Source organism: Novosphingobium sp. BL-A-28-Hi1-0D, from assembly GCF_055521755.1.
Genome location: NZ_CM145502.1, coordinates 1,752,501 through 1,867,843, shown reverse-complemented (window position 1 = coordinate 1,867,843; position 115,343 = coordinate 1,752,501). Strand labels below are relative to the sequence as shown.

Below are 115,343 nucleotides of genomic sequence, written 5' to 3'. Positions count from 1 at the left end.
AGGAGGGCGAGGCCAAGGCCAAGCAGCGAACGCCGAAATGCAGGCAGTGTCATCAGTTCATCCGTCTCTGTGGCTGGCTGCTCCGATCTTGGCCGGACACAGCAGAAAATGGGGCCGCCACCCGAGGGCAGCGGCCCCTTTTACATCAGAAGTTGATGCCGGCACGCACGCCGATGGTGCGGACGGATTCAAAGCTGAAGCGCTGGTTCAACGTCAGCACAGGCGGTGCCACGCCAACAGGGTTGGCATCGCCACCGTCCGAACCGATCGAGATCGGGCGGATCTCGTTTGTGCAGTTCTTGCAGAACAGGCTGATGTTCCAGTTCTCGGCCTTGATTCCGGCGCGCAGGTCGATCGTGTCCCAGGTGGGGATGGTGAACGGCGCGCCGATGCCGGCCGACTGCGGCGAGCGGTGGTAGTACCCAACGCCGAATTGCGCCTCTAGCCCGTCCGTGATCGGCGCGGCATACTCAGCGCCAAGTGTCGCCGTGAACTTGGACGACAGCGGCAGCTGGTAGCCCTTGGCGTTGAATGTGCCGACAAAGCCCGGCAATGACGAATTGATATCCGCCTTGCAGCCACCGGTCGTCTGCGTCGGGTAGCACTGGGCGCCCGGGTAGTCGTCGAACGTGGCATCGGCATAGGACGCCGAACCCGACAAGGTCAGGCCTTCGAAAGGCCGGGCCTGGAACGAGAAGTCGATGCCCTTGGTTGTCGCCGTGGCGGCATTGCCGAGCACGAAAGTGCGCAGCGCCTGCACGAAGGCCTGGACCTGCAGGTCATAGAACTTCGTGTAGAAGCCCGAGACGCTGAACGTCAGCGCGCCGTCGAGCGCCTTGCCCTTGATGCCCAGCTCGCCACCGCGCGAGATTTCCGGACGAACCGACAGATCGGCACCGGGAGCGGGAGCCGTGTTCGAGAAGCCTGGGCCCTTGAAGCCTTCGCCGTAGAAGCCATAGACCATCAGGTCAGGCGTTGCCTGCCAATCGAAGCCCAGCTTGTAGCTGAGGTCGGTCGCATCGGTCGTCTGGTCGGTGACGTTCTTCTTCACGCCGAGCGTCACGAAGTAGTTGCCAAAGTTCTCGCGCAGGTTGATCTGGGCCTTCTCGTACGTCAGGCGCGCACCGGCGGTCAGTTTGAGAGTATCAGTCAGTTGATAGCCGAGCTGGCCGAACGCGGCGTAGCTGTCGTTCTTGAGACGATACTGGAAGTCCTGGCCCAGGAACGAGGTATTGCTGACGCCGCAGGCAGGCGGCGGACCGGCGCTGACGGTGGCGCCGATGCAGAACGGGAAGCCACGCAGGACGAAATCCGGAATTCCGGTGTTGCCGCCACGGAAGCCCACGTTGCTTCCGATCGAGCGGTAATAGTACAGGCCGAACTGACCGGTCAGCGCATTGCCGCTTGGCAGGGCAAGGCGCAGTTCCTGCGAGTACTGGTCATACTTCTGGGTGGCACCGTTGAAGCTGAAGAAGTTGAATGGCGTCTGGTCTGAGTCGAACTGAAAATCGGTCTTGGCCTGCTTCCATGCAGTGATGCTGGTCAGCTCCATGCCGTTGCCGAGCTTGAGGCTCACGTTCGCCTGTACGCCGCCCGTATCGCTGTCGCGATAGTTGGGCGCTTCGGCGGCAAAGTTCAGGTTCTCTGACCCGGCGACCAGGCCACGCGCCGGATAGGCGCTGCCGGGGCCGAATTCGCGGAAGGTGATGTCGTAGCGCCCGGTGATGCCGCGCTGGCGATTGTAGTCGCCGATCAGATAGACCGAGAGGCTGTCGCTGGGCTCATAGAGGAACTTGGCGCGAAGCCCGAGATTCGTCAGCCCGAGGTCGTTGCGGACAGCCGGGTTGACATTGGATACCGTAATCGGGTCCTGATCGCTGTAGATCGCGTTCAGGCGAAGCGCGGCCTTGTCGCCCACTGGCACGTTGATCGTGGAGCGGACCTGATAGCCGTCGCCATCCTTGCCGGGACGGGCGCGCTGGACCAGTTCGCCATCGGCGCTGAACGACATCTCGCCAAGCTTGGGCTTGTTGGTGGTGATGTTGACAAGGCCTGCCGAGGCGTTCTTGCCGAACAGCAGTCCTTGAGGCCCGTTGAGCACTTCGACGCGGGCAATGTCGTAGAAGGCGTTAGCTGCATATTCGCGGTTGCCGAGAACCACATCATCCACGACCTGCGAGACGCTGGCTTCGACGGTGTTGGCAAAGGTTGCCGTGCCGACGCCGCGCACCGAGAAGGTGTTGTCCTGCGCCACCTGAAGGCTCGGCGCGAGCTTGGTCACGGCGGTCAGGTCGTTGGCGCCACGCTGGATCAGCTCATCTGCGCTGACCACGGTGACGCTGACCGGAACCTTGAGCACGTTCTCGCTGCGGCGCTGTGCGGTGACGATGATTTCGCCGGGAGCCGCCTGTTCGTCCGCGGATTGGGCGAATGCGGGTACTGAAGATAGCAGCGCAATGGCTGCAACTGATGCCGACTGGACGAGCCGGGTCTTCCTGCTGATGTTCATGGATTATCCTCCCTCAGAACCTTCGTGCGGATGTGAGTTGTGCCCCGCCGGTCCGCACAACCGGCGCCCTGCCCTTGCTCAGGGCAGGATGATCGTTGCGTGACGTTCGTTGCGGACGATGGCGGGCTGAAATTCGGGTGGAAAATAGGGATGGCGATAACGGATCGCGCTGCCGACAAGGTGGACGCCGCGTGCCAGCCCGCCCTCCTTGGGGACCACAACCGTAAAGTGGTCGCCAACGTAGAGGCGGGTCTGCGTCGCCTCGTTCATCTCGTCACGGGTGTATTCCTTGTCGCCAAGCCGGAACAGGTTGTGCTCGGCCGGGTAAAGGACGCCGTCGACGGTGATATCCACGCCCTCGATCAGGCTCAGCCGCGAGGAGCGGTAGTTGGCCTGTCGGATGCGAAGCTCGAAGCCGGTGCGTGCGCCCTCTGGGCCGATATTGCGAAAGCCGGTGCTCTGGATGTGGCTGCGCTCAAGCATTGTCCGAGCCCCCGTTCGCTGCGTCATATTCTTCATCGAGCTTGCGGATCAGCGCGTGCTGGCGGCGCACCTGTTCGATCGCCACCCACGGATCGCGCTTGCCTTCGTATTCGCTCGAGAGGTAGCCGGCGTAGCCGAGCTTTTTGAGCATCGGCACGATCCGCTCCCACGGGATCTGATGATCGTGCAGGGTCTCGTCGATGTTGTGGAACTTGGCCTGGATGAACGGGACGTACTGGATCACGTCGGCCAGATGCTCGACCGGCGTGTGGATGCCATTAAGGAAGCTCAACGCCCCCTTCTTGATCTCGTCGGTAATGCCACCGCCCCAGTGATCGATCGGGCGATCCTGGAATATGCCGGTGTCGATCATCAGGCCGAAGTTCTTCGTGCCGGTACGCTCGATGAACTGCACATAGGCATCGGTCACCGGATGGCGGATCGGCGTCGGCGAATGAATCTCGGGCAGAATTACCAGGTCGAGTTTGTTCGCCAGATCGAGATTGCGTTCGACCGCGCCTTCCCAGATCGGATCGGGCGTCAGGTCATGGTCGATCACGCCGAACTTCGGGCGGATGAACTTGAACCCAAGCTTGTGCCCCAACCGCAAGTCCTGCGCGATCTGGGCTGCACCTTCCTCAACGCTCATGTTGCGGTTCAACTGGATGCGGGTGTCGACCCAGCAGGCAAAGTTGGTTGGCTCAAGCTTGTAGCGGTCGAGCTTCGCGAACCAGTCGTCGATCCACGCGACAGGCGGTTCGGGGTAGAGCGGCACGCTCGTTTCGCCGAGGATCTCGATGCCGGTCGAACCCGTATCTGCCACGTGATCGAACGCATCGTCCAGCGTCATCACCGTGCCGAAGTCGTCCGTGTAGCTGTACAGCGAAACGCCGTACCTGAAACTGCTCACTCTTGCCTCTCCCATCACGATGCGCCGGAATGGTCTATTAATCACCGATCATTTGAGCCTCTATTAATCGACGATCAATAAGAATGCAACAGGCGAACGCGCGCGCTTGCGCATCGCGTGCAAAGCAAGCAAAGCTGCAGGAATGACGGGGACGACAGCGACAAGAGAGCGGCGGGGCAAACCCTCGCACCGGGATGACTTGCGCAGCGAGTTGCTCGCGGCCGCCTATGAACTTGTGGTGCGCGAAGGCCACGAAGGCCTCTCGATTCGCAAGCTGGCAGAGGAAATCGGCGTTTCGCCCGGCGCGCCGTACCATCATTTCCCTGACAGGCGCTCGCTGCTCATTGCGGTCGCACTTGAAGGATATCGTCAGCTGCTTGCCGAAACAGAGAAGGCCATCGCAGCATCACCAGAGGGATTGCTGTTCGCCAATCTGCTGCACTTCATCCGCTTTGCCGCAGCCAACCCGAACATGTTCACCCTGATGTATGAAAGCGAACTGGTCCGCCCTCAGGTTGCGCCTGAACTGGCAGAGGCACAGGACATCGGGTTTCAGATGCTGCGCCGGGAAGTTAGGCGCGCCACGCAGCATCTGTCCGAGCACGAGCGCAGCCTGCGCATTGCCACGATCTGGAGCGCGATCTTCGGCTTTGCCCTTCAGACCAACCGGGCCATGTTACGCGCACATCCGCTGGAACCCATGCCGGACGAACTCGCACCGGAGATTGTCCGGCAAGCCCTCAGGCTCATGGCCTGAGTTGGCGCTGTCATGTCTGGACGGGGCCCTGCGATCCAGGATAATGTTTGGTGATCCGACGGTCTGCGCTCGTATCGCGCCGCGATGACCGAGCTCGGTTGCGAGGACAAGCAGGAGATCGGGCGATGGGCGAACAACCGGGTGGAGAACAGCCACCTGCCCTTCCGGCGACGAGAGCGTGCCACGCTCCGCTTCAGGCAGATGAAGGCACTAAGGAAGCTCGCCTCGGTTCACGCCTCACTCCACAACCCCTTCTCCCAGGAACGCCACCTCGTCGACCGACAGACTTTCAAATAGCGACGCTCGGCCACTCTTGCCGAGTGGCAGCCGCTCGCATCCTGACGTCAGCGCGCCTCTGGGACCACTTTGTCCGCAGGGAACGTTTCGCTTTAAACTGACAGCTCCCTGCGCTCGCCTGATCCCGTCCGGCGCCGCACCATGCAGCGCCGGAGCCGTCGCGCTTAGTCGCGCTTTTCGAATTCCAGTTCGGGGAAGCCCTCTTCCGCCGACTTGTCGAGCGCGTCGTAGTAGAAGTTCGCACCGCCGAAGTAGATCAGTACGCGCGGGTCTTTATCCTCGCGGTTGGCCCCCATCATCCATGAATTGACCTTGTACCCTTCGGCCATGAGCGTCTGGCCGTGGATATCGGCGGTCTGCGCGGTCCATGCCTCCTCGGCCTCGCGGCGGGGATGGAATACGTCGATGCCTTCGCGCTCCATCTTGGCAATGCACTTGCTGATCCAGATCACGTTCTGCTCGATCGAGGTCGGCAGGTTGGCGAAGGGAGCCTGCGGGCCGGTCACCATGAACATGTTGGGGAAGCCTGCTGCGCAGACACCCATGATGCACTCCGAAAGGGACTTCCACTTCTCGGCCAGCGTTTGCCCGCCCTCGCCCCGGATCGGGAAGGCTTCAAGAGCGCCGGTATAGGCCTTGAAGCCGGTCGCGAGTACGATGATGTCGAACTCGTATTCCTGCTTGGTCGTGCGAACGCCCGTCTCGGTGATCTCGACAATCGGCTGGTCGTTCTTGATGTCGACGAGGTGGACGTGATCCTCGTTGAACGCCTCGAGATAGCCGTGGTCGAGCGGCGGGCGCTTGGCGAAGAGCGGGTAGTCATCGAACGTCGGCGTCAGCAGGTCGGCAAGGCGCTTGTCCTTGACCCGCGCCTTCATCTTCGCGCCGATGAAATCCGCCGCCATGCGGTTGGCCTCGGGGCTGGCGAGAAGGTCGTCGAAAGTCTCGAACACCCAGCGGAAGCTGCCGGTCCAGTTCTCCTCGAAGATGCGCTGGCGCTCCTCGGGCGGCGTGTCGAGCGCATTGCGCCCCACCGGGCTGTCGAAAGCCATGCCGAACACGTGGGCGCGGCACTTGGCAATCACAGTCTCGTAGTTGTCCTTGATCTCCTTTTCCCACTCGGGCGTCATCTCGCGCTGCATGGCGGGGAGGATGTAGTTGGGCGTGCGCTGGAACACGGTGACGCTGGCCGCCGTCTTGGCGAGTTCGGGCACCATCTGCACCGTCGTCGCGCCCGCACCGATGATGCCCACGCGCTTGCCGGCATAATCAACCCCTTCACGCGGCCAGCGCGAGGAATGGAACAGCGGTCCCTTGAACCTGTCCATGCCCGGAATGCGCGGGATCACCGGTTCGGAGATCATGCCCATGCCGCTGATGAAGTATTTGCAGGTAAAGGTCTCGCCGCTGCCCGTCGTAACCTGCCAAATGCACCGGTCCTCGAGATACTTCGCCTCGACGATTTCGGTGTTGAGCTGAATGTGCGGCCACATGTGGCAGCGGTCGGCCACGAACTGCAGGTATGCCTGCGTCTCCTGCCGCCCCGGATAGCGCTTGGTCCACGACCACTCTTGCAGGATCTCCTTCGAGAAGGCGAGGCAATAGTAATAGCTCTCGCTGTCGGTCGCCGCGCCCGGATAGCGGTTCCACGCCCAGGTCCCGCCGACATCGGCAGCGCGATCAAAGATGCGGATCGAAAGCCCCGCCTCGCGCAGGTAATGGATCAGCGCGAGACCGGCAAAGCCCGCCCCGATGCCGATGGCATCGAAATCGACCTTTTCGGATGTGACGGGCCGTTCGGCCACGCTGGTCTGGGTGGTGTTCATTGCTCGTCCTCTCCTCGCAACCTTCGTGCTTCGCGCGGTTGCTTGCTTGATGTGCGGTGCCCGGACTGCGCTCAGTAGAGCGTGTCCATGCACTCCTTCGAATAGGGCTTGAGCTGGTCGACCGCGCCGGTGCGGACTTTCTCAAGCCAGCTGGGATCGGCCAGCAGAACACGGCCCAGCGCCACCAGATCGAAGTCGCCCCGGTCAAACCTGCGGGCCAGTTCATCGAGCGACTTGAGCGTCGGCACCGACTGGCCCTCGACGAAGTCCTGCATCAGGTCACGGTCGAGCCCGACCGAACCGACGGTGATCGTCGGCTTGCCGGTGATTTCCTTGGTCCAGCCCGCGAGGTTCCGATCGTCCTCGTTCGGGAAGGCCGCTTCCCAGAACCGCCGTTCCGAACAGTGGAAGATATCGACGCCTGCCTCCGCCAGCGGCCCGACCCACTGCTCCAGTTCGGCAGGCGTGGTCGCGATCTTCGCTTCGTAGAGGTAAGTCTTCCACTGCGAGATGCGGAAGATGATGGCGAAGTCCGGCCCTGCCGCCTCGCGGATCGCGGCCACCACATCGGCTGCAAACCGCACGCGCGAGGCGATGTCGGGCCCGCCGTAGCGGTCGTCGCGCTGGTTGGTCACGTCCCAGAAGAACTGGTCGAACAGATATCCATGCGCGCCATGAAGCTCGACCGCCGGGAAGCCCAGCCGCTGCGCATCGAGCGCGCCGCGCACGAACGAAGCGATCACCCCGTCGATGTCCTGCGCACTCATCACCCGTCCGCCCTCGATGCCCGGGCCGACAAGGCCAGACGGGCTTTCCAGCGGATCGTGCGGTGAATCGGGGAAGTTGAAATCGGTGCAACCACCCACGTGCCACAACTGCGGGATCATCACCCCGCCTGCCTCCTCGACCCCGGCGCGGGCGCGGTCAAAGGCTGCCAGCGCTTCCTCGCCATAGAAGTGCGGCACGGTGTCGGCGGCAACAGAGCCCGGACGATCTATCGCCACGGCCTCTGTGATCACTGCGCCGACGCCGCCTTCGATGCGGCGGCGGTAGTAGTCCGCCGATTCCTGCGTCAGCACGCCTCCGGGCGCGAAATAGCGGGACATCGGGGCCATCATGAAGCGGTTGGCAAGCTTGAGCGACTTGCATTCAAACGGCGTGAAGAAAGGATCGAGAGCGGTCATCGGTGTGCCCTATGTCCAGCCGTCATCACAGACGGCCCAGAAAACTGCGCAGCGCGGCAAGATAGGCCGGTGCATCCTCGATGAAGGGCGCGTGGCCGCAGCCCTCCATTTCCGCCACTTCGCCCTTGGGCGCGAGCGACGCTGCGATCCGGCCGATCTCGGGATCGAGGATCACGTCGGCAGTGCCAACGATCGACAGCAGCGGCACCGCAAGCTGCGCAAGGACTACACGCTGGTCGGTCTGTGCGAGGCTGCGCAGGGAATCGAGCGCATCCGGCCCGCTGTCGATAAAGGCGTTCCACATCCAGTCGATGGTCGGCGGGCTGACTTCCCTGGCGCAGACGCCTTCAGCAAGACCACGGAAGAACCCGGCACGGTCAGCGGCCATCGCCTCGGCTGTCGCATCGAGCGAGCCCGGCTCGCCGCCATAGGGGAAGTCGTCAGAACGTACGAAGCGCGGCGATGCGCCACAGGTCAGGACCACGCCTGCCGCCTTGTCGCCCAGCAACCGCGCCGCTTCCACCGCAACCGCGCCGCCGAGCGACCAGCCGTTCAGCACCACCGGCGCCGAGACTTCCTGCCGCACGATGCCTGCCACATCGCCTGCGATGGCACCAACCGACATATCCTCGAAATCGCGGTCGGACTGGCCGCAGCCGCGATGGTCGATCACCAGCACGGCGTGCCCATCGGCTTTCAGCGCCTCCACGGTGCCAGCCCAGATGCGGCCCGACATGGCCCAGCCGTGGATGAGCACGACTGGCGTGCGCGGCCCACGATAATGCTCGAAGTAAACCGTCCGCCCCTTGTCGGCGTCGTAACGGGCCATCTTCACTCTCCCTTTTCGCAGCCCGCTATTGCGGTGCTGCAAGCGTGATCCCGACAAGCGGGCTGAAATGCTGCATGGTCACGCGGCGGCGGGCGATCTTCCACACCCCGTCGCGCCGGGTGAAGCTGTCAAAGTAGCTGGCGGCCACCGTCTGGGCCTGCCCGTCGCTGGTGTTGCCGATGCAATAGACGTCGCACACGCCGCTCGCCGCATCAGGGCCTTCGGGCGCAATGCGCAAGTTGGTGGTATAATGCGTCGACATCGCCCACGCGGGCCACAGGATGTCGAGCACAGCATGGCGGATACCGGCATGGCCGTCGAAATTGCCGAAGGGCGCGCCGATTTCCCAGACCGCGTCCTCCCACCAGATGGCCATGAACCGGTCGAGATCGCGCTTGTCGAAGCCGTGGCAGTAGTCGCTGGTCAGATCGACCAGCGCCATTCGCGTCTCAAGCGCATCGAGGCGCTGTTCCATCGTGCTGCTCATTGCGAAGTCTCCGTGTCGAGATGGGCGGCGAACTTCTCCATCGCGGCGGCGCGTCGGTCGGGCACGAAGTAGCTCGGCCACTTGCCGGTGGCAGGAGCAACGTTGCGCAGGATGTCCCTGGCGACCGAGACCTTGTGCACTTCAGTCGGGCCGTCGACGATGCCCATTTCCGGAACGTACTGCCACATGTCCATCAACGGCATTTCATTCGACATGCCGAGCGAGCCATGAATGTGCAGCGCGCGATAGACCACGTCCTTGAGCACGCCCGGCATCGCCGCCTTGATCGCCGAAATCTCGCGGCGCACGCGGTGGGTATAGACCTTGTCCTGATCGAGCAGCCACGCGGCGTAGAGCACGTGCAGGCGGAACTGCATGATCTGCGTGTAGCTGTCGGCGATGCGCTCCTGCACCATCTGCTTGTCGGCCAGCCGCTCGCCCTTGGTGACGCGGCTGACGGCGCGCTCGCACATCATGTCCATCGCCTTGTTGAGCATGCCGACGGTACGCATCGCATGGTGGATGCGCCCGCCGCCAAGCCGCGACTGCGCCACCTTGAAGCCCTCGCCTTCCTCGCCCAGCGCGTTGGCGCGGGGCACGCGGCACTGGTTGAAGCGCAGGTAGCCATGGACGCCGCTTCCGATCTCGTCCTTGGGGCCGACGGCGGTGTTGCGGATGATCTCCAGCCCCGGCGCATCGCGCGGCACGATGATCGTGGTGGACCCGGCATGGACCGCGACGTCCGGATTGGTGATGCACATGACGATCAGGAACTCGGCCATGTCGGCGTGGCTGGCGAACCACTTCTCGCCCTCGATCACCCATTCGTCGCCGTCGAGCCGGGCCTGGCAGGTGAACTCGCCGGGATCGGCCCCTGCCTGAGGTTCGGTCATCGAGAAGCACGAGACGATTTCGCCATCGAGCAGCGGCTCGAGATAGCGCGCCTTCTGTTCAGGCGTGCCGAAGCGGGCGAGGATTTCGGCGTTGCCGGTATCGGGAGCCTGCGTGCCGAAGACGGTCGGCGCAAAGCGGCTGCGGCCGAGAATCTCGTTCATCAGCCCGAGGTGGAGCTGGCCATAGCCCTGCCCGCCAAGATCGGGACCGAGATGGCAGGCCCACAGGCCCTTGGCCTTCACCACTTCCTTGAGCGGCGCCATCGCCTTGCGCGCGGGCGAGCGCGGGTCGAACGGGTCACCTGGTTTGCGGAACACCAGATCCATCGGCTCGATCTCGCGGGCGACGAAGTCCCGCATCCATTCCAGCTTTTCTTCGAACTCGGGCTCGGTGGAAAAATTCCAGCTCATCAGTCAATTGCTCCGAAGCGTTCAGCAGCCGGCATACCAGCCGCCATCAATCCATAGTTCCGCCCCGGTGATGTAGCGGGCCTCGTCGGAGGCGAGGAACAGCGACCCATGGGCAATGTCCATCGGATCGCCGACCTCGCCCATCGGGATCGAAGCCTTGATCGCGGCGTCCTGCTCGGGCGTGATGTCACCCAGAATCGGGGTGCGTATCTGGCCGGGGAAGATCGTGTTGACGCGCACGCCCTGCTTGGCGAATTCCAGCGCCGCGCCCTTGCCCATCACCCGCACCGCCGCTTTCGAAGCGTGGTAGCTGATTGCATCGGGGCTGCCGATCAGGCCATAGAGCGATGAGATGTTGACGATCGCCGCGCCTTTGCCCGCCTTGAGCAGTTCGGGCGTTGCCGCCTTCATGCCGTAGAACACGCCCGTCTGGTTGATCGCCACCATGCGGTCCCACCCCTGCGGAGTCTCGGTGACGATGCCGCCGGGGTGGAAGATGCCGGCGTTGTTGACCAGCGTGGTCAGCTTGCCGAAAATCGAGACTGCAAGAGTGACGGCAGCATGCCAGCTGTCGAGATCGGTCACGTCGAGCCGGGTGAAGGCCGCGTCTCCGCCCTCTGCCTGGATGCGGGCGACAACGTCGGCACCCTTCGCGTCCTGCAGGTCACCGATCATCACCGCCGCGCCTTCGCGGGCATAAAGGATGGCCTGCGCCTCACCGAGGCCGCTGGCCCCGCCCGAGATCAGGGCAACCTTGCCTGCCATTCGTTGGCCCACGGATTCTCTCCCATCCAGATGCTTCTCGTTGCGGTTTGTGGATCACATTTACTAGTTCGAGACAAGCAAAAAAGAGCGGGCAGGCTTCCAGATCGAGAGCCTGCATCCTCGTAAACTCCATATAACAGAGACTTTTTGGCGCATTCATGACCTGGTGGACAGGCCAAGCGTCAAGATTCAATATTACTTGCTCGGATATAGCAAGTTTGATACGCCTCATGACAGGTCAGGCGGTCAGCCCCTTCCCGCAGGTTCCAGCAATGGCCCGAAAGGAAGGCTCCGACTCAGCATTGCCCGGTCAAAAACGGTCACGTCGATAGAGCGTGAGAGATGGGAGAGTTAAACATGAGCATGTCGGGAAAATCCGTACGCGTTCTTCTGGCAATGTCGATTTCGGCAACAGCCCTTGCCGCAACGCAAGTGCAGGCGCAGGAAGCTGAAGCCGAACAGTCGTCGGGTCTCGAAGCGATCGTCGTCACCGCACGCAAGCGGGTCGAGAACCTGCAGGACGTGTCCTCCTCGATCAGCGCCCTCGGCGCGACCGACCTTGCCAAGCGCTTCGATTCTGACGTGCGCGACTTTGCCAATGCATCGCCCAACGTCCTGATCGACGATACCCAGCAGGGCCCCGGCGGCGTTGCCGCAGTCTACATCCGCGGCATCGGCGTTGCCGACGTCGAGAAGTCGGTCGACCCTGCCGTCGGCGTGGTGATCGACGACATCTACCTCGGCCAGAGCTCGGGCAGCCTGCTCAAGGCCATCGACGTGGATCGCGTCGAAGTGCTGCGCGGACCCCAGGGCACGCTGTTCGGCCGTAACGCCACCGGCGGCGTGATCAACCTTGCTCGCTCCAAGCCGACGCAGGATCTGACCGGCAAGGTGCGCGGCACCTACAGCAGCTTCCAGACCTATGACCTGCAGGGCGTTGTCAGCTTCGGGCTGGCCGAGAACGTCGCGCTCAAGGTCAGCGGCGCCTACAACACGTCCGACGGCTACATCTTCAACCGCACCCAGAACCAGCCTGGTCAGAAGTCCGACTTCCGCGCCATCGGCGCACAGCTGCTGTTCACGCCGACCGACAAGCTGGAAATCAGCGTCAGCTACGATCACCAGCTGACCCGACAGGACCCGCCGCAGCTTCAGGCGATCACCAAGCCGACCGACCTGTTCTGCGCCGGGTTCGGCTATTGCTCGCCCAAGCCCGGCGTGCCGATCTCGGGCGACCGCTATGTCTCGGTCGGTGATGCTCCGGTCGACAAGAGCGCCCGCTTCAAGCTCGACATGGGCATCGGCAAGATCAACTACGATCTCGGCGGCGATTACGAGCTGCAGTACATTCTCGGCTACCTGAAGACGACCGAGTCCATCAACCAGGACTTCGATTCCACCCCCGAGACGCTCTATCACACCGACCGTCCGGCCCGCTGGCGGCAGATCACCAACGAAGCCCGCCTGATCAAGGGCGGCGACGGCCCGATCACCTTCGTGCTCGGCGCCTACCTGTGGGACTCGCGCTATACGATCAACCTCAAGAACTACATCGGCTTTGCAGGGGCGCCGCTGCTGACCAGCGCGCAGACCGTGACGCAGACGACCAAGTCCTGGGCTGGCTACTTTGAAGGCGACTACAAGTTCACCGACAAGCTCAAGCTCACCCTTGGCGGCCGCTACACGCATGACCGCAAGACCAGCATCGTCAACGACGGCACGATCTTCATCTACGGCACGCTCGAAGAGCAGAACCCGATCCTCACGCTGCCGCCGAGTCTCGCCAACGGCAACATCGTCATGGCCAAGCCGGTCAAGGAATCCTGGTCCGAATTCACCCCCAAGGTCAGCCTCAGCTACAACTGGACCGACGATGTCATGACCTACGGCCTATGGTCGCGCGGCTATCGTGCAGGCGGCTTCAACGGACGCCCCTCCACGCTCAGCGCCGCAACCACGCCCTACAACCCCGAAACGCTCGACAACTTCGAGCTGGGCTTCAAGTCGCAGTTCCTCGACAATCGCGTCCGCCTCAACGGCGCTGTCTATCTGATGAAGTACAAGGACATGCAGCAGGACCTCGACGTACCTGCCCCCGGCACGTCCACCGGCCGCGAGAACCGCACGATCAACGCTTCGGAAGCCGAACTCAAGGGCGTGGAAATCGACCTGACCGCACAGGTCACCGATCACCTGACCCTGGCCGGCAACGTCGGTTACCTCGATGCCAAGTACAAGAACTTCGTCGGCGACATCTACAGCACCGGCACCCCGGTCGATGCCACCTTCCTGCGCATCCGTCGTGCGCCGAAGTGGACCTGGGACATCCGCGCATCCTACGAGCGTGAAGTGGGCCCCGGCACGCTGATGATCAACGGCGAACTGCACCACATCGGGGCGCACGAGATCACCTTCCTCAACAACCCCAACCTGCGCAATGGCTCGCAGAACATGCTCGACGCCTCGATCAGCTACAAGATCAACAACACCATGATCAGCGTCTTCGGCAAGAACCTGCTCGACGAGAACGGCTGGACCATCGGCTATGACGTCCAGAACGTCTGGAGCTACGCCGCTCCCCGCGCGCCGAAGGCCTGGGGCGTCGCCATCACGCAGACGTTCTGAGCCAGGGCCTGAACCGGATGGTCGATCAACCTGTCCGTACCGCACCGGTCCAGCGCCGCTGGCTGGTGACGGGGGCATCGCGGGGCATCGGCCTCGCGATTGCCCGCGTCGCCAGCGAGCGGGGCGACCGCGTCTGCCTCGTCGGTCGCAGCCCTGGCATTGCCCAGGTTGCGGCCGCGCTGGGCCCAGATGCCATCGGCATCAGCGCCGATGTGACCCGCCCCGATGACATAGCCCGCCTTGCGCGCGAGGTGGAGACGCGCTGGGGCGGCCTCGACGTGCTCGTCAACAACGCCGGGCTCCATCGCGGCGGCACGATCGATCGCGTCGCCGACGAGGACTGGGACGCGACCCTTGCCACCAACCTCACCGGGCCGATGCGCCTGATCCGCGCGCTCCTGCCGCAGATTCCGGGGGGCGGCGCGGTGGTCAACGTCGGCGCGGTCGTCGGCTTCCGCGGTTTCCCCGGCGACAGTTGCTATGGCGCATCGAAGGCCGGCCTTGCCGGATTGACCCAGGTCCTCGCCGCAGAATTCGCCCGGCGGCAGGTGCGCGTGAACATGGTCGTCCCCGGCTTCGTCATGACCGAGATGACCGCCACCGTATCGGAACGCGCGCGCAAGACCATCGTCAACCGCATCCCGCTGCAACGCATGGGCCAGCCCGAGGAAATCGCCGACGTCTGCTGGTGGGTGGCAGGCTCGACCTACATGACCGGCTCGGTGATCTTCACCGACGGAGGGCTGATGTGCAACCTGTGACGGCAGGAGACAGATTTGCCGAATGGTTGCACGCGGCGACGGGGTACGAAGAGATCACGCTCGGGCCGGTGCTCACCGGCGGAAACTCCAACGTCACCCGCGTGATTGAAACGCGGCAAGGTCGGCTCGTGCTGCGCCACCCGCCGGTCAACGTCGTGTCCGACAAGGCCGCCGCCGGGATAGAGCGCGAATACCGCGCCATCTCCGCGCTCCATGGCCGCGCCCCCGTCCCGCGCCCGGTAGCGTGGTGCGCCGATACCTCGGTGATCGGCCAGCCCTTTGCGGTTACAGAATTCATCGAAGGCGTTGCCCTGACCGAAGCCCTGCCGCCATCATGGCCGGATCGTGCCCCAACCATCGACGCACTCGGCCACGAATTGGTGCGCGGCCTCGCCCAGGTTCACGCCATCGACTGGCGCGACGTGCTGCCCGAAAGCTTCGGACGGCCCGAAAGCTTCGTCCAGCGTCAGGTCGAACGCTGGCTGGCGGTGCGCGCGAAAGACAAGGTCCGCGAACTCCCGCTGCTCGACCGGATCGGCGCGTGGCTGCAGGAAAACCGTCCGGCTTCGACCCGCGCCAGCGTGATCCACTGCGATTTCCACCTCGACAACTGCCTGATCGCACCCGACGGCCCGCGCCTCCTTGCCATTCTCGATTGGGAAATGGCCACGCTCGGCGATCCGCTGATCGACCTGGGGCTATGCCTGTTCTTCTGGCGGCGCGATGCCTCTGCGGCGCGCCTCGGCTTCGGGTTCGTGCAGGGCCTGTCCAACCGCCCCGACGTCACCCCGCCCCGCGCGCTGGCCGATGCATGGTCGCAGGCGAGCGGCCTCGATCACGCGGGGATCGACTACTACGTCGTCTTTGCCGCCTGGCGTCTGGCCGCCATCGTCGAAGGCGCATGGGTGCTGTGCCATCAGGGCAAAGTGGACACCCCTTACGCGCGCGGGATCGAGCATGATGTGCCCGCATTGCTGCGCGAGGCCGAGGCAATCATTGCGGGAGGCTGGGTGCAATGATGCGCAGCACCATGATGGACCACCCGCTGTCCACGCAGATGATCTTCGCGCGCGGCGAGCGCCTGTTTGCCGACAGCCGCGTGGTCAGCTTCGATGGCAATGAGACCACCGTCGCCAGCTTTGCCGAAGTGGCCGACCGCGCCCGCCGCCTCGCCAGCGCCCTCGCCGCGCTGGGCATTGAACCGGGCGAAGTGCTGGGCACCTATTGCTGGAACACGCAGGCCCATCTCGAGGCCTATCTTGCCGCTCCAGTGATGGGCTGCGTCCTTCACACGCTCAACGTCCGCCTGCCCGAGGCCCATCTCGAATATGTGATCGGCCATGCCGACGACCGCGTGCTGCTGGTCGATGCAGTCCTGCTCGATGCACTCGCGCCAGTCCTCCCCGCGCTTCCCGGCGTAAAGCATGTGATCGTAAACGGCCCATGCCCCGAGAGCATCCCCGGTTTCGACGGCACGCTCCATGAATATGAAACCCTGATCGCCGCACACGCGCCAATGCAGGAGTTCCCCGCGCTGACTGAAACCGATGCTGCAGCAGTCTGCTACACCTCGGGCACCACCGGCCTGCCCAAGGGCGTCGTTTACAGCCATCGCTCGGTCTATCTCCACAGCCTCGCCTCGATGGCGGCGGATGCCTTCGCGATCTCCAACCATGATCGCATCCTGATGGTCCCGCCGATGTTCCACGCCAACGCGTGGGGCATGCCGTTCTCGGGCTGGCTGGCCGGCAGCGACATGATCCTGCCCGGCCGCTTCCTTCAGCCCGCGCACATGGCCCGCCTGATCTCGGCAGAGCGCCCGACGCTGATGGCCGCCGTGCCGACCATTCTCAACGACCTGATGCAGGCCCACGCCGCAACTCCGCTCGACCTATCGAGCTTCCGCACCATCGTCTCGGGCGGCTCTGCGGTCTCGCCCGTGCTGATCGAGCGCGTAAAGGCGGCATGGGGCGTCGATGTCGTGCAAGGCTGGGGCATGACCGAGACCAGCCCCATGTGCGTCCTCTCGTTCCCGCCGCGCGGCACCGCGAAAGACGAAGAAGCCATGTGGCGCGCGAAATCTGGCCGCCCTGTCCCCGGCATGCACGTGCGTATCGTCGATGACAAGGACCACCCCCTACCCGAGGACGGCCAGACAACCGGGCACCTGCAACTCAAAGGCCCATGGGTCTCGGGCGGCTACTTCCGCGAAGACCCTGCCGCCTCGCCCCTCACCGCCGATGGTTGGCTGCGCACCGGCGATGTCGGCCGCATCGACCGGCTGGGCTACGTGCAGGTAACCGACCGCGCCAAGGACCTGATCAAGTCCGGCGGCGAATGGATTTCCTCGGTCGAACTGGAAAACGGCATCGCGGCGCTCGATGGCGTGGTCGAAGCCGCTGTCATCGCTATACCGGATCCGCGCTGGGAAGAGCGCCCGCTCGCCGTGGTGGTGGTCGACGAGGCAACCCGCCCCGATCCTGCCACTCTTCGTGCCGGATTGCGCGGCGGGTTTGCCAGATACATGATACCTGAGTATTGGGCCGTCGTGGAATCCTTGCCGCGAACAAGTGTTGGCAAGGTCGACAAGAAAAGAATCAAAGAACAGTTTGATGGAGGGGATCTGGCTGTTTTGGCGGAAACGCGCTTTGGCTCCGGAGACCGTAATTGAGTACAAATCCTTCCAGCGTAAGGACTTTGCCGGGCGAACGGGTTCGCCTGACGCAAGTTGAACGCACGGCCCTCTCGGATGCGCGGATGTTCGAGGCGGCGATGTACCTCATCGTCGAGCGTGGATCGCACAACACGACTCTCAAGGAAGTGGGCGAAAAGGCAGGCTACAGCCGCGGCCTTGCGAGCAACCGCTTCGGCTCCAAGGAAGTCCTGTTCAGCCATCTGGTGCGAGACTTCAACGAGAAGTGGGCCGCCGAACTGCGCCGCTTCGTTGGCGCGAACAGCGGTCTCGCAGCGCTGGAAGGCGCGCTCGATGCGCTTGAATTCTTCCTGCTCAACCGCACCGTGCAGATGCAGGCGATGTACATCCTGTGGTTTGAATCGATCAGCAGCTACCCGGTCGTGCGGCGTCGGCTGGCGGCAAACCACATCGCCTATCGTCGTGACACCGCGCGCTGGCTGACCCAGGGCATCGCCGAGGGCGAGGTCCGCGCCGGGATCGATCCGGAAAGCTACGCGGTGGAATTCAGCGCGTTCATTTTCGGGCTGGTCTACCAGTGGCTCGCCAATCCTTCCGCGATCAATCTCCACACCGTGCTCCAGCACTATCGCCAGAACACGCTCGAACGCCTGAGCGCTGCTTCCGTCTGACCGCTGGCGCCGCCCAGACAAAGGCCGCCCGATGACCCTGCCCCCGCCGCTGACCGGCCTCAGAATCATCGAGATGGCAGGCGTTGGCCCCGGCCCGTTCTGCGGCATGATGCTGGCCGATCACGGCGCCGAAGTCATCCGCATCGACCGCGTCGGCGGGCTGCAAGTGGGCGTCCCGATTGACGGAGCGCGCGATGTCATGCTGCGCTCGCGCCGCACCATCTCGCTCGATCTCAAGTCGCCCGCTGCAGTCGAGATCGTAAAGCGCCTCGCCGGGACCGCCCACGGCCTGATCGAAGGCTTCCGCCCCGGCGTGATGGAGCGGCTTGGCCTTGGCCCCGACGTGCTGATGGGGATCAACCCGGCGCTGGTCTATGGGCGGATGACCGGGTTCGGACAGGACGGCCCACTCTCCGCCATGCCAGGGCATGACATCAACTACATCGCGCTTTCGGGCGTGCTCGATGCGGTCGGGCCCAAGGGCGGTCGCCCAGTCCCGCCGCTCAATCTCGTGGCGGACTACGGCGGCGGCGGGCTGATGCTGGCGTTCGGCATGGTAAGCGCGCTCCTCGCCACGAGGGCGGGCGCGCCGGGCCGGGTGATCGACTGCGCGATGAGCGAAGGCGCCTCGCTGCTCATGGCCGGGACATGGACGCTGATCGCCAATGGCTGGCGCAGCGATGGGCGCGGCACCGGTCTGCTCGATGGCGGCGCACCGTTCTACGACACATACGCAACTGCCGATGGCCACCACGTCGCGCTCGGCGCAATCGAAGACAAGTTCTTCCGCCGCCTGTGCGCCTTGCTCGGCGTCGCGGACGAGCCCGTTTTTGCTGACCAGTATGACGAGACCGGCTGGGACACGATGCGCGCCCGTCTTGCGGAAATCTTCGCGGCCCAGCCCCTCGCCCATTGGCAAGGCCTGCTGGAGAACGAGGACGTCTGCTTCTCCGCCATTCTTGCGGTGGAGGACGCCCCTGCCCACCCGCACAATCAGGCGCGGGCTGCGTTCATCGAATCCGGCGGCGTAACCCAGCCCGCCCCGGCCCCGCGCCTTGGCAACACGCAACCTGTCGAACCGGTGATGTGGCGCGAGGATGCCGACAAGGCCGCCCTGCTCGAAGAACTCGGCTTTTCGCCCGCAGAACAGGACGACCTTACCCGTGGCGGCGCGTTCGGCTCGGCCTAGCCGACGAAGGCGCGCTCGATCACGAAATCGCCGGGGCGGTTGTTGGACCCTTCGAACAGGCGGCCATTTTCGACCAGATCGCTGATGCGGCCCATGGTGTGGAACGGCACTGTCAAAGCAAACGCACCTGTTGGAGCGAGATGCTCCGTTCACTAGCCTCACCCCATGTCCAGACCGCGCAGACCTGCGAGTCCTTTCCGCGATTTCAGATCCTCGCTGGAGATCATGCGGTTGGCAGCCATGATGGATGTCCGCTTTCCGCCGTCACAGCACAACGTGGAAGACCGGCTTCTCGCGCAGGGACATCAGCAGATTACAGTTCCCTTTGATCCAGTCCCCTCGCCAGCAGCTCGAGGCCCCTCACGTTACAGCACAACTTGAACGTCGCTGAAGGCAAGCGACGGATGGCTTGTCGTGCCCAGCACCGCCACCTGCACTATCGCGCTTGCCGTGCCCGAGCCGTCAGCGTCATAGTAAAGCACGCCGGTGGTGGTGTTGTAGATTAACCGGTCGTCGGCATCGTGCGCAGAAGTCACCCCGGCGCCCGACCAGAACGCGGTTGACGGCAGCGTTCCCGTGGCAAGGCCTGCCAGCCCTGCGAATGCGGCCTTGCTGAAGGCGATCGCGTCGGTCCCGGACACGAAGTCGGTGATCGTATCGAGGTTCGACTTCGCATTGGGCGCGGTGTCGAAAACGAAGGTGTCGGATCCCGCACCGCCGGTCAGGATGTCGTTGCCGAGCCCGCCGCGCAGCCGGTCCGCGCCATCCCCGCCAGAGAGGGTGTCGTTTCCGGCATTGCCGATGAGCAGGTTGGCAAGCGCGTTGCCGGTCAGGATGTCATTGCCGCTCCCGCCGGAAAGTGCCTCGATCCCCGTCAGGGTGTCGGTCCCGGCACCGGTCGCGCTCCCTAGAAGGAGGTTGGCGGTAATCGCGCTGGTGCTTGCCGAATAGTCGGCGGTATCGAAGCCCAGGCCGCCGTTGAGCGCGTCGTTGCCCGCACCGCCGACCAGCACGTCGTCTCCGGCGCCGCCTGTCAGGGTATTGGCACCGGCGTTGCCGACCAGCGTCAGGCCATAGCCGAGCGCCGAAGCATCGACGTTGATCGCGGCCGTGCCGGTGGTCACTGCCGCAGCGGCGGTGCCAGTGCCGATGACCACCCGTTCAAGGCCGGTATCACCCGCGAAGAGCTGCAGCGTCGCGGCAGTCGTTCCGGCGTAGCGCAGCTCGTCGATCCCGGACAGGCCGGTGTCGGCGATTTCGGCTGCGGCATGGTCCGTGACCGCGCCAACCATGTAGATGTCCGAACCTTCGCTTCCGTTCATCGCATCAGTGCCGCCGCCGCCGGTGATGATGTCGGCGCCAGTGCCTCCGGTGACCACGTCGGCCAGCGCCGATCCGGTCAGGCTGGTCGCGCCACCGGTGTTGACGATCGTGTAGCCATTGTTGCCTGCCGTGGTGGCGGTCACAGCGGCGAGGTTCACGGCGAACCCATTGGTAGAGAGCGACGCGGTACCGCGATTGACCGTGGCCGCGCTCGCGGTCCAAGCGGCGGCGAGCGTCGCGACGGCACTCGCGCCAGCCGCGACGTTGAGGACGTCCGCGCCGCCAAGGCCGAGGTCTGTAATGGTATCCTTCCCGGCGCTGATGGTGAAGGTGTCGGTTCCGCCGCCTCCGGTCAGCGTGTCGTTGCCCGCACCGCCGGTCAGGGCGTTAGCCCCGGCATTGCCGATTATGGTGACGCCGTAGCCGAGCGCTGTCGCATTGACGTTGAGCGCGGTCGTGCCGGTTGTAACAGCGCTGGCCGAGGTGCCCGTGCCGATGACGATGCGCTCGATTCCGGTGTCGGCGGCGAACAGCTGCAAGGTCGCGCCTGCCGTGGTGGTGGAGAAGCGTACTTCATCGACCCCGGCGATCCCGCTGTCGGCGATCTCGGCAGCAGCATGGTCTGCGGGAGCGGCGATCATGTAGATGTCCGAGCCTTCGCCCCCATCCATCACATCCACGCCGCCCGCGCCGGTCAGCACGTCGTTTCCGGCAAGCCCGCTGATGATATCGATTCCGCTCGTGCCGGTCAGTGTGTCCGCACCGGCCGTGCCGGCGATCACGTTCCCGGCGACCACCGTGGTGAAATCGTAGGTCGCGGTACCGCCAAACCCGTTCCCGGCGACATCGGTGACGGTGCCCGCCGCCAGCACCACGAAGTAATGCGTGCCGTTGGCGAGATTGGCGGTGGGGTCTATCGTCAGCGTGCTGCCCGATATCGACAGGCGCGAACTGGTCGCCGCGTTGAAGCTTTCCACCAGCGTGCCCGTGGCAGATCCGGCGCGTAGCTCGATGGTGCCGGCGCCACGCGCGATGGCTTCCGAGAAGGCGATGGTGATGTTGCTGCCCACCGCGACGCCGATCGCGCCGTCGGCGGGGGTAAAGCTGCCGGCTAGCGGCGCCTGCGTATCGACGATCAGCACGCCAGCAGGATTTACTGCGTCGAAGCCGGCCGCCTTGACGGCGTTGCCAGCACCGTCGCGGATCGTCCCGGTCAGCGCGCCCGATGCCGCAGTGGCAAGATCGGCGGTGTCCTGACCGGAAGCCACGGTATAGCCGAAGGTCAGGACCGTGCTGCCGCTGCCGCCGACATAGGTGGCCGTGCCGCCATTGGCGAGGGCGATGGTCGGAGTGCCGCTGACCGTGACCGCTTCGCTGAAGGTGACCGCCAGCGTGACCGTTTCACCGGCCTTGAGCGTTCCATCGTTGGCGCCATAGGCCATGGCCGATACCTCGGGCGCCTTGGTGTCGACCGCGACGCCCGCCGCGCTCGCCGCTTCGCTGAGATTGCCTGCCGCATCGCTGGCCGCGCCGGCGTTGATCGAAAGCCCGACCGTGCCCTCGAACCCTGCGTCGGGACTGACCACAACGGTGTAGTCGCTGCCCGACCCGCTGACCGAGGTGACCGAGCCATTGACGGCTACGAAGTCGTCCACGCCGATGCCGTCGACCGCCTCGCTGAAGGTCAGGGCGTACCGCACCTCGCCCGCGACGAGCACGCCGCTGAGCGTCGCGACGGCTGCCGTCGTATCTGCGCCTTCGTCGATCACCGCCAGGGTCGTGCCACCGTTGGTGCTGCCCATCCCGTCCGATACGATGAAGCTCACCTCGACCGGGCCGGTGTATCCGGCAATCGCCTGGACCGTCCAGGTGCCGTCATTGTTGTTGATGCAGGTGTGGCCAGCATCGGTCCAGAGCGCATCGATGGACAGCGCCGAGCCTTCGGGGTCGGAGAAGCCGGCGAGCAGCGTGGCCTCGTCGATGACTTGGTCCTGGCCGGACACCCAATGATCGGCGAATGCGGCAGGGGCGTAGCCAACCGGCGCCTGGTTGATATGGATGCTGACCGTCTCGAAGTGGCCGATATAGGGCTTGAGGTGGTCCTGCTCTCCGCAGAAGTCGTTCCACACCAGCTTCATCTGGTCGAAGGTGGAAGCATCGGCCATGTCGGCATTGCGGCCCTGCACCAGCGACAGCGAAGCGCTGTTGACGCCGGCCAGCACGGTCTGGAGCGTTGCCGCATCGGACAGGTCGAGCACTTGGCCGTTCGCCGCCGCCTCGACCACCGCAAGAGCAAGGTTGAGGCCGCTCGGATCGGACACCGAGGCCGCCATGGCGAGTTCGCCACAGATCTTCAGATAGGCCTTGGCGACCGGATCGGTGGCATCTGCGGCGAGCGCTTCGAACGGGTTGTAGTGCTGGATCGCGATGGCGGGATCGATCCCGAGGCCCGCCTTGATCGCGGCAGCTGCCTCGTTGGGCGAATAGCCGAAGCCGATCGCCTGCAATACCAGCGTGGTCACCGGGTTCTCGACCGAGGCACCTGCCGGGGCTTCAAGCGTCATCAGCTTGATCGTCACGCTCGAAGTCTGCTTGGCGACGGTTGCCGATGCGCTGACGGGCGTCTCCAGTTGGCCCTTGGCATCTTCGTAGCTGACGCTGACGCGGATCGCCTCGCCGGCGTCTCCCGCGGTCAGCACATAGTCCTGCGAGGTCACCGCGGTATCGGTCCAGTTCGCGCCGCCGTCGGTCGATACCTGCCAGACGAAGCTGGGCGTACCGGCCAAACCATCGGCGTCGAGCACTGTCGCGTGGAGCGTGTTGCCGACGATTGCGATACCGCTGACAGCTACCACGCCCGGGCTGTTGCCGGCGCCGCCGGAACCTCCCGAATGCGCGACGAAGCCATCAGCGGTCAGGTCATAGAGGCCGTCGGCAAACCGCACCTGCTGGATGTTGACCAGCGTATCGGTGCCGTCAGCGCCAGTCAGCGTGATCTTGCCGAATGTGTCGTGTCCGAGGAGATAATCCTTGGCGTAGCCTGCATAGACCGCCTCGTTGGCGGTGCCATCGCCACCATCGAGGTAATCGTTGCCGTCATCCCCCTCGAGCACGTCGTTGCCCGAACCGCCATAGAGATGATCGTTGCCCGCGCCGCCGATCAGGATATCGTCGCCGCCGCCCGCATAGGCGGTGTCATCCCCGCCGAGCAGGTTGACGAGATCGTCAGCCCCCGTGCCCGATACGATGTCGTTGCCATCGGTGCAGGGTACGTCGGGGGTTATCAGCACACCCGAACCCGGGGTAGTGCCCGCGGTCATGTTGGCGATGAACAGGCCGCTGTCATAGATGTGGTCGCCCGTGTCGGCGATGCCGATCTTGATGCTGTTGATCTCGCCCGGACGGATCGGTGCGACGATCTTGAGGACGTGGCTCACCCCGTCGTATTCGATCGGCAGGATGTTTCCGGCGTTGTCTTGGAAATAGCCCGCCGCGAGGTTGGGGCTGATGACGCTCAGCGGGGCGTTGGGATCGTGGTTGAAGTAGGCATAGTTCACGCCATTGACGATCACCACGGCGCAGTCGACGAACTGGTCGACCCATTCGGGATATTCCTCGGTGCCGAACACGATGTCGAAGCTGATCGAGGTGGCGGCGGGATCACTGACCGTGAAGTCGAACGAAAGCGTGGTTGCGTCGTAGGACTGGGTCTGGAACACCGCGTTGACCACCGCGTCGATCGCGCCATCGCCGTTGTAGAGATTGATAGGCGTACCGTCGGCGGCATACTGGGTGTTGTCCTGGCCGAACCAGCCCACGGTATTCTGGGTGCCCGGCGTTGTGCCCGAGGTCAGTAGCAGGCCCGATCCAATACCGAGCGCGGCAAGGCTGCCGTCGTAGTAATTCAGCGCGGAAGGATCCGAAGCCGAGAGCACGATCGAGCCGGAGACGATCTGGATGCCGGAGTTCGCAGCCAGGAAGCTGTCGACGAGCGTGCTCGTGCTGCTCGTTCCGTCGTAGGCGGTGAATGTCTGTGCCAGCATGATGTCGCGTCCCCCCGATGTCGGCCTCGATTTCGGCCGCTGTCGTTATCGTACCCTGACTTTGATTTTCTCGGGTTGATATCGATCAATAGAAAGCAAAATGCTGCAAAAATCTAGAGCTTACCACTTAAATCATTAATATTGCAGATAAAATCACCATAAGATCATATCGATAGATCAAAATCAGTGAGAAAAACCATCGGGTCATTTCCCAAAGGGTGAAGCGGTCTGCCGCAGAGGACACTGTCAAACCAAACGCACCGGTTGGAGCGAGATGCTCTGTCAGCTAGCTTTGGCTGGTGCCGAGAGAACGTTCGCTTCAGTCTGACAGCTTGGTCTCTCGCTATGGACGCGCGCGTCAGACCATCTTCGTGAAGAAGGTCTTTTCAAGCGGAATGATCGCTGAACCGATCGCGCAGGCGTCAACGTGCGTTTGTGAGACAATGATCTTTGGCAAGGGTCTCGGCTCTTGCCTCCGCGCATCATCGAACAACTCAATGGACGGAATGACTTTTTGCGCGAGGGCATGCGGAATGCGCCCACCGAGCACGATCACTTCAGGATCCAGCAGGGCAGCGATTGCCGAAGCGATAAGCGACAGCGGGTCCCTGCTTTTCTCGATCCATTCATCAACACCAGGCCATTCAGGATCGAAATTAGAGACCAGATCGGAAATGCTGGCTAGATCGACACCAGCCGAGCGGACCGATTGCAGAAGGGTTTCAAGGGTTGGAAGCTGGTAGAGCCGCCACGGCAGAATCAAGCCAAGTTCGCCGCCATTGCCATGCGTACCGCGCATCAAGCGGTGATTGCTGACCACCCCGCCCCCAAGCCCTGCCGCCATGAAAACGTAGACGAAGTCGGAGTGACCCCGACCGGCTCCGAGAAAGCTTTCGCCGATTGCTGCCGCATTTGCGTCGTTCTCTATCCACGCCGGGAGGGAAAGCGCATCGCTGAAGAGTTCATCGATCGGGACCATGGCCCAATCGTCGAGTGAACGTGGCGGATTGTAGCGGGACTTGCCATCCAGACAATATCCAGAGATGCCGATCCCGACCCCGGTGAGCCTGTTCCGGGCCACGGGAGTACGCTCCAGAAAGCGCTCCATGACCCCGCCAAGGCGCTGGAAAACAGCTCTGCGCGTCATTGCGGGCATCGCGGCGTAATCGTAGTCAACCACGTTGCCAGCGAAGTCCATTAGCAGCACCGACATCGCATCGGTCATCAACGCAACGCCGAGCGAATAGGCATAGTCCGGGGCAATGGTGATCGTAGCGCTGGGTTGCCCCCGGCGACCGCTGGTCTTTCGCGCGCCAAGTGCCAAAGCGCCGCGATCAACCAGTTCGTTGACCAGACGCGAAACTGTCTGCTGCGAAAGCCCAGAGCTGCGGACGATTTCCGGCTGAGTCGTGCCCATGTTTCGCAGAACATGGCTGAGGATTGACGCTTCGCTCTCTGACGGCAGCTGGAAGGTTTGCATTTTGGAATCGTCGGCCATGGACACCCTTTTTGCACGGCATTTGGAAGCTGGCAACAATTCCACTCATTTTAATACCCATTGTGGGTTGTATGTTGCCTTCCGGTTTGATATGCCCTCCCTCAAGATCAGCCCGGAAAGGGCGTTCAGGCGAGGAGAGGTTTTATGAAGCGCATACCGTTTGCAGCTCTGGCCAGCGTTTCCGCTGCAGCTTTGATACCTGGTTTAGCTGTTGCACAGACAGCCGCAGTCACGACCGAAGCTGCTCAGGACGAAGCCTCCTCCGAACAAGCGAATGCTGAAATCATCGTGACGGGAACAAGTCGGTCACGCATCGCGCTCGACACGCCGCTGGCAATCAGCCAACTCAGTGGCGATGCGATCGCCCGGGCCGGCGTGACCAGTCAAGCGGACATTCTCAACACCATCCCCTCGATCAAGGCCGACGGCGGTGGCGGCGAAGTCGCCTCAAACGTGTTCATTCGCGGGCTTCCCTCCGGTGGTCAGTACCAGTTCACACCGCTGATGTACGATGGCATCACTGTCCTTTCGTCATTCGGGCTCAATTCGTCGGCCTATGACGTCTATGCCCGCAACGATCTGGGCATCAGCAAGCTGGAATTCGTACGCGGTGGCGTTTCCAACCTGTTCGGCCCAGGCTCGGTCGCCGGCTTGATCAACTACATCAGCAAGACCGGCGGCGACCGTCTGGAAGGTACGGTGCAACTCGAAGTGGCGCAGCGCGACCGTTATCGTGGCGACATCGCCCTCAGCGGCCCGCTCGGCAACAACCTCTACTTCGCATTGTCGGGCTTCTATCGTACCGACAAGGGACCGATCCGCACAGGCCTCGACACAAAGGGCGGGCAGCTCCGTGGAAATCTCGAGTACCGCTTTTCCGATGGCAGCGGCAACGTAAAGCTGGTTGGCCAGTTCATCGACGATCAGGTCCAGTTCTACCTGCCGATCCCCCTCGATGGCCCCACGCGCCAACGCATTGCGGGCAACGATGGGAAACTCGTCAACTCCGTGCAGAACGATTTCGCTTCTGGACTGGGCTTCAGCATTCCGGGTGGTGGCACGTTCAACTCGGATATTGGCGACGGCGTTTCAACCCGGGGCGGGATGGTCGGCCTGACGTTCGAGAAGGATCTGGGCGACAGCGGCTGGGGACTGAACGGCCGAATCAAGTACAGCGATTACAAGCACAAGTTCGGCCTGTGGTCGGACGGCGATGGCGTGATCAACGTCCCCGAAACGTTGCAAAGCTTCCTCACCAACCGCAATCTCGGCTCTCTCGCCAATGCCCAGTTCACGTTTGCCGGCGGTGGGGCGATACCGGCAAACTACCTGCTCTTCGCCAACCGTTTTACCGATCGCGACCGTCCGGTTCACGATTTCACGGCGGAGCTGAACCTGACCAAGAAGTTGCAGACCGGTTCGGTCGACCACGCCTTCACCCTGGGCGGTTTCTATGGGAAGGCCAGCGCGGGCGACCGGAACGTCACCACCACATATCTCGCCGAATTCAACAACCAGCCCCGTCTGGTCAACGTGGTAGTGACCACCCCGGATACCGGTGCTCAGACGATCGTCGCCCGCAACGGCCTTTTCAACGCAGGCGCCGGTTATGTGAACAACCGCCACGAAGCCGAGCGTTACGCCGGCTATATCGCTGACCAGATGAAGATCGGCGATCGGGTCAATTTCGACATCGGCTTCCGCGTCGAGCATATCGCCGGCTCGATCCGTCGCGAGCGCACGTCGACAGTGGTGACCGACGCAACGACCCCGAATCTGTCCTCTGCTCTGCGCGACGTGGTCTGGGGCAATGGCGGGTTCCTCACCGGCAATGTGGCTGCCACCGAATGGGCGCTTGCCGCAGGCGCGCTCTACAAGCTGACCGACGAGATGAGCATCTACGCAAACGCATCGCGGGGGTTTTTCTTCCCCGAACTGCGCTCGGCCGCGTTTAGGCCGCTGCCAGGCGGCACGGCAGCAAATGCCAGCGCAACGCCCGGTACGCAAAGCTACACCGCCGAGATCATCAAGCAGGCCGAGGCAGGCATCAAGTTGAGCCGTTCGGGCTTGTCGCTCACACTTTCCGGCTTCTACACCAAGCTCGACAACCGGCGGCAGGTGCTTTTCGTCAACGACGGATCGGGTGGGTTGATCGAGAGGGTCAATCTGGTCGGCACGGAATCGTACGGTGCGGAAGGTACGATCGACCTTCGCCTGATGAAGAACCTGCGTTTCAACGGCAACATCACCCTCCAGAAGAGCAAGTTTACCGCTTTCGACACCACGCCCACCAATATCGGGAAGCGTGTCGAACGGCAGCCGGAGGTGCTCTACAATGCAGGGCTTTACTTCGACGACGGCAGGTTCGACCTCTCCGTCTTCACCAACTACACTGGGCCGAACTATACCGCATCGAGCAACCTGATCCGGCTCGAAGGCTGGAACATTGCCAACCTCGACGCAGGTTACCGGCTTGCACTTGGCGCCAGTTCGGTGCGGGTCAGCGTAAACGTGTTCAACCTGTTCAACAGCGATGCCGTGACCGAAGGTTCGCCGCGTCAGGACTCCAATCAGGTTGCCAATGGAGCATTCTTCGTCGGCCGTCCGGTGCTGCCGCGCAGGATCACCGGCCGCCTGACCTATTCCTTCTGATGGCCGGTTGACCGCCGCGGCACTTGCTGCGGCGGTCAACCTTGCGCACCAATCCCGGACACCGCCACCGAAAGGCCTGTCATGCTGCTGCGCGATCAAATGCTTGAAATCTTCATGGCTGGCGTCACTGCGGCCAGTGCCCCTGCGGCACTGGCAGGTGTCCTTCCCACCCAGCCCCCTCGTGGCCGCACCATCGTCCTGGGATGCGGCAAGGCCGCTGCGGCAATGGCAGAAGTGGCGGCGCATCGCCTTCCCGGCGAAGTAATCGGATGCGTTGTAACGCGCTTCGGGCACGGCGCCCGCGGATACACCGGTGCGATCGAAGTGATCGAAGCCAGCCACCCGGTGCCTGATAGCGCAAGTCTGGCGGCGGGACGGCGCATCCGCGAACTTGCCGAAACAGCACAGGCAGGCGATCGCGTGATATTCCTGATTTCCGGTGGTGGCTCTTCCCTGTTGGTGGACCCGCTGCCCGGCCTTCCTTTGGCCCGCAAGGCAATGATAAACGAACACCTTGTGAAGTCGGGCGTGCCCATTACCAAGATCAATCTCGTGCGCCGTCATCTCTCGCAAGTGAAGGGTGGGCGGCTGGCTGCTGCGGCCGCAGCAGCGGCAAACGACATGCACAGCTTCATCATCTCCGACGTGGTGGGCGACGATCCATCGGTCGTGGCTTCAGGCCCGTCGATCGGCAGCGATTTCGATCCTGAACGCGCTTTGGCCATCCTCGATGAATCCGGATGGCCTGTAGATGCAGAGCTTGCCGCCATTATGCGAAAAGGCAGCGTCACCCAGGCGCCGGACCACTCTGTCCATGTCATTGCCACTGCAGCCACAGCTCTTGATGCAGCGGTGGAACATGCCAGGGAGATGGGCTGGCAAGTTATCCGGATGGGCAATGACCTTGACGGAGAAGCTGCCGAAGCAGGTCGCACGCACGCCGCAGTGGCGCTCGATCACCTTGCGCGCAAAGAGCGATGTCTGCTGGTGTCCGGCGGAGAACTGACCGTCACCGTCCGCAACCGACAAGGTCGCGGCGGACCCAATCTCGAATACCTGACAGGGCTGATGGCCGCCCTGCCTGAGGATGTCCCGATCGCCGCGCTTGCCTGCGACAGCGACGGCATCGATGGTAGCGAGGACAACGCCGGTGGCTGGTTCGGCAAGGGCGCGCGCGCATCCTCGGGAGATTGTCTGGCGGCGCTCGCTCAAAATCGCACTTACGACCTGTTTGCAGGCCTCGGCGGTCTGGTCATCACCGGGCCGACCCGCACCAACGTCAACGATATCCGCCTGATCGCCGTGGGAGAATGAACGTGACCCAGCTTCCCGACCTCGACACCCAGGCGCGGGCAATTCTCAGGCGCAATGATCGGGATGGATACACTGTCCCTACGCATGGCCTGTATCCGTTCCAGTGGAATTGGGATTCCGCGTTCGTGGCTCTCGGCTTCGCGGAGTTCGATCGCGAACGGGCATGGCAGGAGATCCTGACGCTGGTCAGCGCACAGTGGGACGATGGCATGATTCCGCACATCGTCTTCCATCAGCGCGACGAAGGCTACTTCCCTGGGCCGGACATCTGGGCAACCGGGCGGACACCGCCAACCTCGGGAATCACCCAGCCGCCTGTTCTGGCCACAATCGTGCGCACGTTGTGGGAGCAGGAAGGCGCCGACCCTGCCAATCCGCGCATGCGTGCACTCTACGCGGCTTGTTTGCGAAGCCACCGCTGGTTTCATCGCTTTCGCGATCCACTCGAAAACGGGCTGGTAATGGTGACGCACAACTGGGAGACCGGGCGTGACAATTCGAGCGAGTGGGACGATGCTCTGGCCCGCGTCGACACCTCAGGCGTCGGCACCTACCAGAGGCGTGATACCGGCCATGTCGATGCGGCGATGCGACCAAAGCAGAGCGAATACGATCGATATGTTGCCATCCTCCAGTTCGGTCGCGCCTCGGGTTGGGACCATCAGGTCATAGCTGATCAGGGACCGTTCCGCGTGATCGACGTGGGAATGTCAATGGAACTGCTCCGAGCCAATCGCGATCTGCTGGTCATGGCAGAAGCCATTGGTGACGGCGCGGTCGCCGCCGAGCTGCGCCACCGGATCGCGCTGTCCGAAGACGGCATCGAGTGGCTTTGGAACGAGGAGGTCGGCGCCTACTGCTCTCGCGATGCCACGACACATGAAAGCTCCGGTCTCGTCACCAATGCCAGCTTCCTCGCGTTCTACGCTGACATTGGCAGCAAACGCCAGCGCGGGCGACTGCTCGATGCCCTTACCCGGCTGCGCCGAACCGCAGCATTCCTGCTGCCCAGTCTTGAGGCCGGGAGCCGCGAATACGATCATCGCCGCTATTGGCGCGGGCCAATCTGGCTGGTGGTGAGCTACATGGTCGCGCTCGGCCTTTCCGAACAGGGGCATGCCGAATGGGCCGAGCAGATTAAGGCTGACTCAGCGCGCCTGATCGAGACTTCAGGATTCTATGAAAGCTTCAGCCCCGAAACCGGTGAGGGATCGGGCGGCCCCGATTTTTCCTGGACCGCCGCAATGTGGCTCGCGTGGTGCGGCAAATGAGCACGGCACTTTTCGGTCAGGGCCGCAAACCAGCCCCGGCACTCTATCCATGGATCCTCGTCGGACTTCTGTGGATGGTATCGTTCCTCAATTCGGCCGACCGGGCGATCCTCAATGCGGTCAAACCGTTGCTTCGCGATGCTTTCGCGATCAGCGACGTGCAGCTTGGCTTTGTCGATACCGTGTTCTTCTGGACTTACGCCGTTTGCGCCTTCCTCTTCGGACGGATCGGCGACAGCGTGCGCCGTCGCAACATGATTCTTTTTGGCCTGCTCTTCTGGAGTACTGCCACCGGCTTCATGCCGGTCGCCAGCGGATTTGCGATGCTGCTCGGTATGCGCACGCTGGTGGCCGTGGGGGAGAGCACCTATTACCCCACCGCGACCGCCCTGATCGGATCATGGCACAAGCCCGCGATACGCAGCCGCGCGCTGGCAATCCACCAGACTGCCGTGTTTGCCGGTGGCGGCTTCGGCAGCTGGGCAGCAGGTCGGCTTGCGGACCACTACGGCTGGTCGATGCCCTTCATGGTCTTTGCAGCACTTGGCATCGTGGTGCTGGGCGTCCTGATCTTTACCTTGCGTGATGATGCGCCTGTGGCCCGAACGCGCGGAACACAACCGGGCGGCGAGCCACTGCGCCTGATTCTGTCCAACCCGGCGGCCCTGATACTGTGCGGCGTGTTCATGCTGGCAACGGCGGCGTCATCGGCAGTGCTCAACTGGTGCAATACCTATGCCCATGACGTGCTCGGCCTGAACCTTGCCGACAGCGCGCTGGTCGGGCCAGTGATGATTACCACGGCGGGGTTCTTCTCGGTCCTTGTGGGCGGATGGCTGTCTGATCGCTTTGCGGCAAGAAGCACGACAGGGCGCTTTACCGTCCTGACTCTCGGCCTTGCGCTGGCAGCGCTCTTCCTGCTGCCGTTCCCCTGGGCGACATCGGTGCTCACCGTCGGTGCGCTGCTCTTTGCCACCAGCTTCGGCAAGGGCCTGTTCGACGGCTGCATCTATGCTGCGCTGCACGATGTCATGCCCGATTCAGCCCGCGCCACAGCAGCCGGGCTGATGACCATGATGGGCTTTCTGGGGGCCGGCATTTCCACCGTCGCCCTGCCCGCCATCGCGGTCCGCACCGGTCTTGCGGCAGGCTTCACTATGATGGCGGCGCTCTATCTTGTGGCTGTGCTGGCGCTGCTCGCAGGTCGACCCACAGTGCGCCGCATGATAGCTGTTGGAAGCGGTGATGCTGCCCATGTCTGAGCCGGAACTACTTGGCGGGATCGAGCTTGGCGGGACGAAAACCGTGTTCGCCATCGGCGATAAGAGCGGCAAGCTACTAGAACGCCACACTGTCGCGACCAGAGAACCCGCCGCCGTCGTTGCCGACGCTTGCGCATTCTTCGGCAGTCAGCCTCAGCCGATTGCCGCGCTTGGCGTCGGCGCATTCGGCCCGGTGGTGGTTGATCCGCTTGCAAGCCACTACGGACATCTCCTGCAAACCAACAAGCCTGGCTGGAGCGGCTTCGATCTTGCCGGGGCTCTGGCGCGTGACATTGCGGCGCCAATCAGGCTGGTGACCGATGTCGGCGCAGCAGCCATCGGCGAGGCGCGTCTTGGTGCTGCAAGAGATGTGGCTTTGTCCGTCTACCTTACGGTCGGCACGGGCATCGGTGGTGCGATTGTCTGCAATGGAGAGCTTCTTCCCGCCCTGCTCCACCCCGAAATGGGTCATGCAATGCTCGAGCGCGCCCGAGATGACGTTGCAGCCTCGGTTTGCGCCTTTCACCACAGTTGCGCCGAAGGCCTCGCTTCCGGTCCTGCCATCATGGCGCGATTTGGCCGCTCGCTGGACAAGTTCGCTCCTGATTCAGCCGAATTCGGTCTGATCGCAGATTACATGGGGCAGCTTTGCTGCAATCTCGTGCTTACGCTTTCCCCTCAGCGGATCGTGCTCGGTGGTGGGGTGACCGGGGCCTCTGGGCTGGTTCAAGCCGTACAATCGGAAATGACCCGCCGCTTGGGCCGTTATGGCCCTCGCGGGGCTGCACAGCCTGGATACTTGTGCTTGCCCGAACTTGGGCAGGACGCCGGCGCTGTCGGCGCCGTGCTATGCGCCAGCACACTTGTACGCGATTACGCGAAGGCCTGACGCATGGACTTGCGCCCCTTGCTTCGCACACATCGTGAAAAGCCGTGGGGTCGCAGTGATCTGCCCAGGGACGTTGCAGACGGAATGCGCCGTATCGGCGAAATCTGGTTCGATCTTGCGGATATCGACCTCTCGCTCCTGGTTAAGAGGATATACACTTCAGAGCGCCTTTCGATTCAGGTGCACCCTGACGACGCTCTTGCGCAGCGGCATGGCCTGACACGTGGCAAGGAGGAATGGTGGCTGGTCACGGCAGCAGAACCTGGGGCCACTCTCGGATTAGGCACGGTCCGGGCCATCAGCTCCAGTGAACTGGCCTCTGCAGCGGTTGATGGCAGTCTCGAGCATGAAATGTGCTGGTTCCCTGTGTCTGCAGGGGACTGGTTCCACGTCCCGCCGGGCACGATCCACGCCATAGGCGCAGGCATCAGCATCGTCGAAATCCAACAGAACTCAGACGTGACCTACCGGCTGTTTGACTACGGTCGGCCACGGGAGGTGCATCTTGCCGCAGGCATAGACGCGTGCGAGGCGAAACCTTATGACCCTGCCTTGTCCGGACGGTTGGGCGACAACGTAGATCGTCCCCTGCATCTCCTTGTGGCCGGGGCGCATTTCCGAATCTGGTTCGGGACCGGGACCAAGGCTCTTGCCGGACTTCCTGATGGCGACCTGTGGATTGTTCCGCTGCAAGGCACGCTCGCTCTGGATTGCAGGCACTGCTCTGCAGCAGACGTACTTTACGGCAATCCCGTGACGACCGTTGCTACTGGTCGGGTCGCTGCTTCTGCGGACTTCAGCTTCATTGCAGCGCAGGCCAAAGCAGCCGAGTAGGGCGCTGCCGGCCCGCTTTCCGTTGTCGTTGTGCAACGTCGAGGACCAATGTTCGCAGGCGACAGCGGGTGAACCGCTTGCGCGACTTCAGGCAGGGCCCGCAGCGGAGAACTTGGTCTGGAGCCGATGCCGAAGCATGAAGACTTTGTGATCCAGCGCTGCGGTTTTGCGATGATTTAATCCCGCCCGTCGTGCAGATCTGGGTCTGCCTTCCGTAGCCAACGTGTGTCGCAAGTGCGGTTTCCAACACTGGAAGAGGCACATCGCATCAGGTTGACACTTCGTTCCTGAGCCTTGGCCGACAGCTTTCACGACAGGGTTTGCATGCATCGTCAGCGCTTGCACGCGCCACATTCTTAGGTTCAAATGTTCTACGGTCCTATAATTGACATTTAGAATTTTTCGTCGCAGGTAAGGAGAAACAACACCCCAACGGGGAGAGGAGAGAGCTATGAGGTCTGTGATAGGCGTGCTCAATGGAGCTGGCATGGTCGCTTTGGCGATCGGACTTGTTTCGGTTTCTCAGGCGCATGCCCAGGATGCTGCGGGGTCGTCCGCCACCTCGGCGAACCAGTCAGTGCCTGAGAACAACGATTCGATGGACATCGTGGTCACGGCCAACAAGCGCGAGCAGAACCTCAACGACGTCGGTCTCTCGGTCGTGGCGATTGGCGGCGATACGCTGGCTGAACGCCGCATCACCTCGGTGCAGGACATCGCTGCGGCTGTCCCGGGCCTGAAGTTCGCCGAAAGCGGCGCTGGCACCCCGATCTACACCCTGCGCGGCATCGGTTTCAACGAAGAGAGTCTTGGCGTCTATCCTTCGGTCAGCGTCTATACTGATGAAGTCCCGCTGCCGTTTCCGGTGCTCACCCTGCGCTCGGCCTTCGATCTGGAGCGCGTCGAAGCGCTCAAGGGGCCGCAGGGTACGCTGTTCGGCCAGAACGCCACCGGTGGCGCGATCAACTACATCGCGGCCAAGCCGACCGACGCCTTCGCTTATGGCGCGGACATCAGCTATGGCCGGTTCAACGCGGTCCAGGGCAATGCCTTCATCAGCGCGCCGCTTGGCGAGAAGGCCGGCGTCAGGCTTGCAATCTCCGGCATGGACAGCGACGGCTGGCAGCGGAGCCTGACCCGCCCGAATGACCGCAATGGCGCGCAGAAGTATATCGCCGGCCGCCTCACCTTCACTGCCGAACCGGTAGAGACGCTTCGCCTTCGCGCCACGGTAACCGCTTGGCAGGACAAGAGCGAACCGCAGGCGGCGCAGCTCATTGCCGTGCGTGCGCAGAACCCGACAGCCGTGCAGCCGGGCGTCTTCGCCTCGCCCTTCGGCACCACCGATCCGCGCTCGGCGGACTGGACCACGGTTGCGAACTATGTGACCTTCACCAATGTGGCGACGGGTGACTTTTCGATCGCGCCGAAGCAGACTGGCGACCTTTCGCCGCGCAGCAATCGCAAGTTCATTCAGGGATCGCTGCGCGCAGACCTCGATATCGGCGACTTCGCCACGCTCACCTCGATCACTTCTTACCTCGATTTCGACCAGCACCTGTTCAGCGACAAGGACGGTACGGCACAGGCGGTCGCCAACATCGGCGATGGTCTGGCAAACATCCATTCGTTCAACCAGGAACTACGCCTTGCCAACCAGGGCAGCGGGCCGTTCCGCTGGGTCATCGGCGCGAACTACGAGAACAGCCGCACGTTCGAGGATCAGGGCCTGACTTTCGCCAACGGCTCGTCTTCAGCTCCGGGCACGCTATTCATCAACACCACCGGCAGCGAAGTGCTTCAGCGCATCCGCAACTATGCGTTCTTCGCCAACGGCGAGTATGACCTGACCGATACGCTCGCGCTGAAGATCGGTGGTCGCTACACCAATTCGCGCAACCGGGCAGAGCTCTGCTCCAAGGGCAATGGCGACGGGCTGGTTTCCACCCTGTTCAACATCATCGGCGGCCTTTCGGGCAATCCCTTTACCCCCATCGGCGTGAACGGCTGCTACGTGCTCAACGCTCAGGGCGTTCCGGGAGAGCGCCTGAAGGACACTCTGGCCGAAGACAACTTCTCGTGGCGCGCGGGCCTCGACTACAAGCCCAATTCCGACACGCTTTTCTTTGCGAACGTGTCGCGCGGCTACAAGGCAGGCAGCTTCCCGACCTTGGCCAGCGCCGACTACAAGGCTTACTTCCCGGTTACGCAGGAATCGGTCACTTCGTACGAAGCAGGTTTCAAGCTTTCAATGGCTGACCGCAAGGTGCAGTTCAACGGCGCTGCGTTCTACTACGACTACACCGACAAGCAGATTCGCGGCAAAGTCGTCGACCCGATCTTCGACGTGCTAGACGTGCTGATCAACGTACCCAAGTCGCGCGTTCTGGGTGCCGAAGCCGAACTGACCGTGCGCCCGATGCGCGGCCTGTCGATCGGCAGCTCGGTGACCTACCTTGAATCCAAGGTTCGCACCGATGGTGGTGCGCGCTTCGTCGGCCCGACGGCCTACGGCAACAGTTGCACGGTGAACGGCGCACCGGGGCCTTGCGACTTTACCGGCAGCGAACTTCCGTTCACGCCGAAATGGTCGTACAGCCTGAACCTCGACTATCGCCACGATGTGGGCGACGGCACGATCATCTTCGGCGCGGATCTGCGTGGCCAGTCGTCGTCCGTTTCGACGCTCAATGGCCGGAGCATCCAGTTCCGCAAGCTGGCCAACGACCGCAATGCGCCGAACATCGCCCAGCCGTTCGTGATCCCCGCCTATGCCACGATCGACGCCCGCCTCGGCTACGAGTTCGGCGGTGGCAACTACAAGATCATGGCCTGGGGCAAGAACGTCTTCAACAAGTACTACGTTACCAATGCCGCACACTACCTCGACACCACCGTCCGGTTCGTCGGCATGCCGGCCACCTACGGCGTGACCCTCAGCATCAAGAACTGAGCGGTACAGGGCAATGCACAGCGGGCGCCGGGGGAAGACTCCGGCGCCCGTTTCATTTGCGGCAACCTGCAAGTAATACAGGTGCTGCGGATGATCGCGGAGACAGACAAGCAATCGTGTAAGGTCTGACAATTGACCGAGGACATGGGGAGCGATACAGGGGTTACCTATGGCAAAACCAAACGAAACGGACCGGCCTGCCGCAAAAGGCGGTGCGATGCTTGAAGGACTGGGCCGCATCAAGGTGCCCAAGTCGAGCGATGTGCTGGCCGAAAGGCTCAAGCAGGAGATCCTGAGCGACGCCTATCATCCGGGCTCCATGCTCCCGACCGAGCGCGATCTGGTCAACGCCACCGGCCTCAGCCGCGGTTCGGTGCGCGAAGCGCTGCGCATTCTCGAGGCGCAGGGACTCGTCCACACCCGCGCCGGGCGCTACGGCGGAACCACGGTTTCGACGCCGAGCGATGATCATCTTGTCGGTCACATCAACCTCTATGCCCGCGGCCGCAGCCTCCCGCTCGGCTCGCTTGCCGAAGTGCGTCTTGCGCTGGAACCGATGGTGGCCGCACTTGCCGCGCAGCGCCGCACCGAAGAGGACCTCGACACCTTGCGGGCGATAGCCGAAAGGATCGAATTGGCCGCCGAGAACGATCTCGACGCATTCCTCGAGGAGAACGTGAACTGGCACGATGCGCTTGCCGTGGCGAGCCACAACGACCTGCTGCGCGCGCTCGCCATTTCTGTCAGCGGACTGATGTTCGAAGCCTCGCAACTCAAGGAGTTCGCCGAGGCCGACGTGCGCCAGCGCGTTTGCGTTGCGCACCGCAAGATCCTTGAAGCCATAGAAGCGGGCGATGCCGATCTGGCCAAGCGCCGCGTCGAGCGTGACGTTCAGGCCTATGGCCGCATTCTCGAGGCTGCCATGGCAGCGGCTGACGCGGAAGTCGTCGAACCGAGCTGACGGCTCCACTCCATTGGCCATTACAAAGCCGCGGCAGCCCTATACTGCCGCGGCTTTTTTTGCGCCAGATCGACTGCACGGCACCACCAGATGCCGATATTTCTTACGGTAGGACAATTGACATATTTGGACTAATTGATAGGTTGCGGGCAACAAGACTCAACGAGAGGAAGTCTGGAAACATGGCCGAGCAATCCCGTCCATCCGAAGTCGATGCCATTATCGTGGGAGCCGGCTTCTCCGGGCTCTACATGCTTCACCGCCTGCGCGGCGAGGGCTACACTACCCGCGTTTTCGACGCCGCAGGTGATGTGGGCGGCACGTGGTACTGGAACCGCTATCCCGGCGCGCGCTGCGATTCCGAAAGCCACTATTACTGCTATTCGTTCTCGGAAGAGATCCGCCGCGAATGGAAATGGAGCTGCCGTTATCCCGCCCAGCCAGAAATCCTTGAGTACCTGAACTTCGTTGCCGACCGGCTCGACCTGCGCAAGGACATCGAGTGCAACACCCGCGTGCTTTCGGGACACTACGACGAGAAGACCCACACCTGGCTGGTCGAAACGAGCAAGGGCGAGATTGTCCGAGCGCGTTACCTGATCACGGGGGTAGGCAACACATCGTCGCCTGCCCGTCCGGACCTACCGGGGCTCGATAGCTTCAAGGGCAAAGTCTATCACACTGCGCTCTGGCCGCACGAGAAGGTGGATTTCACCGGCCAGCGTGTCGCGCTGATCGGCACCGGATCGAGCGGCATCCAGAGCACGCCGCTGATCGCCGAGGAAGCCGCGCACCTCACCGTGTTCCAGCGCACGGCGAACTACAGCGTGCCGGCCCGCAACCACCCGCTGACCGATGAGATGCGCCGCGAGCAGCTCGAAAACTTCCCAGAAGACCGCAAGATCACGCTTGCCTCGCCCATCGGCATGACCATCGTGCCGCCGACGATTTCCGCGCTCGAAGTCTCTCCCGAGGAAGCCCGCGCCAAGATGGACGAACTCTGGAACATCGGCGGCTTCCGCTTCATGTTCGCCAGCTTCAACGACATCGTCACCGACATCAACGCCAATGCGGTGGTCGCCGGATACATCACCGAGAAGATCCGCGAGACGGTGAAGAACCCGGCCGCCGCCGAGGTGCTGTGCGAATTCAACCATCCCGTCGGCACGAAGCGTCCGCCGATCGACACCAACTATTACGAAACCTTCAACCGCGACAACGTCAGCATCGTCAGCCTGCGCAAGAACCCGATCAAGGAAGCGACTGCCGACGGCCTGACGATGTCGAACGGCGATCACCACAAGTTCGACGCCATCGTCTTTGCCACCGGCTTCGACACTGTGACCGGCTCGCTGATCAAGATGAACCTGCACGGTCGCGGAGGCCAGTCGCTGGCCGACAAGTGGCAGGATGGCCCGAGCGCCTATCTCGGCCTGGCAACAGCCGATTTCCCCAACCTGTTCATGATCACCGGCCCGGGCAGTCCGGCGATCCTCACCAACTTCCCGGTCTGCATCGAACAGAATGTGGACTGGATCACCGACGTCATGAACCACATGCGCGATACCGGCGCGGTCGAGTTCGAAGCATCGCTCGAAGCCGAAGCCGAGTGGGTCAAGCAGATCACCGAGGAAGCCGACCAGACGCTCTTCCCGACCGTCGACTCCTGGTACATGAACTCGAACCTGCCGGGAAAACCGCGCGTGTTCACCGCCTATCTGTCAGGCATGCCCTCCTACGCGGCGATCTGCGAGGATGTGGCGCGCAACGGCTACAAGGGCTTCGAACTGCGCGGCGAGGAACAGGTCGCAGCCGCCTGACACCTCACAGCCGACACAAAAGAGAGGGGGGCCAAAGTTCGCTTTGGCCCCCCTTCCTGTTGGCAAAAACCCGCAATCCCGCGCGGCACCGCCGCAGCGTGACCAGCCTCAGCTGATCACGCCACTCGCAGTCATCCTTTCGAAGTCCGCCTGAGGAACGCCGAGCTTGCCCGTTATGACGCGCTGGTTGTCCTCACCAGTCAGCGGACCGCGCGTGCCGGTGGCAACGGCAAGGCCCGAGACGGTCCACGGAGCGCGGAACAGGACCTCATCGCCCAGCCCCGGAATCTCGACACGATCTGCAAGACCTCGCGCCGCGATCTGTGCGTCGGTCCAGACCCCTTCGATATCGTTGACGGGCGATGCCGGGACACCTGCTCCACGCAGTTCGGCGACCAGGTCATCGCGCTCCCGGCTCGCGGTCCAGTCGGCGATCATGGCGTCGAGCGTCTCGGCATGGGCAAGGCGATCCGCAGCTTTTGCGAAGGCGGGATCCTGTGCCCATGGCTGGTCCGGTGCCAGCCGGACGAGGGACTTCCAGTCGGCGTCATCGCGCACCGCCAGCGACAGCCAGCTGTCGTCCCCGCTCGCAGGATAGATGCCGTGAGGCGCCATCGCCGGATGGGCATTGCCCGCCGGCAACGGCTGACGCCCCTCGACCTGCGCCTGCAGCACATAGGGCGTCAGCGTCGCGAGCAAGGCCTCGGTTTGCGACAGATCGATGTAGCAGCCCTGTCCGGTGGCTTCCCGGCGCGACAGTGCGGCAAACAGCGCCACGAGCGCATGCGCAGCGGCGTTGGGATCGCCAATGGCAAAGTTCAGCGCGCCGGTGGGCAACGAATCCGGATAGCCGACGAGTGATTCCAGCCCGACGAAGCTCGACATCGTCGGAGCATAAGTGCGCATGTCGGCAAGCGGTCCGAACTGTCCAGCGCCCGACATGGCGACCATGATCAGCTTTGGATTGAGCTTCGACAGCGTATCGAAGCCAATGCCCGAACGCTCGAGCGAGCCTGCCGACATGTTCTCGAGCACGATGTCGCTCGACGCAACAAGCTGCTTCAGGAGCGCAACGCCTTCAGGTTCCTTTAGGTTCAGCGTGATACCCGCCTTGCCCTTGTTGATCTGGTGGAACATCGGCGACATGTCGGTCGTGTCGCCTTCAAGCTTGACCCCGTCGCGGATGATGACGCCCGAGAGGCGCGAATTGTCGGGCCGCGCGCGATGCTCGACCTTGATCACCTCAGCCCCGAACTGAGCAAGGATGCTGCCAACCTGCGGGGCCGACCAGACCCAGCCCATGTCCAGCACCCTCAGGCCGCTCAGCGGACCGAATGAACCAAGCCGCTCCTTGCCACCGGTCTCGGCGAGCAAAGCATCGGCATGGCTGGTCTGTTGCGAAGTCCCCCGCTGGCTGGAGGTGCGGAATGGCAGACCAGGGCCGAGAAGCTTGCGGTTGTCGAGCGTCCATTCGCGCAGGAAGCCGCGCTCGGTGAGCTGCGACGTGGCGATCACGTCGGTCAGATCGCGCAAGGGGGCGATGGTCAGGCGGAAGCGGTCGGCGATCTCCTCGATCTCGGCCTTGGTCCGTTCGGCAAGCCAGGGCATGACCAGCGCATCGACTTCATCAGGATATTGCTGCCCCATCGCGCGCAGCTTCTGATAGCGCGGCTCCTGCGACCAGGCTGGCGTGCCCATGGCCTCGACGAAGCGCTGCCATTCGGCGCGCGTGCGGCCCGACAGGCAGACGGCGCCGTCCTTGCACGGGAGGATCACGAAAGGATAGGCCCCGCCCGAATCCGAGGCGCGCCGCCCTGCCCTTCGCCATGTCATGCCGTGATGGATGTAGAACCGGCAATTGACGCCGACATAGTGGGTCAGCACATCGTGCAGCGCGATGTCGACAATGCGCGCGCTCTTGCCATCAGGCCCGACAAGTCGCGCCATGAGTGAAGCGGCGGCGAGATGCGCGCCTGCCTGGCATTCGAGTACGCCCGGCGGAATGGCCAGTGGCGGTCGCCACGGTTCGCCCAGCGCCCATGCCACGCTGGACTGTGCCTGTGCATTGAGCGGAACGGCGGCGATGTCGGCCAGGGGTCCGGTCAGTCCGAACACCGAGGTTACGCCGAATACGGTTTCGGGCTGAGCCGCTGCAAGATCGTCCAGCGACCGGCCGCACATTTCGGCAAGCCATGCCGCATCGTCGGTGATGACGATGTCCGCAGATGCGATTGCCGCAGCGGCATCGGACACGTGGATCTCCGTCTTGCGGCTCGCGTAGTAGGCGAGCGCCATGCAGATCGGATCGGAGCCCTCGGGCGCTGTGCCAATGCGCACCACCTCTGCCCCCATTTCGCGCAGCAGCCACCCGCAATAGGCCCCGCCGATGCCCCGGCTCGCCTCCACGACTTTGAGCGGCGCGTGCGTGGCAACGGTCATCATGCTGTCTCCTGAACGCCCGAGGCAGTGACTGCCGCACCGTCGTCAATCAAGGTATCGATCTTGGATTGGTCGAAGCCGCATTCACGCAGCACTTCGACCGTGTGTTCGCCCAAACGAGGCGCGCGTCGCACCCACGGCACAGGGCTGCCATCCGCCATCCACGGCAGGCGCACGTGGGGCACGCCATCGAGTTCGGCAAACGTCTGGCGCTCGGCAGCGGCAGTGGTGTTGACGGACTGCTCGAGACCCGAGACCGGCGTCACCGGGACGCCTGCTGCATGCAGCCGTTCGACCCAGACCGCTGCATCGTCGCCCGCAAGCGCTGCAGTCATCTCCACCGTCAGCGCGGCATTGTTGCTGCTGCGATCGGCGACGGTGCGGAAGCGCGGATCGTCCACGAGGTGCGTCAGAGAAAGTACCTTGGCGACGCGTTCCCACAGGCGCTGGTTCGGCGCAGCAATCATCAGGTCGCCGTCGCGGGCGCGATAGACTTCGTAAGGCGAAGCGATCGGATTGCCCGATCCGGCCCGGCGCGGCCTCTGACCCGAGACTTTGGCAGCGGTGGCCTGATAGGCGACAAGGCTGAAGGCGGTATCAACCAGCGCGGTCTCCATCGCCTTCACCTGCTGGCCCTTCTGCCGCGCGAGCATCGCGGCAAGCACGCCCATCGCGATCCATTGGCCGGTACCGAGATCGATCACCGAAGGCGCGCAACGCACCGGTGGCGCGCCGTCATGGCCGTTCATCTGCATGATGCCGGTGAAGGCCTGCACCAGCGGATCGTAACCCGGCAGTTCGCGCCCGGTCGGACCGTCGCCAAAGGCATTGAGCGCATAGTAGAGGATATCGGGATTTACCGCGCGGACCGCTTCCTCGCCGATGCCGATACGGTCCGCAACGCCGGGGCGCATGCTCTGCAGCAGGACGTCGCATCCCGCTGCAAGTGCCAGTGCCGCCTCGCGTCCTGCTCCGGTCGTGAGGTTGAGCACGATGCCGCGCTTGCCCGCGTTCATGTGGCGATGAACCACGCTCGCCCCCTCGATCTCCGGCGCCCAAGCGCGGGCGTCGTCGCCCGATGGCGCTTCCACCTTGATCACGTCGGCGCCGAGTTGCGCGAGGATCATCGTGGCATAGGGGCCCGCCATGTTCGTCGAGAAATCCACGATCCGTACGCCCGCCAGCGGCGCAAACGGAGCGTGGTTGTGCCCTGTCCCGGACGTGTTTGGATTTACCATCAGACCCTCTAGCCATTTTGAATATTCTAAAGTAGGACCATAGAACGAAGTGGTCAAGCGCTGCAATGGTGAGAGGCGAAGATGCAAGCGAGTGAAGTGTCAGATCCGGCGCTCCGGCAAGGCGCAGTCCGCAATGCGGAATGGACGTTCGCAAGCGTCTGGGAAGCCGTGGCTGATGCGCTTCCTGACCGCATTGCCCTCTCGCATGCCGACAAGCGAATCACGTGGGCCGAACTGGACCGCCGCGCCGATGGCGTTGCCGCAGCCCTGCTGGCAGCGGGCCTGCAGCGGCAGGACAAGGTCGCGCTCTACCTGCACAATTCACCCGCCTACATGGAAGGCGCTTTTGCGGCGCTGAAGGTCTCGCTGGTGCCGGTGAACACCAATTACCGCTATACCGGCGAGGAACTCGTCCAGCTCTGGACCGATGCCGATGCGGCTGCGGTAATCTTCCACGGCGCTTTCCTCGATCAGGCCGAGGCCCTGCGCAGTCGCTGTCCCACGGTGAAGGCGTGGCTCTTCGTCGACGACGGAACGGCACAGTGTCCCGACTGGGCGATCTCCTATGAAAACGCAGCCCATAGCGAGGCCGAGCGGCACATCGGCAGTGCCGACCGGTCGGGCGACGATCAGGTGATGATCTATACCGGCGGCACGACCGGCCTGCCGCGCGGGGTCATGTGGCGACAGCACGATTTCTACCTCGCCTCCAACACCACCCGCGACCCGGAGATTGCCGACTACGGCCATGTGCGCGCGCGACTGGAGGGTGCAAAGTCCACTGTCGGGCTGCCGGCCGCGCCCCTGATGCACGGCACCGGCTTCGTCTTTGCGGCCACGATCCTCAATCGCGGCGGCACCGTGGTTACCCTGCCCGGCACCTCGTTTGACGTCGAAGCACTCCTGAACGCGATGACGGATCAAGGGGTCACCGACCTGTGCATCGTCGGCGATGCCTTCTGCCGCCCGATGGTCGACGCGCTCGACAATGCGCCCGAGCGCTGGAACCTCAAGGCGCTGCGCGTGGTCTCCTCATCGGGCATGGCGTGGAGCGCAGGGGTGAAGGAACGCCTTCTCGTCCACGCCCCCGACGCCTTGCTGATCGATTTCCTCAACGCAAGCGAGGCAAGCGGCATGGGCCGTGCGCTGACATCCAACCGCCGCAAGGACGGCCCGGCGCGCTTCGAGCTGGGGCGCAACGCCTGCGTGATCGGCGATGATGGCAAGCCGCTCGCACCCGGCGATCCGGTGCAGGGGCGGCTCGCCGTACGCGGACACATTCCGCTCGGCTACTACAAGGACCCGGTCAAGACAGCGGCGACCTTCCCGGTGATCGACGGTATCCGATACTCGGTGCCGGGCGATCTTGCCAGGGTTGAGGCGGACGGAACGATCACGCTGCTCGGACGCGGTTCGACAAGCATCAATACCGGCGGAGAGAAGGTCTTTCCCGAGGAAGTCGAGGATGCCATCGTCTCGTTCCCCGGCATTGCCGATGCCTTGGTCGTCGGCGTGCCGAATGAAAGGTTCGGCCAGATGGTCACGGCAGCGGTTGAGACCAGCGACGGCACGCATGTCGACGAGGCGGCCCTGCTCGCGCACCTGCGCGGCAAGCTCGCCGGACACAAGATACCCCGGGCCATCATGCCAGTCGCCTCGATCGGCCGTGGTCCGAATGGCAAGGCCGACAGACCGGGCGTGACCGAGCGCATGATCGCGTGGCTCGAACAGCTTTCAACGGAGAAGCAAGCATGACCGAAACCGCACCGCATGTGCTCTACGAGAAGCGGGACGGCATTGCCCGCATCACGCTCAATCGGCCGGACAAGCGCAATGCGTTCTCGCCAGAGATGCTCGTGCGCTTGTGCGACATCTGGAAGGACGTGGCCGAAGACCGCGAGATCCGTGTCGCGCTCGTCACCGGCGCGGGAGACCAGGCCTTTTCGTCGGGCGGCGACCTTGGCAGCGTGATCCCGCTGATGATGCGCACGCGCCAGCCGGTCGGCGAATGGGAAGAGCGATTCTCGCAGGACCGCAAGCAGCTCTACAGGGCGATCCTGCGTGGCGCGAACTTCTTCAAGCCGGTGGTTGCGGCGATCAATGGCCATGCGCTGGCAGGCGGGGCCGAGTTCGTGCTGGCGACCGACATCCGCGTGATGTCGGAAACGGCAACGATCGGGGTAACCGAGGTGCGCCGTGGCTTGATCGCAGGCGGCGGCTCCCTGGTCCGGCTGGCCAGACAGGTGCCGTGGGCCATGGCGATGGAGCTTGCCCTTGTCGGCGAAGCGGTGACTGCGCAGCAGGCGATGGCGATGGGCCTCGTCAACCGCGTCGTCCCACCTGATCAGGTTCTGGCCGTGGCAGAGGACCTTGCCCGCCGCATCAGCCTCGGCGCGCCGATGGCGCTCGCCAAGACCAAGGAAGCCATTGTGCGCTCCAACGGCCTGCCCTTCGACGAAGCCTTCGCGATCGAGGCGCAGTGCACCAAGGACAACGCAGCCACGGCAGATGCCAAGGAGGGCCCCCGCGCCTTCATGGAAAAGCGCCCTCCGGTCTACACCGGGCGCTGACCGTAACTGGACACAGGCAAAAGAGAGAGGATACGAACGATGCGCGGAGTGGTCTTCACCGGCGACAGCACCCTTGAACTCATCGAATTCCCCGACCCGACCCCCGGCCCGCGCGATGTCGTGCTGGAAATCAAGGCCTCGGGCATGTGCGGCAGTGATCTCAAGCTCTATCGCCCGCCCGCAGGGGCCGCCTTCAAGGCATTGGGCCTCATGGACAGCGGCGAGCCGGTCATCGCCGGACACGAGCCTTGCGGCGTGATCGCGGCGGTCGGCAAGGACGTCGATCCGCGCATCGCCAAGGTCGGCGACCGGGTCACGCTGCACCATTACCAGGGCTGCATGACCTGCCCCGAATGCCGCAGCGGCTGGACCCAGATGTGCGACCGCACCGCCGTGATCTACGGTGTCACAGGCCATGGCGGCCACGCGCCCTACATGCGCGCTGCGGTGGAAACCGTGTTCGCGCTGCCAGAGGAAGTCTCGTTTTCGACCGGTGCTGCGGTCAGCTGCGGCACCGGCACGGCGTACGGTGCGCTGCTCCGGCTCGATCTCTCGGCGCGCGACACCATCGTGATCGTCGGGCAAGGACCGGTCGGCCTTTCCGCCACCCAGTTCGCCGCCGCCATGGGTGCGCGCGTCATCGCGGTCGACGTGAGTTCCGAGCGCGCTGCCGCGGCCATGGCTTTCGGTGCACAGCATGCCATCGACGCCAGCGCCGAAGACCCGGTCGATGCGATCATGGCGCTCACCGGCGGCAAGGGCGCGAACAAGGTGCTCGACACCTCGGGCTCGCCTGTCGGTCGGCTTGCGGCGGTGCGTTGCGCCTCGCGCTGGGGCACGGTCTGCCTCGTCGGCGAAGGTGGCGAGATGACGCTAAACGTCAGCATCGACGTGATCCGCAAGCAGCTGACCATCGTCGGTTCGTGGACAGTGAACAGCGCCAAGCTGGCAGATTGCATCCGCTTCATCGCCGATCACGGCATCGAGGTGGACAAGCTCTTCACCGACCGCTGGGCACTCGACCAGGCAGAAGAAGCCTACAAGGCATTCGACAAGCAGGCCGCCGGCAAGGGCGTCTTCCTCAACTGACAAAAAGAGGCCCGGCGGTTCACCCCCTCCGGGCCTTCAGTATGAAGAGAGGTTTTGCAGGGCCTCAGCCCAGATTCATCCAGACGGTCTTGTTATAGAGATATTCCTCCACGTGGCGGCGGCCGCCCTTCATGCCATAGCCGCTCATGCGATAGCCTTCGGACTGCACCGTCGGCTCGGTCGTGCCGTAGCAGTTTACCCACATCATCCCGGCGCGGACATCGCGCGCCACGCGGTGCGCCGTGCCGACGTCGCGCGTCCAGACCGCACCGCCAAGGCCATACTGCGTATCGTTGGCAAGGCGGACCACTTCATCCTCGCTGTCGAAAGCGATGACCGAGGCGACCGGGCCGAAGATCTCTTCCTGCGCGGTGCGCATGTCGTTGCGCATGCCGGCCAGAACCGTGGGCGGCACGAAGAACCCGTCAGCCAGCTCTCCCCCGAGCCTCTCGCCGCCAGCGGCCACTTGCGCGCCCTCCGACCTTGCGAGGTCGAAATAGCCCGACACGTTGGTCAGCTGCTTTCTTGAGACGAGAGGACCAAGCTGCGTCTGCGGATCGAGCGTGTCGCCCACGCGGATCGTCTTGCTGAAGGCAGCAAGCCGTTCGACGAATTCATCGTAGATCGGGCGTTGCACGAAGATACGTGTGCCCGCGTAGCAGATTTGCCCGCTGTTGTTGAAACAGCCCATGCCCGCACCCGGCACCGCGCGGTCCAGATCAGCGTCGGCAAAGACGATATCGGGCGACTTGCCCCCGAGCTCGACCGCCACCCGCTTCATGTTCCCGGCCGAGGCTTCGATGATGCGGCGGCCGGTGACGGTCGAGCCGGTGAAGGCGATCTTGTCGACGTCCGGATGCGCGGCCAGCCGTGCCCCGGCGATCGATCCCATGCCGGTCACGACGTTGATCACGCCATCGGGCAGCCCCGCTTCCTGCATGATCTCGGCAAAGCGCAGCACGCCCAGGGACGCGTCCTCGGCCGGCTTGAGCACCAGCGTGCAGCCTGTGGCGAGCGTCGGGCAGATGCTCCAAAGTTGCGAGATCAGCGGCCCGTTCCACGGGATGATCCCGCCGACGACGCCGATCGGCGCGCGCAGGGTGAAGCTGAACATGTCACCGGGGAAGCTGTTGTGCGGCGTCTCGCCCGCGAGTGCCACAGCCTGCCCACCATAGAAGCGCAGAGCCTGGACGATCCAGCGCTTGTAGGTGCTTGTGCGCGCAATCGGCGCGCCCATGTCGAGCGTTTCGAGCACGCACAGTTCGTCGAAATGCTTCTCGACCGCATCGGCAATGGCCAGCATCAGCGCCTGCCGGTCAAACGGCTTGAACTTGCTCCAAGGCCCTTCGAAAGCCGCGCGCGCAGCAGCAACGGCGCGGTCGACGTCTTCTGCGCCGCCCTCCGCCAACTGGGCGATGACCTGTCCCGTGGCCGGATTGACGCTGTCGAAGGTGCGACCCGACAGGGCGTCGACCCACTGGCCGCCAATGAGCATGCGCTTGGGGCGACCATCGAGAAAGGGATGTTGCGTGCCGGTCATGCGAAAATCATCTCCGCTTTGACGATCTCGTTCGCCTTGGTGACTTCAGCCCCCACCTGCACGTGACAGGACGGGCAGGCAAAGCGGCGCAGGACGATGGGTTCATCACAGAAGTGCGCCGGATCGACGTTGGAGGGAATGACCGTCGCGGGGGTCTCCTCCATCAGCGCCGCCGCCTTGTAGTCGCCGCCATGGCCGCAATAACGGTGTCCGCAGCGGTCGCAGGCCAGCACGCGCTCGCCGTCCTGATCGACCGAGGCGATATAGGCGTGAACGCGGCGAGGTGGCTCTCCGGTCGCAGGTGTGAACGGCGAGGCATCGTTGATGCCCGACGCCTTCCATCCGGCACGGGCACCGCGCAGCTTGCCACGGAGCGCTTCGGTACCAGCCGCATCCACTTCGCCGTCAGCCGTGAGTGCCACGCCGTAGATGTCAGTTGCCGAACCCAGCGACGTGTAGCCGAGCGCAACATCGCGCGCGACCAGCGCCGGATCACGCTCGAGTGGATCGCCATAGCCGCCACCACCGCCGGTGCGGATCTCCATGACGTCGCCATTATCTAGCGGCGCACCATTCGACTTCGCCCGCAGCGGCACCACCTGATCGGCCTTGAGATCGTAGATGCTCGCAGGAACCGAACCCGCCTGCACGCGCTCGAGCAGATCGGTGCCGTAATACACCAGATAGTGCCCCGCAGGTGCGGGCAGACCGCCAAACAGGCCGCCGCAGTTCTGCGCCGAGATGCACTGGCCGCCCGAGTTGGTAACGACCGTCATCGACGCCGCGCGATAGGGCGTGATCGCTGAGCGCATGCCGTTGCCGCCGCGCCACTCGCCTGGCCCCCCGCCGTCCGCATCTTCCTTGCGGTAAAGGAACAGCAACGGGAACCACTGCTCGATCTGCTCGACATTGAGCACCATCGACAACGGGCTGAACGTCGGACCGCTCGAATCCACACCGTCGCCAAACGAGCGCGCGCCCGATCCGCAGCCGAACGAGTCGAGGATCGCCTGACCGAAGTACTTGCCGCGATCGTCATGGCCGATCAGCACAGGCAGCATGAAGTCGCCGCACGGCGCAACAAGATCAGAGCGCAAGTCGTCGCTGCAGGCCATCATGCGCGAGAGGATCGACTGGACCGCGTTCATCATCGGGATGGTCTGGAGAATGCCGCCGCTGACCGCCGTCGGGTAGTCGCAGCACATCAGCAGGCCTGGCGTTAGGTCATAGTCGATCTGCCGCTCGCACCCGCCATAGGCGAAGAGCTGCGAATAGAGCATCGACACCGAAATGATGCCGGTGATGCTGCCCGAGAACGAAGTGAAGGGAATGCCGTTGGTGCCCGGCGTCTGGGCATCGGTGCCGACATTGTTGATCGTGATGCGATCACCCTTCTTCGTTACCGTCAGCTGCGTGCGCTGGGTGGTGCGCTGGCCGGGCAGGGCTTCATCGAGATAACGGATCTCGGTCCAAGTCCCGTCCGGCACCTTGAGCAGGGTCTGGCGGAAGCTTTCCTGCGCCTGATCAAGCATCCGGCGCATTGCCGCCTTGACGGTCTTTGCGCCATAACGCTTGCACAGTCCGATGATCTGGTCACGCGCCAGCACGACGCCCGCGATCTGCGCGCGCAGGTCGAGCGCTACGAGATCGGGCATGCGCGACTGGCGCAGGTAGAGCGCTTCCATCTCGGGACGGATCTCGTCCTTCTCGACCATCTTGAACGGCGTCAGCACGACCGGGTCGGCATAGACGTCCTCGGCGTTCTGAGGCCAGCCGCCCGGCACGATGCCGCCGAGATCGTACTGGTGACCCGCGTTCGCCACCCAGCCGAAGAGCTGGCCTTCGAAGAAAATTGGCGCGGTGAACATCACGTCCATCTGGTGGCACGCGGCAATCCACGGATCGTTGCAGCACCAGATGTCGCCCTCGGCGATGCCCGGTTTACCGCTATGCGTTTCGAGAATGTAGCGGATTCCGAGCGGCGCGCCTGCATTGAGGAACTGCACGTAGGGCGCGTTGACCACGACCTCGGCGTCTTCGGTCAGGATCGACATGTTGAAATCGAGCGAGGCGAGCAGGGGCGATCCCGAAATGCGGGTGATCGTGTCGCCGTGGGCTAGGTTGATCGTCCACAGCTTCTGCCGGATCACCTCGAAGGTAACCGGATCGAGGTCCTCGTCATAATCGGTGTGCAACTGGAGGTTCGGCGAAATGCGCGTCGTCCAGTCCGGCTTGGGCCGGTAGCTGTGCGTGCGCCCGTTCCAGTCGATCTGCGCTTGTTCGGTCTGCATTAAAACTCTCCTCAGGCGCTGGCGTGGAGATCGATGACGACGCTGCCGGTCGGATCGACGCTGGCGGTGCAGCCATGCGGCACGACGACAGTCGTATCGGGGAATTCGATAATCGCAGGCCCCTGCGCCTTGAACCCGATACCGAGCCGCGCGCCGTCATAGACTGCGGAGGATTCGGGCTTGCCGCCGCGTCCGTACCAGATCACGTCGCGAGGCTTCTTCGCAGCATCGCCCGTGGTATCCCCGCCCTGCTGGACGAGATCGCCGAGACGCAAGCCGGAAAGCTTGGCCGTCCCGTGAACCTGAAGACTGGTCAGGCCGAAGCCGACGCCAGCAAAGCCGCTGCCCTTGCCGTAGAGGCGCTCGTATTCGGTCTCGAACGTGGCGACCAGCCGCTCGACAGTGGCCGCATCGTACGTGCCGCTTTCGGCAGGCACCGCCACCTGGTTGATCTGCAACTGGTAGCGCATTTCGGCGAAGCGATGGAACTCCACTGCCTCTGCGGGAACGCCCTGCTTGGCCAGCTTGGCAGCAACGCGCTCTTCCAGCGCGGGCCAGCGTGCGTTGATCTCTTCAGGATCGAATGGGCTCGAAAGGCTCATAGCGGTCTGTTCGGTCACCAGCGCTTCCGATGCGGAAATGCCGAAGGCGGACCAGCCTGCCGCAAGGTTGCTCATCGGGATGACGACGGAGCGGGCACCCAGTTCGCGCGCGATGGCCGCGCTGTGCAAGCCGCCGCCGCCGCCGAAGCCATAGAGCGAGAATTCGCGCGGATCATGGCCCTGCTGCGTCAGGGTAAGCCAGATCGCGTCTGCCATCTGACTGTCGATGATCTGGAGCGCGGCCGCTGCGGTCTGCTTGCCGTCGAGCCCAAGCGGAGCGCCGATGCGCGCCAGCGCCGCTTCTGCCGCCGCGACATCGAGCGTTATCTTGCCGCCGAAGAAGTAGGCCGGATCGTAGTAGCCAAGCACCACCGCCGCATCGGTGACGGTCGGTTCGGTACCGCCGCGCCCGAAGCAGACCGGCCCCGGCCGCGCGCCTGCGCTGTGCGGGCCGACCTTGAGAACCGATCCTTCCGTGCGGATGATACTGCCGCCACCTGCGCCCACCGAGCGGACATCGAGCGTCGGCACGAAGTACTCGTACTGGCCGTAGCTGGCAGTAGGACGCCGGACCGGCACGCCGTCATAGATTGTGCCGATATCGAGCGTGGTGCCGCCGACGTCTGCCGTGATCACGTTGCGCCCGCCTCCGACTTCGGCCGCCTTGGCAAGGCTCGCCGCGCCGATCAGGCCTGCGACCGGGCCCGACCCCACTGTCAGCACCGGCACTTCACGCGCGTGGTCGGCATCGATCAGGCCGCCCGTGCACGACATGATCTGCAGCGAGCCGGTATAGCCGTTCTTGTCGAGATCGACTTCGAGCGCTTCGAGATAGTTCCGCATCGGCGGGCCGATCAGCGAATTGACGATCGTGGCGATCGTGCGCTCGTACTCGCCCACGCGGGGGCTGACTTCCGATGAGATCGAGACAAACATGCCAGGCGCGATCTCGTGCACCAGTTCGCGCAGGCGCTTTTCGTGGGTGTCATTGACCGAGGACCACAGCAGCGAAATGGCGATGGCCTCTACGCCCTGATCGACGATGCGCCGGATGGATTCGCGGGCGGTGTCCTCGTTCAGCGCGGCAAAGACCTTGCCGTCGAACGTGATCCGCTCGTCGATCCCCTCGCACAGTGACTTCGGGACCAGCGGAGCAGGCTTGGTCTGCTTGGCAACGTGGGCGATTTCGATTGCGGGCTGGTATTTGAGCCGGTTGCCGGCCTTCATGATGAACACGGTATCGGTATGGCCCCGGCTCGCCAGCAGACCGACCTTCGCCGTCTTGTGCTCGACCAGCGCGTTCGTGCCGACGGTACAGCCGTGATAGACCTGTGCGTTGGCCAGCATGTCCTCCAGCGACACGCCGTGCATGTCGGCAGCGGCGCGCAACGAGCCGATGAAGCCGGTCTGGAAGTCCGGCGGGGTCGACGACGACTTGCCGATCCTGACGACGGGCGGAGACCCGTCGTCGAGGGTCTTCAACGCGACGCAGTCGGTGAATGTGCCGCCAATATCGACACCCACAATGAATCGCACGCTACACTCTCCCGGCACATAAAGTTTATTGGTCTAATAATTAGACTTTGCGTTGTGAGGGCTGTCCTGTCAAGCCCGTTGCGTCAGGCGACAACCGCATTGAGGGCACCATCGACGACCATCACCGCACCGTTGACGAATGACCCGGCATCGCTCGCCAGCAGGATCACCGGCCCGACGAGTTCCTCGAGTTCGCCCAGACGTCTGGCAGGCATCCGGCGGATGTAGTCCTGCCCGGCGGGTGACTCGAAGTAGTCGGCATTGAGTTCGGTCCTGAACCAGCCGGGTGCCAGCGTGTTGACGCGGATCCCGTGCTTCATCAGGTCGACACTCATCGCCCGGGTAAGCTGGATCGTCGCGCCCTTGGACGCGCAGTAGGCGGTCTGCCCCGGTTGCACGGCAAGGCCAAGCACCGACGAGACATTGACAATGCTGCCGCCCTTCCCCGCCGCGATCAGCCGCCGCGCGCCTTCCTGCGCCACGTCCCAAACGCCCTTGAAATTGGTGTTCATCACGAAGTCGCGCGCCGCGTCATCCATCTTCATGAAGTTGGCAGGCGAACTGGTCCCTGCATTATTGACGATCACGTCGATCGTCCCGAAAGCCGCTTCGGCCTCATCGAAGGCGGCGATCACGCTGGCCTTGTCGGTCACGTCCATCGCCACGGCTGTGGCAGCGCCACCCGATGCCACGATCTCGGCGGCCAGCTCGGCAACCCTATCCTTGCGCCGCGCTGCACAGACCACCCGTGCCCCCGCCTCGGCAAGCCCCTTGGCGAGCGCATGGCCGATACCGCTCGAAGCGCCGGTGACGAGTGCGGTCCGTCCGGCCAGAGAAAACTTGTCCAGCACCATGTGCGGCACTCCCTTGATTGTCAGTGGGATGGGGGCTCCGGCGCAAGGCCGGGGAATGTCCTGAGCATCAGCGCCACCGCGCTTGCCGGAGCGAGGTCACCCGATTGCACGCGCGCGCAGATCGCCTCGACCTCCGGCCCTGCCAGATCGCGCACGAACTGACCCGCCAATGTGGAAGCCAGCACGCCTAGCATGCGCTGCGTGCGGAAGGTGCGGTTTGGCAGCGTGGCGTTTGCTGGTGTCCGGCTCTCGATTGCGGTGGCCAATTCCGCCACGCCTTCGCCGCTTGTCGAGGACGTTCGCATCACCGACCGCTCGCGAGGATCGGCAGAGCAGTGCAGCATGACTTCGAGCTGCCGTGCCGTCTCCTCGGCCCCCGGCAGGTCCGCCTTGTTGACCACAAGGATGTCCGCGATCTCGAGAATGCCCGCCTTGATCGCCTGCATCTCGTCACCCAGGCCCGGCGGGCAGATCACCAGCTTGAGGTGGGCAAGGTCGGCGATGCCGATCTCGGACTGACCGGTGCCGACCGTCTCGATGATCACCACATCCATCCCGGCCGCGTCGAGCACGTCGACCACGGTGCTGGTCATCCGCGTCAGGCCGCCGAGGTGCCCCTTGGTCGCAAGCGAGCGGATGAACACATTAGGATTGCGACTGTGCGTGGCCATGCGCACGCGGTCACCCAGCAGCGCGCCGCCGCTGAAGGGACTGGTCGGATCCACCGCGACGACCGCGACCTTGCGGCCACGCCCCGTCAGCTCGGTAATCAGCGCGCTGATCAGGCTCGACTTGCCCGCGCCCGGCGGGCCGGTCACACCGACGACCTGCGCGCGGCCGAGGTGCGGCTGGATCAGCCGGACGATGTCTGCCGCTGCCGCAGACTCGTTCTCCACCGCCGAAATCGCCCGCGAAATGGCGATCGGCTCGCCTTCGAGCAGGTCGTCATGAAGCGGCATCGTGTGCGCCGTCCTCAGGCCTGACGGACGGACTGGTATTCGGCCGCAAGGCTGAAAAAGGTTTCGACCACGTCGGCCATCTTGGCGCCGCCCCGGAAGATCGACTTCACGCCCGCCTGTTCCAGCGGCTCGACATCGAACGGTCGGATGGTGCCGCCGATAACCACGGGAATGTCGGCCACGCCCTGATCGCGCATGATCTGCATGATCTTCTCGGTGGTCTGGACCTGCCCGCCCGACATGAAGCTGATGCCGATCACATCGACGTCTTCCTGAATGGCCGTGTTCACCACGTCCTCGGGCGTCTCGTAGTCGATCAGGATCACTTCCATCGCTGCGTCGCGCAGCGCCATGGCGATGGTGGCGATGGCGCGGTCGTGGCTGTCAATGAAGCTCTTGGTCAGCAGCACGCGCGGCGTGACCGTGGCGAAAGGGGCAGGGGCAGTCATGGCATTGTCCTTGTTCACTTGTTGCGACCGAAGACCGAGAACAGCACCTGCTGCATCTCGCCCAGCGTTGCATCGGCACTCGCCGCATCGACCAGCGCGGCCATGACCGATCCGATCTCGAGACCGTCCTTCACCGCAAGGCAAGCCTCGCGCAGGCGATTGATCGCGGCGACGCACTTGGCATGGTCACGCTGCGCCTTGTGGCGCGCGAGGTCCTCCATAGCGAGGCGCGCGGCCTCCGGATCGGGCTGGAAGACCTTGGTCATGTCGGGCTCTTCGGTGACGTACTTGTTCACGCCGACCATGACCCGGATCCCGTCTTCCACCTCCTTGCGCCACTTGAACGCCGAGGCCGAGACCTGCTGCTTGATCCAGCCGGATTCGATGCAGGCGACCAGACCGCCCCGCGCATCGATGTCGGCGATGATCTCGTAGACCTTCTCCTCGATCTGGTTGGTCAGGCTCTCGACGTAGAACGAGCCACCCAACGGATCGGACACGTCGGTCACGCCGATCTCCTCGGCGATGATCTGGCTGGTGCGCAGGGAGAGCGTGACCGCTTCCTCGGTCGGCAGGCCAAGCGCCTCGTCATAGGCGTTGATGGTCATGCTGTTGACGCCTGAAAGCACCGCCGAAAGCGCGCCATAGGCATTGCGCACAAGGTTGTTCAGCGGCTGCTGCACGGTCAGCAGCGATCCTGCCGTCTGGGCGTGGATGCGCGCCTGCATCGAGGCGCTCTTGCGGCAACCGAAACGCTCCTTGTTGACCTTGGCATAGACGCGGCGCAGCGCGCGGGTCTTGGCAATGTCCTCGAAGAAGTTCTCGCCAAAGCGCATGTGGAAGCCGAAGCGCGGAACAACATCGTCCGGATCGATCCCCAGCCGCACGCATTCCTCGTTCACCGCGATGATCGCGGCGATCGAATAGGCCACGGCCTGCACGTTGTCGGCGCCGGCCTCGCAGATGTTGTGTTCGCTGATCGTCAGCGTGTTCCACAGCGGCACATGGACGCTGCAGTATTTGGCGATGTCGGCGATCAGGCGGTAGCTGCCCTTGGGCGAGAAGTTGACCCCGCCACTGTGGCCGAAAAAGTCCCAGATATAGTTGGTGATGTTCCCGCCCAGTTTGTCGAGCGCGAAGCCCATGCGCTGCGCGGCGGCAAGATAGAGCGCCAGCATCGGCGGCGAGCCCGCGTTGCAGACCATCGACAGCGTCGTGCGCTCGAGGTCCTTGCCCGCCATCAGCACTTCGTAGTCGCTGGCCTTGCAGATCGAGACGCCGCAGTCCCCGATCGAGCCCTGCACCGCCTCGTAGTCCGGGTCGTAGCCCATCGAGGTCGGCATATCGAAGATGATGTTGTAGGCTTCTCGCCCGAAGTAGCCCTTGACCCCGCCTTCCTCCTTGAGAAGGTCCATTCGCGTGCGGGTCTGTGCAGGTGTGCCGAAGCCGATGATCTGCAGGTCCATCCACGGCTGGTACTGGTAATGGATCGGATAGATGCCGCGCGTGTAGGGATATTGCCCCGGCATCGGCGCATCGACGAGTTCGCCGCTGGACAGGTCGCCCGAGTGATAGACAGGACGCACTTGCGTGCCCGACCGGTTTTGCGAAACGAAGGTCTGCTCGCCATAGCGCTTCTGCAGCGTTTGCAGCCACGCTGCGTAGTGGGTGCCAGTGCTGCTGGCGTGGGTATCTGTCATCGGAAGCTGTCCTTCCTGAAAATGCCTGGGTGTTTTCCGGGTCGACAGGTTCGACCCCTGGAGTTGGATCAGGAGGGCAAGGCCTCGGCGTTCTCGCGGCGCAGTTCCATGTCGGGTTCAAGCCCCGAGGCCAGCCAGTCCTTGAGCACTTGCATGTACTCGAACGGGCCACCGCCATAGTTGCTGAGCCAGATCGAATCCCGCTCGTTGTGCCCCTCGTTGTTGTAGTAGCCGGGGGTGCATTCGCGCAGGAACGTGGTGTCCTCCACGGCCTTGCTCCGCAGCACGTCGAGCCAGCGCGCCTCGGCCTCGCTGGTCACCTCGAAGGTTGTCACATCCGCTTCCTTGCAACGCCGGACGATGGCGGCATAGTGCTCGGCCTGACGGCGGTTCATGAACGTGATGTTCCAGGTGATCCCCGCCTGTTTGAGACCGCTGATGACACCCATGTTCGGGAAGTTGCGGGTGAACATGCCGTGCAGCGTGTGCCGCCCGTCCTTCCAGTTCTCGCTCAGCGTCACGCCGCCTCGGCCGTGCATGTCAAAACCCGCAGTGCGATCAGGGGGCGAAGCGACCTCGAAACCCGAGGCGAAGATGATGCAATCGACCTCATATTCGACGCCGTCGAAGACGATCCCCTTCTCGGTGATGCGATCAAGGCTGCGACCGAGCGTGTCGATCAGCGTCACGTTGGGGCGGTTGAAGGTCTCGAAGTAGCCATCGACGAACAGCGGCCGCTTGCACATCCAGTTGTACCACGGCTTCAGTGCTTCGGCAGTCTTCGGGTCCTTGACGATGCTGTCGATGCGCGCGCGCATCTCGTTCATCTTCTCGAAGTCGGCAATCTGGCGGCGACGGGCCATTTCCTCGGGGCCCTCGCTCTGCGCCGAAAACATCGCGTCAGTCATGCGAGCCCAGTTGCGGGTCCAGCCATCGCCGATCAGGTCTTCGTTCTGCGGGATCGAATTGACGAAGCCCTCGAAGTTGAGCGCACGCCGCTCCCACCAGCCGGGCTGCTGGCTGTTCCACCAGTCGGGATCGGTCGGCGCGTTCTCGCGCGCGTCCACCGCCGCAGGCGTGCGCTGCACGACATAGAGGTGACCTGCCGAAGCGCCGAGGTGCGGGATCGCCTGCACCGCACTCGCGCCCGTGCCGATGATCGCCACGCGCTTGTCAGCCAGCCCGGTGAGCCCTCCGGCATTACTGCCGCCGGTATAGCCGTAGTCCCATCGCGCAGTATGGAATACATGGCCCTTGAAACTCTCGATCCCGTGAATGCCGGGAAGCTTGGGCCTGCTGAGTATGCCGCTCGCCATGCAGATGAAGCGGCCACGGATTTCATCGCCCCGGTCGGTGGTGACGATCCAGCGCTGGCGTTCCTCGTCCCAGTCCGCACCGGTCACCCCGGTCTGCAGATAGGCACGGTCATAGATGCCGGCGTTGCGCGCGATGCGCCGCGCATGCTCGAGAATTTCGGGGGCGGCAATGTACCGCTCGGACGGCATCTCGCCGTAGTCCTCTATCAGCGGAAGGTAGTTGTAAGCGTCGACGTCGCACCGGCAGCCGGGATAGCGGTTCCAGTACCAGGTCCCGCCGATGTCGCTGCCCTTCTCGATCACGCGATAATCGTCGATCCCTTCGCGGTGCATGCTCACCGCCATCAGCAGTCCGGAGAAGCCGCCGCCGACGATGACCATTTCCACGTCCTCGCTGATCGGATCGCGGGTGACCGGCGCTTCGGCGTAGGGATCGTAGATGTCCCCGAAGAACGGGTGATCGACTTCGCGATACTGCTCGACGCCCTTCTCGTGGATGCGCTTGTCGCGCTCTTCCAGATACTTCTGCCGCAGCGCTTCGAAATCGGCCACGGGATCGAGGGTCTTGGTCATGGCACTCTCCGGATTCTTGGTCTTCTTGTTCGGCGTCAACGCGATCGGTTCACAGGGTCGAGCACGACCCCGTCGGCGATCAGGGATCTGATGTCCGCTTCGATCAGCCCCAGACTGGCAAGTACGGCGGGACCATGCTCACCCAGACGAGGCGGAAGCGAGCGCAACGGCAGGCGCGCGCCATCGGCACGGATCGCGGTCGCCACCGAGCGCATGCCGCCTTCAGCCTCGTGGACCATGCCTGAGGCGGCGGTCTGCGGGTGGGCACTAAGCTCGCCGAAGTCGTGCACGGGCGATGCAGGAATGCCGCTCGCTTCGCAAAGCGCCAGCCATTCAGCCCGGTTGCGCGTCAGCAACAGCTTGCCGACCATCCCGACAACCTCATGCCGATGCGCCACCCGGGCTGCGCCCGTGGCGAAGCGCTCGTCCTCGGCCCAGGCGGGATTGCCGGTCAGCGCGCAGAAGCTGCGCCACAAGGCGTCGTTGGCAATGCCCAGGATGATCGGCGCATCGGCCGTGTCGAAGGCTTCGTAAGGGCAAAGCGAATCGTGCGCCGATCCGCGCCGCTGCGGCTCCACTCCGGTTTGCCAGAAGCCCTGCAACATGTAGCCCAGCAAGCCGACCGCCGAATCGAACAGCGAAGCCTCCAGCTTCACGCCCTTGCCACTCGCCTGCACCTGAAGCAGCGCCGCGAGGATGCCGATGACGGCATTGAGGCCGGTGGTCTGGTCGACCGGCGAGAACGGGCTGCGCGCCATGCCGCCGTCGGGATGGCCGGTGATCGGCAGCATCCCGCAGAAGGCCTGCGCGATCAGGTCGTAACCCTTGCCCTCGCGCATCGGACCCTGCGTGCCGAAACCCGAAATACTGGCATAGACGATGCGCGGATTGATCGCGCGCATCGCCTCCCAGCCAACGCCCAGCCTGTCCGCCACGCCAGGCCCGAAGCTTTCGACCACAACGTCTGCCTGCGCACAAAGCCGGCGGACGAGATCGAGCCCGCGCGGCGCTTTGAGATCGACCGCGATGCTCTTCTTGTTGCGATTGACCGAAAGGAAGATCGTACCGGTGCCCTCGCGGAACGGAGGCCAATGGCGCGTATCGTCACCACCCATCGGCTCGACCTTGATCACGTCCGCACCCAGATCGGCCAGCACCTGCGTGCATAGCGGCCCGGCCAGGATCTTGGTGAGATCCAGCACGCGCCGACCGGCCAGAGGGAGAAATGCTCCATCATCGGACTGCTGCGGTTCGATCTGCCTCACCCTTTCATTGGTTGGGAAATTAAATGGTCCAACAATTGACTTGTTGCCTTATTGCCCATATCACCACGGAAGACAACACGGAAATGCACGTTGGGGAAGTGGATCGGGAAGGCAGATGCTGGACGCGCTCGGCAGGATCAAAGTTCTCAAATCCAGCGACCTGCTGGCCGAGCGCCTGAAGGAAGGCATCCTCAGCGACGAGTATCCGCTGGGCGCGGCCCTGCCGACCGAGCGCGAACTTGTCGAGACGACCGGGCTCAGCCGCGGCTCGGTGCGCGAAGCGCTGCGCATCCTTGAAGCGCAAGGCCTCGTCGAGACCCGCTCGGGCCGATACGGCGGCTCGACCGTTGCCCAGCCGAGCGATGCCCTGCTGGCCAGCCACATCGCGCTCTATGCCAAGGGCCGCAGCGTCTCTTTGCGCTCGTTGGTGGGCGTCAGGCTCGCGCTTGAGCCGATGGTCGCCCAGCTCGCCGCGCAGAACCGGACCGACGAAGACCTTGCAACCCTTCGCGCAATCTCCGCGCGCCTCGAAGCCGCAGCGGCAAACGACGTGCCTTCGTTCCTGCAGGAAAACGTGAAGTGGCACGATGCGCTGGCTCTGGCGAGCGACAACGAACTGCTCTGCACGCTCAGCCGCTCGGTCTCCGGCCTGATGTTCCAGGCCTCGGCCATCGAGAACTTCGCTTCGTCCGAAATCCGCCAGCGCGTGGTCCGCGCGCACGAGCGCATCCTTGAGGCAATCGAAGCGGGCGATGCCGAAGCGGCAAGGCGCAGGGTCGAGCGTGACGTGCAGGCCTATGCCACGTTCCTCGAAGCGGCTGTCGCGGCAGCGGGCATCAAGCCTGACGGACATTGACGTGAAGAAGTAGAAGAAGAGGATACCGGGAGTTGGAAACGAGACGGGAACTGCACTGGGGGCGGGTCACGGAATGCTACGCCGAGCGTCCGGCGAGCATCCCCGCGCATCTTGCGCAGGTGTTCTCCGCCCGTGCGGACGCGACCGCGCTGGTCGATGGCGATGCGCGCATTTCCTACGGTCAGCTTGACGCCGACGTCCGCTCACTCGCTGGCGAGCTCTCACGGCGCGGCATTTCGCATGGGGACCGGGTCGCCGTGATGGTCGGCAACGAAGCCGATGCCCTGCGCTCCGTTCTGGCCATCGCCTGGATCGGTGCCATCGTCGTCCCCGTCAGCACCCGCTCGCGGGAGCCGGAAATTGCCTACATCCTGCAGGATGCTGCTGCCGACCTCATTATCCATGCGGCCCAGTTTCGCGCGGAATTGCCCACACGCGGTCCGCAACGGGTTGAGACGGGATCGGCAGACTGGGCTGCAGCTCTCAAGGGCACGCCTCTTGCTCGTCCGGCAAGCGGCATCGATGAGGAGGATATCTTCGCGATCCTCTACACGTCGGGCACCACGGGCCGTCCCAAAGGGGCGATGCTGACCCACTTCAACGTGATCCATTCCTACCTGCACTGGATCGAAGCCTTCGGCCTCGGTCCAGATGACGTGACCATGCTTTGCGTGCCCTGGGCGCATGTCAGCGGCTTGTGCGGCGTGGCCATGCCGTTCCTGCACGCAGGTGCAACGGTGGTCCTGCTGCGTGATTTCAAGCGGCGTGAGGCGCTCGAACTGGCAGCACGCGAGCGGATCACACACGCCCTGATGGTCCCTTCCATGTATGGCCTGTGCCTGCTTGAGCCCGACCTTGCCGACTTCCCGCTGAGCGCATGGCGCATCGCGGCCTACGGCGGCGCTCCCATGCCCGAACCAACCGCCGCCCGCTTTGCCGAGGCCTTCCCCGGCCTTGCCATGTGCAATTGCTACGGCGCGACCGAGACTACCTCGCCCACCACGATCATGCCGCCGGGCGATTGCGCGGGCCGCCTCGACAGCATCGGCAAGGTGGTTCGCTGCGGCGAAGTCCGCGTGATGGACGATGTTGGGTGCGAAGTTGCTCCGGGCGAAACGGGGGAGCTTTGGATCGCAGGGCCAATGGTCGTCCCCGGTTACTGGCGCAATGAAGCTGCTACCCGGACCGCCTTCGTGGGCGGCTTCTGGAAGTCCGGCGACATCGGCAGTGTCGACAAGGACGGCTACGTCCGCATTGCCGACCGCAAGAAGGACATGATCATCCGCGGCGGCTTCAAGATCTACCCGGCAGAACTCGAAAGCGTGCTCACCGGCCTTCCCGGCGTGGTCGAGGCAGCCGTTGTCGGGCGACCCGATCCGATCCTCGGCGAGATAGTTGTCGCCTTCCTGTGCATCGAGGACAGCACGATGGATGAACATGAGGTCCGCGCATGGTGCGCCGAGCGGGTCTCCGATTACAAAGTGCCCGGCGTCGTCCACATCTCCACCGACCCCCTCCCCCGCAACGCCAACGGCAAGATCCAGAAAGCCGATCTGCGCGAACGGGCTGCGGCGCTTGGCCCCGGAGTTGCCGCATGACCGCGCTCGATCCCCGCACCCCCGTCCTTGTCGGCATCGGCGTTGTCCAGCGCCGCGAGGAAGACTGGACACAGGCACTCGAACCGCTCGACCTGATGATCGAGGCCGTCCGTGCCGCCGGTGAGGACTGTGGCGCGCCTGCCCTGCTCGCCGATGTGGAACTGGTCTCGGTTCCGCGTGGTCGGTGGACCTACGCCAATCCCGGCCGAGCGATCGCCGCTGCGGTCGGAGCCAAAAGCGCCCAGAGCCTCCTGTCGACGGTCGGCGTCCTGCAACAGACGCTGGTGGCCAACGCCTGCTCGCGGATCGCGCATGGCGAGATTGCCAGCGCCATCATCACAGGCGCCGATGCCGGATACCGCATCCTGCGGGCAAAGATCTCCGGCGCGCGCGCGGGCGAGAGACAGCAGGATGACGCTCCGGACATCATGCTCGAACCCGCTGCCGAACTGCGCCACCCGGCCGAGCGTGCAGTCGGCTTCGCCATGCCCGTAGGCCTCTACGCGATCATCGACAGCGCGCTGCGGGCCAAGTCGGGCATCACGATTGACGATCACCGCGACGCGCTTGCGGCCCGCCTCAAGCGCTTCAGCGAGATTGCCTCGGCCAATCCCCACGCATGGGACCGCCGCGTTCGCGATCTTGCCGATATCCGCGACGAGGCCCCACGCAATCCGATGCAGGCCTTCCCCTATACCCGAGCCCACTGCTCCAGCTGGAACGTCGACCAGGGCGCCGCGCTGCTGCTGTGCTCGCTCGCCAGGGCCGACGAGCTCGGCATCCCGCAGGACCGCCGCATTTTCCCGCTCGCCAGCGCCGAAGCCAACCACATGGTCGCCGTATCCGAACGCGCGGATCTGACCGAAGTGACCGGCGCGCGCCTTGCCGCCGAGGCTGTCTACACCGCCTCAGGCCTCGGCCCCGCCGATGTCGATCTTGTCGAACTATACAGCTGCTTTCCGGTCGCCGTCGAAGCCTTCGCCCAGGCGGCAGGGCTGACCGGCAAGACCGATCTGACCATTACCGGCGGGATGCCCTACGCAGGGGGCCCCTATAACAACTACTTCCTGCAGGCGACGGCCCGCGCCGTCGAACTCTTGCGCGCAAGGCAAGGCCATACCGCGCTCCTCTCCTGCATCTCGGGCATCATGACCAAGCAGGCCTTCGCCATGTGGTCCCGCGATCCCGGCACGCGGCCTTATGCCAACGTGAATTGCACGGCCGAAGCGGCTGCAAGTCAACCGACGGTCGAGGTGCTCAAGAGCTACAGCGGAACCGCAACGGTGGCGGGTGCAACCGTGCTCCATGGGCGGGGCGAACAGCCGCGCGCGGTCGCACTGGTGGATACGCCGCAGGGGGCTCGGGCCTTTGCCTGCAGCCATGATCCGGCACTGGTCGAGCGCTTCGAGACGGAGGAATGGGTGGGACAGGCCGTCACGGTCAAGGACGGGGAACTGGTGCCATGAGCCGGACCATGACAACTGGAGAACCCGACACCGCAAGCGAAGTGCAGGTCGCGCATGACCGCTGCGCCCTCTCGCTCGTCCGCAGGCTCGCCGCCCTGCTCGACCGTGATCCATTGACCATCGACGAGGGCCAGCCCCTGCCGCGCGGGTGGCATGTGATCATGTTCAACGTGCCCACCCGGCAGGCCGATCTGCGTCCCGACGGTGCCGGAGCGCTTGGCGTCGTCCTGCCCGATCTCGGCCTGCCGCGACTGATGATGGGAGGGCGCAATATCCGATTTCTCGGCGACATTCCGATCGGCGCCAATGTCCGTCGCGACACGCGCCTCGCCAAGGTCGCGCAGAAAAACGGGCGCTCCGGGCCCTTCGCTCTGATCGACATCGAGCACAGCCTGTTCGTCGAAGGCAGCGCAACGCCCGCACTGGTCGAAACCACCAGCTACGTGCTGCGTCCGGAAGCCGACGATACCGGAGCCGAAGGCGCGGAGCCGTCGCCGCTTCACGGACAGCCGACCGGCCTGCCCATGGCCATGGCGAAACGGCAATTGCTACCGACAGAGCCGCTCCTGTTCCGGTACTCGGCGATCACCGACAACCCGCACCGCATTCACTATGACCTGCCCTATGCGCAGGACGTTGAAAAGTATCCGGCCCTGCTGGTCAATGGCTCCTTGCCATCGATGTTCCTGCTCGAAATGCTGCGCACGGCCGTTGGACGTGAGCCGGACCACCTCACCTGCCGCAATCTCGCGCCGATGTTCTGCGGCACCGAACTGACGCTGTCGGTGGCCGAGCAGGACGGTGGCTGGGCGATGCTGGTCGAGGACGCCCTCGGTCGCCCCTGCCTTGAAGCGAGCGCATGGTAGTGCTCTCCTGCCAAATCCAGATCCAGGGACATTCCTGACATGACGGAACCATCCGCTTCCCCCGCCCCTATCCCTGCGTCGCAGACGCCAGCCCTCTGGGAAGGTGCGCTCGAAGAGGCGCGCAGCCTGATCGGTGTCGATCTGCGCCGGACCGGCCAGCAGTGGAACACCGAAGCTTCGCCCGATGCGGTGCGCCATTTCTGCTGGGGTATCGGCGACGAAAACCCGCTGTTCTGCGATCCGGCCTATGCCGCACGTACGCGCGCAGGCGGAGCGCTCGCCCCCGGGTGCTTCCTCTATACCATCGACACCACCGTGGTCGCACCCAAGCTGCGCGGCATCCAGTGGCTCTATGGCGGCACCGATTGGGAGTGGTATCGCCCGATCCGCCACCGCGACAGCTTCACCGTGCGCGCACGGCTGCTCGATGCGGTCGAGAAGGAAGGCGGCAACGCCCGCAAGTTCATCCTCCAGACCGGCGAGACGCTCTACACCAACCAGCACGGCGAACTCGTCTGCCGAGCCATGGGCAGCACCGCACGCACTGCCCGCGCCAAGGCCGAAGGCGGCCTCAAGTACGCCCCGCGCGAAACGCACCGGTATTCGCCCGAAGAGCTGGAACATATCGCCCACGCCATCGAGACCGAGGAATTGCGTGGGTCCACGCCCCGCTTCTGGGAAGACGTGACAGTGGGCGACATGGTCCAGCCGATGCTCAAAGGCCCGCTCAACATTACCGACATGATCTGCTGGTACTCCGGCGGCGGTCACAGCTACCAGGCCCACCGCCGCGCCACGATGCACCGCAAGCGCCACCCCGCCGATGCCTTCGTCAATCCCGAGACCGGCGCGCAGGACAGCGCCGCGCGCGGTCATGCCGAAAGCAAGATGGCGCGCGAAGTCGGCATGCCCGGCGGCTACGACGTTGGCCCGCAGCGCATTTCCTGGCTTGGCCAGCTCATGACCAACTGGATGGGCGACGACGGCTTCCTCCATCGCCTCAACGTCTCGGTCCGTCGCCCAAATATCTTCGGCGACGTTTCGTGGTGCCGCGGCCGCGTGGTCGACAAGCGCATCGAGGACGGAGCGCACTGCGTCGATCTTGAACTCTGGGTCGACAACCAACTCGGCGAAACGACGGCGAAGGGCGCTGCGACAGTACATCTACCCTCGCTGGCAAACTGGACCTGAGTGCACCGTCAAACCAAACCCATCGGTTGGAGCGAGATGCCCTGTCAGCTAGCTTTGGCTGCAGGCAGATGAAGGCGCTACAGAAGTCCGCCCCGGTACACCGCCAACGCGCCCAGGAACGACGCCTCGTCGACAGACAGACCTTCAGGCAACCACACTCGGCAGCCCTTGCCGAGTCGCAGTCACTCCAATGCTGACGTCTGGTCGCTCCTGGGGCCTCTAGGTGGGCAGAGAAGATCTCGTCTTTTTAGACTGACAGCTTCCTTCCCTCTCATGGTCCCGCCAGATACTGGCTCAAATCCTTCCAAACCGCTTAAGATGCGCCTGTAAAGAACTCGATGCTTATCCGGTTCAATGCATCAGCCTCCTCCCACTGCGGCCAGTGCGAGGCATAATGCAGTTCGCGCCACTCGACACCTGGAATCAACGCCTTGTATTCCATGGCATTCTTCAGAAAGATGTCCGGGTGGCCCACGCAGGCCACAACCATCGTCGGTCGGGAAACGCTGCGCAGATCGTCGTCGGTCAGCATGTTCTCTTCCCACACGCCAGGGGCAATTCCCCCAAAGACATTGCGCATGCGCAACGATATCGTGACGTGCCAGCTCAAGCCGTTTGACAGGCTTCGGTTCGATGCCCTGCGGAAGACATACGGCGCCGGAGTGGGAACGTTGCGAGAGGCACTCTCACACCTCGTGTCCGATGGCCTGGTGCGAACCGAAGCAGGGCGGGGCTTCTTCGTGGCGCCGGTCTCGGCCTCAGATCTCATCGACATTACCCAGTGGCGGATCGAATTTGAGGCAAGAGCGATTGTGGAGTCGATCCGCAATGGCGACGACAAGTGGGAGGCAGGCATCGTGTCGAGCTTCCACCTGCTTTCGCGCGCCGGTCGGATCTCCACCGCACCGACACCCGAGATCCTGGCGGATTTTGGCGAGAAGCATCGCCAGTTCCACGACGCTCTCGTCTCCGCTTGCGGCTCTCCATGGCTGCTCTACTTCCGCGGCGTCTTGTTTGACCAAGCCCTCCGCTATCAGGCACTTGCCGTGATGAGCCGAAGAAACGAGCATCAGCGCACGCAGGATGACCACCGAGTACTGATGGATGCAGTTCTAGACAGGGATGAGGTTGCGGCCACAGGTCTGATTGCAGAACACATCCAGAGCACAACCGAAATCGTCTTGCAGAGCTTACCTGCCGACACTCCCGAAGTCGCAAGCAGGTCTGGGCGAAAGGCGCGGGCTCGCGCCGTTTCCGTCGAAGCATGAAACTAGCCATCACAGCCTTCATGGAGACGTCGCGGAGCTTCTGATTTGCTCGGTCCGGTACGCCCCGCAGGCATTAGCGGGTTCTCCGTCCCTACCGACTTCATCGGTGCTGTCCTTCGATCAGTTCCGAGGGAACTGCCATGACAAGCAGATTACAAGACTGAGGAAACAGCTATGCCCAGAATGTCGGCGACCGACACGCTTTGGCTGGATATGGAAACGCCGCAGACGCCAATGACGCTCGGCGGGGTGTTTGTCATCGATCGTGCATCGGGAGGCGCCAACGCGCTGCCTCCTGCCCGGATCATGGATTACATCGCGCAGCGGCTTCATCGCGTGCCCCTCCTGCGCCGGAAGCTGGTGAAGTCACGTACAGGACTTGCCGAGCCTTCGCTCGTTGAAGATCAGGACTTCGATCTTGCGTTTCACGTCCGCAAGGTGGCCCTGTCGAAGCCGGGCAATCTGGCACAGTTGAAAGATCTGGTGTCGCGCCTGATCAGCACATCGGTTGACATGGCGCGCCCCCCTTGGGAACTCTACGTCATCGAGGGACTTGACGACGAGCCCGGAATTGCGCCCGGAGCCTACGCAATCCTCACCAAGTTCCACCATTCCGTGTTCGATGGCGGTTCGGTCGGTGCAATCCTGTGGGAGTTCATGCAGGACCATCCCGATCAGGAGGTCAATCAAGCTCCACGCGAGAGTCAGGTAACGACAAGTGACGGGGAGACAGACTGGCTGACCTTGCCGCTGCAGGCTGGGCTGGGCCAATGGATTGCAACCATCAAGGGCATGAACAGCGTAGGTCAGATCGTATCGAATACGTTGGGCCGCAGCATGACATCCCCGACGGAGCAAGAAGAGGAATCTGTTCCTGCCAATGCAATGCTGGCACCGGCAACTCGTCTGTCCGCGAAAGTTACGGCCAATCGGGTTTGTGACTTTGTCGCAATCCCGATGGACGAACTGCGCGACCTGCGCGAGGCCCTTGGCAAGCCCAAGGTGAACGACCTTTGGCTTGCGATCGTTGCCGGCGGATTGCGCCATTATCTTCTCGCTCACAACGATCTTCCTGAAAAGCCACTGATGTCGATGTGCCCGATCAGCGTCCGCGAGGGACACCCTCTGGATGGCGGCAACTTCATTTCAGGCATGCGCGTGACTCTGGCGACTGACATCGCGGATCCGATCGAACGCCTGGAGGTTATCGCTCAATGCTCGGTCGCAGCCAAGGGCATGGCAAAGGACCTCGGGAACAGCTTCGTCGAGGACCTTCTGGGCCTGCAGCCTTACTTCGTTCGATCACAGATGGCGAAGATTGCCGCGACACTTCCCAACAAATTGAACATTGCGATGCCCTCACCCGCGAACGTGAGCGTCTCCAATGCTCCGCCGCCGAAGGGTGGCCACTTCTTCGCTGGCGGGAAGGCGGTTACCACCTATGCATTCGGCCCGCTTCTGGAAGGATGCGGTGTGATACACTCGATCACGGGATTCGATTTCGAGTCCACTGTAGCGGTCACGTCCTGTCGCGAAATCCTACCCGACATAGAGTTCTATATGGACTGCATCCGCCGCAGCTTTGCTGATCTCAAAGCGGCAAGGGCTTCGAGGTCAGCTTGAACCGCATCCACTTTGGCTCACGAATGGCCATGCAGGGGTGCCGATGTTCATGTCGATGGTCTCCTGATGCCATCAGCCCCTCATGGCGTGCTCTACCCAAGGAGTTCGGTCGGTGGCAACGGCTTGTCACGCGAACAACGAAAACTCTCGTGCCGCCTGCTGCAGAACCGGCACGATATGGGTTCGCAGTTTGTCAACGCTCATCCGCGCGCTGGACGTGCCGACGTTGACTGCCGATGTCACGCCGCTCGGACCGACTATAGGCACCGACACTGATCGCAGACCAACTTCAAGCTCTTCATCAACGATCGCGAACCGCTGACGCTCGACCTGCGCAAGGACCGTGGCCAACTGGGCCTTGTCGACGACCGTGTTGGGTGTGAAGGCTGTTGGGACGATCCGATTGAGATAGGCTTGGCGATCCGCCAACGTGCACCCAGCCAGTAGCACCCGCCCCATGGATGTCGCATAGAGCGGCAAACGGCTGCCAATCCTCAGGTTGATCGACATGATCCGCGAAGTTTCGGATCGGGCGACGTATCGTACGTGATCGCCGTCCATCACTCCGATCGAGCAGGACTCACCGAGTTCATCGCGCAATGCATCCAGCAAGGGTTGCGCGCGCACTGCCAGCGAGTTGGGATTCATCAATCCCCGGCCCAGCGCCAGCACATCGTGGCAAACCTCGTAGCCGACAGCGCCCTGCCTCGCATAGCCGAGCCGGCATAGGGTGTAGAGGCAGCGCCGCGCCGCGGCACGGCTCAACCCGCTGCGGCGACTGACATCCGCAAGAGAGATCGGGTGCTCCAGGCCGGCAAGGAGGCGAAGCACGAGCAGGCCCCGGGCTAGCGACATCATGAAGTCGGGATCGCCGGAATAGTCGGCAAGCTGGCTCGCATCCACGGGCTGACCCTTTACGGAATTTCGTTCGATAATCGAACAATATATGCGATTATCGATTGACTCAAGTCCGCCCTGACGGAAACGCAGCACCCGGAAGAGTGGAGATGCCTGTGATCGACAAATCGGTTCGTTCCATCGACGAGGCGGTCGCTCCCATCGGGGACGGCGCGAGGATAATGATCGGAGGGTTCGGCAACGCCGGCATGCCCGACGAACTGGTCGAAGGGCTGCTTCGTCGGGACGTGAAGGGCCTGACGATCATCAGCAACAACGCCGGAAATGGCGAAACCGGGGTTGCCGCGCTGATCAAGGCCGGGCGTGTCCGGAAGATGGTCTGCTCGTTTCCGCGTCAGCCGGATTCCCACCATTTCGATGCCGCCTGGCGTGCGGGCTCGATCGAACTCGAACTGGTACCACAAGGCAACCTCGCCGCGCGCATTCACGCGGCCGGTTCGGGTCTTGGTGCCATCTTCACGCCCACCGGGTTCGGCACGCCACTGGCAGAAGGCAAGGAAGTCCGAAAGATCGATGGCAAGGACTACGTCCTCGAGATGCCGATCAGAGCCGATTTCGCCCTGATCAAGGCGAGCCAGGGTGATCGCTGGGGCAATCTTGTCTATCGCAAGACCGCGCGCAACTTCGGGCCGATAATGGCGATGGCTGCAAAGTGCACAATCGCGCAAGTCACCGAAGTCGTGCCCCTGGGTTCGCTTGACCCTGAGACCGTGGTCACTCCGGGCATCTTCGTGAACCGAATCGTCGCAACGCCGGATGCCGGCGTGAATGCCAACATGCATCGAGGTGCCCAATGACCCCTCTGGATCGGGCCGGTATCGCCCGCCGCGTGGCGCAGGACATCCCGGAAGGCGCGTACGTCAACCTCGGCATCGGTCTGCCGACCCGCGTCGCGGACTTCCTGCCTGCCGATCGCGAGATTTTCCTGCACAGCGAGAACGGAGTGCTCGGCATGGGGCCGTCTCCCGCTCCCGGCGAGGAAGATCCGGATCTCATCAACGCCGGTAAGCAGCCCGTCACGCTGCTCTCGGGTGGCTGCTACTTCCACCATGCCGACAGCTTCGCGATGATGCGTGGCGGCCACATAGACATCTGCGTGCTGGGTGCCTTCCAGGTTGCCTGCAATGGCGATCTTGCCAACTGGCATACCGGAGAAGCAGGAGCGATCCCGGCAGTCGGCGGGGCTATGGACCTCGCCGTGGGCGCACGACAGACGTTCGTGATGATGGAGCTGTTCACCAGGAGCGGAGACAGCAAGCTCGTCGAGCGCTGCACCTATCCGCTGACCGGCCTGGCCTGCGTTTCACGGGTCTATACCGATCACGGCATCTTCGAACTGCGCGATGGCCAGGCCCATGTGACGGAACTGGTCGCCAGCCTCACGATCGAGGAACTGCGCACGCGCGTCGGCATCGATCTTGTCGACGCCCGCTGAGCGCTGGCACCCCGAGGAGGACAAGACTAAGCCATGACAGACGCATTCATCTGCGACGCCATCCGCACCCCGATAGGCCGCTATGGCGGCGGCCTTGCCGGGGTCAGGGCAGACGATCTCGGCGCAATCCCCTTGCGGGCTCTGCTGGAACGCAACCCTTCGCTCGACCCTGCTCAAGTGGAGGAAGTGTTTCTGGGGTGCGCCAACCAGTCTGGCGAAGACAATCGCAACGTTGCGCGGATGAGCCTGCTGCTCGCGGGCCTGCCCCACACCGTACCAGGCGTCACCCTCAACCGGCTTTGCGCGTCAGGTCTGGAGGCGGTCGGTGCTGCCGCCCGGGCGATCCGGACGGGCGAGATCGGCCTCGCCCTTGCCGGCGGCGTCGAGAGCATGACGCGTGCGCCCTTCGTACTGGGCAAGGCGGTGGCGCCGTTCGACCGGAACCAGAAGATCGAGGACACGACAATGGGATGGCGCTTCGTCAACCCCGCCCTCGATGCGGCTTACGGCACCGACCCGATGCCGCGCACGGCCGAAAACCTTGCTGCGCACCTGCAGATCAGCCGCGCCGACCAGGACAGCTTTGCATTGCGCAGCCAGCAACGCGCCCACGCTGCCCAGACCAGCGGCTTCTTCGCTGAAGAGATCGTCCCGGTCATGGTGCCCGGCAAGCGGCGTGGCGAAACTATCACCTTCGATACGGACGAACATCCGAGGTCGGACACGACAAGCGCAGACCTCGCCAGACTGAAGCCGCTGTTCGCCCCTGACGGGACCGTCACTGCAGGCAATGCATCCGGGATCAACGATGGTGCGGCCGCACTGGTGATCGCAGGCGAGCAGTCGATCAGGGACAATGGACTCGTACCGCGCGCGCGCATTCTCGGCATGGCCTCGGCGGGCGTCGAACCGCGCCTGATGGGATTTGGCCCCGTGCCGGCGACGCACAAACTGCTGCAGCGTCTCGGCATGACAATCGCGGACTTCGACGCCATCGAACTGAACGAGGCCTTTGCCAGCCAGACGCTCTCCTTCCTGCGCACGTTCGGGCTCGAGGACGATGCGCCGCAGGTCAATCCCAATGGCGGGGCAATTGCCTTGGGTCACCCGTTGGGCATGTCAGGCTCGCGGCTCGCCATGACACTGGTCCACCAGCTTGAGGTTACCGGCGGCAAGCGGGGGCTTGTGACGCTCTGCGTTGGCGTCGGGATGGGACTGAGCCTTGCGGTCGAACGGCTGTAAGGAGCGGTATCCGAACGAGCGACGCGAAGCTTCAAGAGAGCCAGCGAATTCCTGCATAGGGTTCGAACAAATTACTATCGCTTCGCGGCCGCGCGGCGATTGCATTATGATGCACACGGTTCTTAGTGAAAATCACTGAAAAGCCAGGGCCTTCACGTGATGATCGCGAACTGGCTATCGGCAACAACCAGCCTGCCGGGGGAGAACCAATGAACGGTATCGCAATGCCTGCGTCCAGACTTGACCGTACGGCCAGAAATACTCTGGCGGCGCTCTTTCTGGTGCACTTCTTCGCCAGCATGGACCGATACGCGTTCACCGTCCTGCTCGAACCGATCAAGGCCGATCTTGGCGCAACCGACACGGAAATGGGACTGCTTTCGGGCCTCGCCTTCGTGGTCTGCTATGTGGCATTCGGCATCCCTTTCGCCAGGCTGATCGACACCGGAATCCGGCGGACGCTGGTGATTGCAACGCTGGCGGCGTGGTCTGCGGTCACAGGGCTCGCCTCGCTCGCCACTTCCGTGCTCGGCATGGGCCTCTTCCGGGCGGCGCTCGGCTCTGCCGAAGCGGGTGCTTTGCCCGCATCTCTTTCCATGATCGCCGACACTTTCCCCAAGGAACGCCGCCATCAGGCCGTCAGCATCTTCCAGCTGGGCGCAGGCGTCTCGCCGATCATCGGTGTGCCGCTGGTGGCCATCATCGCCGACAATTTCGGATGGCGATACGCGATGGTCGCGCTTGGTGCCGGAGGTCTCATTCTGGCCGCGCTCCTGATACCGGTGCTCAAGGAACCCCAGCGAGGGCGTTTCGACGACCCGACCCAGAACCGCGCAACACCCTCTCTGGGCGAAAGTCTCAAGACGCTTGCCCGGAACCGCGGGTTTGTCTTCCACGTCCTTTCGCATACGCTGATCACCTGCACGACGACGATTTTCGTGATCTGGCTGAATGCCTATTGCGTCCGGGTGCTGAAGTTCTCCGTCACCGAGGCTGGCCTGGTCACTGGGGCCAGCGGCGTTCTGACGGTTGCCGGCATTCTTGGTGGCGGCTGGATCTGCGCCGCCCTGATCAAGGCAAGGCAGGATGATCGCCTGATTGCAGCGTTCTCGGGCATCGTTGCCGTTCTGTGCGCGATCGGCCTTGTCGTGATGCTGTGGCGTCCGGACAGGAGCAACTTCTTTATCGGTTTCGGCATCACCAGCCTCATGGTGTTCGCGCGGGTTGCACCAGCCATGACCTTGTCGACGGACCTGGTGCCACCTCGCATGCGCGGTCTCAGCTCGTCTCTGACTGTCGGCCTCTCAAGCCTGGTCGGCGGCGGGCTCGCCCCCGTCGTGATGGGCAAGCTGTCGGATCACTTCGGCCAGACCATGGGTTATGCCGAGGGGCTCAGGCTGGCATTCCTTTACACCACGGTGCCATGCGCACTGGTCGGTGCGCTGCTCGCTGGTGTTTCGGCGATGCTGATAGCCAGGCCGCAAGCGCGCGCCGGGGCATTGCAAACCGCCTGAACGTCTCGCCAGCATGAACGCGCCCGGTTTCCATCAGCACTGGCAACCGGAGTGTTCTGCTGCGCCACTTCACAGCCCGGGTACGTGAGTTCCGGTTATAGCGTCCCGCTGTTTGAGCATTGGACCTGCCAAAGCAGGCACTCCAAAAACAGAGCGAGGGTGCACCAGTTGTCAGATCGGTCGCGATGAGCCGCGAGCGTCGAGCAACTTGCGTGACAAGGCAGGAAATGGTTCAGACAATGCTTGTTTTCGAGAATGCTTCAATATTCGACGGCACCGGCCAGGCTTGTTTCAATGGTTCGGTGATCGTGAACGGCAACCGCATCGTCGATGTCTGCCGGGGACGCCCCGAAAGCTTGCCAGAACACGCGGTGCGCGTCGATGCCAGCGGCACCACGCTTATGCCGGGCCTCATCGAATCCCACAGCCATCTCGGATTTGGCTCCACGGTCGAATGCGAACTCCCGCTGGGACCGCATTCTCAGGAGTTGCGCCTGCTCCGCACTGCCATGGCCGCGCGCGTCATGCTCGATTACGGATATACCAGCGCCTATTCCGGCGGTGCCATCAATGCCCGGGCCGAGGTTGCCCTGCGTGACGAGATTGCCGCCGGTCGTCAGGTCGGCCCCCGGATCCGCGCATGCTCGTTCGAGCGCGCAGCCGAAGCTGCAAGCGTGGTGGCAAAGCCCGGAAGCGTCAGGACCTATGCCGGTATCGCTGGTCGGGAGTCCGACCCGGCCGGGATGCGGGACTTCGTGAAGGAGATGGCCGACATCGGGGTCGATACGATCAAGATGCTGCTATCCGGCGAATCCGCCGTCGTCCTTGGCACGTCGATGATCATCCAGTTCTACGACGAGGAAGTCGAAGCCGCAGCGGATGAGGCCCGCAAGCACGGGCTGCGGCTCAATGCCCACAGCCACTCGCCCGACTCCGTCAAGATGGCGCTGCGCCACGGCTTCGACGTCCTGTATCATTGCACCGTCCTCGACGACGAAGCGCTTCAGGCGCTGGGCGCAAACAAGGACCGGATCTTCGTGGCCCCGGGCATCGGCGTGAACTGGTTCAGCGTAAACGCCTACTGGAAGTCTGGCACCCCGGAGAAGATCAAGCAGCAGACCGAGACGATGGAATCGGTGCGCGAACTCGCTCCGAAGATCCGCGATCTGGGCGTGCGCTATCTGCCCGGAGGCGACTACGGATTTCCGCATACCCCGATCGGACGAAACGCCAAGGATCTGGAACTCTTCGTCGATTTCCTGGGAATTCCGCCACTGGAGACGCTCCATGCCGCAACCGGGCTGGGCGGACAGATCATGAGCATGGGCAGCGAACTCGGCCTGATCAAACCGGGATACCTCGCCGATCTGCTCCTGGTCGAAGGCGACGTGACGCAGGACGTCACCATCCTACAGAACAAGGACAAGATCCGGGCCGTCATGAAGGACGGACGATTTCACAAGCATCCATGAAGTCTTGACCGGTTCCATGTCAGCGGCACCTTGCTGGACGGTGCCGCTGATTTGCCTGAAACATGATGGCAAAATCGTACGTGCGGTCTAGGATGGCTTCACCGTTCTAAATAACCGGATGAGCAAGGGGTACTGCTATCTCCGAGCTGAAAACAAACATTGATCCGCGCCACCTGCTTCACGTGCGGGCAATCGCAAGGGCCAAGTCCTTCGCGCAGGCATCGCGCGACATAGGTCTCTCGCAGCCGGCGCTGTCGCGCAGCGTGGCGGTGCTCGAGGACAGGCTGGGCGTAAAGGTTTTCGATCGGCACAGAACCGGGGCGGTTCTCAACGCGGCGGGCGAGATTTTGCTGCGGAACGCTGACGGTCTCGTCGACATGCTCAATCGCACCACGGAAGAGGTGCGATTGGCGGCGCGAGAGATGCAAGGGCCGCTGACCCTGGGCGTGACCACTGGGGTCATCCCGAAGTTTCTGCCTGACGTCCTCGAGCAGCTTCACCAGAATGCCACGGGCATGCAACTCCACGTCGAGACGGCCTCGGCACCTGAGCTTCTGGCGCGGCTGGAAGCGAGCCACTATGACCTGATCATCTGCCCGGTCGAAGGCAAGCTCTCGCTCCCCAAGGGCATCGAGCAGGAAGCGCTGTTCAACGATCCCTTCAGTATCGCCTATGGCCCGGGCGGCAGATTTGACCATGGCGACGAACTGGCGATCGAGGACGTTATCGACCGGCCCTGGGTTCTACCCGAGGCTGGCGGCAACTTCGTGCGTTCCTTCTTCGATGTCTCCAACCTGCCGCTGCCCAAGGACTGCATCACCACGAGCAGCCTTTCGCTGGTGATTTCGATCGTCCAGACAACCAACCGCGTCACTCTCGTTTCCCGCACGGCAGCGCTGGGCTTCGGTCCTGCCTTGACCACGGTACCGCTCAAAAGCAGCGGCAAGCGCATGATCGGCTTCATGCGGCGTTCGGCGATACGGCCATCGACGCTTGCAGAACGGCTGATCACCATCTGCCGCGAGGTAGCAAGCGCGCCCCCTTACCGGGTCGAGTGATCGTCCGGAGCCTGTGCTATGAAAAGGGCGGAACAGGCGTCCACATCTTGCGATTGGACTTCCCGACCTGAACCGTGACGATCATTCCGTCAAAATGCATCGGGGGGTATGATCTTGAGAGTTGAATTGGCCTGCGGTCCGGTCCGCGGTGAGCGGTCTCCGCTCGGCGGGTGGCGCTTTCTGGGCATACCCTTTGCCGCGCCGCCCGTAGGCACGCGGCGCTGGCGTGCGCCCGCACCTGTAGAGCCATGGAGCGGGGAACTTTCAGCCACGCGCTTTGCGCCGGCACCGGTTCAAACGCCGCCCGCCCGCGATCATCTGATGAGCCAGTTCTCGTTCGGCACACCGCCAGAGTCCGGCATGGACGAGGATTGTCTCTACCTCAACGTCTGGGCACCCGATGGCATTGCCGCCGGGGGCAGCGCGCCGCTGCCAGTGATCTTCTGGATCTATGGCGGAGGCCACCGCGTCGGCTCGGCGTCGCATCCCTCGACGTGGGGCGAGCGTCTTGCCGCTCGGGGCGCGATCGTGGTCGCAGCAAACTACCGCGTCGGCGCGCTCGGCTACCTGGCACATCCCGCACTCACCGCCGAGAGCGGCAGTTCGGGCAACTACGCCTCGCTCGACCTGCTCGCGGCGTTACGCTGGGTTCGCGACAACATCGCGGCCTTCGGCGGTGACCCGCATCGGGTCACGCTTTACGGTCAGTCCGCCGGCGCTGCGCATGCCAACGTGCTTCTGGCCTCTCCGCTGGCACAAGGTCTTTTCCACCGGGCCATCGTGGTCAGCGGGGGGCGGATGGCCGGAGGTCCCATGGGGCGCCTCAAGCCGCTCGGTGATGCCGAAGCTGAAGGCCTCGAACTGATGGCCAACCTTGGCGCGCCCACGTTGGAGGACATGCGAAGCCTGCCAGCTGCACAGATCATGCAGGCCCACGCCATGTGGAACATCGTCGAAGACGGGCTGGTCTCGACCGGCCAGCCGCAGCAGCAGTTCTCGTCCGGTGCGCATCACGTCGTGCCGGTGCTGGCAGGCTTCAACGCCAACGACTCCGCGCCCTACCCCTCTCCGCAATGGGCGACCATAGAAGGGCTGGCCGCCTTTGCCGCTACCTTCGGCGAGGGCAGCCAAGCATTCCGCGAGCTCTACCCCGCCACAAGTGATGCCGAAGCGTGGGAGCAAAGCTACCGGTTGCGCCGGGACATCGCCTTTGCCTATCAACCCTGGCGTATAGCCAGAGCGATGTCAGGCAATCGGGCCGGTCAGCCGCAACGGCGCGCGCCCTCCTGGCTCTTCATGCTCGATCAGGCACCGCCGCTTCCGCAGGAAGAGCACTTCCACGAACCCGTGCCCCCGCAGGGTTACGGGACCTACCATGGAGCCGATATCTGGTACGCTTTCGGCAATTTCGAGGCTGCGCGCTTCGACTGGAGCGATGCCGACCGCCGGGTCCACGCGCTGCTCGCCGATGCCTTTGTTAGGTTTGCGACCGATGGGGAGCCCGGCGACGTCGATGGCATGCCATGGCCTGAACTGGACGGGCAGAATCAAGCGCTCCTGCTCTCGGCAAAGCCGAAGATCTCACCGCTGCCCAACCGGGCGGCCCTGCAGCTCTTCGAGGAGGCATTCACCAGGCGTAGGGCCTGATCGCGTTCGCCCGACGGGCTATGCGTCACGCTCCTGCCCCGGAACCGCGAAGGCCTCTCCGGGATAGGGCGTGCGCGCGACGTTCATCACCATCGCCAGCAGCGAGTAGTACCCGCACAGCGCGGCAAGCTCGACCACCCCCTGCTCGCCCAGAAGGTCTGCGACCAGCCCGAAGGCATCGTCGTCGAGCCGATGTTCGACGAGCAGTCGGGTGCAGCAGGCAAAGACCAGCCGCTCGTCGGCGGGCGCCTCGGCATGGCATTCCCCGTCGCGCAGGGCAGCCAGGGTCACGGAGGCGACGCCAGCGACATGTGCCAGGCGGGCATGGGCACTCCATTCGTATGGCTGGCTCCAGAAGCGTGCGACCACGCAGATCGCGAACTCGTGCAAGCGCTCGGGGATCGTGCAATCGTAGCGAAGGAAGGCGCCAAGCTTCTGCGCTCGGTCGAGGAGTTCGGGGCTGCGCAACAAGGGAACGAAAGGCCCGCGCACTTCCCCGCGCGGACTGCTGATCAGTTCAGCAGCCGCCTCGCGCATGCGCTCGGTCCAAAGCGAGGGATCAATCGGGGGAAAGCGGTCGCCACCTTCAACCACGTCCAGCGGCGGCAGCACACTCATGTCCGCTTCTCCTTTCTGCCCGCCCGCGCCAGAAAGCTGCTCAGTGCACGATTGAACTGCGCGGGCCTTTCCCATTGCGCGGCATGGCCTGCGCCCGCGATCACCACGAGATCGCACCGCCTGAAGAACGTCTGCAGACGCCGGGCCAGCGGCGGCGGGGAATACAGGTCGGCCTCGGCATAGATGAGCAGCACAGGCACGTTGATTGCTCCCAGATCCGCCGGGGTCAGCGCAGGGGCTCGCGCCATCGCCGATCCGAAGCGGGCTGCCGAAGTTCCACTCCTGCCGATACTGGCCGAAACCGATGACGCCTCGATCTCGAGCCACCGCTTGACCCCTTCGGGTTGGGTCGCACGGTAGGACGGAGACAGCTCTTTCAGAATGCTTGGCAGCGCAAGGAACTCGGGGCTGGAAAGGCTTGCCAGCATCCGGGCACAGACACTGTCGTCAAACGCCACGACGCTGCAGGATATCGTCAGCGAAGCCAGGCGTGAGCCATGCCTGCTGGCAAGACGAGCGACCAGCATCCCGCCTGACGCGGTGCCGACGAGATGGCACTTCGACAGGCCCAGCGTATCGAAGATTGCAAGAAGGTCGTTGATCTCGGTTTCGATTCCCGCCCCCAGCGCACTGGCCTCGGCGGTGCCCCGGCGCGAATAGGCAATCGCCCGCCAGCCCTCTTTCCGCAGCGCGTCGAACTGGTACTGCCAGGCTGCCGCAGTGCCGCTGGTGGCGTGGACAAGAACCACAGGAATGCCGCTGCCGCCGCTGTCCCAGACGGGAAGCTCGCCCCCCTCGACCACAACCTGGCGCTTCAGGGCAGAGTCCAGGCCGGCAGGCACATCCAGCACAGCATCGAAATCGCTCTCGTCCCCTGGCGCACAGGCGCGCAAGCTCCTTGCGCTGACTGGCGCAACCGCCGCCGAAAGCGCGCCTGCTCCCAGGATCGCGCTTTGCCAGGCTTCCCGTCTCGTCAGTTTTCCCGTCATCGCTGCATCTCCGGCAAGTCTGGCCGATAGAGGAACCGTCCGGCCGCTTCGAACCAGGGCAGGCTTGCGAAGCGGGCCCGCCAGGGCGTTGTCCGCGCCAGCCGCCGCTCTTTCGAATCCAGCACCTCAAGCGACGATAGCAGATGAACGGCAATGCTCGTCCATCCTGCGGCTCCTTCCCCACGCCCGGTCACGGTAAACCGGCGCGCGCGCAACCAGCCCTCGGCCTTGAGCAACATGGGAATATGCTCGCTGGCGTACCACTCCTCGAAAGCGGCGGCGGACTCCGGCGGAACGTCGAAAGTGATCAGCATCATCGCGGCGGGACGTCCGGGCTTTGCCCCGCTGTCTGTCACCATTTCGCAGCGAAACCATTCGGCTTGGTCACTCGCGCCATCGATCACCGCTGCCGCCTCCCGCCACGGGCAAAGCACAGCGCAACCTTGGGTTCCTTCAATTCCATCGAAGACTTCGGCTCCGGCGGGCAGACCAAGGCGAGGCCAATCGCGGCCGGGTGCCATCAGAAAGAGATGTTCGATGTCCATGTGTGCCCTTTGCGCACGATGCCTGTCCGGGACCGCGGTTCACTGCTGCGGTGAATAGTCCGTCGGCAACCAGAGTTCGGTCTCGATCGAGGTGATCGCATCACCTAGGCCCTCGTCGCCCAGAAGCGGCGAAAGGGCCGGGGCTTCATCGAGCGCGGTTCTTCGCGCCGTATCGTCCGGATACCGACTGAGCACATGCACGGTATCGAGCGCGCCTGTCAGCGGGCGCAGGACGCCTGCCGGTTCCATGCCGATGCACCGTTCGGACCAGGACGTCAGCAGGCGGCGAAATGCGCGAGCCGGTCCACGTTCGCGCCGCAGTTCGAAGAGCCCTCCGCGTTCGCCAGGACCCGGCTCGAACAAGCGCCTCGGCCCTTCAGCCCAAGCTCCCGCGACGGGCTCTAGAATTGTGTTCTCCTGCTCGCGTATGAAGGGTGCCGCCTCCTTGATGAAGCTCAGCCACTCCTTGTCTTGACGCAAGCGGGCGCGGCATTCGTCGCGATGCGCAAAGTCGCGATAGGCAAAGAGCTGCAGCGTACGGTTCGCCTTGCCGCTGTGCGAGGTGAAGATGCCCAGCGTCGTCCCCAGACATCGCGTGGTGATCGCAAAGCCGGTTTCCCTGTACATGCGCAGGAACGTCGGGAAGCCTGCCGGAAAGTAGGTATAGGTGCGGAAATCAATGATCATGTTGGTTCCTGGAAAGCAGGGATAGGCACGCAATCAGCAGCTGAAATAGAGCCGCCCCGGATTCTCGACGAAGACCTGCCGGATCGCCTCCGGCTTCGACAGCGCGTCGAGCGCGAGGTCCAGCAGGTCGCGATCCTCGGGCTTCCATCTGACATTGGGATGGGGCCAGTCGAAGCCCCAGAGCGACCTGTCAGGCGCCGCTGCATGCAGTCGCGCAAGGATCGGCTTCATCTTGGGTAGCTCGGTGCGTGCCCGCACGGCACGGTCTGCTCCCGAAAGCTTGATCCAGACATTGGGTGCCTTCAACAGGTCCTCGATGAAGGCGAGATCGGCTTCCAGACCCGGCGCATCGAGACTGATCCGCGCCATGTGATCGATCACCACGGGGCAGTCGAGCGAGGCGATGAGGTCGGCCTGGTCGCGCAGGGCGGTCATGTCGAGATGAAGGCAGACGTGCCAGCCGATCGCACCAAGTCGCCGCGCAAGCGATCGCATCTCCGGCGGCAGGGGCGCCGGTCCCAGATGGGGCATGAAGTTGAACCGCGCGCCTCTGAGCCCTGCATGATGCAACAAGTCGAGTTCGACCTCGGCAACGTCGCATTCGACCAGTCCCACCCCGGAACTGAGGCCGGCACTACGCCGCAAGGCGTCAATCAAGGCGCCATGATCGCTGCCGTAAACCGCAGGCTGCACAAAGACGGAGCGCTCAAGGCCCAGACCGCCGATATGCCCTCGATAGGCATCGTAGGGTGCGTCCACCGGGTCGTAGATCCGGTCGGGACGGTAGGGGAATGCCGAAGCAGGTCCATAGACGTGGCTGTGTGAATCGCAGGCACCCGATGGCAGCAACGGCGTCCCGGCATGTCCGGACGGGCCCCGATGCACCGACATCAGCTGTCGCTTCCGACCGCCATCTCGGCCTTGATCTGCCGTTCGATCAGATAGCGCACCTTCAACGCCGGCGTATCGATCCGGGCAGAAATCTCGGGCTGGAGCTTGCGCGTGGATTGCAAGCCTTCCTCGATACGCTCGAGGATCAGCTTGTCCTCGGGCTGGATCTTCTTGTAGCTCGCCAGGCTCGCCGCATCGAAATCGGCATCGCCTTGCCGGATATCGCGAGGCACGAGGATGAAGTACAAGGTGTTGTATTCGTCCACAGGCGTCATGGCGTGCATGTAATGCACCGAGCCCATGTACTCCCCGGTCTCGGTATTGAACATCTCGCCGCCGGTACGGATCAGGCACGGTCCGAAAAACTCGGAATCGAAGTGACGGTCGATCGGCCCGGTAAAGCCGGGGAAAAACAACTGGTGCAGCGGATTGGTCGGCAAACCCCTGCCTCTGCGGACGGCGTTCACCCGCCCGTCCTTTTCGGTCATCTCCACCGGAATCTTCACAACCGCGGCACCGCCCGGAATCGAGACTGGGTGGATGAACGTCACATGCGACAGGTCCATCAGGTTCTCGATCAGCAGGGTGTAGCGCGACTTCAGCTCAAGGATCGGGCGCTGCTCGACGTGCCAGGCCGGATCGCCGATCCCGTAGCCAAGGAGATCGGGCACCGTGCTCTCGTCCGCCAGGGCCGGATCGCCGGTCCAGATCCACACGAAGTCCCCACGCTGGGCGAGCGGATACTTGCGCGTGCAGAACGATGCCGGGACTTTCTCCTGCGATGGAATGCCCACGCATTTGCCTGAGGGGGCAAAGCTGAAACCATGGTAGCCGCAGGTCAGGACGTCGTTCTCCAGCGTTCCCATTTCCATCGGAAAGGAGCGGTGCGGGCAAAGTCCCGCCAGGGCAACGGGCTCACCTGCCTGAGTCCGGTACATGACGACGCGTTCCCCCAGGATCGTTCGCCCGAGGGGAGTCTGCGTCAGTTCATTCGCGTAGGCGGCGACCCACCACTGGTTGTACGGGTAAGGTTGGTCGACCTTCAGAGGATGCATGATGTTAACCGCCTTTGAAACAGGAAGTGATTGTTGTCCCGCTGCCTTCGCCAGATCCGGAAACTGCATGGATCCGAACGGACTTTCCGTCATGGTGACTGCGCGCCGACAAGCTCCCGAAACGATGGTTGAAGCGCGATTGGTTAGCAAGACGGCAGCAGGCGGGACTGCCCGCAAGCTGCCGTCGTCGTTTCTAGTGCGAGCGGATCACGTCGCGCCTCGGCATCAGAAGTTGTACCGCAGGCTCATGCCGTAGGTCCGCGGCGGACGGATGGCAGCAACCGACGGCGCATCACCACCCGGATTGGTAAAGTTCGATGTCGCCGACGCCTGTACGTAAATCGGCTCGTTGGTGATGTTGCGGACGTAGCCCTGCAAGGTCCACTTGCGATCGGACGAAGTGTAGGACAGGCTCGCATCGAAAGTGACGTATCCGTCATCCCTGAAGTAGCGCGATGCGAAGTTGCTGCCCGCAAGGATCGTGCTGCTGGCGAACTTCATGTCCCCGGCAAACTCGATGCCGCCGCCATTGGCCAGCGGAAACTGCTGGGTATACCGCGCGTTGCCAGACCACTTGGGTGCCTGGGGCAGCGGCTGGCCACTGCAATCCACGATCCTGAGCGAACCGTTGGAGCCTCCGCTCAGACAGCCATCCGAACGCACCTGTCCGGCTGGCACTGCAGCGCCCGTGGTTTCGAACACGTAGGTGTCGAAATTGGTGTTGAGGTATTCGCCCGAGACGCTCAGGCGCCCGTTCTTACCGATCGGAAGGACGCCCTCGACGCTGAAGCCCCAGATCGTGCTCTGCCCGGCGTTCCGCGTGACGAACGTCGTGACCCCATCTTCGATCGTCACGAAGGAAATCTGCTGGTCCTTGTACTTCCAGTAGAACGCTTCGAGGTTCAGCAGAGCCGCGCCGAATGTGTTCTTCGAGCCGAAGGTATAGGCCGTCAGGTATTCCGGGAAGAACGGTGAATCGTTGGTTGCCGTGAACCCGCCGCTCTTGAAGCCGCGGCTCGCCGTCAGGTACAGCATGTTGTCCGGCGTGAGATCGTATTCGACACCGCCCTTCCAGGTGAAGGCATCGACGGCGAGCGACGTGTCGATGACCGTTGTCCGCGCGGGATTGATCGTCGGCACAAAGGCCGTGACGGTCCCATTGCGGATTTCGCCCTGCTTGTAGCGGGTTTCCTCGGTGTAGCGACCACCGACGATCAGACGCATCTCGGGCGTGACGTTGATCGTGGTTTCCCCGAACAGCGCCCATGCCTTGGTGTCGAAGTTCGGGAAAATCTGCTGCTGGTAGCGCGTACCGTTGCCGGTCCACTTGTTGATCGTCCGCAGTGTCAGGTCGATCGTCTGGTCTTCACGGAACAGGTAGCTGCCGACCACCCAGTTGCCGAAGCCCGATTCCCCGCCAAGGCGCGCTTCGAGCGAGTACTGGTCCGAGGTTTCGGACGAGATCGTGCCGGTGCCGTTGTCGGTCTCGGCATAGGATGACGAATAACGATAGGCGGGAATGACCGTCAGCGCAGCACCGCCGAAGTCATAGACCATCTCGGTCGATATGCCGTAGTTCTTGTTGTCGAGGAACGGATGATCGAACTGCAACGCCTGGTTGGGATATGCGGCTTGCGTCATGCGGGGATCGTACGGCGACTCCCACGGGTTGCCGAACTGCGCGGGATAGTTGACGCGCCCCGGACCGACGCCACCGACCTTCGAATAGTCAAGCGTGGTCTTCATCGTGAAGCGTGAACTCGGCTCCCACAGAACCTTCATGCGCACGGCCTTCGAAACAAGATCGTTCGCGCCGCTGGTCGTGGTTCCGTCACTGTCGACCATCTGGCCGGAAAACCTGACCGCAAGCTTGTCGGTCAGCGTCAGGTTGGCCGCACCCTCGAGCTTCACGAACGAGTAGTTTCCGCCATCGGCAAGGAAGTAGCCATCGGTCTCGCCTACGCGCGGGTCCTTGGAGATGACGTTGATCGCACCGCCTGCAGAGTTGCGGCCATAGAAAGTGCCTTGCGGACCACGGAGCACTTCGACGCGGGCAAGGTCGTAGAAGTTCGTTCGGAATGCCGGCGAACGCGCGATGTACACGCCGTCGACGTTCAACGAGACCGATGCCTGCGTGTAGGGATTGCTGGTGGTGTCGCCAACGCCGCGAACATAAGTCTGGACCTGGTTGCCGAGGAAGCCGATCTTCAGACCGGGCACCACGTCGTTGAGATTGATGGCGTCGGTCACGCCGCGCTGGGCCAGTTCTTCCCCGCCAACGGCCGCAATCGAGAGCGAAACGTCCTGCAACTGCTGCTCGCGACGCTGGGCGGTGACGACAATCCCGGTGGGATCGGCCTCGTCGACATTAGACGACTGCTCGGCCTGCTCCTGCGCATGAATGGCTGGCGAGAAGAGGATAGCCGTACTGGCGATGATCGAGCTGAGAAATGCCTTCTTATTCGACGACACGGATTTATGGCAGATCAGCATTTCTTCCTCCCTGATTATCTTTTTGCCTTCCTTCCGGAAAGCCGAAACCGATCAAGCGGCGCCTTGCGACACCGTTTACTTTGACGGACCAACATCATTCATCGGTCCGCTATCGATCAGTCAGCGGAGGTCTAACAAAGATGGACAAGCGCGAAAAATGCGCATTCGAGCTAGCGTATGAAACTTTGCGTATAGGTCGGCGCAGGCCGAATGGTTGATGCTCTTCCGGGCCCGATTGTCAGCCCGAACGCGGGAGAGCGGGCGGTACTGTCAAAGCAAACGCACCGGTTGCAGGTCAGGACGCCAACGAAAGCTTCGTACAGGACTTGGAGTTGGCTGCAGCGGCACGTCTTGCACAGGCAAGCGTCGCCGCTGCAGCCCTTTGCGCTCCCTCAGAAAGAGAAGCTTGCCCTCATGCCATAGGTGCGTGGCGGCGCGTAGTTTGTGACGACGACGTTGCCTGTGGTGCCCGCGAACTGGGACAGCGTCGGGATCAGGCGGTTGCCGATGTTCTGCACGAAGCCGGTAACCGACCAGTTCCCGTCTTGTCGGCCGAAACGAAGCGAGGCATCTGCCGAAAAGTCGCTGCCCGAGTTCTGGAAAGCCAGAAACTCGAACGAGGTCATGCGGTTCGAACGATACCGCCCGTCAACAGTGGCGACGAGTTCATAGTCGCCCAAGGCGAAAGTCTGTTCAATTCCGCCATTCAACGCCAACTTCGGCGAGTTGAAGCCATTCTGACCCGAACAGTCGACGACCCATACTGTGCTGGTCGCACCGGTGGTCGAACCCGGGATCGGCGCGGTGCCCGGCGAGGTGCGGCACCCGACGGGCGGCGGCAGCGCATTGTTCGTGGCGTTGCGCTGGGTGTTGTAGACGAAGCTCGTCAGCTTGTTGTCGAGGACCTGCACGGACCCGCGCAGAAGCGTCGTCGCAGTGGCCCGGAACTGCAGATCGAGATCGATGCCCTGGATACGCGACTTGCCGATGTTCTCGGTAAAGAAGCTGTTTCCACCAGTGGAATCGATGCCGAAATGGGCGACCTGCTGGTTGGTATAGTTCCAGCGGAAAAGTTCGAGGTTCAGCTGAAGGCGATTGTCGAAGAAGCGGTTCTTCATCCCCAGAGTCCAGGCGCGGATGTATTCCGGCTCGTAGCTCTCACGCCCGAGGCTGAAATTGAACCCGCCCGACCGGAAACCCGTCTCGTGACTCGCATAGAGGAGCGACTGCGGCCCGACATCGAACTCGACGGCACCACGCCAGGTCGTACGGCTGCGATCGAGCTTCTGATTGAGCGTAAGGGGTGCGAAGAACAGCCTGTTGCCTGACGTTCCGAAGGCGACACTGTTGGCCGGCCCAGGCAACGTAGGGAGCGTGATCTGCTTGCCGAGGTCCTCGAAGGTCAGCGCGACGGGAACCGATGGGCCGCCGATGCAGCCTGCAGGCCTGGTGCAGATCTGGATCAGGTTTCGACCGACACCCACGAACTGCTTCTTGTCCCGTGTGTAGCGGATCCCGCCGACCACCCGCAGGCGATCGGTGGCGTTGAGAGTCAGGCGGCCGAACACGGCCGACGATTTGTTGTCGGCATCGAAGGCCTGAAACGAGTTGACCGTATACTGGCTGAAGTTCTGACGCCCCTTGACGTTCTCGTCGAAATAGAACGCGCCCAGAAGCCAGTCGAACGGACCGATACGTTCACCGGCGATCCGCGCTTCAAGGGAGAACTGCTCGGAATCCTCATGGACGAGTCCCCCCCTGAACGCAGGACCATTGAACAGGCTGCGGACCTGCGCGCTGTTGTAGGCCGGGATGACCGTGACCGTGCCAATTCCAGTCTTCCAGGTGATCTCGGCGTTCGCACCGTAATAGTCGTTGTCCATGAAGGGATAGGCCAGCGGCCCCGGATTGATGCGCGGTCCGCCCAGCACACGCTGCGCGAAGAATGCGGCATTCGACGGCGAATGAAGTCCCGAGCGCGGGTCGAAGCCGGTAGGAACCACGGTGTAATTTGCAGGCGAGGTTGCAGTAGCCTGCGCGCCAGGGCTCAGGTTGATTGCGTGCGTATAGGTTCCTCCGACACCGACGCCGCCCACGTGTGAGTAGTTTCCGCTGACCCGGAACGTCAGGTCCGGAGTGAGGTTCGCGAGCAACTGCACGCGCAGGGCATGGCCCTTTTCGTCTCCAGTGCCATCGGCGTTGTAGCCATCGCGGTCGACGAGCTTTCCACTCACGCGCAAGGCGCCGTCCTGGCCTACGGGAACGTTGACGGACCCTTCGGCGTCAAAGGCGTTGTAATTGCCGTAGCCTACGGCAACGCGGCCGGCCCACTCACCGGGAACGGGCTTTGCCGGAATGACGTTTACTGCGCCCCCCGTCGCGTTCCGCCCGTACAGAGTGCCCTGCGGCCCCTTGAGCACTTCGATCCGCTCAAGGTCATAGAACGCACCGATGGTCGAGCCGGGACGCCCGAGATAGACACTGTCGACGTTGAATGCGACTGCGGGGTCCGTATAACCATTGTTGGTGAAATTGCCGACGCCGCGGATGAAGTAACTCGTATTCACGCCACCGCCGCGGGTGATGTAGAGCGCCGGAACGGCCGCATTGAGCGTGCTGCTGTTCACGATGCCCGCGTTCTCGAGCTCCGAGGTGGAGACGACGTCAAGCGCAACCGCCGCCCTCTGCGAGCTTTCCGTTCGGTGTTGGGCGGTCACGACGATCTCTTCAAGGCCGATTACGGTCTCGGGCTCGGTCGCTTCGACCTGGGCCGCAGCGGGCTGAGCCAGAAACACAAGGCAAATGGCGCTCGTTGTGGACAGTAGTGTGTGCCGCATTGGTCCCTCCCCTTGGCGGTTTTTTTGAAGTTGTCGGTGTGATCCGCTCATTGGCTGGTAGCGTCCAATCGATACTCTGGGCGCAACCCATAAGCTCTGTGAATGGGATGCTGCCTTGACGCTGGTGGGTCAGCCCTTCATCCGGTCAAGCAGTCCGTCCTTGATTACCCACTGGTGCCAGGCTGCCGCCAGGACATGTCCGAAGACGAGCGTCGCCATGATGGCTGCCAGCAGTTCGTGGGCCCCATGCGCCTGCACAGCGAGTGGAAGACTGGGTTCTACCGGGAGGAACGGGAGATCGAGCGGACCAGCGCTGATCGGATGTCGTTTCGGAAAGCTCGATGTCACCAGCCAGCCGGTGAAGGGCGCGGCGATCATCAGGGCGTACAGCGCAGCATGCACCGTATGCGCTGCCCGTCGCTGTGCTTGACTACGGTAGACGAGGGCTGGCGCCTTGTGGGTCAGCCGCCAGCCAAGCCGAAACAGGCTGAGCACCAGAATGAGCAGCCCGGAGACCTTGTGAAGATTGAGGACGAGATCTTCAGCGGCGAACTCGATGTTGGCGCAGAGGTACCCCATCGCCAGATTGCCGATGATCGCCGCCGCGATCGTCCAATGGAGGAGTGCGGCAGTTCGCGTGTACCGCTGGGACGGCTGAGCCGTCCCAGCGGATTCCACGGGACCGCTGGTCACGTCGGCCACTCGGTGATGAACGGACCGTAGTTAGGCTTGCCGTTTGTCTCTTCCGCAACGACGACATTGGTCTGGCGCCCCAGATAAGTGATCTCGCTTTCGAGAATATCGCCCGGTCTCATCCAGCGGCCACCGTGCATCGCACCATTGCCTGGGGGCGACCCGGTCAGCAGGAAGTCCCCCGGCATCAGGCGGATCCGCTCCGACGCATAGGAGAGAACCTGTTCGGGCTGGAAGATCATGTCGCTGATCGGCCAGTCCTGCATGACCTCTCCGTTGAGCTTCATGCGAATCTGGACCTTCGAACGATCAACGAACTGCTTGGGAACGATGAACGGACCTGCAGGCTTGAAGTTCGGTTGATGCTTGCTGACCCAATCATGACCCCAGCGAACGTCGATGCGGCGAAACTCGTCGACCGTCCCGAGATCATTGACCATCACGTAGCCGGCGATCAGTTGATCGGCATCCTCCGGGCGCACGTAGCGTCCGGTGCGGGCAACCACTGCAGCGAACTCCAGCTCCCAGTCGTGGTGCTCGCCGACGAGCGGAAGCGGAATCGGGTCGTACGCGCCGCAAAGCGAACTGTGCAGACCTGTCCAGAAGAATGGCATCCCCTCGCGCGCGCGCCGGTCGACTTCCTCCAGGTTGCGCAGGAAGAACGCTTCGTCGCTCTCTCCCGGAAGGCGCTTGTCCTGATTGAACTTGTTGTAGGTCATCATCTCCGCGACGTGCTGCCGGTAGTTGGAACCGGTGCACAGCATGTTGGGTCGGGAGACGGGTGGGAGACATTCCACATCGGCAAAGGCCAGATCGGCCCCGGCGTCCTTTGCCGAAATGTCAGCAAGAAGGTCGAGTGCGCGGTCCCAATCCTCGAAAAGCGCAAGGGTATCGGCGTAGTGGCTCGACAGGTCGTAAACACTGCCTGCAGCCTGCACGAGCCCGGGGAAAGTCCTGCCCTTGGCACGGTAAGTGCCGATGCCGAAGCTTCCGTTGATCAATCCGGTGGCTTCGTTGATTCCTTCGGGCCGCAGCGCAGGTTTCGGCTTCAGGTCATGCAAAGTAGATTTCGACATTGCGGTCACTCCATAGATCCATTTCCATATCCTGGATGGCGTGCAGCCCCGTGGTGGCCGAAGCATCCAGCAAGTCGGTGTCCGAGAAGGTTTCGTATCTGAAGCCGTTCGGGTCCTTCCAAATGTCGAAGACATGGCTGCCGAGCGGGTGGCGACCCACGCCCCAGATTTCAGTGCGCTGGCGCCGGGTCAGCCAACGGTGCGCCACAAACTGGTCTTCGGAATTGGGCACTTCGAGTGAAAGATGGTGAAGCCCCTGCTTGCCCGGCATTCCGAACATGCCCAGCACGTGATGGTCCACATGCTCCGAGCCACGATCGAGGCGATAGAAGCCGCCGATCTTGTGGGCTTCATCGCCCAGGTACATCAGATCGCTGGGGATGAGCCCGAGGACGCTGCGGTACCACGCGTCGGTCGCCTGCCAGTCCTGGACAAAGATGCCGACATGGCCGAGCCGTATGATCGGGGGCGGTCCGAGCGGCGACTTCTCCTGAAAGGTGCCGATCCGCGGCTTGTCGTAGCCCTGGTTCAAAAGCAGTGATGGCGGCAGAGGGTCCGGAGCCCGGTCCTGAATACCGTGCACCAGTGAAATATTGAATCCATTGGGGTCCACCAGATCGACTGCGACCCCACCACCGGGTCCGCCCAGCGCACGCAGAGCGCTCGCCCCGTGATCGTCTATCGCCCTGCCAAGGTCGGCTTCGTCGTCGACTTCAAATGCGAGGCCAGAAAATTCTGACTCATCGGCTGCTTCGAGCACGACTAGGTAGGCGTGGCGGCCAAGGCCGCGCATGTACCTCTTGCGCCCCAGTGCCGCCGCTTCGACGAGTCCGAAGTCCTGCGCAAACGCGACCCCTCCTGCGAGGTCGCGCACAGCGAGATGAATATGATGCAGTCCCTTGATCGCCATCGAGCGTCCTCCTGTGAGAGGACGAATGGCGGAAGCTCTGCTATCGGTCTAATCGAAAGAGAGACTGCTTCCTATCAGTCTTGCCTATAGGTTTCCGAACTTGTCCGAGCAGCGCGCGACAATGAGATTGCGCAACCATTGCATGCCGGAATCCTGCGCCCGGAGGCGATGCCAGTTGAGGATCTGTTCGATGGGAGCAATGGGAACCGGCACCCGGTGCAGCCGGATCGGGTAGAGAGGCAGGAAGTGCTCCGCCAGCTTGCGGTGCATCGTAGCAAGCCGCTGCGTTCCGACGACCGACTGCGCAAGCGCCGAAAAGCTTGGGACCAGCAATTCGATCCGGCGCTGGTCCCTGAGATGCTCCAGCGAGATTTCAGACAGCGCCGGGCGCCGGTCCCGGCCGAATGTTGCCGCAACATGGCCCGCAGCCAAAAACTCGCCTTCCGAAATCTCGTCCGCATATTCGGACCCTGTCCACGATACGAGGACGTGCTCGTCCGTGAACAGCGGCATGCTTGGATGGTTATCGAGGTGAAAGGGCCTGACGGTTATCATAAGATCCGCTTCGGCGCGCTCGAACCGCTCTTCGGTGTCGCTGCTGGGGCGCAGGATCTCGACGGACACTTTGGGGGCCTGCCGCGAAACCTCGGCTATGACCTCCGCCATCAGGACCGTCTGGATGTAGTCGGAGGAAACGATAACGAACCTGCGGGTGGACGTCGATGGATCGAAATTGCCGGGCTGGGTGATCTCGCTGCGGATGAGCTCGAGAACTTGCTTGACCGGTGCAGCCAGCTTCTCCGCCTTGTACGTCAGCCGCATCTGGCGACCCTCGAGCACGAGCAACTCGTCGCCGAAGTAATCCCGGAGGCGGTTCAGGGCGGAGGTGACCGCGGGCTGGCTGAGGAAAAGGCGCTTTGAAGCACCCGTCACGCTCTGCTCGCTGATCAAGGCGTCCAGAGCCACCAGCAGGTTCAGATCGAGCTTATCGAATCGCATATGGCCGCATAGCATCAACACGAGAAATGCGTCACCCGCGGGGTATCAACAGGTGAAAACCCTCAAGGCTCCTCCGCGCGCGGCGCGATGTGCAAGCCAAGCAGGTCTGCCGCATTGAGGCCCAGAATGCGGGCCCGGACATCAGGCTCGAGGTGGCTGTGGAACGCCACGGCATCGGGCTCGGCCATGTCGAACGGATAGTCGGTCCCAAGGCACAGGCGCTCGGCGCCATGGGTCCGGATCAGGCTGTCGAGCTGTTCGCGGTCAAAGACCAGCGTGTCCAGCCAGATGTTCCGCAGATACTCCGACGGCGCGCGCCTGGCGTGAACCCGGCACTCGGGTCGAACCCGCCAGGCGTGATCGAACCGCCCCCAATAGGCAGGCAGGAAGCCTCCACCGTGCGCGACGCAGAGCTTGAGAGCGGGATAGGCGTCGAGCACCCCTTCGAAGATCAGGTGGCTCAGCGCGATGGTGGATTCGAGAGGATTGCCGATGATGTTGTCGAGATAGTGCTCCGACAAGCGTTCGCCTTGGGTAAACCCGAGGGGATGGATGAACAGCAGGACGCCGAGTTCCTCGGCAGCAGCGAAGAAGGGCCGCACATCCGGCGATGCAAGCTCGCGACCGGCAATGTTCGAACCGATCTCGATACCGCGCAATCCCAGTTCATCGACGCAGCGTCGCATCTCGGCAATGGCCATCCCGGTGTTCTGCAGCGGCACTGTTCCCATGCCCACGAGCCTGTCGGGATGTTTCGCGACAGCCTCGGCGATGCCGTTGTTGACCCGTTGCGCGGCTTCCCGGCCCACTTCGGGCGGTGCGAAATAGTAATACTGGCCGGGAGACGGACTGATGGCCTGCACATCGACCCCTAGCCTGTCCATGTCCGCCAGGCGCTCCTCGACACCGTTCAGGCGCGATCCGATTGCTGCGAACAGGGCCGCATTTGTCGCTCTGGACGCAGGGGACACGAACCGCAGTGGATCGGGCGCGTCGGAAACTTCCTGGCGCACGTAAGCGTCAGCCGCTGCGACGTTGAGATGGCAGTGCAGGTCGACGACAAGGTCCTCGCCGCGCCGGACCACCGGGATGACGGGCTTGCCGTGGCCGCAGGTCGTCAGGTGGTCGCAGCTCATTGTTCTTCATCCAGCATATTCTGGATTAACCGGCGCACCTTCACCGCCGGCGCATCCGATCTGACCAGAAGTTCGCGTTGCTGCGCTGCGGCCTCTTCAACTCTCGTCTCGATGGCTTCGACCGCGTCAATGTCCTGTTGCCTGATCTTCTTGTCGGACTCGAGCTGGAACGCGTCGAGCGTCTCGTCGTCGAGCCGGAAGTTCCGGCTGGCGAAGCCGAGATAGTGGGTCGATGTCGCTGTCTCGGGCGTGATCGCATGAAGGATGTGCAGATGACCAAGCTCGGAGGGCACGGCATCGTGACCGGGCACCCTCGTAAACAGCGGCATGTTGGTCCGGATGAGTTCCGGCCCATAGAAGTCCGTGATGGATTCCCAGTCCGCCAAGCCCTCGTAGCGGTGCTCTGCCCCCCACATCAGGTCGGAGAAATCCGTCCAGGGCAGCTTGCCGGTACGCACCAGCCGGTAGCTGTGCTCGCGCATCTCCTCGCGCATCGGCATGGCCTTCATCGCCTCCCCTCCGGACACGTGGTGATGCAGATAGGGCAGGTGCGTCAGGTCCATGAGGTTGTCGATGAGCAACTGCGCTCTCGCTTTGATGGTGAAGTGATTTGCAGAGCTGAAGCGCCAGCGCGGCAGGCCGAGGCCGAAGTCCTCGACAGGAGGGATCAGGGCGGGATCACAGCGATCCGGATCGCCCATCCAGATCCAGCATAGTTCGCCGGTCTCGCGCAGCGGGTAGCTTGGCTGGCAAAAGCCGGCGGCCGTTCCCTGGGAAGGAATGCTGACGCACTTGCCATCGGCTGCAAACGCGAAGGCATGATATCCGCGCACGATGGAATCGCCGTCGACCCAGCCTTTTGCCAAGGGAGAATAGCGATGCGGACACAGGCCGTACAAGGCGATCGGCGCCCCCGCTTGAGTCCGGTACATGACCACTGGTTTGCCGAGAATTGTCCGTTCGATCGGCTGCCGGCTGATCTCGTCCGAGAAGCCGGCCAAGTACCACCGGTTCCTTACGAAGGTCTGGCCATTTTTGAACGGGTACATGAAACTCTTCCTGAAAGGTCACGAAAGATAGCCGCTTCATCAAGCCAGATGTAATCGATTGAGGGGTCTGGATGCATCAGCGATGCTGATACATCGACGCGGCGGCCTGCAACACGGCATCCCCACCGGTCGAGGGAGGAACAGCTTTTCGGCAGAAAATGCCTCGCCTCAGGCTGAAAGCGCTCTCCCGCCCTGCTACCGCGCCTGCAACGTGCGGAGGATGTTTCTCACCTTCTGCATGAACTTGCCGGGCGCTGGCTTGTAGGCGATCTTTGCCGGCAGGATCATGCGAACCGTGGTTCCGAAACCCTCGGCGCTCTCGATGCTCAGCTTCCCACCAATCGAAAACATGCGCTCGCGCATGCCGAGCAGACCGAAATGCCCCTTGGGGGAACCCTTGGCCAACGTCTCGTTGCTTATGCCGATCCCGTTGTCCCGAACATAAGCAGAGAACTCCCAGCGACCGTAGCGCACCCCGACATCGACGCGGTTCGCCCCCGAATGGCAGGCGGCGTTGTTGAGGGCCTCGCCGATGACGGAAAGGAGATCGTCGATCATGCTTTCCGCGATCGGTCTTGGCGTGCGCTGAACGACAAGCGGGGCAATCAGGTCGGCCGGGTAGATCTCGTTCTTCATCAGGCGATTGAGTTCGCGATGCAGATTGCGGGATCGCTCGTTGCGCAGGCCGGTGACCCTCTCGCGACCTTCCACCAGCATTTCCTCGGCGCGTTCGAGCGCGGGTAGCAGAACCGCCTGTGCATCGGGGTCACCGGCAAACTTGTCGGCCACGGCCTGGAAGCGCAGGATCAGGCCCTGCACGCCCTGGATCATGGTGTCGTGCAGTTCCCGGGCGATACGCTCGCGCTCGCTGTTGCGCGCAGCCATCCGGTTTCTGATGCGCGCCGAAACCTGCCGCAGGCGCATCTCATAGAAGCCGTAGAGCATCGCTCCTGCTGCAAGAACAACCGCGATCCGGAACCACCAGGTTTGGTGAAATGCACTGGCAATGGTGAACTCCGCCACCGCCGGTCGCTTGCTCCAGACCCCGTCTTCGTTGGCGGCAAGCAGCTCGAAGCGGTATCTGCCGGGGCCGAGACCGTCAAAGGCCGCCGTACGCTTGTCCGACGAAGTCCAGACAGCGCCGTCCCTGTCCAGGCGATAGCGAAACCGCACCCGCTCAGGCACGGAAAGGCTCGTCGCCGTGTAGTCGATCTCGACCCGCATCGTGCCGGCAGGCAGCATTGCCCCCGCAGGGTAGTAAGTGCCGGGCCCAATCCTGAAACCACGCACGATCACATCCGGAGCGCGGTCGTTGATCCGGATCATCGCCGGGTCGATGCTGGAAACGTTGTTGCGAGTGGCGAACCAGATGCGGCCGTCGCCCCCGGCTACGATCTGCGCGCCCGATGACTTCTGCGCAAAGCTGGCCAGGCCATCACGGAAATCGAACTGCCGAAAGGCAACCTCTGCCCCCGGATGGGCAAGCGCATGGCGGACCGCTGAGGCCTTGAGCCGGACAAGCCCCGTGTCACCTATGGCCCAGATGTCGCCGGACCTTGTCTGGACCATGCCGTTGAGCGAGCTCGCCCAGGGATAGCGTGTTGCGGACAGCAAGGGCGCACCCGGCCGGAAAGGAGCGGAGAGTCCGAGATTGCCGCTGGTGAAAAAGTCGTCGCCCGAAGGCAGGAGACCATCGATGCCACCACTCGGCACGTCGCTGTCGGCCAGTGCGTCGAAAGGACCGCCTGCGAGCTGCGGAGCCATGCCCCTGAAGTGGATCGCCGCGCGGCCATCTTGCCGCACGGCGACGTTGCCGGGAATGGCTTTTGCCGCATCGATCCCGGGATAGGCCGTGGCGGTGCCCCGCTCGACAACCCAGAGTCCCTTCTGCAAGGCCGGAAGCCACAGACGGCCCTGACCGTCCTCGCCGCACGAATTGGCGGCAAAGCTTGCCGACAAGGCAAGGCGCCTGATCACACGCCCTTCGCGCACGAGCACGGCCCCACCACGCTCGATTGCCCAGATACCGCCTGAGTTCGCGGTGCAGATCGCCTCGATCAACCGCATGGTCAGGCCGACCCGAACCGGATTTCCGTTCAGCGGTATCCGGTACAGCGCATGATCATCTGCGACATAGACCTCGCCCGAGCGATCCGCCGCCAGCATGTGGTTGGTCGCAGGGTCTGCCGGGATACCTGCGGCCTGCGCGATCGGCACCCGGCGCAGCATGTTGAGGCCCATCTCTCCGCCGATCCAGATGTTGCCCTCGCGATCCTCGAACAGCGCGCGCACGGGGTCGGACAGGAGCCCGTTGCTCGTGTCCAGCCGCAGCATCTGCGCGGCCTTGTCCGGCCGGAGATGATCGACACGGAACGCACCGTCGCTCCAGGTAGCGCCCCAGAAGTCGCCATGGCGGTCAAACAGTGTCCGGATCGCGAAAGGCGTGGCGAAGCCCGGTTGCTCAGGGAGAACCTTCGCGCCCTTGGCGATGGGACGGGTCCGGCTCTTGTCGGTCAGCCATATCGTCCCGTCGGCTGCCTCGGCGAGCGTCGCGCGCGGAACGGTGACGATACCGGTGCTCTCGAACGGTTCGGCACCCGGCGGTCTGCGGTACACGCCGGTCTCGGTCGTCAGCCAGAGCGTGCCGTCCTTGGAGAAAAGCGGGTTCCAGGCAGGCTCTTCAGGCAGGCCGGACGAGGTGTCGAACTCCGTCCAGCGCCCTTTGGCAAAACGCGCCAGCGACAGCGTGCCCCGCCCCCCGCGCGTAACCCAGATTGCGCCGTCGGGACCTTGCGCGATGTCGTTCACTTCGCGCGAAGGATTGGGCATCTGCGCATCTGCGAGCCGCCCATCGCGCCAGACCATCACGCCCTTGCGCCGCGCCAGCCCGATCCACACAGCACCGTCCCTTGCAGCCAGCAGCCTTGCAACCACGATGCGGTTGGGACTGGACGGAGGTGGTCCGATGCGTTCGAAGGTAATCCCGTCGAAGCGGACGAGGCCATCCACCCCGCCGATCCACAGAAAGCCGTCGCGCGACTGGGTGATGGCATTGATCCGGCTTGGCGCGCCTTCCTCAAGCGACCAGTGGCGCAGCTTGAAGCCATGCAATGCGCCGGTCCCGGCGGCTTCGCGCGGACTCGACGGCGCGGCAGGCAGGGGCGAACCAGACATGGCCACGAGCAGTGCCGCTGCCAGCAGCCGCACCATCGCCGTGCGCGGCCGGTCAGAGTTCAATGATGCCCCGCTTGGCAGCCGTCGTCACCGCGTGGGTGCGATCGTTGACCCTCAGCTTGGCGAATATGCTCTTGATGTTGGACTTGATCGTTTCCTCTGCCACGCCAAGCCGCCATGCCACCTGCTTGTTCGAATGGCCGCCCGCGATCATCTGGAGAATTTCCACTTCGCGAGGGCTCAGCGATTCCTCGATAGCGTGAAGCGCGATGTCCTGCGCCACCTCGGGGTGGAGATGGCGCTGGCCGCGGTGGACGGCGCGAATCGCATCGAGCAGTTCCCGGCGCAGGCTGGACTTGAGCAGGAACCCCGCCGCGCCCGCACGCATCGCCTCGAGGGCCTTGGCATCCCCCGAATAGGTGGTGAGCACGATGATGCGAGCCTCGGGGTGGGCGCTGCGTATCTTCTCGATCGCCTCGACGCCGTTCATCCCGGGCATGCGCAGGTCCATCAGGACGATATCGGGTCGCAAATCGTCATAGAGTTGCACGGCCTGCGCACCCGTTTCGGCCTCCCCGGCGACTTCCATGTCCTTTTGCAACGAGAGGATCGCCGCCACGCCTTCGCGCAGGATCGGGTGATCGTCCGCCACGAGGATGCGGATCGGGTCAGCGTTCCCCGCCGGCATGTGCAAAGTCTTCCCCTGTAGATGCTGCCCGCACCCCGCCAGCTCCGGCAAGTGCTTGTCACAGCGCGAAGATTATCACGATCCCGTGGTGGTTGGTAGCCACCCGAAAGCGGGCCAAAGGTTCCCCCGACCGGGTGTTTCCCCATGGTCCGAAGCGGATCAACCTTGTGGCACAACAAGGGGAACCGACATGGCTGACGAACCAGCGCATCCGCGCATCGCATTGGAACGGCGCGAATTTCTTGCGGCCGGATCACTTGCGGCAGCGCTCACCGCCATGCCGTCCCTCGCACTTTCCAAGGACACGCCCGCTTCAGGAGAACGCAGGATGGGTACGATCACCACCAAGGACGGCACGCAGATCTTCTACAAGGACTGGGGACCGAAGGATGCGCAAGCCATCATGTTCCACCACGGCTGGCCGCTAAGCGCGGACGACTGGGACAACCAGATGCTGTTCTTCCTCTCCAAGGGCTTCCGCGTCATCGCGCATGACCGGCGGGGCCATGGCCGCTCGACCCAGACCGACACCGGCAACGAGATGGACACTTACGCCGCCGACGTCGCCGCGCTGACCGATCATCTCGACTTGCGCGGCGCGGTACATGTCGGCCATTCCACTGGCGGCGGCGAAGTGGCGCACTATGCCGCCCGCGCACGTCCCGGCCGCGTGGCCAAGGCCGTGCTGATCGGTGCCGTACCGCCGATAATGCTCAAGACGCCAGCCAATCCCGGCGGCCTGCCGATGGACGTGTTCGACGGCTTCCGCGCGGCGCTCGTCGCCAACCGCGCACAGTTCTTCCGCGATGTGCCGACCGGCCCGTTCTACGGCTTCAACCGTCCGGGCGCGAAAGTCAGCCAGGGCCTGATCGACAACTGGTGGCGCCAGGGCATGATGGGCGGGGCCAAGGCGCACTATGATTGCATCAAGGCCTTCTCGGAGACCGACTTCACCGAGGACCTCAGGAAAATCGACGTGCCGGTGCTGATCATGCACGGCGAGGACGATCAGATCGTTCCCATCGCCGATTCCGCGCATCTCGCAATCAAGCTGGTCAGGAAGGGCACGCTCAAGACCTATCCGGGCCTGCCCCACGGCATGGCCTCGACCCACCCGGACGTGATCAACGCCGACCTGCTCGCGTTCATCAAGGCCTGATGCGATGACCTACACCAGCCGCATCGACCTGTCCGAACACGTGCGCAAGCACGCCTGCGCCCTGCTGCAGGCCCGCCTGTCCGACGCGCTCGATCTGGAAGCGCAGGCCAAGCAGGCGCACTGGAACGTCAAAGGGCCACACTTCCTCCAGCTGCACCAGCTGTTCGACAGCGTGCACGACGAGATCGAGCAGTTCGTCGACCTGCTCGCCGAACGCATCACCACGCTCGGACACGTCGCGGACGGCCGCGTCAACACCACCGCTTCGGCCACCACACTCTATGGCTACCCGCTCGAAGCCACGGGCGGCGAGGCGCACCTCAAGGCGCTCTCCGCCAGCATTGGCGCGTTCGGCAAGGCGGTGCGCGCGGCGATCGATCAGGCTGGCGTGATCGGCGATGCCGATACTGCAGACCTGTTCACCCAGGTCTCGCGCGAGACCGACAAGCAGCTCTGGTTCCTCGAAGCCCACCTCCAGGCCCACTGACCTCTCACTCCCAAGGAGATTCCCATGTCCTTCCGATCCAAGACGCTGATCAACGCCGACGACACGCTGTTCATCTTCATCGACCACCAGCCGCAGATGGCGTTCGGCGTCACCAGCATCGACCGCCAGACCCTAAAGAACAACACCGTGGCGCTGGCCAAGTCGGCCAAGCTCTTCAACGTGCCGATCATCCTGACCGCGGTCGAGACCGAGTCCTTCTCGGGCTACATCTGGCCCGAACTGCTCGACGTGGTGCAGCAGAAGCCGATCGAGCGCACCTCGATGAACTCGTGGGATTCCGAAGAACTCGTCGCGCAGGTCAAGGCCAGCGGCAAGAAGAAGCTGGTAATCTGCGCGCTGTGGACCGAGGCCTGCCTGCTGTTCCCGACGCTCTGCGCCATCGAGGAAGGCTTCGAGATCTACATCGTCACCGATGCCTCGGGCGGAACGTCTCAGGAAGCGCATGATGCGGCAATCCGCCGCATGGAACAGGCAGGCGCGCATTCGCTGACCACCATCAACGCCCTGCTCGAACTCCAGCGCGACTGGGCGCACCGCGACACCTACAACGGCGTGATGGACATCGTGCGCGAGCACCTCGGCGCCTACGGCATGGGCGTCGATTACGCCTACACCATGGTCCACAAGGCCCCGCAGCGCGGCGCGTTCCCGCACGAGGCCCCCCACCCCGAAGGCCATTGATCTTCCCAAGGCCCAAGGGAGCCTCCTGCCCATGAAACCCTATCTCGCAGCCCTTGGCATCGGCCTGCTCGTCGGTGCCCTCTACAGCCTGCTCGGCACGCGATCGCCCGCCCCTCCCGCGGTCGCCCTGCTGGGACTGCTCGGCATGTTGCTGGGCGAACAGGCCGTCCCGCTCGCGAAACGGGTGATCCATGGGCAGGAGGTTGCTTCGTTCTGGAAGACCTCATGCGCCGAACGGGTAACCGGCCTCCCGTCCAAGCCGGACGAAAAGCCATGAGCGCCACGCGCCGCGATGCGCTCGCCGGAGCACTCGGCGCCTCGGCCCTTTCCCTGCTCCCCGGCCTCGCCCGCGCCACCGACAGAAAGCCCAGCACCATGCGCGACGACCTGATCATCGTGAACGCCCTCGTCACCACGCTCGACCGCGAGAACCCGCGCGCAGAGGCCGTGGCGATCCGCGATGGACGTTTTCTGGCGGTTGGCCCCGAGGCCGAAGTGCGCGCCGCTGCACCCGATGCGACCGTGATCGACGCGCGCGGACGCCGGATGATCCCCGGACTTATCGACAGCCATATGCACATCATCCGGGGCGGGCTTAACTTCAACATGGAGCTGCGCTGGGACGGCGTGCCGACGCTCGCCGATGCCATGGCCATGCTCAAGGCCCAGGTGGACCGCACGCCCGCGCCGCAGTGGGTCCGCGTCGTTGGTGGCTTCACCGAACACCAATTCGCCGAAAAACGCCTGCCGACCCTCGCCGAGCTAAACGCTGTCGCCCCCGATACGCCTGTATTCATCCTCCACCTCTACGACCGGGCGCTGCTCAACGCCGCCGCATTGCGCGTGGTCGGCTATGGCAAGGACACGCCCAACCCACCGGGCGGCGAGATCGTGCGCGATGCCGCCGGCAATCCCACCGGGCTGCTGCTGGCCCAGCCCAACGCCACGATCCTCTATTCGACGCTGGCCAAGGGGCCGAAGCTGCCCGAGGACTACCAGATCAATTCCACCCGCCACTTCATGCGCGAGGTCAATTCGCTGGGCGTGACCAGCGTGATCGACGCGGGCGGCGGTTTCCAGAACTACCCTGACGACTACCACGTGATCGAGAAGCTGCACGACGACGGGCAACTGACCGTACGCATCAGCTACAACCTGTTCACCCAGAAACCGAAGGAAGAGCTTGCCGACTTTGCCGGTTGGGTGAAGCAGGTCACGCCGGGGCAGGGCGACGATACCTATCGCCATAACGGCGCGGGCGAGATGCTGGTCTATTCCGCCGCCGACTTCGAGGACTTCCGCGTTGCCCGGCCCGACATGCCGCCATCGATGGAAGGCGATCTCGAACCCGTTATCCGCCTGCTGGCCGAGAACCGCTGGCCGTGGCGCCTGCACGCCACCTATGACGAAACCATCGGTCGCGCGCTCGACGTCTACGAGAAGGTCAACCGTGACGTGCCCCTGCAAGGCATCAACTGGTTCTTCGACCATGCCGAGACGATCAGCGAGCGCAACATCGACCGCATCGCCGCGCTGGGTGGCGGTATCGCCGTTCAGCACCGCATGGCCTATCAGGGCGAATACTTCGTCGAGCGTTATGGCCGCCGCGCAGCCGAACGCACCCCGCCGATCGCCCGCATGATCGCGGCGGGCATTCCGGTCGGCGCAGGCACCGATGCCACCCGCGTTGCCAGCTACAACCCGTGGGTCTCGCTCTCGTGGCTTGTCACCGGGCGCACCGTCGGCGGTCTTTCGCTCTATCCCGGCGCCAACCGCGTTTCCCGCGAAAAGGCGCTGGCGATGTGGACGCACGAGAACACGTGGTTCTCGTGCGAAACGGGCAAGAAGGGCCAGATCAAGGCTGGGCAGCTTGCCGATTGCGCCCTGCTTTCGGCGGACTACTTCACCGTGCCCGAGGCGGACATCCCGCACATCCGCTCCGTGCTCACCCTGCTGGGCGGAAAGATCGTGCATGGCGAAGGCGATTTCGGATCACTAGCCCCTGCCTTGCCTGCCCCCATGCCGGACTGGTCCCCGGTCCGCACCTTTGGAGGCTACTACCGAGAGCCGCAAACGGCGGCGAAGATGGCCAGCGCCTGCGGCTGCGCCTCCGCTTGCGGCGTGCACGGCCACGACCATGCGGCCGCGCTTGCATCCAGTGTGCCATCATCTGACGTCCAGAACTTCTGGGGCGCCCTGGGCTGCGGCTGCTGGGCGGTCTGATCCCATGCGCGATGCCGAACCTCGCCTGATCCACGCCGTGCTCGACTGGCCGCCGACATGGTTCCTCGCCCGGCTGCTGCTGGTTGGAGCCTACCTGATCGGCGGTTTGGTCAAGCTGGCCGACTGGCCTGCAGCCGTCGCAGAGCAGGCGCATTTCGGCATGAATCCGCCAGCGCTCTGGGCGGGTCTGACCATCGCGGTCGAAATCGTCGGCCCCATGCTGATCCTGTGGGGCCGGATGGTCTGGCTTGGGGCCGGGATGCTCGGCACGTTCACCTTGCTCGCAGCCTTCGTCGCCAACGCCTTCTGGACCATGGCCGGCCAGGAGCGCTTCGCGGCGACCAACGCCTTCTTCGAACATGTCGGCCTTGTCGGAGGGTTCATTCTCGCCGCGCTGGTTGCCGAGCAGGCCCGGAGACAACGAAGACCTTGACCGTTTCCCGGGTGCGCGAAGGAGATAACATGAATCAGAGCGTGCCACTCAAGACGCCGGCGCCACTGTTCCGCCTGCTTCTCGTCCTCTCGGCCACGACCGGCATGGTCGATGCGGCCAGCATCCTGGGCATGGACAAGGTCTTCACCGCCAACATGACGGGCAACGTCGTATTCCTTGCCTTCGCTGCGGTCGGCACGCCCGGATTCCATCCCCTCAGCTATGTCGTGGCGCTTGCCACCTTCATGGCAGGCGCCGCCATCGCGGGCCGCTTGTGGCACAGCGATGGCACGCCCCGGCTCAACCACTGGCTGGTCCTCGCCGCGTCGATCGAAAGCTGCCTGTTGTTCCTCGCCGGCCTGCTTGGCATCTATGCCGCGCGAGCAGATGCGCCCGTCGCCCTGTTGCTGCCCTGCATCATCGCCCTTACCGGAGGCGCGATGGGCTTCCGCAATGCCATCGTGCGGCAGCTCAAGGTGCCTGACCTCACCACAACCGTTCTGACCCTGACGATCACCGGCATAGCGGCGGATTCCCGCTCGGCATCCGGCACGACATCGAACCTTCCCGCGCGGCTTGGTGCCGTCCTCGCCATCTTTGCCGGTGCCGCAGCCGGTGCCCTGCTCTTTCACGCCCTCGGCCTCGGCCCAACCTTGCTGCTTACAGGCGGCGTCGTGCTCGTCGCCACGACGATTTTCGTGCGGCATCCGCAAATGGCCGAACTGCAGCGAAAATGATCCGTCGCCTGATCGTCCTGACTGGCCTCGCCCTCGCGACACCCACGCTCGCAGACGCGCCGGATCGCACAAACCTGCGCTACGACGAGGATTGGTCGCTCCAGCCCGCCGGTCTGAAGAACCTCCCGCTTGATGAACAGGGCGCGGTGCGACTGACGCTCGGCTTGGAGGCCCGCACGCGGCAGGAGAGTTATGCCAACAGCCTCTGGGGCGATGCGCCTGACGACGGGTATCTGTGGCTGCGGCTGGTGCCCCTCGCCGATCTTCATGCCGGTCCGGTACGTGCCTTCGTCCAGCCGATCATCGGCTACGCCCGAGGCGTCACTGGCGGGAACGGGCCTGCCGACCAGACCGGTATCGACCTGCTTCAGGGCTTCGCCGACCTCAACCTGTCTCTCGGCGAAGGCACGAAGCTCACCCTGCGCGGCGGGCGGGAACTGGTCGCGCTCGGGTCGGAACGTCTGATCGGCACGCGCTATGGTCCGAACATCCCGCAACCCTTCGATGGCGTCCGCGCGACTTCCGATTTGGGCCGGTTGCGCCTCGACCTGATGGACTTGCGCGCCGTCGAGATAAAGCCGGGCGATTTCGACGATCACGCCTCCGACCGGCGGCGACTGCGCGCGGTCTATGCCACACTCAAACCCACTCCTGACGCGGCAGTCGATCTCTACTGGATCGGATACCGCAACAAGACCGCCCGTTACGGCACCGTGACTGGAGCGGAACGGCGCGACACTTTCGGCCTGCGCCTGTTCGGCCACCATTCCATCGGCCGCCATGCCCGTCTGTCATGGAACTGGGAAACCATGATCCAGCGCGGCACTTTTGCCAACAAGAGCATCCGCGCATGGTCGCAAGCGACCGAAACCGCGATCAGCTTTCCCGACACGAAACTCCGGCCTCGCCTTCGTCTGCGCGCAAACTACGCCAGTGGCGACAGAAGCCCGGACGACCACGTGCTGGGAACCTTCAACGCCCTGTTCCCCAAGGGCCGTTACTTCGGAGAACTGACGCCAATCGGCCCGCGCAACATCTTCAACGTGAATCCCAGCATCGACATCGATGCCGGTGGAGGGGTTACGCTGGAGGTCTCAGCCGCAAGCTTCTGGCGCGCATCGGTTCGCGACGGCATCTACGACTTGCCCGGCAGCGAAATCCGCGCCGCAAGTCCGTCAACGGCAAGGCATATCGGCAACCAGATAGAACTGGGCGTGCAATGGAATGCGAGCAGCGTCCTGACGCTGTCCGGCTCCATCGCCACGTTCACGGCCGGTTCCTACCTGCGGCAAAGCGGCCCGGCATCGCCGATCTACATGGCGGGGCTCGAAGCAACCTATAAACTGTAGCCTGCAAGAAGCTCGGGCTCCCGAAAAGGAAAACCCTCCCTTCCCGAAGGAAGAGAGGGTCCCATTTCCAGCAGGTGCTGTTCGGATCAGAACGCAGCAGTCAGCGAAACCACGACGGTCGAGCCGGCGATCGAGCCGATACCGTCCTGGCCGCGCGAGAAGCTCGGCTGGAGGTAAGCAGCTTCGGCATCGCTGATGTTGGTGTCGATGTAGGAAACGCCCAGCGTCAGCGGAGTGCCCTTGATCGCGTAGTCGGCACCCAGCGACCAGTCGACGTATTCGCCGGTCGGAGCAACCGAGGTTGCGAACGGCCCGAGGCCTTCGTTGCCCTTCGAGTAACCGATGTGCGCCTTCAGCGTCAGGCCGGTGTCCGGGATGCCGGCGGCAGCGTCGGTCCAGACATAGAGGTTGTCGTTCTTGTCGCCGGGAGCGGTGTAGACGCCGGCAGCAGCGGCAGCGCCGTCAGCATACCATGCGCCAAGCGCTTCCTGCTTCGGTGCATAGGCGATACCGGCGGTGAGCGATGCCGGGCCGAGCGAACCGGAAACCTTGAAGTAGGGCTCGATGAAGTCGGTGTTGTCGAAGCCGCGCGGATACATGTACCAGGTCGCGCCGACGTCGATCGTGGCGTCGCCGAGTGTCTTCTTGTAGCCGGCGATCAGGTCGAGCTCCATGTTGGCGCCGCCGAAGGTGCCCCAACCGGCGAGGTTCGAACCCCAGGTCCCGATGTAGAAGCCGCTTTCATGCGCGATCGTCAGGCCACCCTGAACCGCCATCGAGCGGTCGGACTGCGAAACGCCGCGGAAGCGATAGTCGGACACGAGGCCGACGCTGCCCGAAACGGTGATGGGCTTGGATTCTTCCGCTTCCTGAGCGAAGGCGGGGGTCGCAAAGAGTGCGAGGGCGACAGGTGCCACAGCTGCGGCAAGACGGAACTTCATACGGAACGCTCCCTGGATAGGTTATCACGTTCCACCTGCGTCTGCCGTGCGAGCGCTTCTCATGGAGCGACGTCACTGCAGATGAGTCGTTTCCTACATCCCGATTTGCTGCACTGCAAGATCGAATGTCGCACGCAAATCGGCTCCCTGCCTTATCGACAGGGAGCCGTGGTATTTTGGCATCAGGTCGCCCCCGCCTGAGGGGGCGGGGCGGCGGGGGCGATGATCAAGCGGCCGGCGTCAGGGGCCGCAGGATGGCATCGGGCCCGGTCACGCGCACTTCGTCCCCCCGCAAACGGCGGCGGGCCAGCCATTCGGTGAGCATTTCGGCTGTCGTATGGTCCATGGCATGAACCCGTTCGAGGTCGACGTGCACAGCCTTGCGCGGCGGAACCTGCTCAAGAGCGCTCGTCAGGCGGGTCAGGCCAAGGAAGGTAGCAGCGCCTTCGAGTTCGAGCCGAACCGTCTCGCCGATCGTGGTCTCGCCGACCTTGAATCGTAGATTTCGCAGATGCGGCACGAGTTCAAGCGCTGAAAGCGCCAGGCCGACCAGCACGCCGGTGAGCAGGTCGGTCGTCACCACAAGCGCAAACGTCGCCGCCCAGATCAGGGCGGGCATGAAGCCGTGAACCTCGAACAGACGGCGCACCTGCTTCAGGCTGACCAGCTTCCAGCCCGTCACCACCAGCACCCCGCCCAGCGCCGCCATCGGCACTTCGCGCAGGATGAAGGGCAGCAGGGCCACGAAGCCGAGGATCCACACGCCGTGGACCATGGCCGAGAGCCGCGTCTTGGCGCCTGCCTGGACATTGGCCGAACTGCGCACGATCACGCCGGTCATCGGCAGTGCGTTGAACACCCCGCACAGCAGATTGCCCACGCCTTGCGCGCGCAGTTCCTTGTTGTAGTCGGTGCGCGTGCCGTCGTGCATGCGGTCGACCGCAGCGGCCGAGAGCAGCGTTTCGGCGCTGGCGATGAAGGCGATGGCAATGGCCGAGACGATCAGCGATCCCTGGGTCAGCGGCGCAAGGAAGCCCCCGTCGGGCAGGGCGAAGGCGGCACCGATCGAATCGGGTACCACGATGCGGGCAACGTCTAGCCCTGCTCCCCACGCCACCAGCGTAGCAGCAAGAACGCCAAGCAGCGCGCCCGGCAGCAGGCCCAGGCTCGCGGGCTTGAGCTTCTCCCACGCGATCATCGTGCCGATGGTCAGCAGGCCGAGCATCAGCGCAAGTTCGGTCGAGCGCAGATCGAACGGCGTCAGGCCAAGGACGCGGGCAGGCATCATCGCCAGATTGTCGATCCCGTTGGACTGGGGCTTGGCATCAAACAGGATGTGGAACTGGCCGATCACGATCAGCGCGCCGATCCCGGCGAGCATGCCGTGCACGACCGCCGGCGAAATCGCCCGGAACACCCCACCGAGGCGCGCGACGCCCGCAATGAGCTGGAGCGCACCTGCCAGCACGAGCACCGGCCCCAGCGCCGAGAGGCCGTTGTCGCGCACGAATTCGAACACGATGACCGCAAGCCCGGCGGCCGGACCGCTGACCTGCAGCGGCGACCCTGCAAGCAGACCCACGACGATGCCGCCGATGATCCCGGTGACCAGTCCCTTCTCCGGCGGCACGCCCGAGGCGATGGCGATGCCCATGCACAGCGGCATGGCGACGAGAAAGACCACGATCGATGCGGTCAGGTCGCGGGCAAGAAAGCGGAATGGACCGCTGCGCTCACCTGCATCGGCGGCAGGCGAAGTCATTCTGCTGCCTCTGCTGTCCAGTTGTCGATCACCGAACGGCGGCGGGCAGGAAGGGCCACCGGCAGCGGCTTGTCCTCGCGCAGCGGTGAGAACTCGCCGGTTTCGCCATCAAGGCCCAGCACCATCCCTGCGCTGATGTCGACGAACCAGCCATGCAGCGCCATCTCGCCGCGCGCGATTGCTGCGGCGACCGAGGGATGCGTGCGCAAGTGCGCCAGCTGTGCGATCACGTTCTGCAGGCTGACCGCACGCACACGCTCGTCGCCATGAAGGTTGGGCGAGCAACTGGAGACGACATGCTCGGCCGCCGCGCCATGGCGCAGCCAGGCAACGACGTTGGGCATCCCTTCGGGCAGTTCGGGCGCCGAAAGCGCCTTCATCGCGCCGCAGTCGGAGTGACCGCAGACGATGATGTCACGCACGCCCAGCGCCATCACCGCGTACTCGACCGTCGATGTCACCCCGCCATTCATCGTGGCAAAGGGCGGGACCATGTTGCCCGCATTGCGACAGACGAACAGTTCACCCGGCTCTGCCTGCATGATCTGTTCGGGCACGATGCGCGAATCCGCGCAGGAGATCATCAGCGCCTTTGGCGATTGCCCTTCGCTGACGAGCTTGCCGAACAATTCGCGGCTGTCGGGAAAGACAGTCTTCTCGAAGCTGAAGACACGACCGATGAGTTCGTTCACGCAAGGAACCTTTCGTTAAGGCGGGCAATCCTGCTGGATTGTCAAAACCATAACCAAAGTATGCCTCGTCTCTTTCTGTTTCGGCGCGCATGCGTAACGAAGTGTTGCAGGCACCTCAGCTGGTCGCGAGTGGAAAGCGCAAGGTCGCGATCAGCCCACCCGTAGGACGATTGCGCAAGTGCAACGTGCCATTGTCGAGCTGCACCGCGCGACGGACTATGGCCAGTCCAAGGCCCATGCCGGGCGTATCGCGAGAGCGGGCGGAGTCGAGTCGCACGAAGGGTTGCAGCACGTCGTCGAGCCGCTCGCCGGGAATGCCGGGCCCGTCATCCTCGATGACGATCTCGGCCATGTCCCCGTCCCGCCGCACCGTGACCCTGACGTTTCCGGCATAGTGCAGCGCGTTCTCGATCAGGTTGGAAAGCGCCCGCCGCAACGACACCGGACGGGCAACGATCTCTAGGCTTTCAAGCCCGTGAAACGTCGCATCGCAACCATTGTCCGCGGCAGTATCGACCAGCGTCTGCGTCATGACCGCAACGTCGACTCGCTCGGCAGGCAGGCGCGAGCCGCCGGTTTCGACGAAGGCCTGGAGGGATTCGAGCATGTGGCGCATCTCGCCAAGGTCAGCGCTCATCCCCTCGCGCGTTTCGTCGTCGAGATCGAGACCCTCGACGCGCAGTTGCATTCGGGCAAGCGGCGTGCGCAGGTCGTGCCCGATAGCCAGCATCGAGTGCGTGCGATTGGTCATCGATTCATAGACCCGCTGCTGCATCTCGTTGAACGCATGGATCAGGTCGCGCACTTCGGCAGTACCTTGCTCGGGCAAGGGCTGTGGCGGCCCTGCCCCGACGGTCTTTGAAGCACGAACCAGTGTGCGCAGCGGGGAAAGCGTTGCCCGAAACAGCACCCATGCCAACAGAACCAGCGCCAGCGTAGGCAACATCAGCGTGATGATGCGACCGGCGTTCAGACTCCAGGCATCGCTGGCGTAAGTCTGGAACAGAACGACGCTGCGGTCAGGCAGAAGCAGCGAGCCGGAGACATTTCCGGCAACCCCGACAGGCCTCAGATGCAGCTGAAGGTCGGCATGGCCAAGCTCCGTCGCATCCTCAACCATCTGCTCGCGCAACCGCGAAAGCTGGACGGAACCGGTCGGCCGGGCACCGGACGGCTGCCAGTCGAGCGCGAAGCGGCTGGAGCTGAGCGCCCTGGCCACTTGTCGCCGCTCCGCCACCGGCGCGCGTCCGATCGCCCGGCTGGCGATGACGAGATTCTCGGCCACGCGGGCCGCATCATCCTCGCGCAGCGCAAAGCGGCTGGCACGTTCAAAAAGCAGGGTGTTCGCCGCGAAGTCGACGAGCGCGACAAGCAGCAGGATCGCAAGCAGCCGCTCGGGCAGGCCAAACCGGCGCGCAAGCATCAGGCGCGCTGCACCTCTGCCTTGAACATGTAACCGACCCCGCGAACCGTGACGATCGGCGCATTGCCACCTGCCGCCGACAGCTTGCGGCGGAGACGGCTGACCAGCACGTCGACGCTGCGGTCGGAACTGTCACCCAGGCGAGTGCGTGACAGTTCGATCAGGCGCTCGCGCCCGAGGACGCGCTGGGGCTGGCTGATGAAGGTTGCCAGCAAGTCGAATTCCGCTCCGGTCAGGTCGACCATGGCCCCGCTCGGCGAATGGAGTTCGCGCCGCGCCATCGAGACGGTCCAGCCATCAAAGCGGATATCGCCGCTGCGGCTGCCGGTGTCGCCCGCAGTGTCGGTGACGGCGGTGGTGCCTCGGCGCAGGACTGCGCCGATGCGGGCAACCAGTTCGCGTGTGCTGAAGGGCTTTGGCAGGTAATCGTCGGCACCCAGTTCGAGGCCGAGCACACGGTCTTCCTCGCTGCCGCGGGCAGAAACGAAAATTATCGGCACGTCGCTCTGCTTGCGCAGTCGGCGGAACAGTTCGATCCCGCTGGTCCCCGGAAGCATGATGTCCAGCACCACGAGATCGGCAGGCTCGCTTTCCAGCGCCACCCACATTTCCGCGCCCGTTGCAGCCGTGCGCACCGTGTAACCGTTTTCCCGCAAGGCGCGGGCGGTGAGTGTCCGCAGCGGACCGTCGTCTTCTACCAGTACGATCGATGGAGATTGCATAAGTTCCCAGCGCGATTGCGGCAGCACGGTTCACGATAGCAGCGGCGTACGTGGTGCCAAGGTTGAAGAGCAGTGTCGAACGCGGCAGATCGATTGGATCTGGTGGAATGCCGGCGATTGAAAGCCGTGAAAGGCCTTCAAAGTCCCGGCTTCTTCCAGATGATCCCCATACCGAACTGCACGAACTCTAGCTGGGACGGTGCTTTTGCGGGCAACGGGCGCATTCACGACAAAGTGTTGCTAAAATGCAGAATGTGATCATTTCACTCCGAATTGAGCGAGATTTAATGTTTCGCTATCGCCAAGCCACATCACATGGGCGGTGTGATCGGCAAGATCATCGCCACTGTTGCCATGGCAGAACACGGTGAACCGGCCTCGATTGTCCATCATCCACGGCAACGCTTCGCCAATGCGGTCTGCAGGGATTGTCATCTGGCATGATCCTCGCGGATGTGGCCCGACCGGGCGGGAATGCACGCGTCCCATCGCCACTCCCAGCGCTTCGCGCATCGCCAGACAAAGGCGCTCGGCTTCACCGGCTTCATGCGGATCGAAATAGATGTGGGCGTGATAATCGCGAAACTCTGCCATGTCGCGCTGATGGCTTGCACTGATCGCCAAGGCAAGAGGCGCACCCGCGTCAATGGTGGAGCGCATGGCAGCAAATTCGCAACATCCTGCTGCGTGACGGGTTTGGCAGACACTTGCCTTCCGGGCTTTCACAGGGTCTGGTTCTACGACTATTGTCTAAAAGCCCGACGGCCCGGCAAACGGTAGACCTGTCGGCAAGAGCAAGCATTCGTGAGGAGAGTTCTGACATGGGCGAGGCAGTCTACCCGGTCCCGGCGCAATGGGCCGCCAACGCGCTGGTCGACGAGGCGCGCTATTTCGAGATGTACCGCCAGTCGGTTGAGGCCCCGGAAAGCTTCTGGGCCGAACACGGCAAGCGGCTCGACTGGATCAGGCCCTTCACCAAGGTCAAGAACACCTCATTCCACGAGGCCGACTTCGGCATTCGCTGGTTCGAGGACGGCACGCTCAACCTCTCGGCCAATTGCCTTGACCGCCATCTGGCGACCCGCGGCGATCAGGTCGCGATCCTGTGGGAGCCCGATGGCCTTGACGAGCCGCATCGCGCGATCACCTACCGCCAGTTGCACGAAGATGTCAGCCGCTTTGCCAATCTGCTCAAGTCGCGCGGGGTCAAGCGCGGCGAGCGCGTGACGATCTACTTGCCGATGGTGCCCGAAGCCGCCGTCGCCATGCTCGCCTGTGCGCGCATCGGCGCGATCCACTCCATCGTGTTTGCCGGCTTCAGCCCCGATGCCCTGGCGGGACGCATCATCGACTGCGACAGCCGCATCGTCCTGACGGCGGACGAAGGCCTGCGTGGCGGGCGCAAGGTGCCGCTCAAGGCCAATGTCGACGAAGCCCTGCAGCAGTGCCCCGCCGTCGATACGGTGATCATGCTTCGCCGCACCGGCGCCAACGTGAACCTGGTCGAGGGCCGCGATGTCGACTGGGCCTCCGGGATTGCCGGACAGAGCGGCGATTGCGCGCCTGAGGAAATGGGCGCGGAAGACCCGCTGTTCATCCTCTACACCTCGGGCTCCACGGGCAAGCCCAAGGGCGTCCTCCACACTACCGGCGGTTACTCGGTTTGGGCGTCGATGACGCACCAGTACGTGTTCGACTATAGGCCCGGCCAGATCTACTGGTGCGCTGCCGACATCGGCTGGGTCACCGGCCACTCCTACGTCGTCTATGGTCCCCTCATGAACGGCGCGACCACGGTGATGTTCGAGGGCGTCCCCAACTTCCCCGATCCCTCGCGCTTCTGGCAGGTTGCCGACAAATTCAAGGTCGAGATTTTCTACGGCGCCCCCACCGCCCTGCGCGCACTGATGCGCGAAGGCGACGAATGGGTGAAGAAGACGAGCCGTCAGTCGCTGCGCCTGCTCGGCAGCGTGGGCGAACCGATCAATCCCGAGGCATGGGAATGGTACCACAAGGTCGTGGGCGACAGCCGCTGCCCGATCGTCGATACCTGGTGGCAGACCGAGACCGGCGGCGCGATGATCACGCCGCTGCCCGGAGCGACCCCTCTGAAGCCGGGTTCGGCCTCGCGCCCGTTCTTCGGCGTCAAGCCCGCGCTGGTCGACAACGAAGGCAATTTCCTCGAGGGCGCGACAGACGGCTGCCTTGTCATCACCGACTCCTGGCCAGGCCAGATGCGCACCGTCTGGGGCGATCACGAGCGCTTCTTCCAGACCTATTTCAGCACCTTCAAGGGCCTCTATTTCACCGGTGACGGCTGCCGCCGCGACGAGGACGACTACTACTGGATCACTGGCCGCATCGACGACGTGATCAACGTCTCGGGCCACCGCATGGGCACCGCCGAGATCGAGAGCGCGCTCGTCGCCCATGCCAAGGTAGCCGAAGCGGCGGTCGTCGGCATGCCGCACGACATCAAGGGTCAGGGCATCTACGCTTTCGTCACCTGCAACGCCGAAGTCGAGCCCGACGAGGCCCTGCGCAAGGAACTGATCCAGTGGGTTCGCCACGAGATCGGTCCGATCGCCACGCCCGACGTGATCCAGTTCGCCCCCGGTCTGCCCAAGACCCGCTCGGGCAAGATCATGCGCCGCATCCTGCGCAAGATCGGCGAGAATGACGTGTCGAACCTCGGCGACACCTCAACGCTGGCTGATCCAAGCGTGGTCGACAACCTGCTGGCAAACAGGCCGCAACTGGCACAGGCCTGATCCTCATTATGGGCCGACAAGGGTGGTCGGCCCACCTTGCGCAAAGTCAGGCGTTCCCGGATAACCGCTCACCTGTGGCCATGGCGACAGGGAGCGAGGGACAGATGAAGCGTTTGACCGTGGCATTGGCAGCGATCCTTGGAGTGGGCGCGGCCATTCCTGCCGCCGCGCAAGACCGCACCAAGGACCTGCTCCGCGAACTTGCCGACGCTCCCGGCCCATCGGGCTTCGAAGAACCTGTCCGCAAGATCATGGTCGAGCGGATGAAGCCGCTCGCTGATGACATCCGCTACGACGGCCTCGGATCGGTCATCGCCCGTCAGGGCAGCACTGGCCCCAGGATCATGATTGCCGCGCACATGGACGAACTGGGCGGCATCGTCCGACGCACCACACCAAACGGTTTCCTCACCATGCAGATGCTCGGCGGCTGGCTCGATCAGGCCATAGCCGGCCAGCGCTGGATCATTCTCGGCAGCAAGGGACCGGTCCGCGCCGTCAGTTCGATCCGCGACGTCCACCTCGCACCGCAGGAGGAGCGCGGCCAACTCATCCGCAGGGACGCCGTATTCCTCGATGTCGGCGCCACAGATGCAGCAGGCGTCGCTGCCCTCGGCATCGGCCCCGGCGACCCGGTCGTACCCGACAGTCCGTTCATGGATCTCAACGGCACCGGCAACTACGCCGGCAAGGCGTGGGACGACAGGATCGGCTGCGCCGTCCTGCTCGTGGCAATGGAGCGGCTCAAGGCGAGCGGTCACCCCAACCAGGTCTTCTTCACTGCAACCGTTCAGGAAGAGATCGGCTTGCGCGGGGCAAGAGCCTCGACAGCAATTGTGAAACCGGACATCGGCATTGCCATCGAAGGCGGCGTGACCGGTGACTCCGGCGGCGCAAAGCCCGAGGAAAGCCAGGTTGAACTCGGTGCAGGCCCCGGCCTCTTCCTTTACGACAGCAGCGCCCTGCCCAACCGCAAGCTGGTCGCACTGATCAAGGACACGGCCAAGCAGGCAAAGCTGCCGCTGCAACTCGATCTGGTGCAGGGCTACGGCGATGATTCAGCCGAAATGCAGACGGTCGGCGGCGGTGCCCCGACGGTCAATCTGGTCGTCCCCGCCCGCTATACCCACGTCCATACCGGCATCGTCAATCGCCGCGATTTCGACCAGATGCTCGATCTCGTTGTTGCGCTCGTGCGCAGACTGGATGCCAAGACCGTCGCGGACATCCGCGATTTCACGCCGTGAGCTTGCCTATCTGATGAGGAGTTAAAACCCGGCGCGGCGCGAACGTTGTCGCATCCTCTCCCAAGGCCGCGCCGGGCAACGTTTACCGCCGAGCGAATACCGCATCCTCACAAGACTGTCACAAAGTTTAGTTTCAGCGCGCAACTCCGTGACGGAGTGATGCAATCGCACAACACAAACACAAAAGCCCCGCACAAGGCGGGGCTTTCG

At 63.5% G+C, this 115,343-nt stretch carries 90 protein-coding genes and 1 pseudogene (1 of these 91 only partly in view); 44 read left to right on the top strand and 47 right to left on the bottom strand.

The features are described 5' to 3' along the window. The 4 genes from ACZ1JW_RS09130 to ACZ1JW_RS09115 all read right to left on the bottom strand — a co-directional run. A protein-coding gene (locus tag ACZ1JW_RS09130) for an alpha/beta hydrolase (protein WP_465123866.1) crosses the window boundary here: on the bottom strand, positions 1-53 show its beginning. It extends 865 nt beyond the left edge of the window; 53 of the gene's 918 nt are visible here — the first part of the coding sequence; its start codon is at positions 51-53; its stop codon lies off the left edge, out of view. Positions 54-145: 92 nt separating this feature from the next. Next, positions 146-2,509: a TonB-dependent receptor gene (locus tag ACZ1JW_RS09125; protein WP_465123867.1), complete on the bottom strand. Its 2,364-nt coding sequence runs from the start codon at positions 2,507-2,509 to the stop codon at positions 146-148. A 78-nt stretch (positions 2,510-2,587) separates the two neighbouring features. After that, complete coding sequence (locus ACZ1JW_RS09120; protein ID WP_465123868.1) at positions 2,588-2,992, bottom strand: C-glycoside deglycosidase beta subunit domain-containing protein; 405 nt, start codon at positions 2,990-2,992, stop codon at positions 2,588-2,590. Beyond that, a complete protein-coding gene (locus ACZ1JW_RS09115) occupies positions 2,985-3,902 on the bottom strand; it encodes a sugar phosphate isomerase/epimerase family protein (RefSeq protein ID WP_465123869.1) in 918 nt (305 codons plus the stop codon). The genes ACZ1JW_RS09120 and ACZ1JW_RS09115 overlap by 8 nt, the downstream gene beginning before the upstream one ends. Positions 3,903-4,044: 142 nt before the next feature. On the opposite strand from ACZ1JW_RS09115, the gene ACZ1JW_RS09110 reads away from it, so the two are divergent. Together ACZ1JW_RS09110 and ACZ1JW_RS09105 are read left to right on the top strand one after the other, a co-directional pair. After that, a complete protein-coding gene (locus tag ACZ1JW_RS09110) occupies positions 4,045-4,659 on the top strand; it encodes a TetR/AcrR family transcriptional regulator (protein WP_465140324.1) in 615 nt (204 codons plus the stop codon). A 54-nt stretch (positions 4,660-4,713) separates the two neighbouring features. After that, positions 4,714-4,956, top strand: a pseudogene (locus ACZ1JW_RS09105) (DDE-type integrase/transposase/recombinase); the annotation flags it as partial. A 164-nt stretch (positions 4,957-5,120) separates the two neighbouring features. Here the strand turns inward: ACZ1JW_RS09105 and ACZ1JW_RS09100 are convergent. The 6 genes from ACZ1JW_RS09100 to ACZ1JW_RS09075 form a co-directional block, all read right to left on the bottom strand. Beyond that, positions 5,121-6,782, bottom strand: coding sequence for a flavin-containing monooxygenase (locus ACZ1JW_RS09100; RefSeq protein WP_465140323.1), 1,662 nt, complete (start codon positions 6,780-6,782; stop codon positions 5,121-5,123). 71 nt (positions 6,783-6,853) lie between these two features. Beyond that, complete coding sequence (locus tag ACZ1JW_RS09095) at positions 6,854-7,966, bottom strand: NADH:flavin oxidoreductase (protein ID WP_465140322.1); 1,113 nt, start codon at positions 7,964-7,966, stop codon at positions 6,854-6,856. A gap of 25 nt (positions 7,967-7,991) precedes the next feature. Beyond that, entirely contained in the window at positions 7,992-8,795 is an 804-nt protein-coding gene (locus ACZ1JW_RS09090) for an alpha/beta fold hydrolase (RefSeq protein ID WP_465123874.1), read from the bottom strand. A gap of 25 nt (positions 8,796-8,820) precedes the next feature. Continuing rightward, on the bottom strand, positions 8,821-9,282 hold the full coding sequence (locus ACZ1JW_RS09085; RefSeq protein ID WP_465123875.1) for a nuclear transport factor 2 family protein: 462 nt from the start codon (positions 9,280-9,282) through the stop codon (positions 8,821-8,823). Further along, entirely contained in the window at positions 9,279-10,586 is a 1,308-nt protein-coding gene (locus ACZ1JW_RS09080) for an acyl-CoA dehydrogenase family protein (RefSeq protein ID WP_465140321.1), read from the bottom strand. Before ACZ1JW_RS09080 ends, ACZ1JW_RS09085 begins: the two co-directional genes overlap by 4 nt. Positions 10,587-10,607: 21 nt before the next feature. Beyond that, positions 10,608-11,351, bottom strand: a complete 744-nt coding sequence (locus ACZ1JW_RS09075) for an SDR family NAD(P)-dependent oxidoreductase (protein WP_465140320.1) — start codon at positions 11,349-11,351, stop codon at positions 10,608-10,610. A 357-nt stretch (positions 11,352-11,708) separates the two neighbouring features. Here ACZ1JW_RS09075 and ACZ1JW_RS09070 point away from each other — a divergent pair, with 357 nt between their 5' ends. From ACZ1JW_RS09070 to ACZ1JW_RS09045, 6 genes are read left to right on the top strand one after another with little or no spacing between them, the layout of a single operon-like run. Further along, positions 11,709-13,976 carry a TonB-dependent receptor gene (locus ACZ1JW_RS09070; protein ID WP_465140319.1) on the top strand — a complete coding sequence of 756 codons (2,268 nt, stop codon included), beginning with the start codon at positions 11,709-11,711 and terminating at the stop codon, positions 13,974-13,976. Between the two features lie 17 nt (positions 13,977-13,993). After that, positions 13,994-14,737 carry an SDR family NAD(P)-dependent oxidoreductase gene (locus tag ACZ1JW_RS09065; RefSeq protein ID WP_465123879.1) on the top strand — a complete coding sequence of 248 codons (744 nt, stop codon included), beginning with the start codon at positions 13,994-13,996 and terminating at the stop codon, positions 14,735-14,737. Next, the gene (locus ACZ1JW_RS09060; protein ID WP_465140318.1) at positions 14,725-15,756 is read left to right on the top strand and encodes a phosphotransferase family protein; all 1,032 of its coding nucleotides are present in this window, start codon (positions 14,725-14,727) and stop codon (positions 15,754-15,756) included. The genes ACZ1JW_RS09065 and ACZ1JW_RS09060 overlap by 13 nt, the downstream gene beginning before the upstream one ends. Continuing rightward, positions 15,753-17,408 (top strand): long-chain-fatty-acid--CoA ligase, encoded by a 1,656-nt coding sequence (locus ACZ1JW_RS09055; protein WP_465140317.1) that lies wholly within the window; start codon positions 15,753-15,755, stop codon positions 17,406-17,408. Before ACZ1JW_RS09060 ends, ACZ1JW_RS09055 begins: the two co-directional genes overlap by 4 nt. Further along, positions 17,405-18,061, top strand: coding sequence for a TetR/AcrR family transcriptional regulator (locus tag ACZ1JW_RS09050; RefSeq protein ID WP_465123884.1), 657 nt, complete (start codon positions 17,405-17,407; stop codon positions 18,059-18,061). Before ACZ1JW_RS09055 ends, ACZ1JW_RS09050 begins: the two co-directional genes overlap by 4 nt. Before the next feature lie 31 nt (positions 18,062-18,092). Further along, positions 18,093-19,250 carry a CaiB/BaiF CoA transferase family protein gene (locus ACZ1JW_RS09045; RefSeq protein ID WP_465140316.1) on the top strand — a complete coding sequence of 386 codons (1,158 nt, stop codon included), beginning with the start codon at positions 18,093-18,095 and terminating at the stop codon, positions 19,248-19,250. Positions 19,251-19,615: 365 nt separating this feature from the next. Here the strand turns inward: ACZ1JW_RS09045 and ACZ1JW_RS09040 are convergent, their stop codons facing one another. Both ACZ1JW_RS09040 and ACZ1JW_RS09035 read right to left on the bottom strand, forming a co-directional pair. Next, positions 19,616-24,616, bottom strand: a complete 5,001-nt coding sequence (locus ACZ1JW_RS09040; protein WP_465140315.1) for a choice-of-anchor L domain-containing protein — start codon at positions 24,614-24,616, stop codon at positions 19,616-19,618. 358 nt (positions 24,617-24,974) lie between these two features. Continuing rightward, the gene (locus ACZ1JW_RS09035; protein WP_465123888.1) at positions 24,975-26,114 is read right to left on the bottom strand and encodes an ROK family transcriptional regulator; all 1,140 of its coding nucleotides are present in this window, start codon (positions 26,112-26,114) and stop codon (positions 24,975-24,977) included. Between the two features lie 288 nt (positions 26,115-26,402). Here ACZ1JW_RS09035 and ACZ1JW_RS09030 point away from each other — a divergent pair, with 288 nt between their 5' ends. The 9 genes from ACZ1JW_RS09030 (at position 26,403) to ACZ1JW_RS08990 (ending at position 40,070) form a co-directional block, all read left to right on the top strand. Next, a complete protein-coding gene (locus ACZ1JW_RS09030) occupies positions 26,403-28,766 on the top strand; it encodes a TonB-dependent receptor (protein ID WP_465142718.1) in 2,364 nt (787 codons plus the stop codon). A gap of 99 nt (positions 28,767-28,865) precedes the next feature. Further along, complete coding sequence (locus tag ACZ1JW_RS09025) at positions 28,866-30,080, top strand: glycerate kinase type-2 family protein (protein WP_465142717.1); 1,215 nt, start codon at positions 28,866-28,868, stop codon at positions 30,078-30,080. Positions 30,081-30,082: 2 nt separating this feature from the next. After that, the gene (locus ACZ1JW_RS09020) at positions 30,083-31,351 is read left to right on the top strand and encodes an MGH1-like glycoside hydrolase domain-containing protein (RefSeq protein WP_465123892.1); all 1,269 of its coding nucleotides are present in this window, start codon (positions 30,083-30,085) and stop codon (positions 31,349-31,351) included. Then, on the top strand, positions 31,348-32,613 hold the full coding sequence (locus ACZ1JW_RS09015; protein WP_465123893.1) for an MFS transporter: 1,266 nt from the start codon (positions 31,348-31,350) through the stop codon (positions 32,611-32,613). Before ACZ1JW_RS09020 ends, ACZ1JW_RS09015 begins: the two co-directional genes overlap by 4 nt. Further along, a complete protein-coding gene (locus tag ACZ1JW_RS09010) occupies positions 32,597-33,502 on the top strand; it encodes an ROK family protein (protein WP_465142716.1) in 906 nt (301 codons plus the stop codon). Before ACZ1JW_RS09015 ends, ACZ1JW_RS09010 begins: the two co-directional genes overlap by 17 nt. A gap of 84 nt (positions 33,503-33,586) precedes the next feature. After that, positions 33,587-34,336: a class I mannose-6-phosphate isomerase gene (locus tag ACZ1JW_RS09005; RefSeq protein WP_465142715.1), complete on the top strand. Its 750-nt coding sequence runs from the start codon at positions 33,587-33,589 to the stop codon at positions 34,334-34,336. Positions 34,337-34,787: 451 nt separating this feature from the next. Beyond that, positions 34,788-37,289 (top strand): TonB-dependent receptor, encoded by a 2,502-nt coding sequence (locus tag ACZ1JW_RS09000; RefSeq protein ID WP_465142714.1) that lies wholly within the window; start codon positions 34,788-34,790, stop codon positions 37,287-37,289. Between the two features lie 169 nt (positions 37,290-37,458). Beyond that, positions 37,459-38,250 carry a FadR/GntR family transcriptional regulator gene (locus ACZ1JW_RS08995; RefSeq protein WP_465123898.1) on the top strand — a complete coding sequence of 264 codons (792 nt, stop codon included), beginning with the start codon at positions 37,459-37,461 and terminating at the stop codon, positions 38,248-38,250. Between the two features lie 182 nt (positions 38,251-38,432). Beyond that, positions 38,433-40,070, top strand: a complete 1,638-nt coding sequence (locus ACZ1JW_RS08990) for a flavin-containing monooxygenase (protein WP_465142713.1) — start codon at positions 38,433-38,435, stop codon at positions 40,068-40,070. Between the two features lie 108 nt (positions 40,071-40,178). Here ACZ1JW_RS08990 and ACZ1JW_RS08985 read toward each other — a convergent pair whose 3' ends face one another. Further along, positions 40,179-42,512: a CaiB/BaiF CoA-transferase family protein gene (locus ACZ1JW_RS08985; RefSeq protein WP_465142712.1), complete on the bottom strand. Its 2,334-nt coding sequence runs from the start codon at positions 42,510-42,512 to the stop codon at positions 40,179-40,181. Beyond that, positions 42,509-43,747: a CaiB/BaiF CoA transferase family protein gene (locus tag ACZ1JW_RS08980; RefSeq protein ID WP_465142711.1), complete on the bottom strand. Its 1,239-nt coding sequence runs from the start codon at positions 43,745-43,747 to the stop codon at positions 42,509-42,511. The genes ACZ1JW_RS08985 and ACZ1JW_RS08980 overlap by 4 nt, the downstream gene beginning before the upstream one ends. A 96-nt stretch (positions 43,748-43,843) precedes the next feature. On the opposite strand from ACZ1JW_RS08980, the gene ACZ1JW_RS08975 reads away from it, so the two are divergent. Genes ACZ1JW_RS08975 through ACZ1JW_RS08965 form a run of 3 tightly spaced genes read left to right on the top strand, consistent with a single transcriptional unit; the run spans position 43,844 to position 47,406 of the window. Beyond that, entirely contained in the window at positions 43,844-45,502 is a 1,659-nt protein-coding gene (locus ACZ1JW_RS08975) for an AMP-binding protein (RefSeq protein WP_465142710.1), read from the top strand. Further along, the gene (locus ACZ1JW_RS08970) at positions 45,499-46,317 is read left to right on the top strand and encodes an enoyl-CoA hydratase/isomerase family protein (protein ID WP_465142709.1); all 819 of its coding nucleotides are present in this window, start codon (positions 45,499-45,501) and stop codon (positions 46,315-46,317) included. The genes ACZ1JW_RS08975 and ACZ1JW_RS08970 overlap by 4 nt, the downstream gene beginning before the upstream one ends. Positions 46,318-46,356: 39 nt before the next feature. Continuing rightward, positions 46,357-47,406, top strand: coding sequence for a zinc-dependent alcohol dehydrogenase family protein (locus tag ACZ1JW_RS08965; protein ID WP_465142708.1), 1,050 nt, complete (start codon positions 46,357-46,359; stop codon positions 47,404-47,406). A 64-nt stretch (positions 47,407-47,470) separates the two neighbouring features. On the opposite strand, the gene ACZ1JW_RS08960 is transcribed toward ACZ1JW_RS08965, so the two are convergent. From ACZ1JW_RS08960 to ACZ1JW_RS08920, 9 genes are all read right to left on the bottom strand, one after another. Then, positions 47,471-48,946 carry an aldehyde dehydrogenase family protein gene (locus ACZ1JW_RS08960; RefSeq protein WP_465142707.1) on the bottom strand — a complete coding sequence of 492 codons (1,476 nt, stop codon included), beginning with the start codon at positions 48,944-48,946 and terminating at the stop codon, positions 47,471-47,473. Further along, entirely contained in the window at positions 48,943-51,237 is a 2,295-nt protein-coding gene (locus ACZ1JW_RS08955; RefSeq protein ID WP_465142706.1) for a hydantoinase B/oxoprolinase family protein, read from the bottom strand. The genes ACZ1JW_RS08960 and ACZ1JW_RS08955 overlap by 4 nt, the downstream gene beginning before the upstream one ends. Positions 51,238-51,248: 11 nt before the next feature. Beyond that, positions 51,249-53,375: a hydantoinase/oxoprolinase family protein gene (locus ACZ1JW_RS08950; protein WP_465123907.1), complete on the bottom strand. Its 2,127-nt coding sequence runs from the start codon at positions 53,373-53,375 to the stop codon at positions 51,249-51,251. Between the two features lie 83 nt (positions 53,376-53,458). Beyond that, positions 53,459-54,229, bottom strand: a complete 771-nt coding sequence (locus ACZ1JW_RS08945; RefSeq protein WP_465123908.1) for an SDR family NAD(P)-dependent oxidoreductase — start codon at positions 54,227-54,229, stop codon at positions 53,459-53,461. A 20-nt stretch (positions 54,230-54,249) separates the two neighbouring features. Next, positions 54,250-55,188, bottom strand: a complete 939-nt coding sequence (meaB, locus tag ACZ1JW_RS08940; protein ID WP_465142705.1) for a methylmalonyl Co-A mutase-associated GTPase MeaB — start codon at positions 55,186-55,188, stop codon at positions 54,250-54,252. 14 nt (positions 55,189-55,202) lie between these two features. Then, the gene (locus ACZ1JW_RS08935) at positions 55,203-55,637 is read right to left on the bottom strand and encodes a cobalamin B12-binding domain-containing protein (protein WP_465142704.1); all 435 of its coding nucleotides are present in this window, start codon (positions 55,635-55,637) and stop codon (positions 55,203-55,205) included. 14 nt (positions 55,638-55,651) lie between these two features. Continuing rightward, entirely contained in the window at positions 55,652-57,337 is a 1,686-nt protein-coding gene (locus ACZ1JW_RS08930; protein WP_465142703.1) for a methylmalonyl-CoA mutase family protein, read from the bottom strand. Positions 57,338-57,405: 68 nt separating this feature from the next. After that, positions 57,406-59,226 (bottom strand): flavin-containing monooxygenase, encoded by a 1,821-nt coding sequence (locus ACZ1JW_RS08925; protein WP_465123912.1) that lies wholly within the window; start codon positions 59,224-59,226, stop codon positions 57,406-57,408. A gap of 35 nt (positions 59,227-59,261) precedes the next feature. Then, complete coding sequence (locus ACZ1JW_RS08920; RefSeq protein ID WP_465142702.1) at positions 59,262-60,491, bottom strand: CaiB/BaiF CoA transferase family protein; 1,230 nt, start codon at positions 60,489-60,491, stop codon at positions 59,262-59,264. A 115-nt stretch (positions 60,492-60,606) separates the two neighbouring features. Between ACZ1JW_RS08920 and ACZ1JW_RS08915 the strand changes: the two genes are divergently transcribed. From ACZ1JW_RS08915 to ACZ1JW_RS08895, 5 genes are read left to right on the top strand one after another with little or no spacing between them, the layout of a single operon-like run. After that, entirely contained in the window at positions 60,607-61,347 is a 741-nt protein-coding gene (locus ACZ1JW_RS08915; protein WP_465142701.1) for a FadR/GntR family transcriptional regulator, read from the top strand. A 32-nt stretch (positions 61,348-61,379) separates the two neighbouring features. Beyond that, positions 61,380-62,945, top strand: coding sequence for a class I adenylate-forming enzyme family protein (locus ACZ1JW_RS08910; RefSeq protein WP_465142700.1), 1,566 nt, complete (start codon positions 61,380-61,382; stop codon positions 62,943-62,945). Continuing rightward, entirely contained in the window at positions 62,942-64,411 is a 1,470-nt protein-coding gene (locus ACZ1JW_RS08905; protein ID WP_465142699.1) for a thiolase C-terminal domain-containing protein, read from the top strand. The genes ACZ1JW_RS08910 and ACZ1JW_RS08905 overlap by 4 nt, the downstream gene beginning before the upstream one ends. Before the next feature lie 8 nt (positions 64,412-64,419). Then, a complete protein-coding gene (locus tag ACZ1JW_RS08900; protein ID WP_465142698.1) occupies positions 64,420-65,277 on the top strand; it encodes an HTD2 family dehydratase in 858 nt (285 codons plus the stop codon). A 39-nt stretch (positions 65,278-65,316) separates the two neighbouring features. Beyond that, the gene (locus ACZ1JW_RS08895; RefSeq protein ID WP_465123918.1) at positions 65,317-66,468 is read left to right on the top strand and encodes an FAS1-like dehydratase domain-containing protein; all 1,152 of its coding nucleotides are present in this window, start codon (positions 65,317-65,319) and stop codon (positions 66,466-66,468) included. 313 nt (positions 66,469-66,781) lie between these two features. Here the strand turns inward: ACZ1JW_RS08895 and ACZ1JW_RS08890 are convergent, their stop codons facing one another. Further along, positions 66,782-67,048 carry an alpha/beta fold hydrolase gene (locus ACZ1JW_RS08890; protein WP_465123919.1) on the bottom strand — a complete coding sequence of 89 codons (267 nt, stop codon included), beginning with the start codon at positions 67,046-67,048 and terminating at the stop codon, positions 66,782-66,784. Between ACZ1JW_RS08890 and ACZ1JW_RS08885 the strand changes: the two genes are divergently transcribed. Together ACZ1JW_RS08885 and ACZ1JW_RS08880 are read left to right on the top strand one after the other, a co-directional pair. Next, positions 67,047-67,736 (top strand): FCD domain-containing protein, encoded by a 690-nt coding sequence (locus tag ACZ1JW_RS08885; RefSeq protein ID WP_465123920.1) that lies wholly within the window; start codon positions 67,047-67,049, stop codon positions 67,734-67,736. The two genes, ACZ1JW_RS08890 and ACZ1JW_RS08885, sit on opposite strands and share 2 nt — an antisense overlap. 183 nt (positions 67,737-67,919) lie before the next feature. Continuing rightward, positions 67,920-69,359 (top strand): wax ester/triacylglycerol synthase family O-acyltransferase, encoded by a 1,440-nt coding sequence (locus ACZ1JW_RS08880; RefSeq protein ID WP_465142697.1) that lies wholly within the window; start codon positions 67,920-67,922, stop codon positions 69,357-69,359. Between the two features lie 126 nt (positions 69,360-69,485). Here ACZ1JW_RS08880 and ACZ1JW_RS08875 read toward each other — a convergent pair whose 3' ends face one another. After that, entirely contained in the window at positions 69,486-70,262 is a 777-nt protein-coding gene (locus ACZ1JW_RS08875) for an IclR family transcriptional regulator domain-containing protein (RefSeq protein ID WP_465123922.1), read from the bottom strand. 110 nt (positions 70,263-70,372) lie between these two features. On the opposite strand from ACZ1JW_RS08875, the gene ACZ1JW_RS08870 reads away from it, so the two are divergent. The 7 genes from ACZ1JW_RS08870 (at position 70,373) to ACZ1JW_RS08840 (ending at position 78,645) form a co-directional block, all read left to right on the top strand. Further along, positions 70,373-71,074 (top strand): 3-oxoacid CoA-transferase subunit A, encoded by a 702-nt coding sequence (locus ACZ1JW_RS08870; protein WP_465142753.1) that lies wholly within the window; start codon positions 70,373-70,375, stop codon positions 71,072-71,074. Then, positions 71,071-71,712 (top strand): 3-oxoacid CoA-transferase subunit B, encoded by a 642-nt coding sequence (locus ACZ1JW_RS08865; protein WP_465142696.1) that lies wholly within the window; start codon positions 71,071-71,073, stop codon positions 71,710-71,712. The genes ACZ1JW_RS08870 and ACZ1JW_RS08865 overlap by 4 nt, the downstream gene beginning before the upstream one ends. 33 nt (positions 71,713-71,745) lie before the next feature. Then, positions 71,746-72,954 (top strand): 3-oxoadipyl-CoA thiolase, encoded by a 1,209-nt coding sequence (gene pcaF, locus ACZ1JW_RS08860; protein WP_465142695.1) that lies wholly within the window; start codon positions 71,746-71,748, stop codon positions 72,952-72,954. Positions 72,955-73,163: 209 nt separating this feature from the next. Then, positions 73,164-74,468, top strand: coding sequence for an MFS transporter (locus ACZ1JW_RS08855; protein WP_465123926.1), 1,305 nt, complete (start codon positions 73,164-73,166; stop codon positions 74,466-74,468). A gap of 239 nt (positions 74,469-74,707) precedes the next feature. Then, positions 74,708-75,940: an amidohydrolase family protein gene (locus tag ACZ1JW_RS08850; protein ID WP_465123927.1), complete on the top strand. Its 1,233-nt coding sequence runs from the start codon at positions 74,708-74,710 to the stop codon at positions 75,938-75,940. A 182-nt stretch (positions 75,941-76,122) separates the two neighbouring features. Continuing rightward, complete coding sequence (locus tag ACZ1JW_RS08845) at positions 76,123-76,998, top strand: LysR family transcriptional regulator (RefSeq protein ID WP_465142694.1); 876 nt, start codon at positions 76,123-76,125, stop codon at positions 76,996-76,998. A 114-nt stretch (positions 76,999-77,112) separates the two neighbouring features. After that, positions 77,113-78,645 carry a carboxylesterase/lipase family protein gene (locus ACZ1JW_RS08840; RefSeq protein ID WP_465142693.1) on the top strand — a complete coding sequence of 511 codons (1,533 nt, stop codon included), beginning with the start codon at positions 77,113-77,115 and terminating at the stop codon, positions 78,643-78,645. Between the two features lie 18 nt (positions 78,646-78,663). Here the strand turns inward: ACZ1JW_RS08840 and ACZ1JW_RS08835 are convergent, their stop codons facing one another. The 16 genes from ACZ1JW_RS08835 to ACZ1JW_RS08760 form a co-directional block, all read right to left on the bottom strand. After that, entirely contained in the window at positions 78,664-79,263 is a 600-nt protein-coding gene (locus tag ACZ1JW_RS08835) for a carboxymuconolactone decarboxylase family protein (RefSeq protein WP_465142692.1), read from the bottom strand. Continuing rightward, positions 79,260-80,252: an alpha/beta fold hydrolase gene (locus ACZ1JW_RS08830; protein ID WP_465142691.1), complete on the bottom strand. Its 993-nt coding sequence runs from the start codon at positions 80,250-80,252 to the stop codon at positions 79,260-79,262. The genes ACZ1JW_RS08835 and ACZ1JW_RS08830 overlap by 4 nt, the downstream gene beginning before the upstream one ends. After that, a complete protein-coding gene (locus tag ACZ1JW_RS08825; protein ID WP_465142690.1) occupies positions 80,249-80,797 on the bottom strand; it encodes a hypothetical protein in 549 nt (182 codons plus the stop codon). The genes ACZ1JW_RS08830 and ACZ1JW_RS08825 overlap by 4 nt, the downstream gene beginning before the upstream one ends. Positions 80,798-80,836: 39 nt before the next feature. Then, a complete protein-coding gene (locus ACZ1JW_RS08820; RefSeq protein WP_465142689.1) occupies positions 80,837-81,484 on the bottom strand; it encodes an NIPSNAP family protein in 648 nt (215 codons plus the stop codon). 33 nt (positions 81,485-81,517) lie between these two features. Then, positions 81,518-82,375 (bottom strand): amidohydrolase family protein, encoded by an 858-nt coding sequence (locus ACZ1JW_RS08815; protein WP_465142688.1) that lies wholly within the window; start codon positions 82,373-82,375, stop codon positions 81,518-81,520. Beyond that, positions 82,375-83,430 carry a Rieske 2Fe-2S domain-containing protein gene (locus ACZ1JW_RS08810; RefSeq protein ID WP_465123934.1) on the bottom strand — a complete coding sequence of 352 codons (1,056 nt, stop codon included), beginning with the start codon at positions 83,428-83,430 and terminating at the stop codon, positions 82,375-82,377. The genes ACZ1JW_RS08815 and ACZ1JW_RS08810 overlap by 1 nt, the downstream gene beginning before the upstream one ends. Positions 83,431-83,655: 225 nt before the next feature. Next, positions 83,656-85,923, bottom strand: a complete 2,268-nt coding sequence (locus ACZ1JW_RS08805) for a TonB-dependent receptor (RefSeq protein WP_465142687.1) — start codon at positions 85,921-85,923, stop codon at positions 83,656-83,658. A gap of 392 nt (positions 85,924-86,315) precedes the next feature. Further along, positions 86,316-88,760 carry a TonB-dependent receptor gene (locus ACZ1JW_RS08800; protein ID WP_465142686.1) on the bottom strand — a complete coding sequence of 815 codons (2,445 nt, stop codon included), beginning with the start codon at positions 88,758-88,760 and terminating at the stop codon, positions 86,316-86,318. Positions 88,761-88,889: 129 nt separating this feature from the next. Continuing rightward, on the bottom strand, positions 88,890-89,462 hold the full coding sequence (locus ACZ1JW_RS08795; protein ID WP_465142685.1) for a cytochrome b: 573 nt from the start codon (positions 89,460-89,462) through the stop codon (positions 88,890-88,892). Continuing rightward, positions 89,450-90,529 carry a fumarylacetoacetate hydrolase family protein gene (locus ACZ1JW_RS08790; protein WP_465142752.1) on the bottom strand — a complete coding sequence of 360 codons (1,080 nt, stop codon included), beginning with the start codon at positions 90,527-90,529 and terminating at the stop codon, positions 89,450-89,452. Before ACZ1JW_RS08790 ends, ACZ1JW_RS08795 begins: the two co-directional genes overlap by 13 nt. Beyond that, entirely contained in the window at positions 90,507-91,439 is a 933-nt protein-coding gene (locus ACZ1JW_RS08785) for a VOC family protein (protein WP_465123939.1), read from the bottom strand. The genes ACZ1JW_RS08790 and ACZ1JW_RS08785 overlap by 23 nt, the downstream gene beginning before the upstream one ends. A gap of 84 nt (positions 91,440-91,523) precedes the next feature. Then, positions 91,524-92,438, bottom strand: a complete 915-nt coding sequence (locus ACZ1JW_RS08780; protein ID WP_465142684.1) for a LysR family transcriptional regulator — start codon at positions 92,436-92,438, stop codon at positions 91,524-91,526. Between the two features lie 62 nt (positions 92,439-92,500). Further along, on the bottom strand, positions 92,501-93,574 hold the full coding sequence (locus ACZ1JW_RS08775) for an amidohydrolase family protein (RefSeq protein WP_465142683.1): 1,074 nt from the start codon (positions 93,572-93,574) through the stop codon (positions 92,501-92,503). Next, positions 93,571-94,575, bottom strand: coding sequence for a Rieske 2Fe-2S domain-containing protein (locus ACZ1JW_RS08770; RefSeq protein ID WP_465142682.1), 1,005 nt, complete (start codon positions 94,573-94,575; stop codon positions 93,571-93,573). Before ACZ1JW_RS08770 ends, ACZ1JW_RS08775 begins: the two co-directional genes overlap by 4 nt. Before the next feature lie 243 nt (positions 94,576-94,818). Further along, positions 94,819-97,860, bottom strand: coding sequence for a ligand-binding sensor domain-containing protein (locus ACZ1JW_RS08765; RefSeq protein WP_465142681.1), 3,042 nt, complete (start codon positions 97,858-97,860; stop codon positions 94,819-94,821). Then, positions 97,850-98,485 carry a response regulator transcription factor gene (locus ACZ1JW_RS08760; protein ID WP_465123944.1) on the bottom strand — a complete coding sequence of 212 codons (636 nt, stop codon included), beginning with the start codon at positions 98,483-98,485 and terminating at the stop codon, positions 97,850-97,852. Before ACZ1JW_RS08760 ends, ACZ1JW_RS08765 begins: the two co-directional genes overlap by 11 nt. 328 nt (positions 98,486-98,813) lie before the next feature. On the opposite strand from ACZ1JW_RS08760, the gene ACZ1JW_RS08755 reads away from it, so the two are divergent. The 8 genes from ACZ1JW_RS08755 to ACZ1JW_RS08720 all read left to right on the top strand — a co-directional run bounded on the left by ACZ1JW_RS08755 (position 98,814) and on the right by ACZ1JW_RS08720 (position 105,575). After that, positions 98,814-99,644, top strand: coding sequence for an alpha/beta fold hydrolase (locus ACZ1JW_RS08755; RefSeq protein ID WP_465126410.1), 831 nt, complete (start codon positions 98,814-98,816; stop codon positions 99,642-99,644). A 4-nt stretch (positions 99,645-99,648) separates the two neighbouring features. Continuing rightward, positions 99,649-100,131 carry a DNA starvation/stationary phase protection protein Dps gene (gene dps, locus ACZ1JW_RS08750; protein WP_465123945.1) on the top strand — a complete coding sequence of 161 codons (483 nt, stop codon included), beginning with the start codon at positions 99,649-99,651 and terminating at the stop codon, positions 100,129-100,131. Positions 100,132-100,155: 24 nt separating this feature from the next. Next, positions 100,156-100,833, top strand: a complete 678-nt coding sequence (locus tag ACZ1JW_RS08745) for a hydrolase (RefSeq protein ID WP_465142680.1) — start codon at positions 100,156-100,158, stop codon at positions 100,831-100,833. A gap of 31 nt (positions 100,834-100,864) precedes the next feature. Next, positions 100,865-101,110 (top strand): DUF1427 family protein, encoded by a 246-nt coding sequence (locus tag ACZ1JW_RS08740; protein ID WP_465142679.1) that lies wholly within the window; start codon positions 100,865-100,867, stop codon positions 101,108-101,110. Between the two features lie 98 nt (positions 101,111-101,208). Then, positions 101,209-103,056: an amidohydrolase gene (locus ACZ1JW_RS08735; protein ID WP_465142751.1), complete on the top strand. Its 1,848-nt coding sequence runs from the start codon at positions 101,209-101,211 to the stop codon at positions 103,054-103,056. Positions 103,057-103,060: 4 nt separating this feature from the next. Next, positions 103,061-103,489 carry a DoxX family protein gene (locus ACZ1JW_RS08730; protein WP_465123948.1) on the top strand — a complete coding sequence of 143 codons (429 nt, stop codon included), beginning with the start codon at positions 103,061-103,063 and terminating at the stop codon, positions 103,487-103,489. A 29-nt stretch (positions 103,490-103,518) separates the two neighbouring features. Further along, positions 103,519-104,226: a YoaK family protein gene (locus tag ACZ1JW_RS08725; RefSeq protein ID WP_465142678.1), complete on the top strand. Its 708-nt coding sequence runs from the start codon at positions 103,519-103,521 to the stop codon at positions 104,224-104,226. Beyond that, on the top strand, positions 104,223-105,575 hold the full coding sequence (locus tag ACZ1JW_RS08720) for an alginate export family protein (RefSeq protein WP_465142677.1): 1,353 nt from the start codon (positions 104,223-104,225) through the stop codon (positions 105,573-105,575). The genes ACZ1JW_RS08725 and ACZ1JW_RS08720 overlap by 4 nt, the downstream gene beginning before the upstream one ends. 86 nt (positions 105,576-105,661) lie before the next feature. Here ACZ1JW_RS08720 and ACZ1JW_RS08715 read toward each other — a convergent pair whose 3' ends face one another. From ACZ1JW_RS08715 to ACZ1JW_RS08690, 6 genes are all read right to left on the bottom strand, one after another. Beyond that, positions 105,662-106,516: a TorF family putative porin gene (locus ACZ1JW_RS08715; protein ID WP_465123951.1), complete on the bottom strand. Its 855-nt coding sequence runs from the start codon at positions 106,514-106,516 to the stop codon at positions 105,662-105,664. Between the two features lie 226 nt (positions 106,517-106,742). Beyond that, positions 106,743-108,278 (bottom strand): SulP family inorganic anion transporter, encoded by a 1,536-nt coding sequence (locus ACZ1JW_RS08710; protein ID WP_465123952.1) that lies wholly within the window; start codon positions 108,276-108,278, stop codon positions 106,743-106,745. After that, entirely contained in the window at positions 108,275-108,970 is a 696-nt protein-coding gene (locus ACZ1JW_RS08705; protein WP_465123953.1) for a carbonic anhydrase, read from the bottom strand. The genes ACZ1JW_RS08710 and ACZ1JW_RS08705 overlap by 4 nt, the downstream gene beginning before the upstream one ends. A 115-nt stretch (positions 108,971-109,085) precedes the next feature. Further along, positions 109,086-110,393, bottom strand: coding sequence for an ATP-binding protein (locus tag ACZ1JW_RS08700; RefSeq protein WP_465142676.1), 1,308 nt, complete (start codon positions 110,391-110,393; stop codon positions 109,086-109,088). Continuing rightward, complete coding sequence (locus tag ACZ1JW_RS08695) at positions 110,393-111,115, bottom strand: response regulator transcription factor (protein ID WP_465123955.1); 723 nt, start codon at positions 111,113-111,115, stop codon at positions 110,393-110,395. The genes ACZ1JW_RS08700 and ACZ1JW_RS08695 overlap by 1 nt, the downstream gene beginning before the upstream one ends. Before the next feature lie 258 nt (positions 111,116-111,373). After that, positions 111,374-111,709, bottom strand: coding sequence for a DOPA 4,5-dioxygenase family protein (locus tag ACZ1JW_RS08690; RefSeq protein ID WP_465123956.1), 336 nt, complete (start codon positions 111,707-111,709; stop codon positions 111,374-111,376). A 227-nt stretch (positions 111,710-111,936) separates the two neighbouring features. Here ACZ1JW_RS08690 and acs point away from each other — a divergent pair, with 227 nt between their 5' ends. Both acs and ACZ1JW_RS08680 read left to right on the top strand, forming a co-directional pair. Further along, the gene (gene acs, locus ACZ1JW_RS08685; protein ID WP_465142675.1) at positions 111,937-113,886 is read left to right on the top strand and encodes an acetate--CoA ligase; all 1,950 of its coding nucleotides are present in this window, start codon (positions 111,937-111,939) and stop codon (positions 113,884-113,886) included. 104 nt (positions 113,887-113,990) lie between these two features. Continuing rightward, complete coding sequence (locus tag ACZ1JW_RS08680; RefSeq protein WP_465142674.1) at positions 113,991-115,133, top strand: M42 family metallopeptidase; 1,143 nt, start codon at positions 113,991-113,993, stop codon at positions 115,131-115,133. Positions 115,134-115,343 lie beyond the last annotated feature (210 nt).

Bases quoted from the DNA above. Each gene is read 5' to 3' on its own strand.
- ACZ1JW_RS09125 (WP_465123867.1), bottom strand. From the start codon at position 2,509: ATGAACATCAGCAGGAAGACCCGGCTCGTCCAGTCGGCATCAGTTGCA.
- ACZ1JW_RS09120 (WP_465123868.1), bottom strand. From the start codon at position 2,992: ATGCTTGAGCGCAGCCACATCCAGAGCACCGGCTTTCGCAATATCGGC.
- ACZ1JW_RS09110 (WP_465140324.1), top strand. From the start codon at position 4,045: ATGACGGGGACGACAGCGACAAGAGAGCGGCGGGGCAAACCCTCGCAC.
- ACZ1JW_RS09100 (WP_465140323.1), bottom strand. From the start codon at position 6,782: ATGAACACCACCCAGACCAGCGTGGCCGAACGGCCCGTCACATCCGAA.
- ACZ1JW_RS09095 (WP_465140322.1), bottom strand. From the start codon at position 7,966: ATGACCGCTCTCGATCCTTTCTTCACGCCGTTTGAATGCAAGTCGCTC.
- ACZ1JW_RS09090 (WP_465123874.1), bottom strand. From the start codon at position 8,795: ATGGCCCGTTACGACGCCGACAAGGGGCGGACGGTTTACTTCGAGCAT.
- ACZ1JW_RS09085 (WP_465123875.1), bottom strand. From the start codon at position 9,282: ATGAGCAGCACGATGGAACAGCGCCTCGATGCGCTTGAGACGCGAATG.
- ACZ1JW_RS09080 (WP_465140321.1), bottom strand. From the start codon at position 10,586: ATGAGCTGGAATTTTTCCACCGAGCCCGAGTTCGAAGAAAAGCTGGAA.
- ACZ1JW_RS09075 (WP_465140320.1), bottom strand. From the start codon at position 11,351: ATGGCAGGCAAGGTTGCCCTGATCTCGGGCGGGGCCAGCGGCCTCGGT.
- ACZ1JW_RS09070 (WP_465140319.1), top strand. From the start codon at position 11,709: ATGAGCATGTCGGGAAAATCCGTACGCGTTCTTCTGGCAATGTCGATT.
- ACZ1JW_RS09065 (WP_465123879.1), top strand. From the start codon at position 13,994: ATGGTCGATCAACCTGTCCGTACCGCACCGGTCCAGCGCCGCTGGCTG.
- ACZ1JW_RS09055 (WP_465140317.1), top strand. From the start codon at position 15,753: ATGATGCGCAGCACCATGATGGACCACCCGCTGTCCACGCAGATGATC.
- ACZ1JW_RS09045 (WP_465140316.1), top strand. From the start codon at position 18,093: ATGACCCTGCCCCCGCCGCTGACCGGCCTCAGAATCATCGAGATGGCA.
- ACZ1JW_RS09040 (WP_465140315.1), bottom strand. From the start codon at position 24,616: ATGCTGGCACAGACATTCACCGCCTACGACGGAACGAGCAGCACGAGC.
- ACZ1JW_RS09035 (WP_465123888.1), bottom strand. From the start codon at position 26,114: ATGGCCGACGATTCCAAAATGCAAACCTTCCAGCTGCCGTCAGAGAGC.
- ACZ1JW_RS09025 (WP_465142717.1), top strand. From the start codon at position 28,866: ATGCTTGAAATCTTCATGGCTGGCGTCACTGCGGCCAGTGCCCCTGCG.
- ACZ1JW_RS09015 (WP_465123893.1), top strand. From the start codon at position 31,348: ATGAGCACGGCACTTTTCGGTCAGGGCCGCAAACCAGCCCCGGCACTC.
- ACZ1JW_RS09010 (WP_465142716.1), top strand. From the start codon at position 32,597: ATGCTGCCCATGTCTGAGCCGGAACTACTTGGCGGGATCGAGCTTGGC.
- ACZ1JW_RS09005 (WP_465142715.1), top strand. From the start codon at position 33,587: ATGCGCCGTATCGGCGAAATCTGGTTCGATCTTGCGGATATCGACCTC.
- ACZ1JW_RS09000 (WP_465142714.1), top strand. From the start codon at position 34,788: ATGAGGTCTGTGATAGGCGTGCTCAATGGAGCTGGCATGGTCGCTTTG.
- ACZ1JW_RS08995 (WP_465123898.1), top strand. From the start codon at position 37,459: ATGGCAAAACCAAACGAAACGGACCGGCCTGCCGCAAAAGGCGGTGCG.
- ACZ1JW_RS08990 (WP_465142713.1), top strand. From the start codon at position 38,433: ATGGCCGAGCAATCCCGTCCATCCGAAGTCGATGCCATTATCGTGGGA.
- ACZ1JW_RS08985 (WP_465142712.1), bottom strand. From the start codon at position 42,512: ATGATGACCGTTGCCACGCACGCGCCGCTCAAAGTCGTGGAGGCGAGC.
- ACZ1JW_RS08980 (WP_465142711.1), bottom strand. From the start codon at position 43,747: ATGGTAAATCCAAACACGTCCGGGACAGGGCACAACCACGCTCCGTTT.
- ACZ1JW_RS08970 (WP_465142709.1), top strand. From the start codon at position 45,499: ATGACCGAAACCGCACCGCATGTGCTCTACGAGAAGCGGGACGGCATT.
- ACZ1JW_RS08965 (WP_465142708.1), top strand. From the start codon at position 46,357: ATGCGCGGAGTGGTCTTCACCGGCGACAGCACCCTTGAACTCATCGAA.
- ACZ1JW_RS08960 (WP_465142707.1), bottom strand. From the start codon at position 48,946: ATGACCGGCACGCAACATCCCTTTCTCGATGGTCGCCCCAAGCGCATG.
- ACZ1JW_RS08955 (WP_465142706.1), bottom strand. From the start codon at position 51,237: ATGCAGACCGAACAAGCGCAGATCGACTGGAACGGGCGCACGCACAGC.
- ACZ1JW_RS08945 (WP_465123908.1), bottom strand. From the start codon at position 54,229: ATGGTGCTGGACAAGTTTTCTCTGGCCGGACGGACCGCACTCGTCACC.
- meaB (WP_465142705.1), bottom strand. From the start codon at position 55,188: ATGCCGCTTCATGACGACCTGCTCGAAGGCGAGCCGATCGCCATTTCG.
- ACZ1JW_RS08935 (WP_465142704.1), bottom strand. From the start codon at position 55,637: ATGACTGCCCCTGCCCCTTTCGCCACGGTCACGCCGCGCGTGCTGCTG.
- ACZ1JW_RS08930 (WP_465142703.1), bottom strand. From the start codon at position 57,337: ATGACAGATACCCACGCCAGCAGCACTGGCACCCACTACGCAGCGTGG.
- ACZ1JW_RS08925 (WP_465123912.1), bottom strand. From the start codon at position 59,226: ATGACCAAGACCCTCGATCCCGTGGCCGATTTCGAAGCGCTGCGGCAG.
- ACZ1JW_RS08915 (WP_465142701.1), top strand. From the start codon at position 60,607: ATGCTGGACGCGCTCGGCAGGATCAAAGTTCTCAAATCCAGCGACCTG.
- ACZ1JW_RS08905 (WP_465142699.1), top strand. From the start codon at position 62,942: ATGACCGCGCTCGATCCCCGCACCCCCGTCCTTGTCGGCATCGGCGTT.
- ACZ1JW_RS08900 (WP_465142698.1), top strand. From the start codon at position 64,420: ATGACAACTGGAGAACCCGACACCGCAAGCGAAGTGCAGGTCGCGCAT.
- ACZ1JW_RS08895 (WP_465123918.1), top strand. From the start codon at position 65,317: ATGACGGAACCATCCGCTTCCCCCGCCCCTATCCCTGCGTCGCAGACG.
- ACZ1JW_RS08885 (WP_465123920.1), top strand. From the start codon at position 67,047: ATGCGCAACGATATCGTGACGTGCCAGCTCAAGCCGTTTGACAGGCTT.
- ACZ1JW_RS08890 (WP_465123919.1), bottom strand. From the start codon at position 67,048: ATGCGCAATGTCTTTGGGGGAATTGCCCCTGGCGTGTGGGAAGAGAAC.
- ACZ1JW_RS08880 (WP_465142697.1), top strand. From the start codon at position 67,920: ATGTCGGCGACCGACACGCTTTGGCTGGATATGGAAACGCCGCAGACG.
- ACZ1JW_RS08865 (WP_465142696.1), top strand. From the start codon at position 71,071: ATGACCCCTCTGGATCGGGCCGGTATCGCCCGCCGCGTGGCGCAGGAC.
- pcaF (WP_465142695.1), top strand. From the start codon at position 71,746: ATGACAGACGCATTCATCTGCGACGCCATCCGCACCCCGATAGGCCGC.
- ACZ1JW_RS08855 (WP_465123926.1), top strand. From the start codon at position 73,164: ATGAACGGTATCGCAATGCCTGCGTCCAGACTTGACCGTACGGCCAGA.
- ACZ1JW_RS08850 (WP_465123927.1), top strand. From the start codon at position 74,708: ATGCTTGTTTTCGAGAATGCTTCAATATTCGACGGCACCGGCCAGGCT.
- ACZ1JW_RS08835 (WP_465142692.1), bottom strand. From the start codon at position 79,263: ATGAGTGTGCTGCCGCCGCTGGACGTGGTTGAAGGTGGCGACCGCTTT.
- ACZ1JW_RS08830 (WP_465142691.1), bottom strand. From the start codon at position 80,252: ATGACGGGAAAACTGACGAGACGGGAAGCCTGGCAAAGCGCGATCCTG.
- ACZ1JW_RS08825 (WP_465142690.1), bottom strand. From the start codon at position 80,797: ATGGACATCGAACATCTCTTTCTGATGGCACCCGGCCGCGATTGGCCT.
- ACZ1JW_RS08820 (WP_465142689.1), bottom strand. From the start codon at position 81,484: ATGATCATTGATTTCCGCACCTATACCTACTTTCCGGCAGGCTTCCCG.
- ACZ1JW_RS08815 (WP_465142688.1), bottom strand. From the start codon at position 82,375: ATGTCGGTGCATCGGGGCCCGTCCGGACATGCCGGGACGCCGTTGCTG.
- ACZ1JW_RS08810 (WP_465123934.1), bottom strand. From the start codon at position 83,430: ATGCATCCTCTGAAGGTCGACCAACCTTACCCGTACAACCAGTGGTGG.
- ACZ1JW_RS08805 (WP_465142687.1), bottom strand. From the start codon at position 85,923: ATGCTGATCTGCCATAAATCCGTGTCGTCGAATAAGAAGGCATTTCTC.
- ACZ1JW_RS08800 (WP_465142686.1), bottom strand. From the start codon at position 88,760: ATGCGGCACACACTACTGTCCACAACGAGCGCCATTTGCCTTGTGTTT.
- ACZ1JW_RS08790 (WP_465142752.1), bottom strand. From the start codon at position 90,529: ATGTCGAAATCTACTTTGCATGACCTGAAGCCGAAACCTGCGCTGCGG.
- ACZ1JW_RS08785 (WP_465123939.1), bottom strand. From the start codon at position 91,439: ATGGCGATCAAGGGACTGCATCATATTCATCTCGCTGTGCGCGACCTC.
- ACZ1JW_RS08780 (WP_465142684.1), bottom strand. From the start codon at position 92,438: ATGCGATTCGATAAGCTCGATCTGAACCTGCTGGTGGCTCTGGACGCC.
- ACZ1JW_RS08775 (WP_465142683.1), bottom strand. From the start codon at position 93,574: ATGAGCTGCGACCACCTGACGACCTGCGGCCACGGCAAGCCCGTCATC.
- ACZ1JW_RS08760 (WP_465123944.1), bottom strand. From the start codon at position 98,485: ATGCCGGCGGGGAACGCTGACCCGATCCGCATCCTCGTGGCGGACGAT.
- ACZ1JW_RS08755 (WP_465126410.1), top strand. From the start codon at position 98,814: ATGGGTACGATCACCACCAAGGACGGCACGCAGATCTTCTACAAGGAC.
- dps (WP_465123945.1), top strand. From the start codon at position 99,649: ATGACCTACACCAGCCGCATCGACCTGTCCGAACACGTGCGCAAGCAC.
- ACZ1JW_RS08745 (WP_465142680.1), top strand. From the start codon at position 100,156: ATGTCCTTCCGATCCAAGACGCTGATCAACGCCGACGACACGCTGTTC.
- ACZ1JW_RS08740 (WP_465142679.1), top strand. From the start codon at position 100,865: ATGAAACCCTATCTCGCAGCCCTTGGCATCGGCCTGCTCGTCGGTGCC.
- ACZ1JW_RS08735 (WP_465142751.1), top strand. From the start codon at position 101,209: ATGCGCGACGACCTGATCATCGTGAACGCCCTCGTCACCACGCTCGAC.
- ACZ1JW_RS08730 (WP_465123948.1), top strand. From the start codon at position 103,061: ATGCGCGATGCCGAACCTCGCCTGATCCACGCCGTGCTCGACTGGCCG.
- ACZ1JW_RS08725 (WP_465142678.1), top strand. From the start codon at position 103,519: ATGAATCAGAGCGTGCCACTCAAGACGCCGGCGCCACTGTTCCGCCTG.
- ACZ1JW_RS08720 (WP_465142677.1), top strand. From the start codon at position 104,223: ATGATCCGTCGCCTGATCGTCCTGACTGGCCTCGCCCTCGCGACACCC.
- ACZ1JW_RS08715 (WP_465123951.1), bottom strand. From the start codon at position 106,516: ATGAAGTTCCGTCTTGCCGCAGCTGTGGCACCTGTCGCCCTCGCACTC.
- ACZ1JW_RS08710 (WP_465123952.1), bottom strand. From the start codon at position 108,278: ATGACTTCGCCTGCCGCCGATGCAGGTGAGCGCAGCGGTCCATTCCGC.
- ACZ1JW_RS08700 (WP_465142676.1), bottom strand. From the start codon at position 110,393: ATGCTTGCGCGCCGGTTTGGCCTGCCCGAGCGGCTGCTTGCGATCCTG.
- ACZ1JW_RS08695 (WP_465123955.1), bottom strand. From the start codon at position 111,115: ATGCAATCTCCATCGATCGTACTGGTAGAAGACGACGGTCCGCTGCGG.
- ACZ1JW_RS08690 (WP_465123956.1), bottom strand. From the start codon at position 111,709: ATGGCAGAGTTTCGCGATTATCACGCCCACATCTATTTCGATCCGCAT.
- acs (WP_465142675.1), top strand. From the start codon at position 111,937: ATGGGCGAGGCAGTCTACCCGGTCCCGGCGCAATGGGCCGCCAACGCG.
- ACZ1JW_RS08680 (WP_465142674.1), top strand. From the start codon at position 113,991: ATGAAGCGTTTGACCGTGGCATTGGCAGCGATCCTTGGAGTGGGCGCG.